Annotated in this window: 115 protein-coding genes, 2 tRNA genes and 8 pseudogenes (1 of these 125 cut by a window edge); 59 read left to right on the top strand and 66 right to left on the bottom strand. The window is 57.4% G+C overall.

The annotated features are described in order from the left end of the window. Positions 1-278: 278 nt before the first annotated feature. A complete protein-coding gene (locus NY023_RS17810) occupies positions 279-1,286 on the bottom strand; it encodes a GntR family transcriptional regulator (protein WP_044047120.1) in 1,008 nt (335 codons plus the stop codon). Positions 1,287-1,587: 301 nt separating this feature from the next. On the opposite strand from NY023_RS17810, the gene NY023_RS17805 reads away from it, so the two are divergent. The 8 genes from NY023_RS17805 (at position 1,588) to NY023_RS17770 (ending at position 9,355) form a co-directional block, all read left to right on the top strand. After that, positions 1,588-2,946 (top strand): amidase, encoded by a 1,359-nt coding sequence (locus tag NY023_RS17805; protein ID WP_013973265.1) that lies wholly within the window; start codon positions 1,588-1,590, stop codon positions 2,944-2,946. Between the two features lie 64 nt (positions 2,947-3,010). After that, the gene (locus NY023_RS17800; RefSeq protein ID WP_044047119.1) at positions 3,011-3,892 is read left to right on the top strand and encodes a polysaccharide deacetylase family protein; all 882 of its coding nucleotides are present in this window, start codon (positions 3,011-3,013) and stop codon (positions 3,890-3,892) included. 59 nt (positions 3,893-3,951) lie between these two features. Beyond that, on the top strand, positions 3,952-5,310 hold the full coding sequence (locus NY023_RS17795) for an MFS transporter (RefSeq protein WP_044047118.1): 1,359 nt from the start codon (positions 3,952-3,954) through the stop codon (positions 5,308-5,310). Positions 5,311-5,324: 14 nt separating this feature from the next. Beyond that, the gene (locus NY023_RS17790) at positions 5,325-6,086 is read left to right on the top strand and encodes an SDR family NAD(P)-dependent oxidoreductase (RefSeq protein WP_024652025.1); all 762 of its coding nucleotides are present in this window, start codon (positions 5,325-5,327) and stop codon (positions 6,084-6,086) included. Between the two features lie 47 nt (positions 6,087-6,133). Continuing rightward, positions 6,134-6,883 (top strand): SDR family NAD(P)-dependent oxidoreductase, encoded by a 750-nt coding sequence (locus NY023_RS17785; protein ID WP_013973261.1) that lies wholly within the window; start codon positions 6,134-6,136, stop codon positions 6,881-6,883. Between the two features lie 8 nt (positions 6,884-6,891). Next, positions 6,892-7,191 (top strand): hypothetical protein, encoded by a 300-nt coding sequence (locus NY023_RS17780; protein ID WP_044047117.1) that lies wholly within the window; start codon positions 6,892-6,894, stop codon positions 7,189-7,191. Then, positions 7,188-8,177 (top strand): CobW family GTP-binding protein, encoded by a 990-nt coding sequence (locus NY023_RS17775; protein WP_044047116.1) that lies wholly within the window; start codon positions 7,188-7,190, stop codon positions 8,175-8,177. The genes NY023_RS17780 and NY023_RS17775 overlap by 4 nt, the downstream gene beginning before the upstream one ends. Then, positions 8,174-9,355 carry a PotD/PotF family extracellular solute-binding protein gene (locus tag NY023_RS17770; RefSeq protein WP_013973259.1) on the top strand — a complete coding sequence of 394 codons (1,182 nt, stop codon included), beginning with the start codon at positions 8,174-8,176 and terminating at the stop codon, positions 9,353-9,355. The genes NY023_RS17775 and NY023_RS17770 overlap by 4 nt, the downstream gene beginning before the upstream one ends. A 25-nt stretch (positions 9,356-9,380) precedes the next feature. Here NY023_RS17770 and NY023_RS17765 read toward each other — a convergent pair whose 3' ends face one another. Further along, complete coding sequence (locus NY023_RS17765) at positions 9,381-10,262, bottom strand: LysR family transcriptional regulator (protein WP_044047115.1); 882 nt, start codon at positions 10,260-10,262, stop codon at positions 9,381-9,383. 116 nt (positions 10,263-10,378) lie between these two features. Between NY023_RS17765 and NY023_RS17760 the strand changes: the two genes are divergently transcribed. The 5 genes from NY023_RS17760 to NY023_RS17740 all read left to right on the top strand — a co-directional run bounded on the left by NY023_RS17760 (position 10,379) and on the right by NY023_RS17740 (position 14,199). After that, positions 10,379-11,476: an NADH:flavin oxidoreductase gene (locus tag NY023_RS17760; RefSeq protein ID WP_013973257.1), complete on the top strand. Its 1,098-nt coding sequence runs from the start codon at positions 10,379-10,381 to the stop codon at positions 11,474-11,476. Between the two features lie 123 nt (positions 11,477-11,599). Then, positions 11,600-12,223: a DsbA family protein gene (locus NY023_RS17755; protein WP_049798455.1), complete on the top strand. Its 624-nt coding sequence runs from the start codon at positions 11,600-11,602 to the stop codon at positions 12,221-12,223. A gap of 149 nt (positions 12,224-12,372) precedes the next feature. Then, a complete protein-coding gene (locus NY023_RS17750; protein WP_044047114.1) occupies positions 12,373-12,630 on the top strand; it encodes an MFS transporter in 258 nt (85 codons plus the stop codon). Positions 12,631-12,711: 81 nt separating this feature from the next. Continuing rightward, a protein-coding gene (locus NY023_RS17745; RefSeq protein ID WP_085982920.1) for an IS3 family transposase occupies positions 12,712-13,862 on the top strand; the annotation gives its coding sequence in 2 pieces (ribosomal slippage) (positions 12,712-12,946 and positions 12,946-13,862; 1,152 coding nt in all). 118 nt (positions 13,863-13,980) lie between these two features. Next, the gene (locus NY023_RS17740) at positions 13,981-14,199 is read left to right on the top strand and encodes a hypothetical protein (protein ID WP_148265661.1); all 219 of its coding nucleotides are present in this window, start codon (positions 13,981-13,983) and stop codon (positions 14,197-14,199) included. A gap of 48 nt (positions 14,200-14,247) precedes the next feature. On the opposite strand, the pseudogene NY023_RS17735 reads toward NY023_RS17740, so the two are convergent. Next, positions 14,248-14,448: pseudogene (locus NY023_RS17735) on the bottom strand (GntR family transcriptional regulator); the annotation flags it as partial. Positions 14,449-14,568: 120 nt separating this feature from the next. Between NY023_RS17735 and NY023_RS17730 the strand changes: the two are divergent. Next, on the top strand, positions 14,569-15,438 hold the full coding sequence (locus NY023_RS17730; RefSeq protein WP_044047113.1) for a DMT family transporter: 870 nt from the start codon (positions 14,569-14,571) through the stop codon (positions 15,436-15,438). 29 nt (positions 15,439-15,467) lie between these two features. On the opposite strand, the gene NY023_RS17725 is transcribed toward NY023_RS17730, so the two are convergent. The 6 genes from NY023_RS17725 to glcD all read right to left on the bottom strand — a co-directional run bounded on the left by NY023_RS17725 (position 15,468) and on the right by glcD (position 22,415). Then, positions 15,468-15,923 (bottom strand): DMT family transporter, encoded by a 456-nt coding sequence (locus NY023_RS17725; protein ID WP_044047112.1) that lies wholly within the window; start codon positions 15,921-15,923, stop codon positions 15,468-15,470. Between the two features lie 81 nt (positions 15,924-16,004). After that, on the bottom strand, positions 16,005-18,182 hold the full coding sequence (locus tag NY023_RS17720) for a malate synthase G (protein WP_013973252.1): 2,178 nt from the start codon (positions 18,180-18,182) through the stop codon (positions 16,005-16,007). Positions 18,183-18,233: 51 nt separating this feature from the next. After that, positions 18,234-18,632, bottom strand: coding sequence for a heme-binding protein (locus tag NY023_RS17715; protein WP_044047111.1), 399 nt, complete (start codon positions 18,630-18,632; stop codon positions 18,234-18,236). Positions 18,633-18,641: 9 nt separating this feature from the next. Further along, entirely contained in the window at positions 18,642-19,859 is a 1,218-nt protein-coding gene (glcF, locus tag NY023_RS17710) for a glycolate oxidase subunit GlcF (protein ID WP_013973250.1), read from the bottom strand. 4 nt (positions 19,860-19,863) lie between these two features. Beyond that, complete coding sequence (glcE, locus tag NY023_RS17705; protein ID WP_044047107.1) at positions 19,864-20,916, bottom strand: glycolate oxidase subunit GlcE; 1,053 nt, start codon at positions 20,914-20,916, stop codon at positions 19,864-19,866. Then, a complete protein-coding gene (gene glcD / locus NY023_RS17700; RefSeq protein WP_013973248.1) occupies positions 20,916-22,415 on the bottom strand; it encodes a glycolate oxidase subunit GlcD in 1,500 nt (499 codons plus the stop codon). Before glcD ends, glcE begins: the two co-directional genes overlap by 1 nt. Positions 22,416-22,679: 264 nt before the next feature. Between glcD and glcC the strand changes: the two genes are divergently transcribed. Further along, positions 22,680-23,459, top strand: a complete 780-nt coding sequence (glcC, locus tag NY023_RS17695; RefSeq protein ID WP_013973247.1) for a transcriptional regulator GlcC — start codon at positions 22,680-22,682, stop codon at positions 23,457-23,459. 77 nt (positions 23,460-23,536) lie between these two features. On the opposite strand, the gene NY023_RS17690 is transcribed toward glcC, so the two are convergent. The 3 genes from NY023_RS17690 to gcl all read right to left on the bottom strand — a co-directional run bounded on the left by NY023_RS17690 (position 23,537) and on the right by gcl (position 27,079). Next, positions 23,537-24,430, bottom strand: a complete 894-nt coding sequence (locus NY023_RS17690; RefSeq protein ID WP_013973246.1) for a 2-hydroxy-3-oxopropionate reductase — start codon at positions 24,428-24,430, stop codon at positions 23,537-23,539. A 62-nt stretch (positions 24,431-24,492) separates the two neighbouring features. Continuing rightward, complete coding sequence (gene hyi, locus NY023_RS17685) at positions 24,493-25,275, bottom strand: hydroxypyruvate isomerase (protein WP_044047106.1); 783 nt, start codon at positions 25,273-25,275, stop codon at positions 24,493-24,495. A gap of 28 nt (positions 25,276-25,303) precedes the next feature. Next, positions 25,304-27,079 (bottom strand): glyoxylate carboligase, encoded by a 1,776-nt coding sequence (gcl, locus tag NY023_RS17680; RefSeq protein WP_044047105.1) that lies wholly within the window; start codon positions 27,077-27,079, stop codon positions 25,304-25,306. A 111-nt stretch (positions 27,080-27,190) separates the two neighbouring features. On the opposite strand from gcl, the gene NY023_RS17675 reads away from it, so the two are divergent. From NY023_RS17675 to NY023_RS27770, 4 genes are all read left to right on the top strand, one after another. Next, positions 27,191-28,105 (top strand): LysR family transcriptional regulator, encoded by a 915-nt coding sequence (locus NY023_RS17675; protein ID WP_044047104.1) that lies wholly within the window; start codon positions 27,191-27,193, stop codon positions 28,103-28,105. Positions 28,106-28,152: 47 nt separating this feature from the next. Then, positions 28,153-28,545 (top strand): hypothetical protein, encoded by a 393-nt coding sequence (locus NY023_RS17670; RefSeq protein ID WP_044047103.1) that lies wholly within the window; start codon positions 28,153-28,155, stop codon positions 28,543-28,545. Between the two features lie 219 nt (positions 28,546-28,764). Continuing rightward, positions 28,765-29,004 (top strand): helix-turn-helix domain-containing protein, encoded by a 240-nt coding sequence (locus tag NY023_RS27775; protein ID WP_410479888.1) that lies wholly within the window; start codon positions 28,765-28,767, stop codon positions 29,002-29,004. 131 nt (positions 29,005-29,135) lie between these two features. After that, positions 29,136-29,465 carry a LysR family transcriptional regulator substrate-binding protein gene (locus tag NY023_RS27770; protein ID WP_049798454.1) on the top strand — a complete coding sequence of 110 codons (330 nt, stop codon included), beginning with the start codon at positions 29,136-29,138 and terminating at the stop codon, positions 29,463-29,465. A 58-nt stretch (positions 29,466-29,523) separates the two neighbouring features. On the opposite strand, the gene NY023_RS17665 is transcribed toward NY023_RS27770, so the two are convergent. The 3 genes from NY023_RS17665 to NY023_RS17655 all read right to left on the bottom strand — a co-directional run bounded on the left by NY023_RS17665 (position 29,524) and on the right by NY023_RS17655 (position 32,598). Then, positions 29,524-30,909, bottom strand: coding sequence for an MFS transporter (locus NY023_RS17665; RefSeq protein ID WP_013973242.1), 1,386 nt, complete (start codon positions 30,907-30,909; stop codon positions 29,524-29,526). Between the two features lie 136 nt (positions 30,910-31,045). Beyond that, on the bottom strand, positions 31,046-31,792 hold the full coding sequence (locus NY023_RS17660; protein WP_044047102.1) for an SDR family NAD(P)-dependent oxidoreductase: 747 nt from the start codon (positions 31,790-31,792) through the stop codon (positions 31,046-31,048). Between the two features lie 32 nt (positions 31,793-31,824). Then, a complete protein-coding gene (locus tag NY023_RS17655; RefSeq protein ID WP_044047101.1) occupies positions 31,825-32,598 on the bottom strand; it encodes an SDR family NAD(P)-dependent oxidoreductase in 774 nt (257 codons plus the stop codon). A gap of 550 nt (positions 32,599-33,148) precedes the next feature. Here NY023_RS17655 and NY023_RS17650 point away from each other — a divergent pair. The 3 genes from NY023_RS17650 to NY023_RS17640 are packed head-to-tail and all read left to right on the top strand — an operon-like array spanning position 33,149 to position 36,418. After that, positions 33,149-33,850, top strand: coding sequence for a cyclase family protein (locus tag NY023_RS17650; RefSeq protein ID WP_044047100.1), 702 nt, complete (start codon positions 33,149-33,151; stop codon positions 33,848-33,850). Between the two features lie 60 nt (positions 33,851-33,910). After that, positions 33,911-34,993 (top strand): CobW family GTP-binding protein, encoded by a 1,083-nt coding sequence (locus NY023_RS17645; protein WP_013973239.1) that lies wholly within the window; start codon positions 33,911-33,913, stop codon positions 34,991-34,993. A 21-nt stretch (positions 34,994-35,014) separates the two neighbouring features. Continuing rightward, positions 35,015-36,418: an amidase gene (locus NY023_RS17640; RefSeq protein WP_013973238.1), complete on the top strand. Its 1,404-nt coding sequence runs from the start codon at positions 35,015-35,017 to the stop codon at positions 36,416-36,418. Between the two features lie 50 nt (positions 36,419-36,468). On the opposite strand, the gene NY023_RS17635 is transcribed toward NY023_RS17640, so the two are convergent. Together NY023_RS17635 and NY023_RS27765 are read right to left on the bottom strand one after the other, a co-directional pair. Next, a complete protein-coding gene (locus NY023_RS17635) occupies positions 36,469-37,080 on the bottom strand; it encodes an IclR family transcriptional regulator (protein ID WP_238531252.1) in 612 nt (203 codons plus the stop codon). Positions 37,081-37,128: 48 nt separating this feature from the next. Further along, a pseudogene (locus NY023_RS27765) lies at positions 37,129-37,296 on the bottom strand (hypothetical protein); the annotation flags it as partial. A gap of 639 nt (positions 37,297-37,935) precedes the next feature. Here NY023_RS27765 and NY023_RS17630 point away from each other — a divergent pair. Next, positions 37,936-38,256 carry a hypothetical protein gene (locus NY023_RS17630; RefSeq protein ID WP_148265659.1) on the top strand — a complete coding sequence of 107 codons (321 nt, stop codon included), beginning with the start codon at positions 37,936-37,938 and terminating at the stop codon, positions 38,254-38,256. 32 nt (positions 38,257-38,288) lie between these two features. Here the strand turns inward: NY023_RS17630 and NY023_RS17625 are convergent, their stop codons facing one another. Beyond that, complete coding sequence (locus NY023_RS17625; RefSeq protein ID WP_044047099.1) at positions 38,289-39,194, bottom strand: LysR family transcriptional regulator; 906 nt, start codon at positions 39,192-39,194, stop codon at positions 38,289-38,291. Between the two features lie 453 nt (positions 39,195-39,647). Here NY023_RS17625 and NY023_RS17620 point away from each other — a divergent pair. The 3 pseudogenes from NY023_RS17620 to NY023_RS17610 form a co-directional block, all read left to right on the top strand. Beyond that, a pseudogene (locus NY023_RS17620) lies at positions 39,648-40,163 on the top strand (IS5-like element IS2000 family transposase); the annotation flags it as partial. 521 nt (positions 40,164-40,684) lie between these two features. Then, positions 40,685-41,952 (top strand): annotated as a pseudogene (gene ltrA, locus NY023_RS17615) (group II intron reverse transcriptase/maturase). A 59-nt stretch (positions 41,953-42,011) separates the two neighbouring features. Continuing rightward, positions 42,012-42,482, top strand: a pseudogene (locus tag NY023_RS17610) (IS5-like element IS2000 family transposase); the annotation flags it as partial. Between the two features lie 200 nt (positions 42,483-42,682). Here the strand turns inward: NY023_RS17610 and NY023_RS17605 are convergent. Further along, entirely contained in the window at positions 42,683-44,554 is a 1,872-nt protein-coding gene (locus NY023_RS17605) for a UvrD-helicase domain-containing protein (protein ID WP_013973235.1), read from the bottom strand. Then, positions 44,551-46,848 carry an AAA family ATPase gene (locus tag NY023_RS17600; protein WP_013973234.1) on the bottom strand — a complete coding sequence of 766 codons (2,298 nt, stop codon included), beginning with the start codon at positions 46,846-46,848 and terminating at the stop codon, positions 44,551-44,553. Before NY023_RS17600 ends, NY023_RS17605 begins: the two co-directional genes overlap by 4 nt. A gap of 321 nt (positions 46,849-47,169) precedes the next feature. Here NY023_RS17600 and NY023_RS17595 point away from each other — a divergent pair, with 321 nt between their 5' ends. From NY023_RS17595 to tnpC, 3 genes are all read left to right on the top strand, one after another. Then, positions 47,170-47,538 carry a histone-like nucleoid-structuring protein, MvaT/MvaU family gene (locus NY023_RS17595; RefSeq protein ID WP_013973233.1) on the top strand — a complete coding sequence of 123 codons (369 nt, stop codon included), beginning with the start codon at positions 47,170-47,172 and terminating at the stop codon, positions 47,536-47,538. A 71-nt stretch (positions 47,539-47,609) separates the two neighbouring features. Continuing rightward, positions 47,610-47,819 carry an IS66 family insertion sequence element accessory protein TnpB gene (gene tnpB, locus NY023_RS17590; RefSeq protein WP_158308194.1) on the top strand — a complete coding sequence of 70 codons (210 nt, stop codon included), beginning with the start codon at positions 47,610-47,612 and terminating at the stop codon, positions 47,817-47,819. A gap of 61 nt (positions 47,820-47,880) precedes the next feature. After that, complete coding sequence (tnpC, locus tag NY023_RS17585) at positions 47,881-49,416, top strand: IS66 family transposase (RefSeq protein ID WP_044047098.1); 1,536 nt, start codon at positions 47,881-47,883, stop codon at positions 49,414-49,416. On the opposite strand, the gene NY023_RS17580 is transcribed toward tnpC, so the two are convergent. Then, positions 49,413-49,940 (bottom strand): LysR substrate-binding domain-containing protein, encoded by a 528-nt coding sequence (locus NY023_RS17580; protein WP_202916097.1) that lies wholly within the window; start codon positions 49,938-49,940, stop codon positions 49,413-49,415. The genes tnpC and NY023_RS17580 overlap by 4 nt on opposite strands. A gap of 388 nt (positions 49,941-50,328) precedes the next feature. Between NY023_RS17580 and yhhA the strand changes: the two genes are divergently transcribed. Genes yhhA through NY023_RS17560 form a run of 4 tightly spaced genes read left to right on the top strand, consistent with a single transcriptional unit; the run spans position 50,329 to position 54,834 of the window. Next, the gene (gene yhhA / locus NY023_RS17575; protein ID WP_044047097.1) at positions 50,329-50,511 is read left to right on the top strand and encodes a YhhA family cyclophane-containing RiPP; all 183 of its coding nucleotides are present in this window, start codon (positions 50,329-50,331) and stop codon (positions 50,509-50,511) included. Positions 50,512-50,520: 9 nt separating this feature from the next. After that, entirely contained in the window at positions 50,521-52,692 is a 2,172-nt protein-coding gene (gene yhhB / locus NY023_RS17570; protein ID WP_013973229.1) for a cyclophane-forming radical SAM/SPASM peptide maturase YhhB, read from the top strand. Then, positions 52,649-53,662, top strand: coding sequence for a hypothetical protein (locus NY023_RS17565; RefSeq protein ID WP_013973228.1), 1,014 nt, complete (start codon positions 52,649-52,651; stop codon positions 53,660-53,662). Before yhhB ends, NY023_RS17565 begins: the two co-directional genes overlap by 44 nt. Continuing rightward, positions 53,647-54,834, top strand: coding sequence for a hypothetical protein (locus tag NY023_RS17560; protein ID WP_013973227.1), 1,188 nt, complete (start codon positions 53,647-53,649; stop codon positions 54,832-54,834). Before NY023_RS17565 ends, NY023_RS17560 begins: the two co-directional genes overlap by 16 nt. A 96-nt stretch (positions 54,835-54,930) precedes the next feature. Here the strand turns inward: NY023_RS17560 and NY023_RS17555 are convergent. Continuing rightward, positions 54,931-55,132: pseudogene (locus NY023_RS17555) on the bottom strand (phosphoglycerate mutase family protein); the annotation flags it as partial. Between the two features lie 120 nt (positions 55,133-55,252). Here NY023_RS17555 and NY023_RS17550 point away from each other — a divergent pair. Together NY023_RS17550 and NY023_RS17545 are read left to right on the top strand one after the other, a co-directional pair. After that, a complete protein-coding gene (locus NY023_RS17550; protein WP_049798450.1) occupies positions 55,253-55,441 on the top strand; it encodes a hypothetical protein in 189 nt (62 codons plus the stop codon). Between the two features lie 854 nt (positions 55,442-56,295). Then, complete coding sequence (locus tag NY023_RS17545; protein ID WP_044047095.1) at positions 56,296-56,514, top strand: hypothetical protein; 219 nt, start codon at positions 56,296-56,298, stop codon at positions 56,512-56,514. 425 nt (positions 56,515-56,939) lie between these two features. Here NY023_RS17545 and NY023_RS17540 read toward each other — a convergent pair whose 3' ends face one another. From NY023_RS17540 to NY023_RS17530, 3 genes are all read right to left on the bottom strand, one after another. Further along, positions 56,940-57,128, bottom strand: coding sequence for a hypothetical protein (locus tag NY023_RS17540; RefSeq protein WP_085982919.1), 189 nt, complete (start codon positions 57,126-57,128; stop codon positions 56,940-56,942). A gap of 55 nt (positions 57,129-57,183) precedes the next feature. Continuing rightward, positions 57,184-57,348, bottom strand: coding sequence for a type II toxin-antitoxin system prevent-host-death family antitoxin (locus tag NY023_RS17535; protein ID WP_148265658.1), 165 nt, complete (start codon positions 57,346-57,348; stop codon positions 57,184-57,186). 202 nt (positions 57,349-57,550) lie between these two features. After that, positions 57,551-58,357, bottom strand: a complete 807-nt coding sequence (locus tag NY023_RS17530; protein ID WP_410479886.1) for an inositol monophosphatase family protein — start codon at positions 58,355-58,357, stop codon at positions 57,551-57,553. A 182-nt stretch (positions 58,358-58,539) separates the two neighbouring features. Here NY023_RS17530 and NY023_RS17525 point away from each other — a divergent pair, with 182 nt between their 5' ends. After that, positions 58,540-59,748: an SIR2 family protein gene (locus tag NY023_RS17525; protein ID WP_044047093.1), complete on the top strand. Its 1,209-nt coding sequence runs from the start codon at positions 58,540-58,542 to the stop codon at positions 59,746-59,748. 118 nt (positions 59,749-59,866) lie between these two features. Here the strand turns inward: NY023_RS17525 and NY023_RS17520 are convergent, their stop codons facing one another. The 6 genes from NY023_RS17520 to NY023_RS17495 form a co-directional block, all read right to left on the bottom strand. After that, positions 59,867-60,619: an RNaseH domain-containing protein gene (locus NY023_RS17520; protein ID WP_158308193.1), complete on the bottom strand. Its 753-nt coding sequence runs from the start codon at positions 60,617-60,619 to the stop codon at positions 59,867-59,869. Between the two features lie 225 nt (positions 60,620-60,844). After that, complete coding sequence (locus NY023_RS17515) at positions 60,845-61,399, bottom strand: hypothetical protein (protein WP_193384120.1); 555 nt, start codon at positions 61,397-61,399, stop codon at positions 60,845-60,847. A 1,384-nt stretch (positions 61,400-62,783) separates the two neighbouring features. After that, positions 62,784-62,969 carry a hypothetical protein gene (locus NY023_RS17510; protein ID WP_013973222.1) on the bottom strand — a complete coding sequence of 62 codons (186 nt, stop codon included), beginning with the start codon at positions 62,967-62,969 and terminating at the stop codon, positions 62,784-62,786. 320 nt (positions 62,970-63,289) lie between these two features. Next, a complete protein-coding gene (locus NY023_RS17505; RefSeq protein ID WP_013973221.1) occupies positions 63,290-63,490 on the bottom strand; it encodes a hypothetical protein in 201 nt (66 codons plus the stop codon). 120 nt (positions 63,491-63,610) lie between these two features. After that, positions 63,611-64,189, bottom strand: coding sequence for a cysteine hydrolase family protein (locus NY023_RS17500; protein ID WP_013973220.1), 579 nt, complete (start codon positions 64,187-64,189; stop codon positions 63,611-63,613). Positions 64,190-65,027: 838 nt separating this feature from the next. Beyond that, the gene (locus tag NY023_RS17495; RefSeq protein ID WP_013973219.1) at positions 65,028-65,933 is read right to left on the bottom strand and encodes a LysR family transcriptional regulator; all 906 of its coding nucleotides are present in this window, start codon (positions 65,931-65,933) and stop codon (positions 65,028-65,030) included. 98 nt (positions 65,934-66,031) lie between these two features. Here NY023_RS17495 and NY023_RS17490 point away from each other — a divergent pair, with 98 nt between their 5' ends. Further along, positions 66,032-66,793: a sulfite exporter TauE/SafE family protein gene (locus NY023_RS17490; protein WP_024087382.1), complete on the top strand. Its 762-nt coding sequence runs from the start codon at positions 66,032-66,034 to the stop codon at positions 66,791-66,793. A 1-nt stretch (position 66,794) separates the two neighbouring features. Here the strand turns inward: NY023_RS17490 and NY023_RS17485 are convergent, their stop codons facing one another. The 5 genes from NY023_RS17485 to NY023_RS17465 all read right to left on the bottom strand — a co-directional run bounded on the left by NY023_RS17485 (position 66,795) and on the right by NY023_RS17465 (position 71,394). Then, positions 66,795-68,219 (bottom strand): GGDEF domain-containing protein, encoded by a 1,425-nt coding sequence (locus NY023_RS17485; protein WP_044039792.1) that lies wholly within the window; start codon positions 68,217-68,219, stop codon positions 66,795-66,797. Positions 68,220-68,356: 137 nt separating this feature from the next. Further along, on the bottom strand, positions 68,357-70,186 hold the full coding sequence (locus tag NY023_RS17480; protein WP_013973216.1) for an SLC13 family permease: 1,830 nt from the start codon (positions 70,184-70,186) through the stop codon (positions 68,357-68,359). A 138-nt stretch (positions 70,187-70,324) separates the two neighbouring features. Then, positions 70,325-70,708 carry a glycine zipper domain-containing protein gene (locus NY023_RS17475; protein WP_013973215.1) on the bottom strand — a complete coding sequence of 128 codons (384 nt, stop codon included), beginning with the start codon at positions 70,706-70,708 and terminating at the stop codon, positions 70,325-70,327. A gap of 74 nt (positions 70,709-70,782) precedes the next feature. After that, positions 70,783-70,974, bottom strand: coding sequence for a hypothetical protein (locus tag NY023_RS17470; protein WP_003257401.1), 192 nt, complete (start codon positions 70,972-70,974; stop codon positions 70,783-70,785). Positions 70,975-71,103: 129 nt separating this feature from the next. After that, positions 71,104-71,394: an RcnB family protein gene (locus NY023_RS17465; RefSeq protein WP_013973214.1), complete on the bottom strand. Its 291-nt coding sequence runs from the start codon at positions 71,392-71,394 to the stop codon at positions 71,104-71,106. Positions 71,395-71,508: 114 nt separating this feature from the next. Here NY023_RS17465 and NY023_RS17460 point away from each other — a divergent pair, with 114 nt between their 5' ends. Continuing rightward, entirely contained in the window at positions 71,509-71,859 is a 351-nt protein-coding gene (locus NY023_RS17460; RefSeq protein WP_016498900.1) for a hypothetical protein, read from the top strand. A gap of 232 nt (positions 71,860-72,091) precedes the next feature. After that, the gene (locus NY023_RS17455) at positions 72,092-72,913 is read left to right on the top strand and encodes a class I SAM-dependent methyltransferase (RefSeq protein ID WP_013973212.1); all 822 of its coding nucleotides are present in this window, start codon (positions 72,092-72,094) and stop codon (positions 72,911-72,913) included. Here the strand turns inward: NY023_RS17455 and NY023_RS17450 are convergent, their stop codons facing one another. From NY023_RS17450 to NY023_RS17435, 4 genes are all read right to left on the bottom strand, one after another. Then, positions 72,914-73,681 (bottom strand): SDR family oxidoreductase, encoded by a 768-nt coding sequence (locus tag NY023_RS17450; RefSeq protein ID WP_316927857.1) that lies wholly within the window; start codon positions 73,679-73,681, stop codon positions 72,914-72,916. It lies immediately after the preceding gene. A 36-nt stretch (positions 73,682-73,717) separates the two neighbouring features. After that, positions 73,718-74,785, bottom strand: coding sequence for a phosphotransferase family protein (locus NY023_RS17445; protein WP_013973210.1), 1,068 nt, complete (start codon positions 74,783-74,785; stop codon positions 73,718-73,720). Positions 74,786-74,990: 205 nt separating this feature from the next. Continuing rightward, entirely contained in the window at positions 74,991-75,308 is a 318-nt protein-coding gene (locus NY023_RS17440; protein ID WP_003257405.1) for an SCP2 sterol-binding domain-containing protein, read from the bottom strand. 56 nt (positions 75,309-75,364) lie between these two features. Then, a complete protein-coding gene (locus NY023_RS17435) occupies positions 75,365-76,075 on the bottom strand; it encodes a histidine phosphatase family protein (RefSeq protein ID WP_013973208.1) in 711 nt (236 codons plus the stop codon). Between the two features lie 197 nt (positions 76,076-76,272). Here NY023_RS17435 and sohB point away from each other — a divergent pair, with 197 nt between their 5' ends. Together sohB and NY023_RS17425 are read left to right on the top strand one after the other, a co-directional pair. Continuing rightward, positions 76,273-77,292, top strand: a complete 1,020-nt coding sequence (sohB, locus tag NY023_RS17430; RefSeq protein ID WP_013973207.1) for a protease SohB — start codon at positions 76,273-76,275, stop codon at positions 77,290-77,292. Positions 77,293-77,446: 154 nt separating this feature from the next. Beyond that, a tRNA-Cys gene (locus NY023_RS17425) sits at positions 77,447-77,520 on the top strand. 98 nt (positions 77,521-77,618) lie between these two features. On the opposite strand, the gene NY023_RS17420 is transcribed toward NY023_RS17425, so the two are convergent. The 4 genes from NY023_RS17420 to NY023_RS17405 all read right to left on the bottom strand — a co-directional run bounded on the left by NY023_RS17420 (position 77,619) and on the right by NY023_RS17405 (position 80,213). Further along, entirely contained in the window at positions 77,619-78,671 is a 1,053-nt protein-coding gene (locus NY023_RS17420) for a tyrosine-type recombinase/integrase (RefSeq protein WP_013973206.1), read from the bottom strand. A gap of 1 nt (position 78,672) precedes the next feature. Beyond that, positions 78,673-78,918, bottom strand: coding sequence for a DUF4224 domain-containing protein (locus tag NY023_RS17415; RefSeq protein WP_003251051.1), 246 nt, complete (start codon positions 78,916-78,918; stop codon positions 78,673-78,675). A gap of 39 nt (positions 78,919-78,957) precedes the next feature. Beyond that, positions 78,958-79,338, bottom strand: a complete 381-nt coding sequence (locus tag NY023_RS17410) for a hypothetical protein (protein ID WP_023662813.1) — start codon at positions 79,336-79,338, stop codon at positions 78,958-78,960. Positions 79,339-79,883: 545 nt separating this feature from the next. Beyond that, positions 79,884-80,213, bottom strand: a complete 330-nt coding sequence (locus NY023_RS17405) for a hypothetical protein (RefSeq protein WP_023662811.1) — start codon at positions 80,211-80,213, stop codon at positions 79,884-79,886. A gap of 123 nt (positions 80,214-80,336) precedes the next feature. Here NY023_RS17405 and NY023_RS17400 point away from each other — a divergent pair, with 123 nt between their 5' ends. Further along, the gene (locus NY023_RS17400) at positions 80,337-80,564 is read left to right on the top strand and encodes a hypothetical protein (RefSeq protein WP_023662810.1); all 228 of its coding nucleotides are present in this window, start codon (positions 80,337-80,339) and stop codon (positions 80,562-80,564) included. 98 nt (positions 80,565-80,662) lie between these two features. On the opposite strand, the pseudogene NY023_RS17395 reads toward NY023_RS17400, so the two are convergent. Continuing rightward, a pseudogene (locus NY023_RS17395) lies at positions 80,663-81,070 on the bottom strand (RNA-directed DNA polymerase); the annotation flags it as partial. Here NY023_RS17395 and NY023_RS17390 point away from each other — a divergent pair. Both NY023_RS17390 and NY023_RS17385 read left to right on the top strand, forming a co-directional pair. Continuing rightward, positions 81,068-81,361: pseudogene (locus tag NY023_RS17390) on the top strand (DUF2514 family protein); the annotation flags it as partial. The pseudogenes NY023_RS17395 and NY023_RS17390 overlap by 3 nt on opposite strands. Before the next feature lie 134 nt (positions 81,362-81,495). Next, positions 81,496-81,945: a carboxymuconolactone decarboxylase family protein gene (locus tag NY023_RS17385; RefSeq protein WP_013973203.1), complete on the top strand. Its 450-nt coding sequence runs from the start codon at positions 81,496-81,498 to the stop codon at positions 81,943-81,945. A gap of 153 nt (positions 81,946-82,098) precedes the next feature. On the opposite strand, the gene NY023_RS17380 is transcribed toward NY023_RS17385, so the two are convergent. Both NY023_RS17380 and NY023_RS17375 read right to left on the bottom strand, forming a co-directional pair. After that, on the bottom strand, positions 82,099-82,803 hold the full coding sequence (locus NY023_RS17380; RefSeq protein ID WP_013973202.1) for an SDR family oxidoreductase: 705 nt from the start codon (positions 82,801-82,803) through the stop codon (positions 82,099-82,101). 98 nt (positions 82,804-82,901) lie between these two features. Beyond that, positions 82,902-83,795 carry a LysR substrate-binding domain-containing protein gene (locus NY023_RS17375; protein WP_013973201.1) on the bottom strand — a complete coding sequence of 298 codons (894 nt, stop codon included), beginning with the start codon at positions 83,793-83,795 and terminating at the stop codon, positions 82,902-82,904. 217 nt (positions 83,796-84,012) lie between these two features. On the opposite strand from NY023_RS17375, the gene NY023_RS17370 reads away from it, so the two are divergent. Then, positions 84,013-85,227 carry an aldose 1-epimerase family protein gene (locus NY023_RS17370; protein ID WP_013973200.1) on the top strand — a complete coding sequence of 405 codons (1,215 nt, stop codon included), beginning with the start codon at positions 84,013-84,015 and terminating at the stop codon, positions 85,225-85,227. A gap of 317 nt (positions 85,228-85,544) precedes the next feature. Here the strand turns inward: NY023_RS17370 and NY023_RS17365 are convergent, their stop codons facing one another. Both NY023_RS17365 and adhP read right to left on the bottom strand, forming a co-directional pair. Continuing rightward, a complete protein-coding gene (locus NY023_RS17365; protein WP_013973199.1) occupies positions 85,545-85,781 on the bottom strand; it encodes a hypothetical protein in 237 nt (78 codons plus the stop codon). A 165-nt stretch (positions 85,782-85,946) separates the two neighbouring features. Further along, positions 85,947-86,957 (bottom strand): alcohol dehydrogenase AdhP, encoded by a 1,011-nt coding sequence (gene adhP, locus NY023_RS17360; protein WP_013973198.1) that lies wholly within the window; start codon positions 86,955-86,957, stop codon positions 85,947-85,949. Between the two features lie 459 nt (positions 86,958-87,416). Between adhP and NY023_RS17355 the strand changes: the two genes are divergently transcribed. After that, complete coding sequence (locus NY023_RS17355; protein WP_013973197.1) at positions 87,417-87,614, top strand: hypothetical protein; 198 nt, start codon at positions 87,417-87,419, stop codon at positions 87,612-87,614. Between the two features lies 1 nt (position 87,615). Here the strand turns inward: NY023_RS17355 and NY023_RS17350 are convergent, their stop codons facing one another. After that, a complete protein-coding gene (locus NY023_RS17350; RefSeq protein WP_015270882.1) occupies positions 87,616-88,029 on the bottom strand; it encodes a DoxX family protein in 414 nt (137 codons plus the stop codon). 105 nt (positions 88,030-88,134) lie between these two features. Next, a tRNA-Leu gene (locus NY023_RS17345) sits at positions 88,135-88,219 on the bottom strand. 202 nt (positions 88,220-88,421) lie between these two features. Here NY023_RS17345 and NY023_RS17340 point away from each other — a divergent pair. Genes NY023_RS17340 through NY023_RS17325 form a run of 4 tightly spaced genes read left to right on the top strand, consistent with a single transcriptional unit; the run spans position 88,422 to position 91,717 of the window. Then, positions 88,422-88,697 (top strand): hypothetical protein, encoded by a 276-nt coding sequence (locus NY023_RS17340; RefSeq protein ID WP_044047089.1) that lies wholly within the window; start codon positions 88,422-88,424, stop codon positions 88,695-88,697. Positions 88,698-88,739: 42 nt separating this feature from the next. Beyond that, positions 88,740-89,900, top strand: coding sequence for a two-component system sensor histidine kinase NtrB (locus tag NY023_RS17335; RefSeq protein WP_031325628.1), 1,161 nt, complete (start codon positions 88,740-88,742; stop codon positions 89,898-89,900). Between the two features lie 6 nt (positions 89,901-89,906). Further along, positions 89,907-91,352, top strand: coding sequence for an ATPase domain-containing protein (locus tag NY023_RS17330; protein WP_013973193.1), 1,446 nt, complete (start codon positions 89,907-89,909; stop codon positions 91,350-91,352). 11 nt (positions 91,353-91,363) lie between these two features. Continuing rightward, on the top strand, positions 91,364-91,717 hold the full coding sequence (locus tag NY023_RS17325; protein WP_013973192.1) for a response regulator: 354 nt from the start codon (positions 91,364-91,366) through the stop codon (positions 91,715-91,717). Between the two features lie 45 nt (positions 91,718-91,762). On the opposite strand, the gene csrA is transcribed toward NY023_RS17325, so the two are convergent. The 8 genes from csrA to NY023_RS17285 form a co-directional block, all read right to left on the bottom strand. Continuing rightward, positions 91,763-91,960 carry a carbon storage regulator CsrA gene (csrA, locus tag NY023_RS17320; protein WP_004375914.1) on the bottom strand — a complete coding sequence of 66 codons (198 nt, stop codon included), beginning with the start codon at positions 91,958-91,960 and terminating at the stop codon, positions 91,763-91,765. A gap of 253 nt (positions 91,961-92,213) precedes the next feature. Continuing rightward, a complete protein-coding gene (locus NY023_RS17315; RefSeq protein ID WP_013973191.1) occupies positions 92,214-93,236 on the bottom strand; it encodes a DNA topoisomerase IB in 1,023 nt (340 codons plus the stop codon). Between the two features lie 57 nt (positions 93,237-93,293). Next, positions 93,294-94,385: a molybdenum ABC transporter ATP-binding protein gene (gene modC, locus NY023_RS17310; RefSeq protein WP_038409937.1), complete on the bottom strand. Its 1,092-nt coding sequence runs from the start codon at positions 94,383-94,385 to the stop codon at positions 93,294-93,296. 1 nt (position 94,386) lies between these two features. Then, positions 94,387-95,067 (bottom strand): molybdate ABC transporter permease subunit, encoded by a 681-nt coding sequence (gene modB, locus NY023_RS17305; protein ID WP_013973189.1) that lies wholly within the window; start codon positions 95,065-95,067, stop codon positions 94,387-94,389. Then, positions 95,067-95,825, bottom strand: coding sequence for a molybdate ABC transporter substrate-binding protein (modA, locus tag NY023_RS17300; protein ID WP_013973188.1), 759 nt, complete (start codon positions 95,823-95,825; stop codon positions 95,067-95,069). Before modA ends, modB begins: the two co-directional genes overlap by 1 nt. 193 nt (positions 95,826-96,018) lie before the next feature. Continuing rightward, on the bottom strand, positions 96,019-97,107 hold the full coding sequence (locus NY023_RS17295) for an NAD(P)H-dependent flavin oxidoreductase (RefSeq protein ID WP_013973187.1): 1,089 nt from the start codon (positions 97,105-97,107) through the stop codon (positions 96,019-96,021). A gap of 43 nt (positions 97,108-97,150) precedes the next feature. After that, the gene (locus NY023_RS17290) at positions 97,151-97,321 is read right to left on the bottom strand and encodes a hypothetical protein (RefSeq protein WP_013973186.1); all 171 of its coding nucleotides are present in this window, start codon (positions 97,319-97,321) and stop codon (positions 97,151-97,153) included. A gap of 7 nt (positions 97,322-97,328) precedes the next feature. Further along, positions 97,329-97,631 carry a DUF1883 domain-containing protein gene (locus NY023_RS17285; protein WP_013973185.1) on the bottom strand — a complete coding sequence of 101 codons (303 nt, stop codon included), beginning with the start codon at positions 97,629-97,631 and terminating at the stop codon, positions 97,329-97,331. A 160-nt stretch (positions 97,632-97,791) separates the two neighbouring features. Between NY023_RS17285 and NY023_RS17280 the strand changes: the two genes are divergently transcribed. From NY023_RS17280 to NY023_RS17245, 8 genes are all read left to right on the top strand, one after another. Continuing rightward, positions 97,792-98,151, top strand: a complete 360-nt coding sequence (locus NY023_RS17280) for a hypothetical protein (protein WP_024087369.1) — start codon at positions 97,792-97,794, stop codon at positions 98,149-98,151. Between the two features lie 77 nt (positions 98,152-98,228). Further along, positions 98,229-98,879 (top strand): c-type cytochrome, encoded by a 651-nt coding sequence (locus NY023_RS17275; protein ID WP_013973183.1) that lies wholly within the window; start codon positions 98,229-98,231, stop codon positions 98,877-98,879. Further along, entirely contained in the window at positions 98,876-99,790 is a 915-nt protein-coding gene (locus NY023_RS17270) for a c-type cytochrome (protein WP_013973182.1), read from the top strand. Before NY023_RS17275 ends, NY023_RS17270 begins: the two co-directional genes overlap by 4 nt. Positions 99,791-100,092: 302 nt before the next feature. After that, positions 100,093-100,932, top strand: a complete 840-nt coding sequence (galU, locus tag NY023_RS17265) for a UTP--glucose-1-phosphate uridylyltransferase GalU (protein WP_013973181.1) — start codon at positions 100,093-100,095, stop codon at positions 100,930-100,932. A 188-nt stretch (positions 100,933-101,120) separates the two neighbouring features. Further along, the gene (gene gorA / locus NY023_RS17260) at positions 101,121-102,476 is read left to right on the top strand and encodes a glutathione-disulfide reductase (RefSeq protein WP_013973180.1); all 1,356 of its coding nucleotides are present in this window, start codon (positions 101,121-101,123) and stop codon (positions 102,474-102,476) included. A gap of 268 nt (positions 102,477-102,744) precedes the next feature. Next, positions 102,745-103,308, top strand: a complete 564-nt coding sequence (ahpC, locus tag NY023_RS17255) for an alkyl hydroperoxide reductase subunit C (RefSeq protein WP_004375926.1) — start codon at positions 102,745-102,747, stop codon at positions 103,306-103,308. Between the two features lie 124 nt (positions 103,309-103,432). Continuing rightward, positions 103,433-104,995, top strand: a complete 1,563-nt coding sequence (gene ahpF, locus NY023_RS17250; RefSeq protein WP_013973179.1) for an alkyl hydroperoxide reductase subunit F — start codon at positions 103,433-103,435, stop codon at positions 104,993-104,995. A 169-nt stretch (positions 104,996-105,164) separates the two neighbouring features. Next, a complete protein-coding gene (locus NY023_RS17245; protein ID WP_013973178.1) occupies positions 105,165-105,353 on the top strand; it encodes a hypothetical protein in 189 nt (62 codons plus the stop codon). A 4-nt stretch (positions 105,354-105,357) separates the two neighbouring features. Here the strand turns inward: NY023_RS17245 and NY023_RS17240 are convergent, their stop codons facing one another. The 6 genes from NY023_RS17240 to NY023_RS17215 all read right to left on the bottom strand — a co-directional run bounded on the left by NY023_RS17240 (position 105,358) and on the right by NY023_RS17215 (position 110,425). Next, a complete protein-coding gene (locus NY023_RS17240; RefSeq protein WP_013973177.1) occupies positions 105,358-106,005 on the bottom strand; it encodes a YceH family protein in 648 nt (215 codons plus the stop codon). Between the two features lie 167 nt (positions 106,006-106,172). Then, positions 106,173-107,384 carry a serine/threonine transporter SstT gene (gene sstT, locus NY023_RS17235; protein ID WP_013973176.1) on the bottom strand — a complete coding sequence of 404 codons (1,212 nt, stop codon included), beginning with the start codon at positions 107,382-107,384 and terminating at the stop codon, positions 106,173-106,175. A 78-nt stretch (positions 107,385-107,462) separates the two neighbouring features. Then, positions 107,463-108,032, bottom strand: coding sequence for a GNAT family N-acetyltransferase (locus NY023_RS17230; RefSeq protein ID WP_013973175.1), 570 nt, complete (start codon positions 108,030-108,032; stop codon positions 107,463-107,465). Between the two features lie 78 nt (positions 108,033-108,110). Further along, on the bottom strand, positions 108,111-108,455 hold the full coding sequence (locus NY023_RS17225; RefSeq protein ID WP_013973174.1) for a carboxymuconolactone decarboxylase family protein: 345 nt from the start codon (positions 108,453-108,455) through the stop codon (positions 108,111-108,113). Between the two features lie 119 nt (positions 108,456-108,574). Further along, positions 108,575-109,474 carry a lipid A hydroxylase LpxO gene (lpxO, locus tag NY023_RS17220; RefSeq protein WP_013973173.1) on the bottom strand — a complete coding sequence of 300 codons (900 nt, stop codon included), beginning with the start codon at positions 109,472-109,474 and terminating at the stop codon, positions 108,575-108,577. A 147-nt stretch (positions 109,475-109,621) separates the two neighbouring features. Continuing rightward, positions 109,622-110,425: a hypothetical protein gene (locus NY023_RS17215; protein WP_044047088.1), complete on the bottom strand. Its 804-nt coding sequence runs from the start codon at positions 110,423-110,425 to the stop codon at positions 109,622-109,624. 125 nt (positions 110,426-110,550) lie between these two features. On the opposite strand from NY023_RS17215, the gene thpR reads away from it, so the two are divergent. Further along, on the top strand, positions 110,551-111,096 hold the full coding sequence (thpR, locus tag NY023_RS17210; RefSeq protein WP_013973172.1) for an RNA 2',3'-cyclic phosphodiesterase: 546 nt from the start codon (positions 110,551-110,553) through the stop codon (positions 111,094-111,096). A 105-nt stretch (positions 111,097-111,201) separates the two neighbouring features. On the opposite strand, the gene NY023_RS17205 is transcribed toward thpR, so the two are convergent. Next, on the bottom strand, positions 111,202-111,541 hold the 3' end of the coding sequence (locus NY023_RS17205) for an AraC family transcriptional regulator (protein ID WP_013973171.1). 566 nt of this gene lie beyond the right edge of the window; 340 of the gene's 906 nt are visible here — the last part of the coding sequence; the start codon falls outside the window, past its right edge — the gene reads right to left on this strand; it ends in the stop codon at positions 111,202-111,204.

The raw sequence follows: 111,541 nt of genomic DNA, 5'->3' as shown, positions 1-111,541 counted from the left end.
ATAGACCTTTCCCAATATTACCTTGATATAGAGGTGACTTCTTGCAGCATATTCAAGAGCGAGGAAGGAACTGGTGATGTCTTGGGATATCGGCCTCGACTGGGTGAAGCTGTCATAAGTCTCTTGAGTCTGAAAGACACAACGCTTGGCCCGTAGCATTCGCCAATTTTCAGAGGACAGCTGAGCAAGGCAAGCGGCTTTCTGGTTTGAGAGGAGGTAGGGATTGACTCATTTGAAGGGGCATGCTGGATTGCGCAGTGCCCGCATGCCCTTTTCAGTCAGGCCAGTCTTTCCAGGTAGCTGGGTACATCCGGTTCTGGGATGACTGAGAGCACTTTGAGTCTTTGAAGTGTGCGCTCACGGGCTTTAGATATGTGATCCCGCAGGCACGAACAGGCAGTTTCAATCGTTCCATATAAGAGAGCTTCGAAAATCAATCGATGTTCCACCAGCATAGCTTCGTCGGTGCTTGACTGCAGGGCTTCATGGAGGACGCGTCCGACGTTCATGGGGATCTGGCATTGACGAATGACTGCTGCCATACGGGTATTGCTTACCCCCGCTATGCAGGTCACATGCAAATCGTGCTCAAGCTTCTCTATGTCTGCTCGCTGAACACGGCGACCTGCTTCTTGGGCCTTAACTACCCGACTCAACATCCCTTCAAGATCACTGCGAGACACGTGCTCGACGCCTTGGCGGAGGGCGTCAGGTTCGAGGAGCATCCGTAATTCGTAGTCTTGCTTCACGGCCTGGGCAGTCAACGGCCCGGCTAGCCACTGTGAGTAAGGTTCTTTTTCTACCAGGCCTTTGTCCCTCAGTCGCATCAGGGCCTCTCTGACTACGTTTCGGCTGACGTTCAATTCTTCGGCTGCGCTCTGCTCATCGATTCGGTAATGGCCAAAGACCATGAATCGGATGACCGTTTGGGCGAGATGATCGTAAATGCGTTCACCAAGCGGTCGATAATCGATGAGGTCTTCTTGAGGCTCTAATCCCAAGAGCTTGCGAGTGAGAGGTACCCGTAAAGGCGTATCGGTAGTTCGGTCGGGGTCAATGAGGAAGCCACGCCCAGAGAACCGGCGTATGAGGCCTTCCTCATGGAGCAGATTCAGGGCATGGCGAACCGGCACGCGACTGGTGCCAAAAAGTTCCGCTAGCGGCCCCTCCACCAACACGAGTCCGGGAACCGTCTGCCCGCTGAGGATCGCATCACGCAGCGTAATGCGGATTGTCTCGTAGCGGGATGCAGCAGGACGATCTTCCAAAGGCTGTGTGGCAGACATCAGGCGGTTCTCATGAAGCGTGGTGGGTAAGTTTCTCACAAGCAAGCCGGAATGTGATCGAACACCGGTAACACTGCTATGAACGATTTTGGAGCAGGCTGTTACCAAAAAACCCAAAATGGATCATTATCTAAAACATACATTTTTTGGGCCAGCTGTAGCTTTGCGCTCACAGAAACCAGATCGCCTCAGCGCTAGAGCCATTCATACGCTCCTCCGCGTTTTCGGGAGAAAACTTGGCACGGTCGATGCTTAGGGAAAATGTAGGTATTTTGAAAATGTACATTTTAGAGGTGCTCCCATGCTTGCCGATGCTTATTCCTTGGCTCAGCGATTCGCCGATGGAACAACCGATCCGGTGGAAGTCCTTGAAGAAGCGATTCGGGAGGCGGAGCGGATTCCCGCAGCATTCATCATCCTGTGTAAGGATCGAGCGCTACGCGAAGCAGTCGCTGCCAAGGCACGTTGGCAAGCAGGCCAACCGCTGTCTCCTTTCGATGGGGTGCCAGTAGCCTGGAAGGATCTCTACGACCTAGCTGGCTGCGTGACGACTGCTGGTGCAAAAGTGCGCATGCATGACCGACCTGCGCCGCGTGATTGCTCTCTGGCCACATTAATTAGCCGGGCGGGGATGGTGAATATTGGAAAGACCAATCTCAGCGAATTGGCGTACTCAGGTTTGGGCCTTAACCCTCATTTCGGAACGCCGACCAATATCAGCTTTGCCGGCGAATTACGTGCACCCGGAGGATCGTCCTCCGGTTCGGCTATAGCTGTTGCGCAGGGCGTCGCTCCGATCGGCATGTCAACTGACACTGCAGGCTCCATTCGAGTGCCAGCTGCTTTCAATGGTCTTGTGGGTTATCGAAGCAGTGCAAAGCGTTACTCGTTTGACGGCGTCACTCCCCTTGCGAGCTCTCTCGATTCGCTGGGGCCTATCACCAACAGCGTTCGTGATGCCATCGTTCTCGATAACCTTCTGCTAGGTAATCAGGAGGGCATGTCGCTGGACACCACGGGTCTTGCCATCGCTGGGCTCAAGCTGTGTGTAGATGCCGATCTGCTCAGTGATTCGCGCATTCAACCTGAGGTCAGAGCAAATCTTCTTGCGGCACTTGAGCGGTTGGCCTCTGCAGGAGCAGTAGTGGAGCAAAAAAAGGTCAAGGCATTTCAAGAAGCACTGGACGTCATTGAGCAGATTGGATGGCTTGGGAGTGCGGAGGCTTTTGCCCTTTACCAAGAGCTTCTCGACAGCCCGGATGCAGAACAACTAGACCCGCGAGTTCGTCGGCGGCTTGAGGCAGCACGAGCCTATCCAGCGAGTAAGCAGGTGCGTTTGTACCAAGCTGCTGCGGCACTGAAAGCACAGATCGCGCGTGAGTTGGATGGCGCATTCCTGGTGACCCCGACGGTAGGTCATGTGGCTCCGCTTCTGGCACCGCTCGAAGAAGACGTCAACCTGTTTGTTGCTACCAACTTGGCAACGCTGAGGCTAACGATGCCAGGCAGCATGTTGGACATGCCTAGCGTTGCGTTGCCAAGTGGAACAGGGGAAGCAGGGCTTCCTACGAGCCTCCTTCTTTCAAGTTTTAGTGGGAATGATGAGGAACTGCTCCGAGCTGCCCTGGCAATCGAGCTTTATGTTCGAGGCGAGAAGTAACAGGTCAACCGGAGTGCGGGCAATTCTTGCCTGCGAATATTTGAATAACAAAGAGGTAGAGATCATGGCGAAAGAAATTTTTGTATCAATTGGCGTTGATGTCGATGCAGTAGCAGGTTGGCTTGGCTCCTATGGTGGGGAGGATTCGCCTGACGATATCTCCCGTGGCCTTTTTGCTGGTGAAGTTGGATCCCCGCGCCTCTTAAAGCTTTTTGAAAAATATGACCTGCGTACAACGTGGTTTATCCCAGGTCACTCGGTTGAAACATTCCCCGAGCAAATGAAAGCAGTGGTTCAGGCGGGTCATGAAATTGGTATCCATGGCTATAGCCATGAGAACCCGATCGCGATGACGCCAGAGCAAGAAGAGATCGTCCTGGACAAGTCGATAGAAGTCATCACCCAGCTTTCAGGCAAACGGCCTACTGGCTATGTAGCGCCATGGTGGGAATTCAGCAATGTCACCAATGAGTTGCTTCTGAAAAAGGGTATCAAGTATGACCACAGCTTGATGCACAACGACTTCCATCCTTACTACGTTCGGGTGAAAGATAGCTGGAGCAAGATTGATTACAGCCAACACCCTGATATCTGGATGAAACCGCTGGTACGGGGTGAAGAGACCGACTTGGTTGAAATTCCAGCTAACTGGTACCTTGATGACCTTCCTCCGATGATGTTCATCAAGAAGTCTCCTAACAGCCACGGCTTTGTAAATCCACGCCATTTGGAAGAGATGTGGCGTGATCAATTTGACTGGGTTTATCGTGAAAATGACTACGCGGTATTCCCCATCACAATTCACCCTGATGTTTCTGGTCGACCTCAAGTACTGCTCATGCTTGAGCGCTTTATTGAGCACATGAAAAGTCATGAAGGCGTGAAGTTCGTCACTATGGACGAAATCGCTGACGACTTTATCCGGCGCCAACCGCGTAAGCGTTGAATAAGACGCCTCGGTTAGCAAGTTTATAAGCGCATCAAAAAAACAAGAGAAATGCCGATATGACCACTACGCAAGCCACCACGACGACTCCAGTCACTGAGTCTGGTGCATGGAAGCCCGTACAACTGGAATCCAAAGATGTCAAATACGCGACTTGGATTGCCTTCTTTGCTTGGGTTTTTGCTGTTTACGATTTCATCTTGTTTGGCACCCTGCTGCCGGTCATGGGCGGGCATTTCACTTGGAGCGAAACTGAACAGGCGGAAATCGCCACGTGGGTAGCGGTTGGCGGCGCAGTCGTCGCGTTCGTCGTAGGCCCTCTTGTAGATAAGATCGGTCGACGCGGAGGGATTATCTTCACCATCGGTGGTACCGCGCTGTGCTCAGCACTCACTGCAGCATGTGCCGGGATGGGTAAAGGGCCTTTGATTGCAGTTCGCTCAGTCGCTGGCTTGGGTTATGCCGAGGAAGGTGTCAACGCGACATACCTTACCGAGGTATATGCGGCCTCGACCGATCCAAAGCTGATCAAGCGCCGGGGGTTTGTCTACAGCCTGGTGCAAAGTGGTTGGCCGGTAGGTGCTTTGATTGCCGCAGGCCTTACTGCGCTGCTGCTGCCCCACATTGGCTGGCAGGGTTGCTTCATCTTTGCTGCGGTACCGGCGCTGATTGTGGCGATCCTGGCTCGCAAACTCAAAGAAAGTCCTCAGTTCCAGGTGCATCAGCGGATCAACCAATTGCGCAAGGCGGGAGACGAGTCCGCAGCGCGCAGCCTGGCTCGTGAGTACCACGTCGACTATGACGAGCATGCCAAAGCAGGCGTTGCCGCTGCATTTCGTGGCGCAGCACTGCGACCCACATTGGTTCTGAGCTTGGCGATTCTCCTCAACTGGTCGGCCATTCAAGTCTTCAGCGTTCTGGGCACCTCAGTCATCGTGAGCGTTCATAAGCTGTCGTTCGAGAACTCGCTGTGGATCCTTGTCCTGTCCAACCTGGTTGGCTTCATTGGCTATCTCGCTCACGGTTGGCTGGGCGATCGGATTGGTCGCCGCAATACTGTTGCTCTCGGTTGGATGTGTGGTGGATTGGCATTCTTCGCCATGATCCAAGCGCCAAGTGATCTGATCACTGTCATCGCCTTGTACAGCTTGGGCCTGTTCTTCCTTACCGGCCCGTACTCCGCAATGTTGTTCTTCATGGGTGAAAGCTTCCCTACCAGTATCCGTGCAACGGGGGGCGCAATCGTCCATGCCATGGGCCCTATCGGCGCAATTGTCGCTGGGCTGGGGATCACCAGCGTGCTGTCAACCGGTGGTGAATGGCATAGCGCGGCACTCTGGTTCGGAGCGTTGCCTTGCTTCCTTTCGGGCTTGATCATGTTTGCAGCCCGGCACGTTGAACCCCATTCAGTCAAATAAGAAGGAATGTACCTATGTCTCAACCCGTAGCGTTGGTCACTGGGGCTGCCAGTGGCATTGGCCAAGCGGTTGCAGTTGCGTACGCGAAGAAAGGTGTACGCGTGGTGGGCGGCTACCTGGCAGCTGACTCACATGATCCATCTCAAACTCAGCGACTCGTGGAAGAGGCAGGCGGCGAGTGCCTTATGGTGGCGATGGACGTAACGAACAGCGCCTCCATGGACGCGCTTGCCGCAGCCGCTGTCGAACGGTTTGGTCGACTCGACTATGCCGTCGCGAACGCTGGGCTTTTGCGTAAAGCCCCGCTGCTGCAGATGTCGGATGAGCAGTGGAATGAAATGCTGAATGTCGACCTTACTGGCGTAATGCGCACTTTCCGAAGCGCGAGCCGTTACATCGGTGAAGGTGGAGCCATGGTCGCGATTTCGTCGATCGCTGGTGGTGTCTACGGATGGCAAGATCATTCTCACTACGCAGCTGCCAAGGCCGGACTTCCGGGGCTTTGCCGTTCTCTTGCGGTGGAGTTTGCGTCCAAAGGCATCCGTTGCAACACCATCATCCCTGGCTTGATCGAAACCCCTCAATCGCTGGACAGCAAGAATTCGCTAGGGGCGGATGGTCTGGCTAAAGCAGGCAAAGCGATTCCTCTGGGTCGGGTCGGTCGAGCAAGCGAGGTTGCTGACCTGGTTTGCTACTTGACCGGTCGAGAGTCGAGTTACATCACTGGACAGAGCATCATCATCGACGGCGGTCTGACCGTGCGCTGGCCTGAGTAAAAATTACAACGCCGCAAGGTCTCCTTGCGGCTGCGAGGAGAACAAGAATGAAGCCATTGCAAAACCGACGTGCGGTCATTACCGGAGCGGGCAGCGGTATCGGTGCGGCGATCGCCTATGCGTATGCTGAGGCAGGTGCCAAGCTCGTGTTGTGCGACCGAGACTCCGACCGCCTGGCTATCGTTGCGAACTACTGTCGTGACCGTGGCATCTTGGTGATCGAATGTGTTGCTGATGTAGGCAGCAGGGAGGGCGCTCAAGCTGGTGTAGATGCCTGCGTTGATGCCCTCGGTGGCATCGATATTCTGGTGAACAATGCCGGGATGCTGACTCAGGCTTCGTGCGTGGATCTCACTCAGGAAATGTGGGACGAAATGCTGCGGGTGGATCTAACCAGCGTGTTCGTGGCAAGCCAGCGTGCTCTACCTCATATGCTGGAACAGCAATGGGGTCGCATCATCAACATCGCCTCTCAGCTCGGAATCAAAGGTGGTGCTCAACTGACTCACTATGCTGCAGCCAAAGCAGGGGTGATCGGCTTCACCAAGTCTCTGGCGTTGGAGGTGAGCAAGGACAACGTCCTGGTGAATTGTGTAGCTCCAGGGCCGGTTGAAACCCCGCTTGTTGAAGGGATCAGCCAGGAGTGGAAGGCTGCCAAGGCCAAGGAGTTGCCATTGGGCCGATTCGGTAAGGTTGAAGAGGTGGCCCCGATCGCGGTGTTGCTTGCCTCTGAGCCTGGCGGAAACTTGTTCGTCGGCCAAACCCTTAACCCGAATTCGGGCGATGTAATGCCTTGAGGTGAGCTATGTGTGGACTTTGTGGCCTGATCGGTGAGGACGTTCACTGGAGCGATCCTATAGACACAAGCCTTCCCGCTCGCCGAGAGCGCTTGCGTCGAATCGCCTCGATTAATCAGGTGGTAGCACCCTTCAGGCTCCAAGTCAGTGACGTCCAGGGCGCTTCTTATCTGGTTCAGGGCCCTACGGGGAAACAGGGTGTTGCCTCAGGTTTGGAACAGCTTTGGCAGACAGCCGAGGAGATTCTAGGGCGCAAGCTTGATCCCCTTGATCCGAGAATTCTCGATCACTTGGAGACGCCAGCATGAGCCTTCAGATCAATGTCCTGACTGGTTTTCTAGGAAGCGGGAAAACCACTTTGTTGCAGCGAGTTCTTGCCAACGAAGACATGGGCGAGACGGCTCTGCTCATCAATGAATTTGGCGAGGTCGGGATCGACAATCTTCTCGTGCAGGAAATCGCTCCCAACACGGTTCTGCTGCCCAGTGGGTGCGTCTGCTGTTCGGTGCGTGGGGATCTCAAGCAAGCGCTCATCGATCTGCATGACAAGCGAAGTCGCGGGGAGATCCCTACTTTCCGTCGAGTGCTGTTGGAAACGACTGGCCTGGCGGATCCTGCGCCGATTCTTGCAACTTTGCAGCGGGATCCCCAGCTGCGAGGTCGGTATCACGTAGGTCTGATGGTGACGGTTGTCGACGCGCTGCATGCCTCTCTTCAGGAGCGGATTCATCCCGAGTGGTTGGGCCAGGTGACAGCTGCTGATCGGCTTCTAGTGAGTAAGGCGGATCTGGTTAGCGCAGCCATGCTTGATCAGTTATTGGAACACCTGCAGACCCTCAACCCATCTGCTTCGATAGGGCTGGCAAGTACAGTGGTGGAAGGTGATGAGCAGCTTCTTGGCGAGGGGCTCAAAAGCCTGGAGCCCGACGAGGAGGTCGCGAAGTGGCAACTTTTTGCACCCGCCAAGCAACCTCAGCACGGCGGCGCACAAGTCTGTGCACTTGAGTACGATGGGCCTCTGGATTGGCTTGCCTTCGGGGTCTGGCTTTCGATGCTGTTAAGATGCCACGGAGAACGAATTCTTCGGGTCAAGGGGATCTTGAACGTGATCGACTCTGAGCAACCTATCGTGATTCACGGTGTGCAGCACTGCCTTCATTCGCCAGTTCACCTCAGCAGCTGGCCTGATGGACTGCGTCGATCCCGTTTGGTAATCATCGTGCGTGATCTGGACACCAAGCTGCTGCGTAGATCGTTTGAAGCCTTCTTGAATCGTCTTGGGCGTGCTGCATGAGCGGCCCTGTCACGTTGAGAGTACTGGGTACCTCTGTCACCTTGCTGGAATCCATTCGCTTACGAGCGGAGCAAGAGCTCGGCATCCGGGTTGAATACCAAATCCACGACGTGCAAACAGTTCAGCGCGTTGCGTTGATGCACCCCGAAAGCTACGACCTTTACGATCAGTGGTTCCATAGCATGGATTTTGTGTGGCCTGCCGGCGCTATCCAGCCCATCGATATCAGACGAGTCGCGTTGTGGGATGAGATCAATGATCTGGCCAAGCGGGGCAGACTTCACGCTGACGATGAGCTAGCGGGCGGTAGTCTGCCTTGCGACCGTTTGTATGTTCAGCATGATGGTAGCTTGGCCAATCGCCCAACCGACTCCATCAGCATGCTACCGCTCACGCACAACGCGGACAGCTTTGCCTATAGACCCGATCTTCTTCCTACAGGGTTTGCCATCGATAACGAAAGTTGGTCGTGGCTTGTTGATCCAAGCTGGTGCGGCCATGTGGCTTTGCAGAGTGATGCCGCTATTGGAGCATTGGACGCGGCGTTGGCAGTCCAGGCAAAGGGCCTAGCCCAGTTCGACTGCATTGCCAACCTCCGACTGGATGAGATCGACCAGCTTGCTGATGTGCTGATCAAGCTTCAACGCCAAGGCCATTTTGTCGCCTTCTGGTCTGATGATCGTGATGCAGGCAAGCTCATGCTTGGCCCTAACGTTCACATCGAGAGTCTTTGGTCTCCAGCGTTGATGCAACTGCATCGCGAAGGGATTCAGTATCGCCAAGCAGTCCCTAAAGAAGGCTACCGGGGCTGGTTCGGCGGCTTGTCGTTGTCTCGCGCTGTTGATGGGGCAGTGAAAGATGCGGCATACGCCTATCTGAACTGGTGGCTGGCAGGTTGGCCAGGCGCGATGATGGCTCGACAAGGCTTCTACATTTCCAATCCACTGCGAGCTCGCGATCACCTGTCGGCTGCGGAGTGGGATTATTGGTATGAAGGCAAGCCTGCCCGCGAACAATTGTTTGGGAGTGATGGTGAACCCCTCATCGAGCTTGGAGAAACCCGAGAGGGTGGCTCTTATGCCGAGCGCGTGAGCCGTATCAGTGTCTGGAACTCAGTGATGGATGAACATAACTACCTGGTTCGCAAATGGGCCGATTTTCTTAGGGCGGGCAGATGATTGAGCCGACAGGGTCTTCCCACCATCACTCAGGGGTGGCAAGTACCAGGCTAAGTTTATCGAGGAAGGCTTTGACTCGGTAAGGTACCTGCTGCCGTGTGGGCAGGAGCGCTGTAATGGACAAATTTTCCGGGACAGCGTCCGCCAGCTTGATCTCCTGCAGGCTCCCGTCCGCCAGGTCGGTGCGGACATCCCAGTAGGAGAGCATCACAATCCCGAGCCCGACTTTTCCAGCCCTTCGCACAGCTTCCACACTGTTGGCGCTGAACGCGGCATCGGCCTTAACCGAAAACCCTTCGCCATCTTTCATGAGTGGCCAATAGGGCATTGAGTGCAGGCCTATGCAGTCGTGCAACCTCAATTCCTCCAGTGTGCCTGGAACGCCCTTACGCTGTAGGTAGGAAGGGCTTGCACAGATCACGCGAGGGTTTGGCGCCAGATTACGAGCGACTAAGGCTGAGTCGCGGAGTGTGGCGATCCGGATGGCTACGTCGATACCCAGGCCAACGATATCGACAATACTGTCTGACAGTGTCAGGTCTATCCGTAATGCAGGGTTCTCCTCAAGGAGCTCTGGAATCATTGGAAGGATGACAGCCTGCCCAAACACCGTGGGGGCGGTTACCTTTAGCAGCCCACTGGCGGCCCCAGCACAGCTAAGGATAGCTGCCCTCGCTGCTTCGTTGGCGTCAAGCATTGCTTGGGCATAAGGAAGGTAGAGTTCGCCTTCAGGTGTCAGTGATACAGACCGGGTGGTTCGATGAACCAGCCTCACCGCCAGTTCTTCTTCGAGAGAGGCCAGCCTCCTGGAGATGGTCATTGGCAAAACGCCTAGCCTTCTGGCGGCGCCTGACAAGCTGCTACTGGCCGCGATCGCAACAAAGGCTTCAACTTCAGCGACTTGCATACTTATATCCTATTTCGTTATACCGCCTTATCGCGTAGCGCGGCTTTCGCTAGCCCCGTAATGGCGATACCTTCGTCAGCAACCTAGCTTTACATCCTAACTGACGAGGTTTTGAGATGACGACCAACACGCCCCAGATTCTAACTCCTTTCGATATTGGTCAGGTAAATCTGAAGAATAAATTCGCAGTGGCGCCGATGACCCGCATCAGTGCAAGCGAAGAAGGTCTCGCCTCCCAGCGTCAGATTGAGTACTACGAGCGTTTTGCGAAGGGCGGCTTCGGGCTAACCATCACCGAAGGAATTTATACCGATCAGAAGTTCGCCCAGGGCTACCTGTTCCAGCCTGGTATTTCTGATGTTGAGCAAGCTCAGGCTTGGCGTGCAGTGACCGGCGCGGTTCATAAGCATGAGGGCAAAATCTTCGCCCAATTGATGCATGCCGGTGCGCTCAGTCAAGGCAACCGATTCTCGCGAACCACTGCTGGCCCATCGGCTGTCACTCCCAAGGGGGAGCAAATGGGCTTCTACTACGGCAGCGGTCAGTATCCAACTCCCAAGGCAATGACCGATGAAGACATCGCTGACGCTATCGATGGCTTCGCGAAATCGGCTCTGCGCGCTCTGGAAATCTCAGGCTTTGATGGCATCGAGATCCACGGGGCAAACGGGTACCTGCTAGATCAGTTCCTGACTGACTTCTCCAATCAGCGCACTGACAAATGGGGTGGCGACGTTCAGCACCGTGTTCGCCTGATTTTAGAAGTCTACAAGGCCGTACGTCAGGCGGTTGGCAGCGCGACAGTTGGCGTCCGGATCTCCCAAGGCAAGGTTAACGATTTCTTCCATAAGTGGGCTGAAGGAGAGGCTGGTGCGGAAGTGGTGTTTGGCTCTCTGGCAGATGCTGGCGTCGACTTCATTCACGTCACTGAATTCGAGGCTTGGAAACCTGCGTTTACCTCGGGGGGCGACAGCTTCGTCAAGCTCGCACGCCGCTATGCCCCTGACCAAGTGATCATCACCAACGGTAGTCTACACCAGGTAGATCACATCGAAGATGTCATCAGAGATGGCGCAGATATCATCGCGTTGGGTAAAGGTGCGTTAGCGAATCCGGACTTCCCTAACCGTTTCGCCCGTGGTGAATCGCTGGTTGATTTCGATCCCTCCATCCTCGGCCCGGTCGCTGACATCAAGGACAGTGAACTCGCCTAACGTTTTTATCGGCTAACTAGCCGAGCGGCACTCACCATGGGTGCCGTTTTTTCTACTGAAATTAGGCCTTGTCAGCGCCTGCTGAAATTGCTGTCGCAAGGTGCGTGATTACAGAGGTATGTTATGAATATGTTGGAAGGTGCTCAGCCCCCGGGCTCCAAACTAAAAATCCAGGTTTGGATCGACTTCGTGTGCCCTTACTGCCTGTTAGGTAAAAAAAGCTTGGAGGCCGCAGTTGAGGGGCTTGATGTGGAGATCGAAATGATGCCTTTCGAGCTCCGCGAATATCCCACACCAACCCTCCGCCCAGAGGACGAGTATCTACCCTCAGCTTGGAAATATGGCGTGTATCCGGCAGCGGAAAAAATGGGCATCTCCATTAAGCTACCCAGCGTTTCACCGCAACCCTACACCCGTGATTCTTTGTTGGTACTGCAGTATGCCAAAGAGCACGGTCTAGGAAACGAATACGCTGAAGCGATGCTCAAAGCTTTCTTCCAGGAGAATCTCGACATCGGAGAATTCACTGTTATCCGAGATGTGGCCGCTTCTGTAGGGTTGCCCACAGAATCGCTACAGGAGATCTTAGAGTCCGCAGCTCGTGGCCAGCGGCACGATAAAGAACTCGAATACGCTCAGCAGATTGGTATTCGTGCCGCGCCTAGTATGGCGATTGGCCAAAAAGTTTACTCTGGTATGCTTGATGCTCAGAAGCTCAGGGAAGTAATTATTTCGAGTATTTCGTGAGCGACTCTGAACGGGCTAGCTGATAGGGCTTGAAGGCCTTTGTCATTACCCATAATTTAAATTATGGGTATGCAACAAACAGTTGATTTTTGATCTGTTTATTTATGACTCAAACTCCGTGCCTTCGTGCTAGTTTCCGGAGTTTTACAATGCCTTTCGTGATGTATGTATTTGCAGTAAGCGCTTTTGCGCTTGGGCTTGCAGAGTTTGTGCCCATTGGCTTGACTAGCATCATGGCTGATGAATTAAGCGTCGGGGTTAAAACCGCAGTCGCTACAGTGACAGCTTATGCGCTAGGTGCAGTCTTCGCAGCACCAGTACTGACTGCGCTAACTGCCAACTGTCGCTGCGATCATAAGAAATCAAAAATAGTTTACGGGACGTACATCGAGCACACGGTCAAATGATCCTTCTGTTCATGTGATTGAATCGCCCCTGGTTTCATAGACACCTCCAAGCCTCATAATGAGGCCCAAATAGGAGGTGCCATGAGTCGTCAGCGTTACCCCGAAGAATTCAAGATCGAAGCGGTCAAGCAAGTGACCGAAAAAGGCAAACCTGTCGCCGATGTCGCCCAGCGCCTGGGCATGTCCGTGCACAGCCTTTACGCCTGGATAAAGGTCTACAGCAAGCCCCAAGAGCAGCGTCAGCAAGACGACGATCAGCAGGCCGAATTGCGCAAGCTACGCGCTGAACTCAAGCGCTTGACTGAAGAGCGAGACATCTTAAAAAAGGCCGCCGCGTACTTTGCCAAGGAGTGCGGCTGAAGTACGCCTTCATCAAGAAGCACTCGACTGATTACCCGGTGCGGCGCCTTTGCCAAACCCTCAAGGTGCACCCCAGCGGCTACTACGCCTGGCTGGCCGAGCCTCAATCTACCCGAGCAAAAGAAGATCAACGTCTGCTTGGCTTGATCAAGCACGCTTGGCTAGAAAGCGGAGGTGTATACGGCTACCGCAAAATTCACGATGACCTACGTGAGCTGGGAGAGGAATGTGGACGAAATCGAGTCGAGCGCTTGATGCGAGCGGAGGGGCTGCGTTCGCAAACGGGCTATCGGCGGCGTCCAGGGTTTTACGGTGGAAAACCAACAGTGGCCTCGCCCAACCACCTCGCGCGGCAGTTCAAGGTCAGTGAGCCGAACAAGGTCTGGGTGACAGATATCACATACATCCGCACCTATGAGGGATGGCTCTATCTGGCGGTAGTGCTGGATCTGTTTTCACGCCAAATAATTGGTTGGTCAATGAAGCCAAGGATGTGCAGCGATCTGGCTATCGACGCAATGTTGATGGCTGTGTGGCGACGCAAGCCACAGCAGCAAGTGATGATTCACTCAGATCAAGTTAGTCAGTTCAGTAGCTCAGATTGGCAAGGCTTCTTGAAGGCTAACAATGTAATCAGCAGCATGAGTCGGCGGGGAAACTGCCACGATAATGCCGTAGCCGAGAGCTTTTTCCAGCTTTTGAAGCGGGAGCGGATCCGAAGAAAGATCTACACAACCCGTGAAGAAGCCCGAAGTGATATTTTCGATTACATCGAAATGTTCTATAACCCTAAACGCCGACACAGCAGTGCTATGCAGCTGTCTCCAATAGAGTATGAGAAACGCTATTTCCTGAGCTTGGAGAGTGTCTAGGAAACCAGGGGCGATTCATGGTGTTTTTTCGCAGAGAAGAAAAGAGTATTCGGGGTTTTCCAGGTATTTGACATGTCCTGATGGTGATGTTTATCTGCGGGATATGACTTTTTTCGGAATGCGTAAAGTTGTCATTAAAGAGCAAAATAATGTTGTGGTCGCAGGCGTGTCGGGTCAAATGGCCGGGTATCGAGACAAGGCAGGCAATAGCTATACAACTTTAAAGTGGGTCTCAAATGATGTTGATCATGCCGTGCAAAAAACAGGAGTAGATGAATCTACCCGTAATTGGCTGGTTCAATATGCTGCAGAAGTGATCGCCAAGGAGGCAAAATGAAATTTATCAGGACGAGTACTGCCCTGGTTTAAATGACATTCAGCGGCATCCTGAGTGCGGCGTTGCCGACCGCCGACCCACAGCAGCTAACCGCTCGTATGCCTCCAGCACTGTCGAAATTGATACATTCATTGCCTTTGCCATGGCTCTAACTGAAGGGACTCTGAAGCCAGGCGCATACATTCGGGAGCTGATTCGTGACTGCATCTCGTCCATCACCGCCTGGATTCTCGTGGCACCTTTTCTCATATGACCCCAATTGTACTGGACGATTAAGCATAACAGTTCTGGCTAACTGTTCTGGATTGTACATGGTCATTTTGCACCCGTCAGTGATCTACTGACGGCTGACTTAGCGAGGAATTTGCGATGGAAAAATCTACAAGCGGATGGATCAACGGCTTCATTGGAGTCGCGATCTTCGCGGGCTCGTTGCCGGCTACCCGGGTTGCGGTGGCAGACTTCGAACCTACCTTTTTGACATGTGCCAGGGCCACAATTGCTGCCCTACTAGGAATCGTTTTCCTGATCGTTCTGCGGCAGCCGCGACCTAAGCGTGGCGATTTGCTGTCCCTGGTTATCACAGCTATTGGGGTGGTAATCGGCTTCCCACTGCTGACAGCTCTGGCTCTGCAGCATGTGACCTCAGCTCACTCCATCGTCTTCCTGGGGCTCTTGCCACTCTGTACTGCTGCTTTCGCCGTGTTGCGAGGCGGTGAACGGCCACAGCCACTGTTCTGGTTGTTTTCTTTGCTGGGGGCAATCCTCGTAGCTGGATATGCATTGATGAATGGAGGAGAGGGGTCAGCAGTAGGGGATCTGCTGATGACGGCTGCGGTAGTGGTTTGCGGACTGGGTTATGCGGAAGGCGCACGGTTATCCCGGTCGCTAGGCGGTTGGCAGGTGATCAGTTGGGCTTTGGTAGTGGCGCTGCCATTCATGTTGCTGCTGACCATTGTCAATCTCCCCGCAGCTGAGGCGTTTGCCAAGGTGAGCACTCCTGCATGGTTTAGCTTTGGCTATGTTTCGTTGTTCAGCATGCTGATTGGATTTGTATTTTGGTACCGCGGCCTCGCCCAGGGCGGTATTGCAGCAGTGAGGCAATTGCAACTGTTCCAACCGTTCATGGGCCTTGGGTTGGCAGCTTTGCTGCTACATGAGCACGTCAGTTGGACGATGCTTGTCGTAACGCTTGGCGCTGTCGTCTGTGTCGCCGGTGCCAAGAAATACGCAAAGTAGTTAACCTCGTCGGCGCCGGCGCTATGGGTCTACCTACGGATTAGGACGACGCCCAGTAGGAGAAACGCGACTCCTAGAACTCGGCTGAAGTTAATGGGCTGTTCGGGCAAGCCAAACAGTCCAAAGTGGTCGAAAGTCAGCGACCCAATCATCTGCCCCAGGACAATCAGGCTGATGACAGTAGCCACGCCCAGTCTTGGCACCATGAAAATTGCGGTCATCACGAAGACGACACCAAAAAGCCCGGAGAACCAAGGTAGCACTGGGCTTTTGAGAATCGTCTGTGATGTCACAGAGGGGAGGCCGGAAGCCAGGCCGGCGATCAACATGAAAACCGCACCCACGAGGTAGCTGACGAACCCGGCCCAGACTGGCGAAGACATGGTGGTTCGAAGGCTTGAGTTGAGCACCTGCTGCAACGACACGCTCATGCCTGCTAGAACGACGATGCCGTAGAGGATGTAATTCACGATTTGTGGGTTCATTGTTGTTATGACCTCGGTGGCTGCAATGATCGCGACAAGACACCCGAGAGTGCACTCTGGCACTCTCAGGTAAGCGCAGGGTTAGCGTTGCTGTTTGAAGCGCAGGCGCCAGGCGTGAAGCAGCGGCTCGGTGTAGCCACTGGGTTGTTCACGTCCTTTGAAGATCAGATCAGAGGCCGCACGGAATGCATGCGAATCACTGAATGATGTTGTCATTGCCCGGTAAGCCGGGTCATGTGCGTTCTGTTGATCAACCACGCGGGCCATGCGTTGAAGGGTCTCGCTCACTTGCGCGCTTGTCACCACGCCGTGATAGAGCCAGTTGGCAATGTGCTGGGCGGAGATTCGAAGTGTGGCGCGATCCTCCATCAAGCCCACGTTGTGAATGTCAGGAACCTTGGAGCAGCCAACTCCCTGTTCAACCCACCGAACTACGTAGCCCAAAATGCTCTGGCAATTGTTGTCCAACTCGGACTGGATGTCCCAGGCAGCCCAATTCCTCTCCACGCTCACAGGTACAGACAGCAAGTCATGTAGGAGCCCAGCTCGTTCGTGATTCAGGTCTACCTTCTCAAGCTCGCTTTGTACTGCCTGCACATCAACCTGGTGGTAGTGAATCGCGTGCAAGGTCGCGGCTGTTGGGGAGGGTACCCAGGCCGTATTGGCACCTGCTTTTGGATGACCAATCTTTTGTTCCAGCATTGCTGACATCAGGTCAGGCATTGCCCACATGCCCTTACCGATTTGAGCTCGACCGCGCAGGCCACTGGAAAGCCCGACTAAGACGTTGTTCCGTTCGTAGGCTCGGATCCACGGAGTGCTCTTCATGTCGCCTTTGCGAAGCATGGCGCCGGCCTCCATCGTGGAGTGCATCTCATCACCTGTACGATCTAGGAAGCCAGTGTTAATGAACACGACGCGATGTGAGGCCTCAGCTATACACGCCTTGAGGTTGGCAGTGGTGCGCCGCTCTTCATCCATGATGCCCATTTTGATCGTATGCCGTGGGACGCCGATGAGATCCTCAACACGCCCGAAAAGCGTGTTTGCGAAAGCGACCTCTTTCGGGCCATGCATCTTGGGCTTCACGATGTAGATGCTTCCAGTACGAGAATTGCCTTTCCGGTTTAGATCGTGAACTGCCGCCAGGCTGGTGATCACGGCATCAAGGATGCCTTCTGGGATCTCATTGCCCTCGCCATCGAGGATGGCGGGATTGGTCATGAGGTGGCCGACGTTGCGGACGAACAGAAGCGACCGCCCAGGCAGAGTGATTCGGCTGCCATTTCGTCCCTGGTAGGTGCGGTCAAGGCTCAAAGTCCTGGTGAAGGAATTCCCACCTTTGGTTACGGTTTCAGTGAGATCTCCTTTCATCAGACCTAGCCAGTTGCGATAGACCAAGACTTTGTCGTCTGCGTCTACCGCGGCCACCGAATCTTCGCAGTCCATGATCGTTGTCACTGCGGACTCCAACAGCAAATCCTGAACGCCGGCTTTATCCGACATCCCGATGGAGCTGCTCGGGTCAATCTGAATTTCAACGTGAAGGCCGTTGTTTTTTAGGAGCACAACCGTGGGGAAATCTGCCCGTCCATTGTGGCCTATGAATTGGTCTTCATTAGCCAAGGTAGTGGATGTTCCATCGGCCAACCCGACCGTCAGTTTGTCATCCACCACCTGGTATGCGACGGCATCCACATGGGATGCAGATACCAGAGGAAAAGCTTGATCGAGGAACGAGCGAGCGTAGGCAACAACCTTGCTACCACGCTTAGGGTTGTAGCTTGAAGACTTCTTGGCACCATCGTCGTCACTGATCACATCCGTGCCATAAAGGGCGTCGTACAATGATCCCCAGCGAGCGTTCGCAGCGTTGAGCGCATAGCGAGCGTTCATCACTGGCACCACAAGCTGTGGAGCGGCCTGAGATGTGATTTCGTTATCGACGTTCTCAGTTGTAACACCCACGTGCTCTGGTTGAGGCACGAGGTAACCAATGGAGGTCAGAAAGCCAATATAGGCTTCCATATTCTGGATCGGGCCTGGATTTCCGCGGTGCCACTCATCAAGCTGAGCTTGGATTCGATCCCTTTCGAGCAAAAGGGCGCGGTTCTGAGGTGCTAGGTCATGCACAAGGGTGTCAAGGCCTTTCCAGAAGTCATCGGAGGACACATTGGTTCCCGGCAGAACCTCTTGCTCAATGAAGTTTTTGAGGGTTTCTGCTACTTGCAGACGCTGGCAGGGCACACGCTTAGTCACTTTTACTTCTCCTGATTAATTCGGCCTCAGGTACGAGGCATCACCCACTGATCAAAGGGCCGCGGTTCCGGCAGCTGCCACTTGAGCATCTTGGTCAGCTCGCACACCCGACACACCGATTGCACCGATTACATGGCCATCGATGACGATTGGCACACCGCCCTCCAATGCTGTCACCAGCGGGGCGCTGACGAATGCGGTGCGACCGGAATTCACCATGTCCTCATAGCCCTTGGTGTCTCGTCTGCCCAGAGCGGCGGAACGGGCCTTTTCTACTGCGATGTAGGAGGCGATTGGGGCGCACCCATCAAGACGCTCGAGGGCCAGCAGATGGCCGCCGTCATCCGAAATCGCGATTGTTACGGCCCATTGATTCCGCTTGGCTTCACTGCGGGCGGCGTCTAGCAAGCGGGCGACATCGACAGCTTCAAGTACAGCTTTCTGTTGCATGGTTTTCTCCTAATCGAGTGCTTCTTCCACCAGCTCAACCCAATGACGAACTGGAGTCCTACCAGCGCCGTCCAGATGGGTTTGGCAGCCAATGTTTGCGGTCACGATGACCTCGGGGTTGCCGCTTTCCAGCGCATTGAGCTTGTTGTCCCGCAGCCGAAGCGAAAGCTCAGGCTGAGTGATTGAATAGGTGCCAGCTGAGCCACAGCAAAGGTGACTATCCGGTACCGCGGTGAGGCTAAAGCCAAAGCGCACAAGGACGTTTTCTACAGCGCCTCCTAGCTTGAGGGCATGTTGAAGAGTGCAAGGGCAGTGAAATGCCAGGCGTCGATCCGACTGGATCCCAAGGTCTTCGAGCGGCTCAGCTCCAAGAACTTCTGCGAGATCCTTCGACAGCTCAGTTACTCGCTCTGCCTTTTTAGCGTAAGCAGGGTCATCCTTGAGGAGATGCCCGTAGTCACGGACAAAGGCGCCACAGCCGCTAGCTGTTTGCACGATTGCCTCTGCTCCTGCTTCGATTGCTGGCCACCAGGCATCGATGTTGCGCCGCGCCCGTTGCAAACCTTTTTCTTGGGCGTTCAGGTGATAGTCGACCGCCCCGCAGCAACCCGCTTCTCGAGCGGACACCACTGAGATGCCCAGCTTGTCCAAAACACGTGCAGCTGCAGCATTGGTGTTTGGGGATAGCGAAGGTTGAACACACCCTTCCAGCATCAGAACCTTGCGGGCGTGTTGCAGCACTGGTCGAGGTTTCGCCGGATGCGGATGTCGAGGAAGCTTGGCCTTGAGCGCTGCTGGTAAAAGTGGGCGGAATGCTTGGCCTGCTATCGTCAGGGCTTTGAACACACTTGGTCGTGGAACAACAGCACGAAGCCCTTCCCGCAGCAGTCGCTCTCCAATTGGCCTTGGTACTTGCTCTTCAACAACGGCCCGACCGATATCCAGCAGATTGTGATACTGAACGCCAGATGGGCATGTAGTCTCGCAATTCCTGCAGGTCAGGCAGCGATCAAGGTGCTCTTGGGTTTTAGCCGTAACCTCGTTTCCTTCAAGTACCTGTTTGATGAGGTAGATCCGTCCCCGTGGCCCATCTAGCTCGTCGCCCAGGAGCTGGTAGGTGGGGCAGGTTGCGGTGCAAAAGCCGCAGTGAACACAGGAGCGTAAGATCCGTTCAGCTTCCTCAGCCCGTGGCAAAAGTTTGGCTTGGTCACTCAGATTGGTTTGCATATTTTTAGACCTCTGCGTACATGCGGCCAGGGTTGAAGATGCCTTGTGGATCTAGCTGTTTCTTCAAGCTCTGGTGGTAACGCAGCAATGCATTTGGAAGCGGCTGGAAAGGTGCGTCATGAGCGCCGTAGTGAGTGGCATGCCCTCCGATTGCTGCCGCCGCTTCACGGATGTCATCGTCGGGGGCATCGGACAGCAACCAACGTTGAGCTCCGCCCCAATCCAGCAATTGATAACCACTGAGTTTCAGTTCTGGCGAGTTGTGCGGTACTGACAAGCGCCAGATGCGCTGGGCACCCTGGAAGAAAGGGAGTTCAAGCTCGCGGAGCTGGGCCCAGTAGCGGCTTTCGAGAGGCTCACCCCCCAAACGTTCGCATGCGGACTTCACAGACCCTTCGCCCCCCTCAAGTCGGAGGTGAAGGAATTCTCCGTCATGGCACGCGCCGCTAATCGGTATTGGCTGTTGCCCCCATTCAGCGAGTTCAGATAGGGCTTGGTGGGCATCCATCTTCAATTTCAAACTGATGCATTGACGGGGCTTGGGAAGCACCTTCAAAGACACTTCAGTGAGAAGCCCAAGGCATCCGAAACTACCTGCCATTAGTCTCGAGACATCGTAGCCAGCGACGTTTTTCATGACTTCGCCGCCAAAACGCAGCAGTTTTCCATGACCCGTGATCACTCGTGTTCCAAGCACATAGTCTCGGGCAGAGCCGGCCCAAGGGCGGCGGGGGCCAGAAAGGCCACTAGCGACCACGCCACCGATAGTTGCTCCTGCACCAAGATGTGGTGGTTCGAATGGCAGCATCTGTCCTTCTGACTCAAGGGCAGCCTCAATTTCGATAAGAGGTGTGCCGGCACGGGCGGTCAGAACAAGCTCTGTCGGATCGTAGCTAATGATTCCGCGGTGGCTGCGAGTGTCCAGCACCTCACCGTTCGCTCGACGGCCTAGCCTGGCCTTTGTATTGCCTCCTTGGATCCGGATGGCGACGCTTTCGTTGAGCGCATAATTCACCTGCTCCAACAGAGAAGCAGTATCGTCGTGGTCATGTCTCATCAGAAACGCTCCAGTTCAGGGAAAGGTAGTTTTCCGTGGTGAATGTGCATCGAGCCGAACTCGGCACACCGATGGAGCGTCGGGATGTTTTTGCCAGGGTTGAGCAGCCCCTGAGGATCGAATGCCTTTTTCACAGCGTGGAATAGGGTGATTTCATCGCTGCTGAATTGGGCGCACATCTGATTGATCTTTTCTCGACCTACGCCGTGCTCACCCGTGATGCTGCCGCCAACTGCCACGCACAGCTCAAGGATTCGTGCGCCAAGCGCTTCGGCTCGCTCCAGTTCGCCCGGCTGGTTTGCATCGAAAAGGATGAGTGGGTGCATATTGCCGTCCCCTGCATGGAAGACGTTCGCAACTCGCAGACCGAATTCGTTCGAAAGATCGTTGATGCCATGGAGTACACCTGGCAGCTCTCGACGTGGAATTGTTCCGTCCATGCAGTAGTAGTCGGGGGAGATCCGGCCTACCGCTGGGAAAGCATTTTTTCGGCCTGCCCAGAAACGGATACGTTCAGCCTCATCTTTTGCAAGGCGTACACTGGTTGCTCCTGCCAACTTCAGCACTTGCTCAACGCGTTCACAGTCTTCATGAACATCGGCCTCTACTCCATCGAGCTCGCATAGCAGCATCGCTGCGGCATCGACCGGATAGCCTGCGTGTATGAAGTCTTCGGTTGCTCGAATCGAGAGGTTATCCATCATTTCCAGGCCACCCGGAATGATGCCTGCTGCAATGATGTCGCCTACTGCACGGCCCGCCATTTCGACCGAGTCGAAACTCGCCAGAAGCACTCGAGCCACCTGGGGTTTAGGCAGTAGTTTGACGGTCACCTCGGTGACAACACCCAGCATGCCCTCTGAACCAGTGAACAATGCCAGCAGATCGAATCCCGGGGAGTCGAGGGCGTCGCTACCCAAGGTCATGTGTTCCCCGTCCGCAGTCAGGATGTCGACCTTGAGTAAGTTGTGTACGGTCAAACCGTACTTAAGGCAATGCACCCCGCCTGCGTTCTCAGCGACGTTACCGCCGATTGAGCAAGCGATCTGTGAGGATGGATCTGGTGCGTAGTAGAGGCCGTATGGTGAAGCTGCTTGTGAGATCGCCAGATTTCGCACGCCAGGCTGAACACGGGCAAAGCGGCCGTCCGGATTGACCTCGATCACACGATTAAACCGAGCCATTACCAGGAGCACGCCTTGCTCGAGTGGCAGAGCGCCGCCGGACAGGCCAGTGCCTGCCCCACGCGCAACGACAGGTACCTGCTCGTCGTGACAGATCTTCAAGATCTGCTGCACTTGATCAATTTCTACCGGCAAAACCACGAGCATTGGCACCACGCGATAGGCCGACAGGCCGTCGCATTCGTAGGGGCGAAGATCCTCAGCGGTGTGCAATATTTCGAGGCCGGGCATAGCCTCCTGCAACCCCCTAAGGAGTTTCCCTTTATCTGCCCTGGGCAGTGCGCCATCAACGCGCTCGTCATAGAGAATGTTCATAGAGCTCACGTGTCTGTTTTTATTTTAAGAACCCAAGACTTGAGCACTTCCCATACTGGGCAATGCGCACATGGGCTCACCAAGCCGAACGGTTCTTAGCTTGCAAGCGAGGGCATTCTGGAGTCGACGTGCCTGGAGACTGGTAGTACCAGTTTTTTAAGGAAAACCTGTATGGATGCTGGATAATCGAGGGGGCGGGACGATAGGATGAACCGAAAACGTTGAGCCAAAACCAACTGGTCGTACCAGTTCGAGGGCTATGAGATGGCCGGTTCCATCACAGAAAAACAAAGCAGAACCCAGGTGGCCGATCAGGTCGCAGAGCGCATCGAAAAATTGATCGTCGATGGCATATTAAAGGTGGGGCAAGCGCTGCCTTCCGAGCGTCGATTGGTAGAGAAATTAGGCTGTTCCAGAACTGCCCTACGTGAGGGACTAAGGGTTCTCCGGGGGCGTGGAATCGTAGAGACGGAACATGGCCGCGGCTCATACGTCGCTGATCTGAGCAGGGCTGACAGCGCCACTCCACTGATGCACCTATTCAGCTCCCAGCCGCGAACCTTGTTCGATCTACTCGAGGTGCGGGCCTTGTTAGAGGGGGAGTCAGCACGACTCGCGGCTATTCGTGCAACAGAGGTAGACCGCTTACTCATCAAGCGCCGTTTTGACGAAATGGTGGCATCTCACGAGGACACCCAAATTCGAGACCCGCGTGAGCAAGCCAAGTTGGATCATGCTTTTCATCGTGCGATCAGTGAGGCCTCGCACAACCCTGTACTGGTGCACACATTACAAACCCTCAGCGATTTGACCCTGAGCACGGTTTTCGCCTCAGTGAACAACCTTTACTGTCGCCCATCTCAAAAGCGCCAGATTGATCGTCAACACTCCAGGCTTTACCACGCCTTAATGGAGCAGCTACCTGAGCAAGCCCAACGAGCAGCGAAGGAGCACATTACGAGCATTCGAGACAACCTCCGGGAGATCGAGCAGGAGGAGCAGCGGCTCGTCCGTGCGACCATGAGATTGGAGGGCTGGAGCTAATTTTCCATAGGACAACGCCCCTGTTTCGTTGCGCTAGGCGAAACAAGGGCGCTGTTTTCAACTGCAGGGCAACTCGATTACTTGTCGCCTCGGATGGAGAAATTGGCCATATGCTCCAAGCCCTTGATCAGCGCGGAGTGATCCCAATTGCCACCACCTAAAGCAACGCAGGTGCTGAACACTTGCTGAGCGTTCGCGGTGTTCGGCAGGTTGATGCCCAGTTCCTTTGCCCCCTGTAGTGCCAAGTTCAGATCCTTCTGGTGCAAGTTAATGCGGAATCCAGGATCAAAGGTTCCTTTGATCATGCGCTCGGCATGCACCTCGAGAATCTTGGAGGATGCGAAGCCGCCCATCAGTGCCTCGCGTACCTTGGCTGGGTCGGCCCCATTTTTAGCGGCAAACAGCAGAGCCTCGCTTACAGCCTGGATGTTGAGGGCAACGATGATCTGATTGGCTACCTTGGCAGTTTGGCCGTCGCCGTTACCACCAACGCGGGTGATGTTTTTACCCATGGTTTGGAACAGGGGCAATGCACGGTCAAAGGATTCGGTGCTTCCGCCAACCATGATGCTCAGAGTGGCGGCTTTGGCACCTACCTCACCACCGGACACAGGAGCGTCTAGGTAATCGGCGCCAGTGGTTTTTATTTTTTCAGCAAAGGCCTTGGTAGCTGTCGGGGAGATCGAGCTCATGTCGATCACCACCTTGTTCGGGCCGACACCTCCTACGACGCCGATGTCACCGAACAGAACACTTTCGACATGAGGCGTGTCTGGAACCATGACAATGATGAACTCAGCCTCTTGCGCCACTTCTTTGGGGCTGCTCAGGGCGATGGCTCCGCCGTCAATGAGCTCCGAAGGAGCAGGGTCGAAGTGCGTGGATAGGAACAGTTCATGACCTGCTTTTTGCAGGTTAAGCGCCATAGGTTTGCCCATGATGCCAGTGCCGATGAAACCGATTTTAGCCATGAGATTTTTCCTTTCTAATGCCGGGTTTTGTTCGCTGATTCGATTAGCCGTAAGGGCTCGAATCAAACTACGTTGTAGGTTTTAAGCCAGCCGAGGCCGGCCTCAGTCGAGGTCAAAGGTTTGTACTCGGCGCCGACCCAGCCTTGGTAACCAATTCGATCCAGATGCTCAAAGAGGAAGTGGTAGTTGATCTCGCCGGTACCAGGCTCGTTGCGACCGGGATTGTCGGCCAGCTGTACGTGGTTGATCGATTTCAGGTTGGCTTCCAGGGTGCGAGCCAGGTCTCCTTCCATGATCTGCATGTGGTAGATGTCGTACTGCAGGAACAGGTTGTCGCTGCCGACTTCGGCCTGGATTTCCAGGGCCTGTTTCGTGGTGTTCAGGTAGAAGCCCGGGATGTCGCGGGTGTTGATCATTTCCATGACCAAGCGAATACCGGCAGCCTTGAGCTTGTCGGCGGCATAGCGCAGGTTTTCCACGAAAGTCTTTCGCACGTCGGCGCACTGCAGGCCTTGCGGGCGGATGCCGGCCAGGGCGTTGACCTGGGTGTTGCCCAGCACCTTGGCGTACTCGATGGCTTTATCGACACCTGCGCGGAACTCATCCACGCGGTCGGGGTGGCAGGTGATGCCGCGCTCACCTTTGGCCCAATCGCCTGCGGGCAGGTTGAACAGCACTTGGGTCAGGCCGTTGGCGTCCAACTGCTGCTTGATTTCAGTAGCGCTGAAATCGTAGGGGAACAGATATTCGACGCCGGTGAAGCCGGCATCTGCGGCAGCCTTGAAGCGGGCGAGGAAGTCCTGTTCGATGAACAGCATGGACAGGTTAGCTGCTAGGCGTGGCATGGCTTTCTCCTTTTCAGAGGCATTCGATTCAGCGCAGAGGCAGGATTGATGTAGGGGCGTCAGCCAGTGAAGTTGCCAGTTCCTCAAACTCATTCACGGCGTTGATCTCTGTTCCCATGGAGATGTTCGTGACTCGCTCCAGGATGACTTCCACAACGACTGGAACTCGGAGCGATTGAGCCATCTTCTGGGCTTCGCGCAGTGCCGGCGCAATCTCATAGGGTTCGAATACCCGGATTGCTTTACAGCCCAGGCCTTCGACTACTGCGATGTGATCCACGCCGTAACCATTGATCTCTGGTGCGTTGATGTTTTCGAAAGCCAACTGCACGCAGTAGTCCATTTCAAAGCCGCGTTGTGCTTGACGAATCAGGCCCAGGTAAGAGTTGTTCACCAGCACATGGACATAGGGCAGGTTAAATTGCGCACCCACAGCCAGCTCTTCGATCATGAACTGGAAGTCGTAGTCGCCCGAGAGTGCAACGACCTGACGATTTGGATCTGCTTTAACGACGCCCAGAGCGGCAGGGATAGTCCAGCCCAGTGGGCCGGCCTGACCGCAGTTGATCCAGTGGCGTGGCTTGTACACGTGCAGGAACTGCGCGCCGGCGATCTGTGACAGGCCGATGGTGCTGACGTAGGTGGTATCCTTGCCGAACACCTCGTTCATTTCCTGGTACACGCGCTGCGGCTTGACCGGCACGTTGTCGAAGTTGGTCTTGCGCTGCATGGTCGCTTTGCGTTGCTGGCAGTCTTCCAGCCACGTTCTGCGGCACTTCAGCTTGCCAGCAGCTTTCCATTCGCGGGCCACTTCGAGGAAAGCGTCCAGCGCCTTGCCGGCATCGGACACGATACCCAGGTCAGGCGTAAACACACGGCCAATCTGGGTGGGTTCGATATCCACATGCACGAACTTGCGGCCCTTGGTGTAGACGTCGACGGAGCCGGTGTGGCGGTTGGCCCAGCGGTTTCCGATGCCAAATACCAGGTCTGATTCCAGCAAGGTGGCATTGCCATAGCGATGTGAGGTCTGCAGGCCGACCATACCGACCATTTGCGCGTGGTCGTCAGGAATAATGCCCCAGCCCATCAGGGTGGGGATCACCGGTACACCGGTCAGTTCGGCGAATTCGACCAGCTTGTCGCTAGCGTCGGCGTTGATGATGCCGCCACCGGCGACCAGCAGTGGGCGCTCGGCGTCATTGAGCAGGGCCAAAGCTTTTTCGGCCTGTACGCGGGTAGCTGACGGCTTGTGGACGGGCAGAGGTTCGTAAGCATCGATGTCGAATTCGATTTCGGCCATTTGGACGTCAAACGGCAGGTCGATCAGTACAGGGCCAGGGCGGCCGCTTCGCATTTCGTAGAAGGCTTTTTGGAACGCGTAAGGCACTTGGCCTGGCTCCAGAACCGTAGTTGCCCACTTGGTTACCGGCTTGACGATGCTGGTGATGTCTACCGCTTGGAAATCCTCTTTGTGCATGCGGGCCCGTGGCGCCTGTCCGGTGATGCACAGGATCGGGATGGAGTCGGCCGAAGCGCTGTACAGGCCGGTTACCATGTCGGTACCGGCAGGGCCTGAGGTGCCGATGCACACGCCGATGTTGCCTGGGTTGGCACGGGTGTAACCCTCGGCCATGTGGGAAGCGCCTTCAACGTGACGAGCGAGGATGTGCTCAATCCCTCCAACCTTCTTCAAGGCTGAGTAAAGCGGGTTAATAGCGGCCCCTGGGATGCCGAACGCGGTATCTACGCCTTCACGGCGCATAACCTGAACTGCAGCGTCTATTGCTCTCATCTTGGACATACTGACTCCCTCGACGTGGTCGATAGTTTTTGTCGTTGTAGGGAGTCTCCATCACTGAAGCGTGGTATAGAATGGTCAGAAAATAGTTTCTGTCGATATAAAAGGTATCGAATGGGTAGGTATACCGAACTGCATAGCTTTGTGATGGTTGCCCAGAAAGGTAGCTTTGCCGCCGCCGCCTTGAGCGAAAGGGTTACCCCTGCCATGTTGGGAAGGCGTCTGGACGCACTAGAAAAGCGTTTAGGGGTGAAGCTCATGCATCGCTCAACCCGAGGACTCCATCTAACTGAGCTTGGTGAGCAGCTTCTTGAGCGAGCGAAGGGATTGCTTAAGGAGTTCGATGAGCTTGAGGCTGACATCAGTGCTAGCGGAGCAATGGTCAAAGGGAGCCTTCAAGTTTCAGCGCCCGCCTCATTTGGGCGACTGCATGTTGCGCCTCATGCTCTAGATTTCCATAAAAAATTCCCCCATCTTAAGTTGGCATTCAATCTGACGGATAGTGTCGTAGACCTAGTGAGCGAGGGTTACGATATGAGTATTCGAATTGGTGGTATTACCGATCCAAACTATGTTGCGGTTAAGCTTTTCTCCAATCGGCGAGTAGTGTGTGGAACTCCTGAATACTTTGAGCGATATGGTGTTCCGAAAACGCTAGAAGATTTATCGAGTCATAATTGCTTGGCTTTTACTCTTCAAGGTGGCCAGCAAAGAGGATGGACTTTTCAAAGGGACGGGAAGGCGGTTGCACTAAAGGTCAACGGTACGATGGCGTGTAATGATGGGGAACTGCTTTTTTCATGGATGAGGCAGGGTTTAGGGCTTGGATGGCGTTCGATATGGGAAATTCGAAAGGAGTTGAGCAGCGGTGAATTGGTTACGGTGTTAGACGAATATGCGACTGCTGACTATGATATTATGGCCGTCTATCCGCAGCAACGTTTCTTGCCGGCTAAAGTAAGGTATTTTATAGATTACCTTAAAACCATCTATCAAGCGCCAGGATATTGGGATGCAGATAACAAGTAGGGTAAATAAATTCGAGGTGAGTTGTGAGTAGCTCAATGGAGTGCTTGGTGAAGTTGCTGAAGCGCGATGTCGTGCTAGAGGATGAGGCTTCCATTGGTTTGGGTTTTGCTACTATACATACCGCTAAAGCTGAGCGAACGCTAGAAAACCTCAATCTAAAGAATTTTTTGTATTTAGTTGTTCAGGGTGAAGTAACTGTAGTTAGTAGGGCTGGGGCGAAAAAAATCATTCCTGGGGAATACTTTCTTTCATCATCTGTAATCAGTCTCGCAGAGCATGCTACGGTAATGGCACAGGAGGTTGAACATATTGGGATACGTTTTGATCTCCCTTTGGAAGTTATCTCCGGTGTATTGAGTGAGCTTGATGCTAATGTCACGGCGGTAAGCGAGGGGGGAACTCGTGCGGAGAATGTATTTGTATGCATGAGTTTGTTCTAAGAAACTTGAAGTTATGATGCGGTCTCAGCATCAACTATTCTTGCGTGATCAGTTTAGGAGGGAGTTGATTTATCACATCGCCTGATTAAAAGACGGTCGAGATTTTTTTGAGAGTATTACTAGAGTTGGAGGGTGGGGGAGGTCTATCAGATAAATGATTGGGTCAAACTAAACTATAAGTCCTCATTTGCTGTTGAAGATCTTGCAGTTCAGGCAAATATGAGCAGTTCAAGCCTGCACAGGAAATTCAAAGCAGCTATCGGGATGGGGCCTGTTCAGTGTCAAAAGCAATTGAGGTTGGTAGAGGCTAGGCGGCAGATGCTCAGTCTTGGAGCTACAGTAATCCAAGCGGCTATTGAAGTTGGCTACGAAAGTGTCTCTCAGTTTAGTAGGGGATATAAGTCTATGTTTGGAGTTTCGCCTAGCCAAGATGTGAAGTCGCATAAGGGTTCTGAGTAATCCTGGGCGTTGAATAATAGGATTGTGCAAGTAATTGAGCGGATAAGGTAGGCATCCTCAAGCCTCTCAGGGCATGGTTACTGCCGAACACTCACGACCTGGCGCGACGTTCATCTGCCAAGGGGATCGCGATGGAAGAGCTGGCCGAGCGCTCATTTGTGCTGGCAACGGGCGGATGCACCGTTAATGGGAGAAGCCTGGCGCAGCAGGTAGGAGTCGAGCTGGTCGATGTGACCATGACCGTGCGGGATTGGGCGAGTGCACTGGGGCTGGTGCGTGAAGGATTAGGGGTAACAGTGGTGCCACAGTCTTCCCTACCGCAAGATTTGAAGGGATTGCGTGCTATGCCCCTTAACCCCCCGATGTATAGGGAGTTTGGGTTGGTGGGTAGCTCGATATCGAAGGGCTCCCCGCTCGTCAGCGCGCTTTGGGCTTACTTTCAAGGAGAGACTGTTAAGTGACCTCCTGGCCGAAGTCAGAAGGCGAGACAATGTCTCGCCTTCTCGTCCTTGACTGATCTTAGCTTGCTTCCATTTGAGCGTTACTTGGCACCGGTTCGCTGTAGGTGTCTTCCTCAGGATCTACGTGACGTGCGGCAAAGATGAGTGCGCCAGAGATGAAGCATGGAAGGGCGCCGAACAACAGTGCTGCGCTTTTCCAGTCACCACCGTCGCTGAGTACGGCAGTCAGTCCGAGGCCTGCGATAATGGCACCAATTGGGCCCATTGCGTGGACGATGGCACTGCCAGTGCCTCGGATAGCCGTAGGGTAGCTTTCACCAATGAAGAAGAGTGCTGCTGCATATGGGCCGTTGAGGAAGAAGAGACCCAGGCTATACAAGCCGATCACTGTGTAAAGATCGCTTGGGCCATACAGCATTGCTGCAAAGGATACGCCGCCAAGCATCCAGCCCAGAGCCAGGGTGTTCCTACGACCCAGCTTGTCACCAATAAAGCCATGGGTCAGATAACCGATGTAGCCAACCACGTTGGACAGAACGAGAATAATGAGGGAGTTCTGGAACGAGATGTGGTGTACCTCGGTGAGAACAGTCGTACCAAGAACCCCGAATACTTGAATCGCCGCCCAGTTCAGCAGGAAGCCGCCACCTAGAACCAGAGTGGGGCGCAGCGAGGCCCCGCGGAAGGCTTCGCGAACACCGGCCCGAGCGTGCTGCTCGTAATCCAGGCCATGTTGCTTGGCTACTTTCCGGGCCTCGTTTTCATTGCCCGACTCTCGTAGGTTCTTGACATGCTTGTGGAGCAAGAACTGCGGGCTCTCTTTGAGCCTGCGAGTCATGAAGTAAATCAAGATGGCCGGGAAAGCTGCAAATATGAAGCACCCTTGCCAGCCAATCAGAGGGAGCAGTACCGCCGTAAGGCCTGCAGCTAGGAGTGCACCAATCGGCCAGCCGCCCTGTACGAGACTGTAAATGAATCCTTTGCGCTTGTTCAGCTTGGGGTCGTTCGCGGCTGAGTACAATTCATTCAAGTAGGTTGCATTCACGGTTTCCTCGGCATAGCCAAGACCGGAAAGCGACCGGATGATGACTAGAGGCCATTTGCCCATAGCACCGCCGAACGCAGTTAGAGCTGAGCAAATGGCAGCTCCCGCTACTGTGAACAACAACCCGCTCTTGCGGCCACCTCTGTCCAGAATCGGGCCAATCGCGAAGGCGATGAGCGCTGTGCCAGCAGCTGTAAGCGTCGCAATTTCTGCTTGCTCGGTCAGATCCCAGCCGTAGTGCGCTCCAATCTCAGGCATCAACGTACCGAAGAGAATGAAGTCGTATACCGCGAAGACCCAGGCAAAAAATGCAACGGTTGTCGCACGCTTGACGTCACTGGGAAGAATGGGTTCAAGCTTGAACTCGCTCGATCCCGTTGGTTTGTTTTGAGTAGCCATATTATTGAACCTCTGCACTGATTGTTTTTGTGGCAGAAATAAATAGTCGTCAAGCAAGTTCGTAAACGAAAACTTACTTGGACGACTATGTTTTTTATTGTTTAGGCTTATTAGTATTCAGTAGAGCCAGCTTCGGTTAAATCATATAATCCCCGCCGTTGGGATTTATAGACGCTCCTAGAAAGTAGGAGCCCTCGTCGGACGCCAACAAAACCGCGCAGGGGGCAATCTCGCCTACTTCAGCAATGCGCCCGATGGGAAGCTCAGCAATCTTCGCTTCTCTGAAGCTCGCTGGCAGGCTTCGGAAAAGCTCCGTATTGGTGGGGCCAGGGCAAATGGCGTTGACTGTGATTCCTTTGTCGCCTACTTCATAGGCTAGAGATCGAGTGAAACCGATCACGCCAGCCTTAGCTGCGACATAATGGGAAAGCTCCTTCGCGCCTTTGTGCGCAAGCTGCGAGGCGATGTTGATGATACGACCGCTTTTTCGCTCCAGCATGGCCGGCAAAACGGCACGTGAGCATAAGAAGACGCTTCGCAGGTTGATGAGCATCATCTTGTCCCACATGGCCGTAGGCATGTCGACGGTCAAGGACGCGGATTCGATACCTGCGTTGTTGACCAGGATGTCGATCTGGCCAAATTCGCTGATCACGTTTTCAACTGCCTCTTGTACTTGGTGTTCCTCACCCACGTCAGCAGATATCACAAAGCTTTTCACACCCAAGGCTGCTATCTGATCTGCAGTTGCCTGGGCATCAGCTGCCCGCAGGTCGAGAATGGCAACATCTGCACCGGCTTTTGCAAATTCAATTGCGATGGCTTGGCCGATCCCTCGTGCTCCACCCGTCACCAGCGCTTTTTTGCCGCTTAGTTTTCCCATGATCGCTACTCCACTTTCTGCAACCAGTTGACTTAATGGCTTTGGATGACCAAGCCGCCGTCGACAGTGATGGTTTGCCCGGTGAGATACCGTGCGTCGTGCGATGCCATGAAGGTGATAACGTCTGCCATTTCCTCCGGCTCGCCAACTCGTCCCAGAGGGATTGAGCTCGCTACCTTGTCGAGGCCGGCAGCTCCGAGAGAGTGAACTTCTGAGAGGGCCTGGGCGGTACGGATGAAGCCTGGCGCAATACCGTTCACTCGGATGTTGTAACGTCCCAGTTCCACAGCAAGGCCTCGCACCAAGCCCACTACGCCTGATTTGGCCGCTGAGTAGTGAACATGCTCGTCCCATCCGTATGCGACACCCATGATGGACGAGACTGCAACAACATTGCCTCCACCATTCTTCTTCATACCAGGGATGGCAGCTCTAACGATTCTGAAGACGCCCTTGAGGTCGATGTCGAATGTCAGATCCCATTTTTCATCGGTGAGGTCGTCCAGTGGCACCTTGTGGGCAATGCCTGCGTTGGCGACGATGGTGTCAATGCCGCCGTACTTTCGTTCGATTTCCGATACCAGTTGATCACATGCCCCAGTGTCGCGAACGTTAAGAGGGTGGTATTCAGCGGTACCCCCGCTTTCGCGGATCTGCGAAACTACTTCGCATCCCTGCGTTTCAAGAATGTCGGTAACGATTACGCGATAGCCTTTGGCTCCAAACGCTACTGCGGTGGCTCGTCCGATGCCAATGCCTGCTCCGGTAATGAGTACAACTTTAGGTGAGTTGGTATTGTTGTTCATTATGGGTTCCATGCAATCTAGGTTCTTCTTTTTTATCCTCAAACACCTAAGGTGGTGTCTTCGGCTGCACCGTTTTTCATGAGGCGGTCTCAAGCTTTAACGAAGGAGAAAAGCAATGCAATAGCTCAAAAAACAAACGATTCCACATCATGGACGCTTGGCTTGTGAGACCTGTAACGCTAAACGAGATGGCTATATGAGGTGGTTTTCTTACTTCTGATGTTAGTAATGGCTTGAAGCAGAGTGAGTATTTTTCTATGTAAATCATTCGGTTAGGGCGGAATGGGCTGCGACGCAGATCAACGGGAAGGGTGATCTTCATTGCGTTCCACAATGTGGACTCATTTGTGGGTGGCGGCTGTTGTCGGTATTCGATACGAGGGTTAAGGTTTTCTCACTGGAAAGCTCTAGCCGAACACGTTGCCTAAACTGGCAATTTCACCCCATAAAACGGTTCAAATCGTTTGGACGGGCTAGGGTTCGAATCTCCAGGAAGAGAAATCCCATTTGAGCTGCCGAATCTATCAACTCCAATAAAAAAGTAGGCCTTATGACTCAGCGAATTGTCGATCTCACCTTGACGCTCTCTGACAACATGCCAGCGCATAAGCTATTCCAGCGCCCAATTGTTGCTCCCCACCTTACGCATGAAAAATCGTTGGAGCTGGGCCTGGGTGTGCCTGAAGATCCAATGACGTTTGCGACGACTTTCATCAGCACCCTCGACCACATTGCAACTCACGTTGACGCTTTTTATCACACCAGTCCCAATGGGGCTCCGGTAGATGAAATGCCGTTGTCCATGTTCATGGGTAAAGCTGTGTGTTTCGATATGACCCATATCCCAGATCTGGGCGATATCGATGTTGCCGACCTTGAAGCGGCAGAAGATAAAGCGGGTGTGCGTGTGGATGGGCATATCGTTTTGCTCAATACAGGTCTTCACAAGCGGCATTATCCAGATATTAAGGTTGTTTGGACTAACCCTGGCCTCACTGCTGAGGCAACTCACTGGCTAGCCGATCGTGGCTCCAAGCTTCATGGGGTTGAAGGGCCGTCTACTGATAAGCCATCCCATAACCTGTTCCCAAGTCATCGCGTGTGCCGCGACCGTGGGATCACTCACTACGAGTGGCTGGTCAACCTTGAAGAACTCGTTGGTAAGGGTGAGTTCATGTTCTACGGGCCGCCCTTGAAGATTCAGAACGGTAGCGGCTCCCCAGTTCGAGCATGGGCTGTACTCGAGGAATAGACAGATTTACCGGTGCTAGGCGATGAGGTTTCATCGCCTTTTGTCAGACTAGGTGATGGTATGAACGATAAGGATCAGCGCATTCCGATTACCCTATTAACAGGGTTTCTGGGTGCAGGTAAAACCACGCTGGTTAACCGTATTCTCTCAAACTCCAACCAAGAGCGTGTGGCGGTAATCGTTAATGAGTTTGGCGAAATCGGAATTGACGGCGACCTTATAAGTCGCGCCTCTGAAGATATGCTAGAGCTTAGTAATGGCTGCATCTGCTGCTCCAGTAAAGATGATCTTATTGAGTCGCTGTACAAGCTTTACATGCGAAAGTCAGGGTTGATTGAGCCTAAAATTGACTTCGATAGGATTGTTATTGAAACGACCGGTTTGGCAAATCCGGCCCCGTTAGCACAGGCTTTCTACACCGATATGTCTCTCAGCTTGACCTACAGACTTGATGCTATCGTCACGCTTGTGGATGCCAAGCATGTTGGTCTACAGCTTAAAGACTGCTCAGAAGCGGAGCGTCAGATCGCGCTTGCCGACAAGGTGGTGCTCAACAAACGCGACTTGGTCACTGAAGTGGAATTCGACCAGGCGCTTGCCGCTGTCTCTCGCTTAAACCCCTTCGCTCCGAAGGAGTTCACATCTTTCAGTGAGATTGATGTAGACGCGCTACTGCGAAGCTCGTTCTTCGATCCAGCAGCCCAAAATGCTGATCTGAGTGAATGGCTCGGTGAGGTAAAGCAGGCCCCCCACGAGCATGACGGGCCATGCGGGGCCGATTGCCATGCCCGTCATTCCCATCACCACACAGACGTTTCCGCAATCAGCCTCCGTGACTCCAGGGAGGTCGACTACCAAGAGTTGATGAATTGCCTGTTGAGTTTGACCACTGATTATGGCGCAAACCTCTATCGCATCAAAGGCTTGGTCAGCTTCAGTGGCGTAGGGCGTCCTGTCGTTCTGCAGGGAGTTCAGAACGTGTTCAGTCCGCTTAGCTATGCGGACTCGTGGCCAGGAGGTATTGCGGAGACGCGCTTGGTGATTATTGGCAAGCACCTTGATCATCAGAAAATCAGACAGAGCTTCGAGGCTTGCATCGCTAAAGCGAAGCCAGTGCTGGATCGCGCTCTGGGAATGATCTGAATTGAATAGGCTTATTTAAGTATGTCATACCCATTTAAGTCGGCGCTGGAGCTCCGGGATGCCATCGTCAGCAAAGAGGTCTCGCCCGTCGAAGTGGTGACGGCCTCTATTGATCGTATGCAATCTCTGGAGCCGCTCCTCAACGCTTTTGTCACCCAGACACCAGAGCTTGCATTGAGTGCTGCTCGTGCTGCTGAGAAGGCTGTAATGCGTGGAGAAAGGTTTGGGGCTCTTCATGGCCTGCCTATCTCTGTGAAGGACTTGATCTCGGTCAGCGGTGTGAGGCAGACCTTTGGCTCAAGAGTAATGTCTGAAAATGTCGCGACGTCTGACGCACCTTCAGTGGAGCGAATCAAAGCTGCAGGTGCTTGCATCATTGGCATTACCACGACTAGCGAATTTGGATGCAAGGCGGTGGGGGACTCGCCTATGACCGGGATCACGCGGAACCCTTGGAACTTGGAAAAAACGCCAGGTGGTTCAAGCTGTGGAGCCGCGGCCAGCGTTGCAGCCGGCGTTACTCCGTTCGCGCTCGGTACCGATGGTGGTGGGTCGATTCGCACTCCTGCGTCGTTCACCGGCCTCGTTGGGGTAAAAGCTCAATTCGCGCGAGTGCCTGTATTCCCAACCTCCGCCACGCCAACCCTTGCCCACGTCGGCCCTCTGGCAAGAACCGTTCGTGACAGCGCTTTGCTCCTGGGCGTCTTATCAGGGTTCGATAGGCGCGATCCATACTCTCTGGCTGGTAATATCCCTGATTATCTCGCGGCTTGCGATGTGCCTGTGAAGGGGATGAAGGTCGCGTGGAGCCCCACGTTGGGAATAGCACAGCCGGATTCCGAAGTGTTGGCCGTGACAGAGCGTGCAGTAAGAATTCTGGAACGTTTAGGTTGCGAGGTGATTGAGCTGGAGGAGGGGATTGGATCTGACCCTGCCGAAATTTGGCTTTCTGAGTTTTACGCTGGTATCAGCACGCGATTGGCTGGAGCTATGAGGGATTCGCGAGATCTGCTAGATCCAGCCCTTGCTAAAGTCCTTGAGAAAGCCATGGCTCAGTCACTTCCCTCGTACTACGAGAAAGTATTTGCTCGCTACGCATTTAGGGAAAAAGTGAGCAAGACATTTGAGTCATTTGATTTACTGCTTTCCCCAGTGGTGCCAATCGCAGCTTGTGATGTCGGTGTCAATGTGCCAGCCCAGTTCGGTGATCGAAGCATCTGCACCTGGCAATATTACACCTATCCCTTTAACGTCACCGGGCAACCTGCGGCTTCTGTTCCAGCCGGGTTTACCAAGAGCGGACTGCCAATAGGTCTGCAGATGGTCGCTAAAGTGAACAGAGAGGTTGATATATTCCGAGCGGCAGCGGCGCTTGAGAACGACCAGAAGCTGTGGGAAATAGTGCCAAGTCAGTTTTCAAAGTAGTAATTAAAGGCCAGCCTATCCGTCGCTGACCTTTTTGTTGGTCGTCCTGGCTAGTGAGCTAGTCCGCCGGATTCATAGATCAGGTTCTGAATTATTCGAGATTCATGCTTCAGTAGTGCAAATATTTCTTGATGCTTTTCGGTCGATATGCTTTCACTGACTAGGGTCACACTGAGAGCGCAGAGTGGGGCGCCCTTGTGATCGTTCACGACTGTACCCACACCACAGAAATTTGGAATCAAGCTACTATCGTGTACTGCATAGCCAATATCTTGGGAATGGCGAATAATTTTCATAAGTTTGGGTGTTGATAACCCGCCATAGCGAAGGAGGCGCTTCGCATTCAGATCGCAGAGGCGGGAAATCTCTACATCAGGAAGGAGCATCATCAAGGCCAGGCTACCTGCACCGACGCCCAGGGGGCGGTGAACTCCGATTTCTATCACAGGGGCATCGATAGGCCTGAGGCCTTCGATCCGCTCTATGGAGATAGCATCACGGCCGCTTCTTATAGTAAGAAAAGCCATTTCACCGGTTGCATGAGCAATGCGGGCCATTGATGGGCGGCACAGCGTTTTTAGCTTGAACTGTGTAGCTGCTGTTAGACCTAGCTCAAATAATCCATGTCCAAGCAAATAATGGCGGCTTACCGGGTCTTGCATTACTAATCCCTCACGCACAAGGCAAGAGAGTATTCTATGAATAGTCGGTCGCTCTAGCTTTAGGAGCAATGAAAGATCTGAAAGCCTCAAACCCTGATCATTGTAAGAGGCAATTTCTCTAAGAATGCTAGCTGCTCGCTCAATGCTCTGAGTACCTGAGGGTTTTCCGCATGCTGGCTCAGCTGGCGGGAGTGAACTATTGACGATTTCGACCATAAAAGTACCCATTCAGTAGAGGGTAGTCTGAAAGCGGAAACCAGCGGCTACCTTCCTGGTACTTTGCCTTGTTTCCTGCTACACGCCGTTGGGGCGTGAAGCATCCAATAAGCAGTAAAAAGCAACTCCAGTTGCTTGAATAAGCTTGATTGGCAAGCTTTTTGTTGTTTTTAATGGCCGGCTCGGGTTTGTGAAAACACGATTCCACCATCAACATCCTTTCTACCAGTTGAAGCTGTTGAGGGCAAATGCTCGCGCCGTTCGGAAGCACGTTTTGTCGTTGTCAGGTAATCGCATGTAAAGCGATGAGAGAAAGTAGAGATCAGGTCTATCCATTGAGGAATCAAAGTAAACGATGGTGATCTCGTAGGTAGAGATTTCCGATACCTATTATAGAGTTCAGAGAGGTTTGTTGGGGGTGCCCATTCGGGTAAGATTGGCAAGTGGTATTCTGCCATTGGCATCCGAATCAAGTTTTCCGAAGCATTACAGGATCTTCTCCTGCTCAAGTCGCCTTAATTGAGCAGGCTCTTATAATTACAATATATGAGGTGCTTTGATGTGTGTTCCTGCGGGGCGACCTTCATTGGTTGTGACTTTTGACGAATTTAAGTCTCTCCACGTTCGGAGGGAATGCCAATGTTTCTTGGTTTGAATAGGATAATTAATCGTTTTGTTGTGGATAAAACGATGGCTCGCTTTAGAGAGCGAAATGTTCTATTGCAGAAGAAACTGTCTGAGTATGATGCTGAAATGGAGCGCCTAGCCAGGCTCATTGCTGCAGAGGCATCTATTTCTCAGCAATTAGAGTCTGAGTTACGGGTAGTCAGTAGAAAGATTTTGACAATTCATGGTTTCGCTACTCCATACTGCCAGTCGCCTCTGCGTAGAGGTGAGCTAAATGGCGTGTCACAGTCAAATATCAAGAATGTAAACCATCGGCCATTAATTCATGAGTGACTTTTCGCATGCTTGATAGTAATGCTCTGTTCTCAGAGCGCTTTCTCTTTAAAAAGTATGATGAGTGAGTCAATGAAATGTCGGATCTTTGGTCGAAGATGATTGGTTTTCGACCAGAGAGCATTGACTTCAATCGGAGAGGGTTCAAACTCTTGGAGAACAGTGACTAACTCCCCAGAATTGATAGCCAATTGAAATAGGCATTTAGGCATTTGGCAAAGGCCTAGGCCTTGCTTGGTAGCCGAGATCATGGCATCCGCGTCATCGAACTGAAAGGTAGGTGGTGGTGCATATTTGACTGCGCTTCCATCTACACTAAACTTCCAGGCAAGTGTGCTTCCACCTCGGTATCCAACTATTGCACGATGATCTTTGAGATCTTCGATCACTTCTGGAGCACCATGCCGCGCTATATAGTCCGGTGTGGCGCAGATCACCCAGCGCTGTGTTGCAAGCGTCCTTGCTACAAGGCCAGGAACGTCATCAACACTCCCTAAACGGATGGCGACATCAATTCCTTCTTCCGTGATGTCGTTGATTCGATCTGAAAAGGATAAGGTAAGCTGCAGCGCTGAATATTTACTCGCCATTTCAAGCAAAACCGGCAAGATCATCTGCTTTCCGAACGCTACGGGCATGTCCACGCGAAGGCGTCCAGCAGGCTCTCCAAATCGATTGCCGAATCCAGTCTCTGTCGCCTTTATCTCCTCAAGCGCGGATGACCAGACCGCCAAATAGGCCTCCCCATCGGCAGAAAGGGACAAGCGCCTAGTGGAGCGATAGAACAGGCTAGTACCCAATCTACCCTCAAGCCTTGCTATGGCCTTCCCTACAGCAGACTTGGTAATTCCCAACCTCTCCGCGGCCTCGGTAAACGTTGCCGAACGGGCCGTTACTAGAAAAATGCCTATCCCGCTGAAGGAGTCTTCGGAGGTCATAATCTCATCCGTTGTAGAATTTATGGATATCTAGCGACAAAATTTAGAAGGTTTATCGATCATGAATGCTACCTTAGCATAGGGAGCTGATGACAGGGTGAATAGGCTGATCGGTAGAGAAAGCTTCCGCAGCTACCTTTTGCCCAACTGATTTCGAGTGGTGAGAATATGAGTCAAAAGAAGCAGCTGCACCTTGCGGCCTTCATGCGTCCCGTGGCCATACACACAGGATCATGGCGTTACCCTGATGCTGCGGCTGATGCGAATTTCAACTTCCCATTGCTTCGTTCCCTGGCTCAGGCACTCGGAGCGGACGGATTGGTGCAAGTCGATGAGAAATTACGGGCAAAAGAAAGCCCGCTGCTAGGGATTCTCCGATCAAGTCAGCACAGGCCATCTGACCTGTGCTGAAATAGCCCTCCGTCCAACTGCCTTCTACAAGTCCGCCATCCCATGAGTCAGATGAGCTTTTCCGATTTCGAGTACGCCGGCAAGCGCAAGCAAACCCGTCGCGAGCGTTTCCTGGCCGAGATGGAACAGGTGGTTCCGTGGAGTGGACTGGTGGCGTTGATCGAGCCTCACTACCCAAAGGCTGGCGGTGGCCGCAAGCCTTATCCTCTGGAAACCATGCTGCGCATTCACCTGCTGCAGAATTGGTTCTCTTTGAGCGATCCCGCCATGGAAGAGGCGCTGTACGAGATCACTTCGATGCGCCAGTTCGCTCGTCTGACGCTCAGCGCTCCGATCCCCGAAGACACGACGATCATGAACTTCCGGCACCTGCTGGAGAAGCATCAGTTGGCAGCCGGCATTCTGGAAACCATCAACAATTACCTGCAAGACAAGGGCCTGTCGTTGCGCCAGGGCACCATTGTCGACGCTACCATCATCCACGCGCCCAGTTCGACCAAGAACAAGGAAGGCAAGCGCGATCCTGAAATGCATCAAACGAAGAAGGGCAACCAGTACTGTGTGTCACGAACACAGGTCGTATGACCTGTGATGCTGTACCGAAGATGGAAGTAGGCCTTCCGAAGTCGGCTTGCAGGAGCAGGCTTCAAACCACCCGGTGCTGCTGCATCCAAAAGGTGCGGTGGTGAGCGACCGAGGAAAAGTCATCCCATGATGATGGCAGGTGAGTATGGAGAAGATGAGCGAGAGCAAACCGTCCGATGACGCATCGTTATTCCCTAAAGTGCTGTCGAAACTGAGGTTGAGTATTGGCTTCAGGACGAGTTGGGGCGTTACCTGCTTACGGCCCCAGTGGCAGCCGGTGTAAAGGCGGCATGATCTTCATACAGGCTTGGGTACGGAACGTGAGAACCTTGTTCCAGATGCAAAGGAAAATGACAAATGGCTAAAACCATGAGGAAGAATACCAATGCTGGAATAAGGGGCGGAGCCTCCTGTAGTAGTGATGAAGGCTTTGTAATGAAGCTGGAGCGAAGGGGAGGCGTTATCCTGTCAACGAACGCCGCCAACCTCAGGGGATGAGCGGTGTGAGTTCGAACAAACCTTACAACATAGCGAAGCGCGTGATATGGGAGGCCTATCAGCAGGTCAGAACCAACCGGGGAGCTGCTGGAATCGACGATGAGACCATTGCCGATTTTGAGCGGAACCTGCCGAAGAATCTTTACAAGCTATGGAATCGAATGTCGTCGGGGTCTTATTTCCCGCCGCCGGTCAAGGCTGTTGAGATACCGAAGGCATCGGGGGGTATACGCAGGTTGGGAGTGCCGACGGTCAGCGACCGTATCGCACAAACTGTAGTCAAACTCCTCATCGAGCCAAAGCTGGATGCGCTTTTCCATCCGGACTCATATGGATACCGACCAGGACGTTCAGCCAAACAGGCCATAGCGATCACACGCGAACGCTGCTGGCGATACGACTGGGTGGTGGAGTTTGATATCAAGGCGGCTTTCGATCACATTGATCATGAACTGCTGATGAAAGCGGTGCGAACCCATATCAAAGAGGATTGGATACTGCTGTACATCGAACGATGGCTGGTTGCTCCATTCGAGGCAGCAGATGGCGTTCGCATTCAACGCGAACGTGGCACCCCGCAAGGCGGCGTGATCAGTCCCATGTTGATGAATCTGTTCATGCATTACGCCTTTGACGCATGGATGCAACGAAATAGCCCAAACTGTCCTTTTGCCCGGTATGCCGATGATGCGGTAGTGCATTGTCGTAGCCAGAGGCAAGCAGAACACGTGATGCGTTCAATCGCTTCACGTCTAGCGGTTTGTGGCCTCACGATGCATCCCGAGAAATCGAAAATCGTGTACTGCAAGGACAGCAATCGACGCGCAGGGTATCCGCATGTGAGCTTTACCTTCCTTGGTTTCACTTTTAGACCTAGGAAGGCAATCGGCCAGCAGAACAAGCTTTTCACCAGCTTCCTTCCGGGAGTCAGTGCGCAAGCGTTGAAGCGGATGCGGCGAGCAGTGCGCGAGTGGCGGGTCAGCCGCCAAACTCATGTGACGCTGGCTGCTGTGGCTCGGCTTTACAACCCAGTGATACAAGGTTGGTGGCAGTACTATGGCGCGTTCTATCGGACGGCCATGCTTGGTATCTTTCGACATATCGATAGCGCGCTCAAGCGTTGGGCCGGTCGTAAGTACAAAATACTTCACGGGCGCAAGCGGCGTATATCTAAATGGTTGGACACGGTGCATAAGGCTGCCCCTCGACTGTTTTATCACTGGCAAGTAACCGAGCAACAGGTTGGATAACGGGAGCCGTATGACGCGAGAGTGTCACGTACGGTTCTGCGAGCGGCTACGGGGGCAGTTCCTGTGGCCGACTCACCATTTCGGCATGAAGGCCCACATCGGCGCGGATGCTGAATCGGGTCTGGTGCATCACGTTCATGGCACCGCCGCGAACGTAGCTGACGTGACGGAGGTCGCTCAGCTATTGCATGGCGAAGAGAATGTCGTGTGTGCGGATGCGGGTTACACAGGTGTGGAAAAGCGGCCAGAACACGAGGGACGGCAGGTGATATGGCAGGTCGCTGCCCGCCGCAGCACCTACAAACACTTGAGCAAACGCAGCGTGCTCTACCAAGCCAAGCGCAAGATCGAAAAGGCCAAGGCGCAAGTGCGTGCGAAGGTGGAGCACCCGTTCCGGGTGATCAAACGCCAGTTCGGCTATGTAAAGACTCGTTTTCGCGGCTTGGCCAAGAACACGGCGCAACTGACCACGCTGTTTGCCCTGTCGAATCTGTGGATGGTGCGCCGGCAATTATTGCCTGCTGCGGGAGAGGTGCGCCCGTGAGTCCAGATAACCAAGGCTTTGCCTTGGTTATCCAATAATCGGCGACTGAAAAGCGGGCTTTTCGGCATCCCTAAACCGCACATTTCCGACTGATGAGCAACTTGTTCGGAGTTTCCCTAGGCGGGCAAGGTCTATCACACGTAGGGATATCAACAGGCTGCCCCACCGGAGGTGAAAAATTGGTGAAACCGACAGGAGGGTTATAGAACTTTGACTTCCTCATCCTTAAACCATCCAGCATCGATCACTCGCTGTCGAGCCAGTTCTGGCTCAGCGGTATAAACCACAATGGCGAGGCTTTCCTCGGCACGACTACAGGTGACATAGAGTAAGCGGCGGGTTCGTGCCAAGGAGTCGTCTTTCCCCTCGCGTTGATTTTTGATATCGCTGTCAGACGCAGGTTTAACACCAAGAAGTTTTTCGTAGCTGAACAAGAAGCCACCTGCCTCTTCGTCATTGAGGATCACCATGACCCTAGGGAACTCGAGCCCTTTCACGCCTTGATGGGTGTCGAATGGGGACAATCCATCGGTGTACCCAGCGAACGCCTGCATTTCTGAGAATGGGCGTCCGATCAGAGCTTGGTACGCATGGGTTTCCAGTGCATCTCGATCCGGTGTATCAGGCGGGTCATCTGTAGTGGAACCTAACAGAAGCGCTGCCACAAGGCGGTCAGGGAGGTCGAGTAGGCCTGTTTGAAACAAGACTTGGGCTACATCACTGATCAGCGGATCTTTTTCGACGAACAGTTCACACAGCGCTCGGGTAGCGCCCCCTACTGTCTCAAGCAGGGCAAGCTGGTCAGGTGCCACTTTCATGGATTTAGGATCGAGAAGTGGGGAATGAAGTCGCACAGCTTCCATGAGACTGAAATCGTTAGTCTTGGCAGCTTGTAGAATGGGCATAACCCGTTCGAAGAAGAGTTTCAGGATGGGCAGTGTTCCATCAAGCAATCCGGTTCGAAGGTGTTCTACCTGATAAAGCGGTGTGAACACGCCTTCGAATCCCATTCGGCGTCCTGCCATCTTGTGCTCTAAGATCAGGGTTTTTCTCCCCGTGCGACCCACAGCCCATTGGTCATCACCGGTAATTTCGGCCATGCGCTGGGCGACATCGTCTTCTAGGCCGAAGCCTTGCCCTGGCGTTTGTTGGGTGCAGAACATTCGTACCGTGCCAGACACCGCGCCGGGTTTAGGTGTCTGTTGATGAGTGTCAGCACTCTTGCGGATCACGTTGATTAGCTCAACAACCCGCGTTGGGCAGCGGCGATTTATCCGCTTTTCAGGAACTGCCCAATCCATCGGAATCGCCTCCTCAAGGCGCACCTTCCCGTCGTTATAGATGCGCTGCATCATGTCGCCGAGTAGTCCCAGACAGAATCGCTCAGGAACCAGTGCCTGTGCTTGGAGAAACGCATCCATGAGAGGGCCATAGGTATCCTGGCTCTCGTCAATGAGAAGCACTGGATGAAGGTCGGTCATGACATGTAACAGAGGAGGGCGTGGAATGAACGCCGCCGCCATCTGGATGACTTCGCTGTGGTTAAGTGCCTGCCGGCCTCGATTGTCGCCGGTAGGGCTGTAGGTGAACGTAGTGATCTCGTCCAGCGAGTTGAGCCTGCGGGATTTGCTGTCTCGGGATGCTTCGTTGGCTAGGTAGGTTTTGTTTTTCCCTTTGGCCCTTCCGAGCTTGTCATTTAGCTCGTCAATGTCTGCGGTGAGCTTGACTCTCAGCCAGTCACGAATGTCGTCGTTGAAGCCCTGGATCATCCTCCAGGAGAAAGCGTGGATAGTCGACACAACCACCAAGGGATCGTACTCAAGGCGGCGAGCGATCTCTTCGCACGCGGCATTCGTATAGGTAATGATCGCAATCTGACGCCCTTCAAACGTCAGTCGCTGCCATTCCCTGTCCTTCAGGTTTTTCACCGCCATGACTAGCGAATGGGTTTTCCCAGAGCCGGCACCGGCGTAAAGGAAAAAACTCTTCGGGCGGTCGAGATTGAGGCATTCCTGGATGACCTCATCTGCGTCTGGGATTTCATCCATATTGGCTTCCCGCTGGATGCTCATGGCGTAACCTCGACACTTGATGATGGAATGATTAAGAGTTCCTTGCTCTTTCTCTCAAGCTTGGACTGCAGCCACACCAGGCCTTCATGGATGTAAGCGGGGACGGTCAGTTTGGCGAATTCCGAATCACCCAGCACGTGCAGAGCAAACTCAGCTTTGTCGCCATCCTTGAGCTTGTTGAACAGCTGCGTACCTAGCTCGATAGAGGTGTCAGCCTCGCGCAACGCCTTAGCGAATGATCGCACCAGTCCTCGTCCCGATTTGTTAGCGAAATGCTCTGCATTGCTGAGGACGAGGCTGTCTTCAAAGGTGTTCGGTAGTGCTTCAACGTTCATACCAGTTTTAGGTAGGCGAACGTTGATGGGCGTTTGATAAGCGATCCTGATGGAGAAAAGGTCGTCGATCTGCTGAGCTTTGCTTTCGAAGTCAAGATCGAGCAGCGAGTCGACGTCATGTTTCAGGCCAGTCGCTTGCATCCAATGACGCACCGTTGGATTGTTGGTTGACTGTCCTTTATTTCGTTCTACAGGTTTGCCGACTTGTAGAACGCCGGCATCCAAGTCAGTTATTACAAGGGTGACGATGCCCAGTGCATCAACCAGAGGTCGGAGGCGATGCGCATGGCTACCTCCGATGTCGAGAATGGTGATGTAGCACTGGTTAAGGAAGCGGAAATGCTGCCTCAAAAAATGAGGAAGCATCATGCGCTCAGCCGCTCCTTCTACCAAAATTACGGCATCCGCAAAGAAGAGGTCTGCATGTTGAGCTCGAAGATAGCGTGTGACGAAGTCCCTGGTTTGATTAGGCTTGCCAAACACTGTGCTTAGGTTAGACACGGTCGAAACAGGAATGGGTACCCCAGCCATGCCAGACGGGAGCCTTCGGAAGTACCTTAAGTTCTCGTACTCAATTTCATGGGCTACATGACTTGAGTGCGAGCTCACCACAAGCTGAGTCTTGAGGCTTGGAAATTTACTCAGCAGGGGGTCACTGCACAGCACATGGTAGGCATGCTTCACGAATGCTTGTTGAACTTGAACGTGCAGGTGAGCCTCAGGCTCCTCAATCAACACTAGGTGGATAGGTTCGACACCTGCCGCACTTTGTTCTTCAGGGCTTCTGTACTTTTTCAGCCATTCGTCCCGAAATGCCATCAAACGGAAAATCATTGAGATGAGGTTCTGGTACCCCAGCCCGTTAGATGTTTCAGGAAGCCGCAAGGGCGGAGCGCCAGGCGCTCCTCCCACAGAGTCCAGCTCAAATAGCACTGCAGCTTCGTGGTTCATTCCGTCCGTAGGAGCTAGGCGGGTGGCGACACGGATGCTAGGGTCGGAGTTATTCGGATAACCAAGGCCAGCCACTTCCTGTAGCGCCGGCGCAAAGCTAGTGCTTAAGCGCGTATCAAAAGCAGTCTGCGCAGCTTCAATTGCTCGGAGCGCCTCAAGGTCTGAGACATCAGGGCTGTCACCAGGATCAAGGTGCCTGCTGTAGTAGGCTCGTAATTGCTCCGAGAGCTTCCTACCCGAGCCATGGCCACCTTCCAAGGCACCTTCGTCCGCGCTGTCGCCAAAGCCGCGTTGGGCATTGATCTCGTGGACTCGAATCAGGTCTATTAGGGGGTTGCGGTCGAGTGGCGTTGCCGTGGCCGTAAGCGGCTGTTGGTTAGCTTTCCGAGTCCCTGGATCAGGAGCTCGGAGTTGGCCGGGATCGAGTCGATACCATCGGATCTTGAAGGTTTTACCAATTCGTCTATTCAGGTAGTCATGTAAGCTCTGTGGCCAGAGCGGGAGCGACGGCGGTTCAGTACCTTCTGCTGCCTGTTTTTGGATCTCCTGTTGGAGCTCCCTTACCCGTTCCCGTTCCTTGCGATAATCGGCGAATAGAATTTGCATGTCATCCGGCTCCAGCCGGAATCGCATCCCAACGTGGCCGCCTTTCCAAGCGAAGTTTGGAATCAGATCCCGAATGTGATGAAGCTCGCCCTGAGCGGCTTCGAGCCAGATGTCTAACGTGGGTAGCCAGTCAGCCCAGTCATTAGCGACAGGGATTGGAAAGCTTCCATCAGCTGCCTCCCAGGCTTCACCAATTGCATCAATGGTGGTGAGGTGGCACAGGGTCAAATCCTGCAATCTGAAAATCGATGCCTTAGAGAGAAGGAACTTGCGTAAGGCCAGCATTGCGGACGACTTGCCGCTGTTGTTGGCGCCGACTAGAAGGGTGGTCTCGGCTGCAAGGTCGATTCGTACAGACAGGAGCTTGCGGAAGTTTGCGATTTCCAAATGCTGGATTTGCATGATCTCGTCCCTGATGACTGCTCAGCAACTGAGCGACAGGCTGATAGGTGCAGGAACTCTAGCTGAGCTGGGCCCATGCGCCAACAGTCATGGTGTAATTTTGCCATCATCCCCGCGCGCGATACGGTTTCAGGCAGGCGTGGTAGCGCTTCTACATATCTCACAACCGAAAAGCGTCCCCAAAAAAACTGGATCACCAAGAGCGCCTCAGTGATCGAGTGTAGGAAGGAACCACTTCGGAAATGCTAGGTGCGTATTTCCTGTGCAAATCATTTAGGATGGCAGCTGGGCTACTACCGTCTTAATAACAGGAAGATTTATATGTCCCGCTTAGCAGAATTTCGTCAACTGGAGCAGCAGCTCGCCGCACAGCTCGCTGAGCTTGAAGCACTCAAGGGCAGCTCTGAGTTGCAAAAAGAAATCGAGTTTGAGACCAAGCTACGAGATCTGTTGGCCAAGTACGGCTACAGTCTGCGCGACATTATCAACATCCTTGATCCCCAGGCCAGTCGTCGTGTCTCTACTCCAGCAGCAGTTGAAAAGACGCCTCGTCGCGCGCGTCAGATCAAGCAGTACAAGAACCCGCATAACGGCGAGATCATCGAGACCAAGGGCGGTAATCACAAGTTGCTAAAAGAGTGGAAAGCCCAGTACGGAGCTGACGTAGTGGAAGGCTGGCTCGCCCAGTAACACGTTCTACAGGTTGTTTGCTAAAGCCCCCAGATGGGGGCTTTTTCTTTGGGTGCGCCAGGCATGGCGCGTTGCGCGTCAGCGCAACCCGCTTGAAGGTGCTGGTGCATGACGGCATTGGCGTGTGGTTGGCAGCACGCCGACTGAACCAAGGTAAATTCCACTGGCCGGGCGTTCGTCACGGCGCTCAAGTGGAACTGGACAGCGAGCAAGTTCAGGCACTCATCGTCGGATTACCTTGGCAACGCATGGGTGCCAACAGCACCATCACACGGCTTTAGTACTGACTATTGGCATAACCGCCAATCGCCGCCAGTGTGTTGCTCTGGCATGATTGGCGACATGACTTCTTTACCCGACCTCGACCAACTGACCCCTGCAGAGCTGCGCGCGTTGCTCGAGCAGACGCTGACATTGCAGTCTCAAGTCGAGGCGATGAGTCGCAAGATCCAGAACGACAAGATCGTCATCGAGCAGCTCACTCATGAGATCGCTGTCCTCAAACGTCATAAGTACGCCAAGCGCAGCGAACAGATCAGTCCAGAGCAAGGCCGCTTGCTCGATGATTTGCTCAGCACTGACCTTGAGGCCATCGAAGCTGAGCTGAACGCACTTCATCCCGACCCGGCCCCAAAAGAGCCAGGCCAGAAGCCCAAGCGCGCACCACTGCCTGCACAGCTTCCGCGCACCGTGATTCATCATGAACCCGACAACACCCAATGTGCGTGTGGCTGCGAGCTTCAGCGTATCGGTGAAGATGTCAGCGAAAAGCTCGATTACACGCCGGGCGTGTTCACGGTTGAGCAGCATGTGCGTGGAAAGTGGGCCTGCCGAGCTTGCGAAACCCTGATCCAGGCACCGGTTCCGGCGCAAGTCATCGACAAAGGCATCCCCACCGCAGGCCTGCTGGCCCATGTCATGGTGGCCAAGTTCGCCGACCATCTGCCGTTATACCGGCAGGAAAAGATCTTTGGCCGCGCCGGCCTGGCGATTCCACGCTCGACACTGGCCCGGTGGGTCGGGCAAACCGGCGCGCAGCTTCAACCGCTTGTCGATGCCCTGCGTGAAGCGGTGCTGGCTCAACCAGTCATCCACGCCGATGAAACACCGGTTCAGATGTTGGCACCAGGTGAAAAGAAAACCCATCGAAGTTATGTGTGGGCCTATAGCAGCACTGCTTACGCAGAGCTTAAATCCGTGGTTTACGACTTCAGCCCGAGCCGTGCCGGCGAGCATGCGCGTAACTTCCTCGGCGACTGGCGCGGCAAGTTGGTGTGCGATGACTTTGCCGGCTACAAGGCCAGTTTCGAGCAGGGCATCGTCGAGATTGGCTGCATGGCCCATGCGCGCCGCAAGTTCTTTGACTTGCATGCGGCGAACAAGAGCCAGTTGGCCGAGCAGGCCCTTCTGACAATCGGCGCGCTCTACGAGGTCGAACGACAGGCCAAGGACATGAGCGAAGACGACCGTCGGCGAATACGTCAGCGAGATGCGGTTCCCATCGCTGAAAAACTGCATGACTGGATGCTGACCCAGCGCGAGCTGGTACCCGAAGGCTCGGCCATCGCCAAAGCTCTGGATTACAGCTTGAAACGCTGGGTAGCGCTGACGCGCTACCTGGACGACGGCGCCTTGCCCATCGATAACAACCACGTCGAGAACCAAATACGACCGTGGGCACTTGGGCGTGCCAATTGGTTGTTTGCAGGATCACTGCGCAGTGGCAAGCGGGCGGCGGCGATCATGAGCCTGATTCAGTCGGCGCGCATGAATGGACATGATCCGTATGCCTATCTCAAGGACGTATTGACGCGACTGCCAACACAGCGGGCTAGCGAGATTGAGGCTTTGCTGCCGCATCAGTGGACGCCGGCTTAACGAGCGCAAGGTGTGTTCGCGGGCCGCTTACTGCTGACCAGCGCAATGCCCATTCCTTGGACAGCAGCATCCAGTAGGAGGCTAGGCTCGTTGAAGTTATAGCCTTCGGTCTTTTGCCCCACGTCACTACCTTGCTGCATGTTCCAGTACGTCCAGTCCATCTCCCGTTCACCGTGAAGCGTCTGGCGTTCATCCGGTGAAAGGGCGGCGATTGATGGATGGCATGCCACAAGCAGTTTGTCTTGTGCCAGAGCCGCGTACTCAAAGTCCACCACGCTCACTAGGTCATCGCGAATGCAGACATCTACTGCCTGAGTGGCCATGTCGGGGGCTTCAGCAGTCGTATTGAGCCAGACATCAATTTTTGGATGCAAAGCACGAAATTTGGGAAGCTTTGGCAGTAACCAATACTTAGCGAATGCTGCCGTAGTGTTGATGATTAGCTGATTTGGCTTGCGATACTGATCCAGTCTATTTATTCCCAGGGCAATTTGTTGCAAGAGTCCTTGGGTGCTGTTGAGCAAATCAGTAGGCCATTGAGACTTATGGTCAGCGCAACCGCGATTTACGCTCGGTTGTTGATCGATATATGACGAAGTAGATGACGGCTGTACAAGACGCCCTGCACCAAAGCGTTTTCCACCCCGTTGTCCCTGCACGTCTTCTCGGCACCGGTGCCACCCCTCGGGCGAGTGGCGCCGTCTGCAACCTCATAGAGTCTGTTAAGGAAAGGCGGACAAAATCCTATTTTAGGAAGGAAATGTGCTTAAAGTACGTCAAATTCTGCTTTTTTGCGTCTAAAGCTCGCCTTTGGTGCCCCAAGATGCTGATCTGTTACAAATTGGATCCGGTGCTTGAAATTATCTCATTCGATCAGCGATGATGGCACTTCAATATGTAAGGAGTTACGTAATGTCGTCTGCAGCAGTCAAAATCGAAGAATCGACCCCTTCGGCAATTCGCCGCCGCCTGTCCAAAGGGCAAAGCACCAACCCGGCCATTCAGCGTCTGCGCTCGCGTGTGCTGACTGAGTCGGATGTTGGCCAGGTCATCACTAGCTATGACCGTATGCACCACCGCCACAACCGTTCGTGAGTCGCCTGCATGGACGCTGCTAAGTTCTCGTCGTTTCTGGTAAAAGTGGCATCGCGGTGCAACCTCGATTGCGATTACTGCTACGTCTACCATCACGCGGATCAGAGTTGGCGCTCCATGCCCAAATTCCTTTCCGCCGAACATCGCAGGGCATTTGCCCAACAGCTCGCGGAATACGTGATCCAAAGTGATCTGAAGCATTGTGCGGTAATTCTGCATGGTGGAGAGCCGCTGCTGGCAGGCGCTCAAACCCTGGCGGACTTCGCGACGCTTCTTCGTCAGAGTTGCTCGATCCCTGTTGACATCAGTTTGCAAACCAATGGGTTGCTTCTGACTGATGAGGCACTTCAGATTCTTGCAGCGGAGGATATCGGCGTTTCGCTGAGCCTGGACGGGCCAAAATTAGCCAATGACAGGCACCGCTTGACCCGCAAGGGTCGCTCAAGCTTCGAACAGACTGAACAGGCGCTCATTCGTCTACAAAATTACCCCTCTGTTTTCGCGGGTGTCATCGCTGTCGTCGATACCTCGACCAGCGCAGCTGAGCTCTTTCAATACTTCAACCAGTTCAAAATCCCACGACTGGATTTTCTCTTGCCTGACGCACACTGGCTTCGTCCACCTCCTGGGCGTAATCAGGATCCGGGTTTGTATGAGCAGTGGCTGGTGAATGCGTTTGATGTTTGGTTCGATGAGTACCCACACATCCCGCTTCGCACCTTTGAGGCATTGCTTGATGTGTGTGCGGGGCTCCCTTCGGGGACTGATGCATTTGGCTTTGGCGATGTGAGTTTGCTGTCTATCGAAACGGACGGCAGCTATCACGATCTTGATGTCTTGAAAGTTACCCAAGATGGCGCCACTCGATTGGTTGGCACTGTCCTGGATACCCCGATCGCAGAAGTGGCTAAATCGCCGGAGATTGCGCAGCACCGACGCTACTTGCGCAAAGAAGGATTGTCACAGGCGTGTAAGTCGTGTGCGATCGTTGACATCTGCGGTGGCGGCTCACTTCCTCACCGTTTCGGCCAGGACGGATTCGCCAATCCCACGGTGTACTGCAACGAGATGAAGCGGTTGGTAGCCCACATCACCGAGCGCTTAAGCGAGCACCTGAGTGAGGAGTGGCAGGTCGAAGAGCTGACACCACTTCCTGACACGTTCGACCTTGTCCAATTTGAGTTGGCTGAGACGTCCGAGACCCACCTGCGATGGTTGTGTGCTGGTGCCCATGCTGATGCAGTACAAGGTCTGCAGGGGGCGCTGGATCTTTACCCTGACGATCCTCGTACGATTCAACTGCGCTCGTTGGACGATGGGGTATTTGCCCGCAAGGCACAGCAACCGGGCGCTATCGCCTGGGCAGGCGCCGCCATGGCTCAAAGTAGGGGGCATGCTTTGCTGGCTGTAGATGGGCAGGCCATCACTGTAAATGCCGATTACCTGGCCGAGCTGCTTTTGGAAGCTGAGCGGCGCGATTGTGCTGGGTTCGCAGTCGCAGAGGATGATCTTTGGCTAAGGGCGCCATTTGGCACCGCCATCTATTTTGAAGGCGATGAGCTTGCAGCGGCAGGTCGAGCGCTGGTTCAGGAGGCAATGGAGATAGTGAAGGCATGGCGTCCGGCGCTAGCCTCTGAAATGGAGGCAGCCTGCAGTGCTATCCAGTTCATCCGTGATCCCAGTGCAGACCCGCGCAAGATTGTTTCCTTCAGCGACAACTCTGTTCCGGGAGCCTTGTACGTCTCGATTTCGCAAGGGGATCGACTGATCGACCCTTACGACTTGGCGGATTCCTTGATTCACGAGCACCGCCATCAGAAGCTCTATCTCTTGGAGCGATACGCGCCCACGGTTGAGCGCACTACTGCACAGGTCGTCTCTCCATGGCGTGAGGATCTGCGTCCACCATCAGGTCTGCTCCATGCGGTGTTCGTATTCGTGGAGCTCAGGCGCTTCTGGCTTCACGTCCGTGAGCACGGCCCAGTCGAGTTGCATTCGCGGGCTATTAACCAGATCGCTGATACCGACCTGCATCTTTGGCAGGCGTTCGAAACGCTCAAAGAATGCCCGCTGACGGATATAGGGCAACGCTTGGTCGATGTGTTGAGCAGTGCATCCAGAGAAGGGATACAGCCAGATGAGTTCACCGCTAACCGTTCCGTTGTCCAGCCTGTCGGCTGATGTACACGAGAGACATGCGCAGCTTCGAGATTACTTCTGTGACAAGGACGCGTTAGCTACCTGCGTTGATGAACAATGGGTCTTGGCTCTCAACTGGTCGGATGATCCATACCGTTATGTCGATCCTCGGCTTGATGAGGGGTTGGCTTGGTGGGGTGGTGATATCCAGTACCAGGACATGGCCTTGGCCCGTAAGCGCAGAGGGAGGCTGTTGTTAGCGCTCAATGACACGTGGACATTGGAAAGTTGGAGCGAGTGGCTGGCGAGAACGCCACTGCACCAAGGCATCACAGTTCTCCATGTCGATGACCACAAAGATCTGGGGGCGCCTCGTATTTTTAACCGACCGGGTGGTTGGCTTGATCCCATCGTCAAGCAGCCTGTTGACCTGCATGAGCCGCACTCAGTGACCAGTGCAATCATGAGTGGCGCTCTGGGCATGGGGAGCTTCCTCACACCATTTTTGCATCGGTACCCGAACACCGATGTACGCCATCTCTGTCAGGGCCCCAAATGCGTCCGCACCATCGATTCGCAGATCACACTGGAAGAGATGGTCGATACGTTGCTCGACCCATCCGCCTACCGTCCTGCTATCTCACTGACCTCAGATGAGAAGGGGGCTGGGCGAGGGCGGTATCGGTTTACTCCTGACCTTGATGCGTGGCTTGAAGGCCTGTCGGAGGAAAACGCAGCCATCCTCCTTCACGTGGACATGGATTATTTCTGCAACCGGTACGATGGCGACAGTGATCATATCGAGCACCCAGGCCCATTGAATGATTCATTGCCCCAAGTCCTGAAAAGGATCGACGCGCTCACCAGTGCGTTGCACCGGCACGGCTTGGTGGAGCGACTCGCAGACATCGTGATCGCATTTTCTCCTGGATTCTTTCCAGCTGAATTCTGGGCTGAAAGCTGCGATCGACTTCTCGTTGGCTTGGGGGAGCTGCCATGGCGAGAACGGTAAGCACTCCAAGAGCCAAGGCTAATGCGCGTAAAACTCCGAAGCCTCCTGCAGTGAAGGCCAAGTCGAAGCTCGGGCCCGTACCATTCGAGAAGCTGGAGTTCGTTCGTGCCCCGGGAAGCCGTGAGCGTGGAGGTGGCCCAGGAGGCGAGGCTTGGATCATCTCTGCCGAAGGAAAGCGTGCTGGACTTGCCTATATCAATTTGGTCGAAGACGCAGCCCGTGGCCGCCATGCCTCCTTCCATGTCTTCTTGAATCGACCGAGTCAAGGGCGGCAAATTGGCCGCGCTGCCTACCAGCACTGCTGCGTGAATAGCCAATACGATGTCATCTATGCGCATATGCGCAAGTCCAACGTTGCGTCCCGCAAGGCGGCTGAACATGCCGGTTTTGCGGAGGCTACGGTGGCTGGAGATACCCAGCTCGTCCTTGTCTGGCATCGAGATCTTGACCAAGCTGTCAGATCAGCGAGCCCTGAGGTTTCTGTTTCTGCCCCACGCACTGAGAGCCCGTCCGCGCGTGGCTCACAGGCTCAGACTTCAAGCGTAGTCACTGCTTCCAATGAGAAATCGATGAGCTCAATAGACCTGCAATTTGACGAGAAAAGTAACGATGTCCTCATTTGGAACGGCCAGGTTGTCATGTCGCGTACCGAAGAGGAATATTTCAAAGCGCTCTTCTCCAAGCTCGCGCATCTTCAGCCTCGCGCCGTTCTCGAAATCGGCTTCGGTCTGGGCATCTCCGCTGCGTTGATACAGCAGTATCTCAAGCCTGAGCGGCACGACATTTTTGAAATAGAGACCAGCATCTACCAAGATTTGTTGTTGTTCTCACAGCATCATCCGTCGGTGCGACCGTTCTGCGGTGACTGGAATCTATGCCGTATTGAAGGGCGCTATGACTTCATTTTCTTCGACCCGTTTGACTACCACTCGAGCGAGGAGGGCGGTGCTGATGGAGAGCAGGCCCAGCGGGTGTCCAGAGCTCAGAAAATGCGAGCTTTACTGAATCCTGGTGGTGTCCTGTGCCACCCGCATTTCGGAGACGGAGACGTGCCGGAGCTTCCTGGCTTCTCTACCGTTATCGTGGAGCGCATGAAAGTCTCGCCCATTCGAATGGCGGATGAGACGCTGTGCGAGGATGTAGCGATCATCTACCACAGCCCTCAAGTGTGACGCCTCACTGCTCTGCAGTGAGGATGCTGCCACTGCACCCAGCGAACGCGCCAATTCCAACTTGTCATCCGAGATATTGATAGCGATCACCCTGCCGATTGGCCAGGTCTGAACCGCCACTGTAAGGAAGACTTTTGATGTCTCTCTTGCTGTCGCTTGGGCTCGTGCAAAGGGGGAGGCCACGATGAGCTCAGGTGCTTGGGTGAACGACCTCGCTATCGTGATTGCCTGCTCCTGACCTCGCTTGGCCTACGTTGGCAGCGCTCTGGCCGTGCCGAATCAGCCGTACTCGTCTCATCAGCTATCTTCCTTGGTCATGGGGTGCTACCAATACCTTGCTTGCTTACACCTAACGAAACCATGGCGTCGTGTACATCAAGCAGCTGGAGGTGTGGCAGTGGCTAGAGATCTGAGCAAAATGCTTCCTCCTGATCATCCCATGTACACGGATGCGGTTGAAGCTCTGAAGCGGTACCACCAGGCCCAAGCAGATGGTGTCTCCGGCTCAGAGCTTGAGCGTCTGCGCCTGATTGCCGAACATCAGTTCCAGGCGGTAACGGACTATCAGCTGGGTGCGCTCGGTGGGCCCACTCCTAGGAGTCATTAGCGGGAGCGGCCATCGAGGAGGAGAGCGGCAGTTTTATCTCGGTAGGCACGCTAGATTGGGTCAGTAAAGCCAGCTCAACGCTTTTCCTGGCTCGAACCAAGCTCTCTGAGCTCCTTTGCGTGATCATTGGCAATGCGGTCAAGCGTCTCCTGCTTAAGGAATGCGGGCCGCTTGCGACTTCGCTTACAGTCGTAAGCATCAGAGGCCTGCTTATCGTTCCCCTTGCTCGCGTCTATGGTCATTGGTCAGCCCTTGGTTGAACGATTATTGTGCCGACATTTCCCGGCTCCAAGCTGGGTGAGCACAGACCTGAAATTTCGATGGAGTACAAATGTGCTCTTGTCGTCCAATCATACCTCATTGCTTATCCACCCGACCGAAACTCTCGTCTGCAAGCAGCGCGTCAGCGTCCTGGGTAAACATGGACTGTGCCCATCGCTCTCGTTTGATCGCAGAAACCAGAGCAAAGAAGCAAGGCTCGCAGAGGTGAAGCTCATAGGACTCGCCTGCATGTTTTGAGCCTGCTCCCCAGGCGGCGCACAGTAGGCCGTACTCGCCCTCTGGACGACATACTCGACCACAGCGTTTGCAGACGATGCTCTCAACCGAATCCGGGCTGATTTGTTCTGTGGGTATCATAGTGTCCTGGCCTGGCTGTTCCGAGTGCTTACATAAGCGATCACCTGGAGCATGTTGAGGATTCTGGCTGAAGGCAAGCGGAGCGCGCAGACCAGGACGGTCGGAGGCGCGAGGATGGACGCCCGCAGGGCCGAGACGCCGCTATAGCGAGCGGCTCGGTTCACGACAGCCGACCCGCAAGGGCGCGCCCGACACGACGATTTTTGGAGAAACCTATGAGCAGAGACGCGAAGGACACGGTGTACTGCAGCATCCAGATGCCCATCGCCCAAGGCCGTGAGCTCCTAGAGCTGTTTGCAAAGCTGCGAGCCTCAGGTGCTCATCCATCGCTCGAATCGGTCTTCAACGAAGCCCAGGGCGAGCTGGAGATGTCCATTGAGTTCGTTGAACAGATGCTTGCCGGCGAGGGCGGGCTCGGTCGCAAGCCACACTAGGAATTGACGCCATGGCCAGTGATGATGATTCGCTGCATCTCCGTGAAAGCCGCCGGCGGAGGGCATTATGGACACTAGCTCATCTTGCCCCTGGTGATCCAAGAGCACTGTGCGTTCTGAGGGTCTTGGACGAGATAGATCATCAAGAGCAAGCTTGGCTTGGCTCGTGTCGGATCGCCACCGTTGACGAGGTCACCAATCAGGTAGCTTCTGAGCCCCATTCGATTGGAATATCCATCGTACGGGACGACGCTATACCGGAGCCGTGGCGTGAGCGCTTCTTATGCGCAAGCTACGGTTCAACCCGTGTAGATGAAGGCGTCTACCTGCATGACTGGCTGAAGTTCATTGCGAAGTGGAAACAGGAAATGACCCACCTTGAGCGCCACAGAGCGGCCCGTGATCGAAAGGGCAACCACACCAAATCAGTCCTTTGAGTCTGTTGATGGCAGGGGATGGATTGCTGATTTTGCACCTAGCTCAATGAGGTCTTTCGCATGGTCATGGGCCACGCGATCAAGAGTGTCCTGGTTCAGGAATTCAGGTCGAACCCGACCCTGCTTGCGTTCATATGCCTCTGTGGCTGCATGCTGATCGTCATTGTGGGTCATCATCTAACCTCCTTTCCATCCGGGTGACATGCTTTGCTGCAGCGGTTGCAGGAAACGCTCACAACCCTGGCTTCTTCTCCTGTTTATCGGATGGTTCGGGCACGTCCAGCAACACTAACGGCTTGCCGTTTTTGGTGATGATAAAAGTGTGTCCCTTGGCAACTAGCGTTACCAGGCGCCTGAGGCGTCTACGAGCCTGGCTCATGGGAATAATGGTCAGCATTCATCACACTCCTGCATGACGGCCCCGGCACCTTCCCAGCAAGCGGAGCGCGCAGGCGTGCAGGATGGAAGCCCGGCAGGGCCGAGACCCGCGCGGCGGGGCTCGGTTCACGACAGCCATCCGCCAGAGGCGGCACGCCACAAAGCCGAGAGGCTAGGTTTAAAGGGTATTCAGATCCTGCTAACAGGGGTGTTGCTCATCATTAGGCATCTTTCGCAAAGACCTTGCTCCAATCTCGAGCTACCAGATCAGCACATACCCTTGGCGCTCCGCCGAAGCATCGGTTAGACACCCGATACATATCTGCCTCAGTCTGATACCTAATTGCATCTCCTAGTTCGTCAATAAGCACCCCATTTGCGCCAAGCAGAAGCGCATGGCCAGCTACGACATCGTGAGCGGAAACGGGGTACAGCGATACACCGCACACCCCATCCCCTGCTGCGACCCTGGCCAACCGGTAGGCGATCGATGGCATCGGGTAAAAATCACCGGGAGCACAGAGCTCTTGGTTGATCTGCGGTTTGTTGCCGGCAGCTGAGCTCACCATCACAAGGCTCGATTCAGACAGTTGCTGTTTGGAAAGGTCGACGTGAACAGGTGATCCATTCCTCAGCAAATGATCCATACCAGCGGCCCAAGCGATGCAATCCGAGGCATCCCCAGGAGTGACTGGAGCATGCACCACGCCCAGCGCCGGCAAATTATCATGGAGCAGTCCAACGGACACTGCCGAGCCCTTGAGCCCCTTCAGAAAGTCACTGGTGCCGTCATTAGGATCTACGACCCAGCAGAATGGATTGCCTGTGAGTACGTGCCCGGTTTCCTCGCCCCAGAAATCGCACGGAAGGATGTGCAAGAGCTCAGCCCGCAGAGCCTCCTCAATTTCGATGTCTACATCCGCTTTGTCCCCGAAACCTCTACGGCCATCTGGTCGGACATACTCCTCAGCAAGTAGCACACCTGCTCGCTCGACCGCAGCGATGACTAAAGGAAGGATTTGCTTCATGTCCAGATTTGCCACGTAGACTCCGATGAGAGGATGGGGAGCGTCAGGTAGGTAGCGCTATCGTAGCATCCACCAAAAGCCCGGGCCAAAGCGGTCACAGGCAGCCGTCCGCCTCGATGGCATCTGGCTTGAAGGGCTACATCTCCATAGAATCGGTACAGCCTTCACAACAGAGATCAGTCATGACTTCGCTCTCCGCAAAAAGGATTCTTGTGCTTGTGGGCGCCGGCGCCTCCGTTGATTTTGGAATCCCACAGACAACGGGCTTCACAAAACAACTAGAGGCTCACCTGCAGGCGGATGCGTATTGCGTGAGATCCGGCGGCTGGGACGCCTACCAGTTTGTAAAGGCGGAGCTAGTGAAGTATTACCGCTCAAAGGATGAGGCCCACTTCGAGCGTATCTATCATGCGCTCCACGAACTAGCCGCAATGAAGGTATTAGCCGGAGCGGTGCCGAAATACAAGCCAGTCATGCTGCCATTCATGCAGCCAAACCACGGACTGGAAATTGATGCTCTCAAAGCTGCGGCCAGCTCAATGCTTGAGGCGATCTACAGCATCGCATCGGCTTCCTCGGCAGCACCTAAGCAAAGCCTCGCTCCGCTTAGCGAATTCGTGAGGAGGCTCGAGTCTATCGCGACCACGCGGATCTATACGACCAATTATGATGACTTTTTCTCTCAGGCGTCCCCTCACCTGTTCACCGGATTCACTAAGAAAAGAGGAGAGTTCAGCCTGTTTAGCCCCGAGGACTATTGGTCTTGCTGGGAGCAATCAGGGCTTTTCCATCTCCATGGATCGGTTCACCTCGGATTCCCGTCGTGGCTGAGCGGTGACCCAAGTATCGACATCGGGGAGCTAGGCTGGTTTGAGTCCGGAGACGAGGCTTTCAAGCACTCGACCTTCAGCGGTTCTGGTAGGCCGCGTCCTGACGGCACCGAATTGGAGAGGAGCGCGATAGTCACCGGCTTGGACAAGCTCGGGCGTCTACAGCAAACGCCTTATCTGTACTACTACAGTGGCCTGGCTCGCGATATTGTCGAAGCCGACCTCATATTTGTGCTGGGAAGTGGGCTGGGTGACTATCACCTCAACACGTATATGCGCCAAGCACGTAAGTCTGAAGAGCCTACTCCGCTCATTTACGTGAGCTATTGGGATAAGGGTTGGAAGGGGCTTTTTAAAGCACTAGAGTGTATCGAAACTGATCAGTCGGAAGCCATGACCCAAGAACTGAGGCTTGGGCGGATTTCGAACTTGAAATTCAATGCTTATCCAGGTTGGACGACGAATAGCGATGCGAAGGCTGCCATCTATACAAACGGCTTTTACAGCTTTTTGAAAGACCCTGACTCGCTTGACCGTGTGCTTCAAGACATCGGAGCCTGAGGCGAGATCGTCGATGTTTCGACCAAGGTGAAGGTTGCGGGCATCGTATCCCTCATTGACTGGACAGCCTGTCCAACCTGGACGGTTATCAGTCATTAGCTGGGGGCTCATCGCGTGACTACCGGTGCCCTCTCTCAATCATTGGATGGTCTAGTGCGATCTGCTTTGCAGCATGCATGGGAGAGGGCAGGCGAAGATAGCCATCCCAAAGCGGAGCTTGTTTACACCAGATACCGGTTTGGAGGGAGATATCATTAGGTGAGGAAAAATTACCTGGTTTGATGATGACCAGTTCGGTAACGCCCAGTTGCTGCCACGGGTCTCTTAGCCTGGCGGGTGGAAGGTCGTAGCGAGTTTGCTTCCTCTGCGAGCCGACGCTGTTGTAGGTCTTCGAGTAGGACGTGAAGTAGTACAAGCCAGGTTGCTGCTCTGCTTGATAGACCCCCATCTTGCTGCCGATGTATTTGGGCAGGCTCGGTGATTCAGAATGATTGCCGGTCATCAAGGCTGTTTCATCGTCTGCTCGAACCCGGATTAACCATGCCCCTTTGGGTACAGGTGGTAGTGCCCCGATGCCGACCTGATCCAGTCCAGCGTAGAGGTGCTTGGCGCTGTCACTGATGAAGACGATCAATGGCGTATCAGCGACTGCTGTCGGTGCTAGAAGAGCCCGGGAGATGATCTTCTTAGCCTCATCCGCAGGCAGAAGATCTGATTGAGCATGAATTGCACAAAGGCCTTCTTTGTACTCATACCAACACGTGCGAAAGATCGTCGCATCGTGGCTTGCTCCCCTCACCAACCTGTCGTCCAGAGCGGCAGGCCAGAAAACCTCATGACGCTGCGTTCCTACCCCGGTACGGGTGATCACTGGTAAGAAAAGATCACCACCTCTGTGCGTGTGCGCAAGATAAATCGAGACGACGGCAGTATGCTCTGGGGTTTGCCGCGTTCTCTGCAGAGGCTTCGGCACATAGACGCCAGCTGCCATATTTCTTGAATATGAGATGACGGCCAGTCGCAGGACTCGCCAGATCGTATTATTACCTCGCTGATAGCCTTTGTGGTAACGAACGGCTTGCGCTTTGATCCCATTTCAATTGCCTCCTTCGCCATCAGTGTAGTAGGCATTCATTGCCTCTTTGAGAGACTTATGCCAAAGCAGTGCTTCCGCATTAACTGCTGCTTTGAACAGATCAGCAACACGGCAATAGTCCTGTGCAGGGCTCACCGTCTCATCATTCACGAAGTGATCGACTGCTGCCACCGTCCATCTATGGCTTTTCAGGTCTTGGAGGCAAATGTAACGAATGGCAGATCCATCGCCGGCGCGGCGCCATGTGACTACTTGGAAGAAATCAAACTGGCTGCATAACTCTTCATGTATCGCGACGCCCCTGCGCTCCTGTGAATTTTCTCTTCGGTGAGATGGATCCACTAGGTGTCGTAGAGATTCGCGGCTTTCTAAAATTTGCCCCCGCAACTCCTCGGGGTCAATGGACATTCCTCCGCGATCAGTCGCGGATAGAGTTTTGAGTTGATTCACTGCGCGAATGAAGTCTTGTTCGCTCTTGCGCACATGCTCTGGCCTGCGATCTCTATACAGCCAGTCGAATAATGCTAAAAGCCATTTAGGAATTGGGGTTTTCAAGGGGCCAGGCCTCGGATTGGCTGGCGAATAGTCTGCACGTGACGTTGGGATGCCGCGCGGCTCATATATTTAAGTTAATTTTGGGTGCGCGAAGATTTCAGGTACTTCTCAGGAATTTCAAGGCTATGGCTCATGAGTTTTCGGATCACACTCTCGGTGAGGAAGCCAGCAGACGAGGCGGCTTTTACGATCTCTACTCTCGAGGCGTGTCGAGTCGCTGCGCTTGAATTGCCACTAACCTTCGGCGAAGTGGATTCTGGAGTTGCCTTCTTTGCAGTTGTCATTAGCCGTACCCTCGCTCAGAGGGTTGCCATTAAAGTGGCAGGGCGCTCGTTCGTCAAGTGCGTTCTTCAATTTTTTTACGAGCGGACTGGCTGTTAAAAGTATGTTTAAAACATACTTTGATTGCCATTATTCAAAGGAGTGAGAATGGATGTGTGTTGTCAATTTTATAATAATTAGGATGCCGATCAAAACGGCACTCACAATGCCGGAGAATGGATCTGAATAGGATCTACGTTGAGGGCTGGCATGGATATGCTGCAGGTCTGGCTTCGCAGCATCAGCATTCGGCGACAGACGTGAATTGACGACTGAGCCTACAGAGGTGCCAAGGATTGCCTCTCGAAGGGGCAGGGTGGCCCATCGTGTGCCACGACATGACTGAGGCACCAAAGCGCTACATGGATACTCAAGTCCAGTTCCAGGCCAGACGTTATTGGCTATCGAAACGGCTCAGGCTGTCGGATTACAACCGGGGTGGTGATGAGCCTGTTCTCGTTGAAATTCAGGCTTTTTGGGGTTTGGAAAAGGTGCATCTGACAAGGTGCAACGAGTTGCATCTTATCGAAGAGCATCTGTATCTGAGGCTCATGTCGTCACAGGGCACGAATCTCGGGGGTTGACACTTTTTGGCGATTCCTTCATCATGATCACCAAGGAAAGGGTAGTAGGGTTAACCTGATATAACCGTTCGAATCTCTACGCTTCCGCCATATTCAAAGCCCTGATTATTCAGGGCTTTTTGCGTTTTTGGGGCATAGGAAACCATCCGTGGGACCATCCGTGGGTATCGTTTGTTTCGGCGCTTCCGATACTTCTTGCTTGGTCGGTTTCGCCAAGGCTCCAACTTACCTGGCTTCATCCCATTCTTACAGGCACGAAAAAGCCCGCCGAGGCGGGCTCCTCGCTTGCTACTGAGCGCTAGCCGCAGCCTCTCAAGCCAAATTGCATTACTGACAACTGCGCGGAAATCGGATCCGTAGGCTGGAAAGCTTGAGGTCTGCACTGTATCTGTGGAAGCGGCATCAGCCGCGAACACCGGCGCAGCCGGAGCCATACACGGCTTTGCATTCTTCGCGGGCATGCCCGCTCCCGCAGGTTTTTATTGCAGGGTCACTGGCTTCATGGCATCCGGTAATTGACGAATAGCTGCCTCTATCCGCTCGATCGGTGCCGCGAGTTCGTCCGCCTCCTTGTCCTTGCCCTCCCTTCTCAGGCGGTCACGCTCAAGGCGCAGGTTAAGCAAATTCTTCTGTAGTTTCAGGGCCGAGGTATTGAACGGATCCATGCTTTTCTCATGCTGTAGGCTTCCGTGCCGCTGTAGGAAAACTGGACCGTAGCAGTTCGAATTTGCTGGAGAAACTGATGTTTCATACAGGCAAATCCCACTACATAGATTCTTCCTACATTGCGCGGCAAAAGATCCTACAGTCAGCGTTTCAAATCATGTCTTTCAAACCCTCCTGAGCCCGCATGGTAGGTGGCGATGATAGGTGTTTGGCAATGCAGGCCCTCAAGGCGGATTGATCCAGAGGCTGCAGTGCTTTTCGAAACCTTATGTAGCAATTGCCGCCCCGCGCGCTACAGGTGGTCCGCATCCATCACCGCCTAGGTGAATGTCTGAGGCGCTTCCTGCGGCAAGTTGTTAAGCGGGTCGAAGTCATCCGCCGCTGTAGCGGCTGGCTGGGGCTGCTGTGCTGCAGCCGTGGTGATGTCCGCCGTCAGCAGGCCAGGTGGCAGCAGGGTACAGGCGAGCAGTGTACGGCTGAAACGGTGTGGCAGGGTGGTGGTCGAGTGGCGGGTAGACATCGGGCATCTGCGCCCATCCGCTTCGCCAAGAGCAGGTGCAGATGGTGCGCCCGCTCAATGGCTGGGTCTGGTGTCGCCGCCATGGCAATGACGAGTTGGCTGGCTGCCTGCGCAGAAGCTTCAGCGGTTGACCTGAAGCGAGTCACCGATCAGAACCTGCTCCGTGCGCAGGATGCGCGCGTAATCCAGAGCCAGGTTGCTCAACGACAGCGCATGTACATCCTCCGCCGGCCAAAGCCGGCCTTGCAGGTCGTGCTGGTCAAAGGTGAAGCAGGCATCTTCCACCACCACCACATCGAAACCGAGATTGCCCGCCGAGCGTGCGGTGGATTCCACGGAGTTGTTGGTTATTACCCCGGCGATGACCAGTGCGTTGATGCTGCGCGCATGCAGCCAGCGCTCCAGGCCGGAGTTGGCGAAGGCATCGGGCACATGTTTGTCGAACACGGTTTCGCTGGCCAGTGGGGTAAATGCGGGCTGGAATTCGCAACCGGACTGGCCCGGCCAGAACACCGAGTCTACCGAGCGGGACAGGTGGCGCACATGGATCACCGGGCGTCCTGACCGACGCCACGCAGCCAGCAGATCGCCTATACGCAGTTCGGCCTCAGGGTTGTTGCGCCGGCCCAGGCGCGGGTGGTGGATACCAATCTGAAGGTCGATCAACAACAGGGCAGCGTTGGTGGCGAAAGCGGTCATGAAGGGATGGCACTCCTGGCAGGTTCGAGCGCTTGACCCTAGCACAGCGTGGATGACTGCAAAAATTGCTGTCACGCGTAAGGGCCAGATGCGCCGCTCTTGTGGGAGAGGGCCCAGCCCTTTGGGCTGCGCTGTCGCGTAGATAACTGAAATTGCAAGCAATCCGCGTACCGGTGGGAGCGGCTTTAGCCGCGAAGAATCCAACGCGGTGCATGGCACCGGCTGCGCCGGTGTTCGCGGCTGAAGCCGCTGCCACAGGGCCCCTGCTAATTCAATGAGTTATGTGCAGTTCTACGGGAGCGGCGCCTTGTGTCGCGAAAGGGGCGCGCAGCGGCCCCAGGTTTTCGATGCATCCCTCAAGATTGCCGGGGCCGCCCTGCGGCCCTTTCGCGAAGCAAGGCCGCTCACACAAAAGAACCGGGTGCCTCACATCTGATCCGCTTTTTTTCCATAAAGCTGAATCTGTAACGGTATCAGCCCAAGCCCGACAATATGCCCATTCCCGCATCACACTTGTAGAGGTTCCAATGGGCAAGCTCGCGCTATTCCTGGGTGGTTTTCTGCTGCTGACCATTCTGATCGGTATCCTTGGCACCATTCCGCCAAGCTGACGTTCACCACACCTATCCCTCGCGGCCTGCCTGTCCTTCGGGCGGGCCCATTCCTCTTCATTGTTGGCCGATTCACCCTACCGATTTGTACGATAAGTCATTCTTTGCACTGGGAAAACTGTCCACAAAAAACGTGGGTAGGTCTGTGGATAAAGTTCTGCAAGCCAAGCCCGCGGCGGGCTCTGTTAAATTGAGCAGAAATTGAACAGCCGTTTCAGGGCGTTGTTTCAGTAGGCTAGGCCGGTGCGGCGCAGGGCTGCCAGCAGGTCGCGTACCCGCGCCGGCAGCTCGCCGGCGGGGTACACGGCATGCATCTGCGGGTCCTGGCCGTTGCTGGAGGTCAGGCGGTACTGCGGGCATACCCGCACCAACCGCCCGGCCTTGACCTGTGCTTCGCCGACCCAGGCGGCCAGGCGGGCGATACCGGCGCCGGCCAAGGTGCTGTGGTACACCGCGTCACCTGAGTCCAGGCGCAGCCTGGGCCTGGGGCGCAGGCTGGTGATCTGGCCGTCGCGGCAGAAGTGCCAGGCCTTTAGGATGCGCGGGGCGGTGTGCAGGATCAGCGCGTGGCCTTCGAGGTCCTCGGGTTGTTGTGGCGTGCCGGCCAGGGCCAGGTATTCAGGGCTTGCATACAGGTGGCGCTGGTAATCCCAAAGTGGGTAGCCGATCAGCTCGCTCGACTGTGGGAAGGCACCGCGCACCACGAAATCGAACTTGCCTTGCAGCGGGTCCAGGGCCCCGTCGCTGTACTGCACGTCCAGGGTTACCTGGGGGTGGCAGCGGGAAAACTCGGCAAGCACTTGGGGCAGTACATGTTCACCCAGTACCTGCGGCACGGCGAAGCGGATCCAGCCTTGTGCACTGCCGCTGAGCGCGGCCAGTTCGTCGGCGGCATCACGTTGCACATCCCGCAAGCGTTCGGCGTGTGGCAGCAGGCGCTCGCCGGCTTCGGTCAGGGTCACGGCATTGGCGTTGCGGTTGAGCAGTTTGCTCCCGGCGTTGTCTTCCAGGGTTTGCACTGCGCGGGTAACCGCGCTGGGTGAGCGCCCCAGGGAGCGGGCCGCGGCGACGAAGCTGCGCTTATGCGCCACGCTGACGAACGCCTGAATTTCCCGCAGCATGTCCAACGCCATTGCCTGCTCCTCGTTGCAGTTTTCGCAATATGGCATTTCAACACAAGCGCGGCACTTTGATTAGCCTTGAAAGCGTCTTCACTGCCTGGAACCGCGTCATGATGGATATCGCTGTGCTTTCCGTGTTTGCCTTCGCCGCTGGCCTGATCGACGCCGCCGTGGGTGGCGGTGGGCTGATCCAGATCCCGGCCTTGTTCAATGTGCTGCCCACCGCGCAACCGGCGGCACTGCTCGGTAGCAACAAGCTGGCGTCGGTGTGTGGCACGGCCTTCGCTGCGCGTTCGTTCATCCGCAGGGTGACGCTGGACTGGGGGTTGATCGTGCCGGCAGCGCTCAGTGCCTTCGTCATGTCGTTCGCCGGTGCCGCCACGGTGTCGCTGGTGCCGCCCAGCGTGATGCGCCCGGCGGTGCTGGTGCTGATCGTGCTGATGGCCATCTACACCTTCTGCAAGAAGGACTTCGGCACGCTGCACAAACCCACAAGGATCGGCCGCAAGGAGCAGTACCTGGCGGTACTGATCGGTGGTGCGATCGGCTTTTACGATGGCCTGTTCGGGCCGGGTACCGGCAGCTTCCTGATCTTCCTGTTCATCCGCTTCTTCGCTTTGGACTTTCTGCACGCCTCGGCATCGGCCAAGGTGGTGAACATCGCCACCAACCTGGCGGCTCTGGTGTTCTTCGTGCCATCAGGCAATGTGCTGTACGCCATCGCCTTGCCCATGGCGGTGTGCAACATCCTCGGCGCGCTGACCGGTACCTGGCTGGCGGTGCGCAAGGGCGCGGGCTTTGTGCGTGGGTTGTTCCTGGTGCTCTTGTGCGTGCTGATCGCCAAGTTGACGTGGGACCTGCTGGGTGGCTAGCTCACATCGCCTGGCGTTGTGGCTCGGCCTGTTCGACGCGATTGCGGCCATGGGCCTTGGCCCGGTACAGCGCCTGGTCGGCGCGTGCCAGCAGTTCATCGAGGGTGGGGACCGGCATGTCGGCGGCACAACCGGCCAGGCCGATACTGACGGTAACCTGCAGGGACTGGCCGGCCTGCATCACATGCAGCTCCTGCACCGCACGGCGCAGGCGCTCGGCAGTGAACTTGGCCCGATCTGGCGCCAGGCCCGGTAGGACCACGACAAATTCCTCGCCGCCCAGGCGAGCGAACAGTTCACCATCGTGCAACTGGTCCTGCAGGGTGCTGGCGAACTGGCGCAGCACCTGGTCACCGACCGCATGGCCATGGACATCATTGATCGACTTGAAGTGGTCGATGTCCAGCATCATCAGGGTCAGCGGCAGCGCTTGGGCGTGTTGCTGGCGGCTTTCCAGCAGCGCGTTGGCGCGGCGGGTGAAGGCGCTGCGGGTGAGCACACCGGTGAGGTGGTCGATGCTGGCCTGATGCGCCAGGCGGGCCATCAGGCTGCGGTTGGCCTGGCTGACGCAGGCCACCACCAGCGGCCCGAGCACCAGCATGGCGATGCCCAGGCGCGCCGACATCAGTGTGGTCACTCCGGGCTCGCTTTGCGGCACGCTGAAATGCATGAGGTTTTGCGCCACCGCCACGATCAGCGTGCTGCCAGCGGTGAGTGTCAGCAGAGAAACCAGGAACGGTGAGTAAGTCCAGGCACACCACAGCAGCGCGGCAATCGGGAAGGCAATGGCCCCGGGACCGCCGAAGGCAATGCTGAACGCCAGCGAGGCCAGCAGCACCAGCAACGGCGCCAGGCGGATGGCCTGGGCGCCACCGCGCACCAGCGCTCTTGCCGAAGGGGTCGTCAGCAGCACTGGCAGCACCAGCACGCTGGTCGAGAACTGTTCACTGAACCAGGCCAGCCAGGTGGCGCGCAACGACTGTTCGAACCACGGCGCGGCCACTGCCGCCGCCATGCTGGCAGCCACTATTGCCCCGGCGGCACTGGCGCCGAACACGCTGAGGACGCCGTGGGGAGAACGCATCCGTCGGTGCAGGCGCGGCAAGCGCGAGAGCATCAGCCAGAGGGTGACCACCACGCCCAGGTTGCACAGGTTGAACCACAGGGCAGGCACCCAGGCGCTGCCGCACAGCAGGTCGGCGCCGACCATGGCCAGCCAGACCAGGGTAAAGCCCGTCAGCGTGGCTTGGCGGGGGTAGCGCAGTAGCACCCCAGCCAGGACCGCATTGACCGGCCAGAACAGCGACAGGGATTCGATCGGGCGGGCCAGGATGCCGCCCAGGGTCAGGGCGAAGGTCAGGCCGAGTAGAACGACGTAGTGCAACAAGCGCGATTGGGCTGGAAAAACCATGGGCTCGACCGGCAAGGCGGAAACGAAATCCAGGACAACGGCTTGAAGCACCTGGGGCAATTGCGCATAAGTGTGTTTCGTCAGGGGACTTGATGTCAATCTGCCGCGATCGGTCGAGATAATGCCAAATCGCCTTCATTCGTAGCCAAACCCTACAGCCCGAAGAACCACGGCACCATCAACACGGTCACCAGCATCACCAATACTGTGAACGGCACGCCAACTTTGACGAAGTCGGCGAAGCGGTATTGCCCCGGGCCAAGTACCAGGGTGTTCACCGGCGATGACACCGGCGTCATGAAGGCCGCCGAGGCAGCCAGCGCCACGGTCATGGCAAACGGGTAGGGCGACATGCCCAGCTGCGTGGCGGTGCTGACAGCCACGGGTGCCATCAGTACCGCAGTGGCCGTGTTGGAGATGAACAGGCCGATCACCGCCGTGACCGCGAACAGGCAGGCAAGGATGGCACTGGGGCCGGCACCGCCCAGCACGCTGACCAGGCCGCCCACTGCCAGGTCGATGCCGCCGGTTTTCTGCAGTGCCTGGGCAAAGGGCAGCATACCGACGATCAGCACCAGGCTTTGCCAGTGGATGGCCCGGTAGGCGCTGTTCATGTCGATGCAGCGGCCTGCGCCCATCAGCAGGCAGCCGATCAGCGCGGCAATGACATTGGGGACCGCGCCGCTGACCATCAGCCCGACCATCACCGCCAGGCTCAGCAACGCCTGTGGTGCGCGGGTGCGGGCGGGCGCGACCAGGTCGATTTCTGCGGGCAGGCTCAGTACCAGGAAGTCCTTGGGCTTGCTTTGCAACTGGCGCACGGCTTTCCACGGGCCGACTACCAGCAGGGTGTCGCCCAGGCGCAGCTTTTCTTCCACCAGCTGTTCTTCGATCGCCACCTGCTCGCGGCGCAAGCCGAAAACGTTGAGGTCGAAGCGCGTGCGGAAGGCCAGTTCGAGGACGCTCTTGCCGAGCAGTTTCGAACCCGGTGGCAGCAATACCTCGGCCATGCCCAGCTCCTGGGACTGGTCGATGAAGTAGGCCGCCTTGAAGTGCAGCGGCTCCAGCTGCATGGTCTGGCACAGGCTGCGCAGGTCGTCGCGGTTGGCGAACAGGTCGAGCAGCAGCACATCGCCCTGGTGCAGCACGGTGCTGGAGTCGGCGGCGATCACCCGCGTGGTGAACTTGTGCTGGCGCTCGATACCGATCACGTTGGCGCCATGCCGGGTGCGCAGCTCCAGCTCGCCCAGGGTATGACCGATCAGCGGCGAGTGGGGGCGGATGCGCAGGCGCCGTTCACGGCCATTGAGCTTGTAGTCCAGCACCAGGTCCAGCAGGGTGCGGCGGCTTTCCACGCGGCCGTCCTTGCGCACTTCGCCATTCAGCCAGTGCCGGGTCAGCAGCATGTAGCCGATGCCCAGCACCAGCACCACCAGGCCGAACGGGGTGAAGCTGAAGAAGCTGAAGCCCGCTTCGCCATGGCGTACCAGCTCGCTGTGTACCACCACGTTGGGCGGTGTGGCCACCAGGCTGAGCATGCCGCTGATCAGGCCGGCGAAAGCCAGCGGCATCATCAGGCGGGCGGGCGAAAGCTGCAGGCGTGCAGCGATGCTCAGCACCACCGGAATGAAAATGGCCACCACGCCGGTGGAGCTCATCATCGAACCCAGCCCCGCCACGGCTACCATCAGCAACACCAGCAGGCGCGCCTCGCTGTTGCCGGCCCGCTCGCTCATCCATTCGCCGATACGGTAGGCAATGCCGGTGCGCACCAGGCCTTCACCGATCACGAACAAGGCGGCGATCAACACCACGTTGGGGTCACTGAAACCGGCCAGCGCCTGCTCCACGGTGAGGATGCCCGACAGCGGCAGGGCGAGGATCACCAGTAGCGCGACCACGTCCATGCGTGGGCGGTTGATGACGAACAGGGTGATGACGATGGCCAGCAGGCCAAGCACCCATAGCAGCTCTTGGTTCATGGGGAGGCGGTGTTCCTTCACACGGGGGCACGATAGACAGTAGCAGCCAGTGTGCCGGATTGTGCTGAAGGGGGTATTGATGTACTGCAGGGTTTGCAAAACAAAAGGGGCCGCATTGCGGCCCCTTTGTCACTGGAATCAGTGACGGTGACGGTGGTGCTTGCCGTTGTTGTCGCCCAGGTGGTTGCCGATGGCACCACCGGCCGCACCACCCAGGCCGGCACCCACGGTGGAGCCGGTCTTGCCGCCCACCGCGCCGCCCAGCAGCGAACCGCCCGCCGAGCCCAGGCCACCGCCAATGGCGGCTTCGGTACGGTTGCCCTTGCGTGCACCTACCGCACTGCCGGCTGCGCCGCCGAGGCCGGCGCCGATGGCCGCCCCCGTTTTGCCGCCGATCTGTTGACCGACAACGTTACCCAGAACACCACCCAGGCCACCGCCAATGGCGGCGGTACCGTCACCGGCGAAAGCGCCCTGGCACAGCAGCAGGCCGAGGGCAAGGGAAGGCAGAGTCAGACGCATGATACGAACCTCAAAGGAATCATCAGGTTAAGGTGCCGCGCAATGGGCGGCGGGCCAGGGTTGAAAAAGACGTTTCAGCGGTAGTAGCGGTCACCACGATATCGACGATAGTCGTCATCATCGTCGTCGCGGTCATGCCGATGGTGGTGGCGATGGTCACGGTCACGGTCACGCCAGCCATCGTCGTCGTCATGGTAGCGATGGCTATGGCACCCGGCAGTCAGCAGGACAACAGCAATCAGCGAAAGGCTTGCAAGACGGGTCATCACGATATAGGTCCTTGATCCGCAAAGGTTTACGGCACACCTCCTGAGACTGGAAAGGATCCATTTGGTTTCGCTGGCAGGCAAAAAATTGTCGTGCCAGCGAGAGCGGCGGGAGTGAAGAGTGTTGAATCAGCGGGCTGACTGGATCGCCAGCACCACACCGTTGGTGATCTGCACCAGCACGTAGCGCCCACCCATGTTTACCCAGTGGCTTTCCTTTTCCGGTGCTGGCAGGCCCTTGGCTTTCCAGTCCTTGATAGCCTGGTCATCGCGTTTGTACTGGTCGGGTGCCTTGTCGCCGACCTTGAGCTCGCGGTTGTGGGTTTCTGGTGCGGTGACGCTTTCTTCGCTGGAGGGGGCTGCGGTGGCAGCCAGGGGCAGGCTGGCAAGGACGGCGAACAGCAGGTGGTGCAGTTTCATGGTTATCTCCTTGTGAAGGAATGCCTTATCTGCGACAGCCACCTGAGCGCGACAATTCACTCGCGATGCTTGCCAGTGCTAGAGTCGCCTTCTTTTTTATCCTGAGGATGGAACATGCGTGCGATTCTGCCGATGGCCGCGGCGTTGATGCTGGTCGGTTGTGCTTCTGCGACCATGGAAACGGCCCGCGGCGGCAAGCCGACCGCGCAACTCGACTCGCACAAGGCGCCGGAACTGGTGGCCCAGTGCATCCAGTTCAGCTGGCAGGAAGAGAAGGTATTCGGCGACGACGCCAGTGGTTATCTGGAACCACGCAAGCAAGGTGGCTTCACCGTGTATACCCGTGAGGCCGAGGCGTTCGTGGACGTGTACCCGCAGGCGGGCGGGGCGCGGGTGGATTACTACGCGCAGAAGAACGACGGTGTGGCCCTGCAGCGCCGGGCGGCGGCGGCGACCTGCCTGTAACGGCTGGCGACTGCACATGGCTGGCTGACTTGGCAGGGGCTCTGTGTGGTCTGGTGGGAGCGGGCGCGCCCGCGAACACCGGCGTAGCCGGTGCCAGCCACCGCGTTGTTTCTTCGCGGGCACGCCCGCTCCCACAGTGACCGCACCAGCTTTACAATTTTTAGCAAGGCTGTCCTGTCGCAGGGAGCTTGGTGGGGGCTAGCATGAGCCCCCACGAATCAAGGAAGACACCATGGACCGCTCACTGCAACTCAACCGCGCCAGCTGGGATGAACGTGCCCCGCTGCACGCTGCTTCCAACGACTACGAAGTCGAACGGCTCGTCCAGCATCCCGAACACCTTTCCGAAACCGTACGCTTCGACCTGCCATTGCTTGGCAATATCGACGGGCTCAACGCCGTGCACCTGCAGTGCCACATCGGTACCGATACCCTCTCGCTGGCGCGCCTTGGTGCCAAGGTCTGTGGCCTGGACTATTCCGTGGCTTCGCTGGCCGAAGCGCGTGCGTTGGCCCAGCGCTGTGCGGCACCCATCGCGTATGTCGAGTCTGACGTCTACGCCGCCGACAAGGTGTTGCCGGCCGGCACGTTCGACCTGGTCTACACCGGCATCGGCGCGCTCTGCTGGCTGCCTCGCATCGAGCCGTGGGCGCGTACTGTCGCGGCCCTGCTGAAGCCGGGTGGGCGGTTGTTCCTGCGCGACGGGCACCCGATGCTGATGGCAGTCAACGAAGACCACCAGGACCGCCTGCAACTCGAATACCCGTACTTCGAACACGAAGAGCCGACGGTGTGGCACAACGACCAAACCTACGTCGAAACCGAGCAGCGCCTTTCCCACACCGAAACCCACGAGTGGAACCACGGCTTGGGCGAGGTGATCAGCGCCTTGCTGGCCCACGGCCTGCAACTGACCGCCCTGGTCGAGCACCAGAGCATCCCCTGGGAGGCGCTGCCGGGGCAGATGGTCAAGGGCGACGACGGTGAATATCGCCTGCGCGAGCAGCCCGCACGCCTGCCCCTGAGCTACACCCTGGTTGCAGTAAAAGCCTGATCAGGACAGGTAGCCACCGTCGACATTGAGTGCGGTACCGGTGGTGTAGCTGGAGGCATCGCTGGCCAGGTACAACACTGCGCCGGCCATTTCCTTGGGGTCGGCCACGCGCTTGAGCGGGATCTGCTGCAGCGCGGCATTGAGGATGGCGTCGTTCCTCACCAGTGCCGAGGCGAACTTGGTGTCGGTCAGGCCCGGTAGCAGGGCGTTGCAGCGGATCCCGAACTGCGCGCACTCCTTGGCGAAGACCTTGGTCATGTTGATGACTGCCGCCTTGGTCACCGAATAGATGCCCTGGAACAGGCCGGGTGAAACCCCGTTGATAGACGCCACGTTGATGATGCTGCCGCCACCATGCTCGCGCATCAGCTTGCCGGCCTCGACCGACATGAAGAAGTAGCCACGGATGTTCACGTCCACGGTCTTCTGGAAAGCCCCTGGGTCGGTATCCAGTACGTTGCAGAACTGCGGGTTGGTAGCGGCGTTGTTGACCAGGATGTCCAGCCGCCCGAATTGTTCGCGGATGCCGGCAAACACCTGCTGGATCTGCTCCAGTTCACCGATGTGGCAGGCCACCGCCGTGGCCTTGCCACCGGCGGCGATGATGGCGTCAGCCACCTGCTGGCAACCGTCGAGCTTGCGGCTGGACACGATCACATGGGCACCTTGCTGGGCCAACAGGTGGGCGATGGCCTCGCCGATGCCACGGCTGGCGCCGGAAACGAAGGCAATCTTGCCGTCGAGGTCGAACAGGTGGGTCTTGGACATGCTGTTTTCCTTGTTATCCGTCGTCGAGGTCGGGGCTCAGAGGCTGGACTTGGCGATGACCTGCAAGGTCATCTGCTCCAGCAAGCGGTTCATGTGGATGAACTGGGCAAAGCGCTTGTCCTGGGTCTGGCCGTGGTAATAGCGGTAGTAAATCTGCTGGACAATGCCGGCCAGGCGGAACAGGCCATAGCAATAGTAGTAATCGAAGTTGTCCAGGCGGATGCCGGCGCGCTCGGCGTAGTAATCGACGAACTGGCGGCGGGTGAGCATGCCCGGCGCGTTGCTCGGCTGGCGACGCATCAGCTGCACTGGGGCCGGGTCGTCGGCCTCGATCCAGTAGGCCAGGCTGTTGCCCAGGTCCATCAGCGGGTCGCCCAGGGTGGCCATTTCCCAGTCCAGCACACCGATGATGCGCATGGGGTTGTCGGCATCGAGGATCACGTTGTCGAAACGGTAGTCGTTGTGCACGATGCCGGGTCGCGGGTGGTCGGCGGGCATTTTCTCGTGCAGCCAGGCAGTCACCTGTTCCCAGCGAGGGGCGTCGGGCGTCAGGGCCTTTTCATAGCGGCTGGTCCAGCCCTCGATCTGGCGCTGTACATAGCCCTCCGGTTTGCCCAGGTCGGCCAGGCCGCAGGCGTTGTAGTCCACCTGGTGCAGTTCCACCAGGCGGTCGATGAAGCTCTTGCACAGGGCCTCGGTGCGGTTGGCGTCGAGGCCCAGCTCGGCCGGGATGTCCGAGCGCAGGATAACGCCCTTGACCCGCTCCATCACATAGAACTCTCCGCCGATCAGGCTGCTGTCGGTGCAGTGCACATAGGCCTTGGGGCAGTAGGGGAAGCCGCTGTTCAGCTGGTTGAGAATGCGAAACTCGCGGCCCATGTCGTGGGCCGACTTGGCCTTCTGCCCGAACGGTGGACGGCGCAGCACGAAGTCGCGGCCCGGGTAGCTGACCAGGTAGGTAAGGTTGGAGGCGCCGCCAGGGAACTGGCTGATGCTCGGCAGGCCATCCAGGCCGGGGATGTTTGCCTTGAGGTAAGGGTCGATGACAGCCGCGTCGAGTTCTTCGCCGGGGCGTACCTGGGTGGACTGGTCGGTGAGCGTCATGCGTTTTCCTTATTCTCGATCGCAAGGACTATTGGTTAATCTAATGGTCTGCCTAGGATGGAACAAGCGTGCCAGATGCCATATAGGTGAGGGTGTTGCTGTCTGATCAACTGCCTTGATGAAGCGACAGGGCCCGAACAGGCGGGCAAAAAAAAACCGAAGCCGGTCAGGCTTCGGTTTTTCGATCATCCGCTATTTCCAGCCCTCAGGACGGGAACAGCTCGCTGAGCTTCATCGACAGCATCATGTCGCCTTCAACGCGCAGCTTGCCGCCCATGAATGCCTGCATGCCGTCGGTTTCGCCGCTGACGATACCCTTCAGGGTTTCGCTATCCATCACCAGGGTGCAGTTGGCATCCGGGTTTTCGCCTTCCTGCAGGTCGCAGGTGCCGTCCTTGACGATCAGCGCGTAGTGCTTGTCTTCGTCGGTGATGTTGAAGCCGAACACCAGGTCCAGGCCGGCGGCAGCGGATGGGTTGAACTTCTCTTGCATCTTTTTAACGGCATCAGCTACGGAGGTCATGGCGCATTCCTTATAGAGTGATTTACACGTCCCCGCAGGGACACAACAAGCCGGGCTCATCGATAGGTGACAAGCTCCGGCGCCCTCAACAGCTGCACATGGGCCTGGCTGTTGAAGGAAGCCAGTGCCACGTCGCGGCCGCGGAACTTCAGCTGGCTGAGCGACGTGTTGATGATCTGCCAGTTCAGCGCGAACGCCTGTCCGGGGGTAATACGGGTAACCAGGTGGAGCAGGGCGGCAATGGTACCGCCCGAGGTGAAGATGGCGATATTGTCGCCGCTACCGGCGGCATCCAGTACGCGCTGCAGGCCGCCTTGCACGCGGGCGGTGAACGCCTGCCAGGTCTCCAGGCCATCGTCGGCATGTTCGCCATCGTGCCAGCGCTGCACCATCAGTGCGAACAGGCGCTGAAACTCGCTGCGGTGCTGCGCGCCATTGCGCAGGATGTGCAGGGCGTCGGGCTCCTGAGGCAGCAGCCCGGGCAACAAGGCGCGGATCACACCATCGGCATCGAACTCATTGAATGCTGTATCGGTCTCAACAGCCGGCACCGGGCAGCCATTGGCGTGCAATGCATCCAGGGCTAGGCGCGCGGTATCCTGCTGGCGGCGCAGGTCGCCTGCCACGCAGCGGTCCAGCCTTACACCGAGCTGGGCCAGGTGCTCACCCAGGGCCTGGCTCTGGCGCACGCCCACGGGCGAGAGGACATCGTAGTCATCGGCGCCGAAGGAGGCTTGGCCATGTCGGATCAGGTAGAGGTTGCCCACGAAAGGTTCCGGCCTGTTGGAGGTTGCTGCGAGGTTAGGATGCGGCACACGGGCTGTCAACGAAAAAACATACAAGCGTTTGAAAAGGTTGTTTGAAAGGTGTTGCCAGCGTTTGCCACGGCTGGCAGCACCTCAGGCGCAACGGTATGCTTGCTACAGTTACGCGCCGTAGTGGCGCAAGTCTTTAAGGAGTCAACGTGGAGTTTCTTGCTGAATACGCAAGCTTTCTCGCCAAAACCGCCACCCTGGTCATCGCCATCCTGATAGTGCTGTCGGCCATCGCCGGGCTGCGCGGCAAGGGGCGGCGCAAATCGGGTGGGCAATTGCAGGTCACCCGCCTGAACGAGTTCTACAAGGACCTGCGCGAGCGCCTGGAATCCGGCCTGCTCGACAAGGCCCAGCTCAAGGCCTTGCGCAAGCAGCAGGCCAAGGCGGAAAAGCGGCAGAAAAAAAGCAAGGCCGAGGAAAAGGGCCGGGTCTTCGTGCTGGATTTCGATGGCGACATCAAAGCTTCTGCCACCGAAAGCCTGCGCAACGAAATCACCGCGCTGCTCACCCTCGCCACCCCGCGCGACGAGGTGGTGCTACGCCTTGAAAGCGGTGGTGGCCTGGTGCACAGCTATGGCCTGGCCGCATCGCAGCTAGCGCGCATTCGCCAGGCCGGCATCCCGTTGACCGTGTGCATCGACAAGGTAGCCGCCAGTGGCGGGTACATGATGGCCTGCATTGGCGAGAAGATCGTCAGCGCACCGTTCGCCGTATTGGGTTCCATTGGCGTGGTGGCGCAGCTGCCCAACGTCAACCGCCTGCTGAAGAAGCACGATATCGATTTCGAAGTGCTGACCGCCGGTGAATACAAGCGCACCCTGACCGTGTTCGGCGAGAATACCGAGAAAGGCCGGGAGAAGTTCCAGGAAGACCTGGACATCACCCACCAGTTGTTCAAGGACTTCGTTGCCCGCTATCGCCCGCAGCTGCACATCGACGAAGTGGCCACCGGCGAAGTCTGGTTGGGCGTCGCGGCACTCAACCGCAAGCTGGTGGACGAGCTGCAGACCAGCGACGAGTACCTCAGCGAACGCGCGCGCAACGCCAACCTGTTCCACCTGCATTACGCCGAACGCAAGAGCCTGCAGGAGCGAATCGGCATGGCTGCCAGTGGCACCGTGGAGAACACAGTGGTGGGCTTGTGGAGTAAACTCGGCCGTCTGCGCTAACACCTTGAACCCGTTGAAATTTTTTTTCGTTCAGGGGGTTGCAAGGTTAAAGGAATGAAGACATAATGGCGCCCATCGAAACGCAGCAAACTTTGAAAAAGGTTCAGCGTTTCAAGGAGATAGCGAAGCGCAAGCTGCTAAATCCGACCTTTGAGGCCGAGTAGCAAAGTGGTTATGCTCCGGATTGCAAATCCGTCTACGCCGGTTCGATTCCGACCTCGGCCTCCACCATTCGAAAGCCCCGCAGATTAACGTCTGCGGGGTTTTTCTTTATGGGTTTGAAAAGGCCAAGAGTTCCGAAACTTTTAGGGTGGAGTTCCGAAACTTCAACCTTTCGAAGGCTTCGCGATGGCGCCGACGCGACGATAGACCCGCTCGGTAATTCCCTCTTTCGAGTGGCCCAGCAGCAAGCTTGCATCAGTCAGATCGTTGATTTCGGATGCGGCTTTGGGTCGGATGTCCCTGAACTGGAACTGAGCAATTCGGTTTGCAAGTTCGGGCTGCTTATTGCTTATTGCCTTCACCCGCGCTGTCTCCCTGGCGTCCTGCCAGCGGTTACGTAACATCTCCCACGACAATCGCTTGCCGTTGCTGTTCAGGATGAAGAACGGCGAAAGGTGCTCACTATTTCGGCGCATGATGCGCTCCAGCAGAGTACCCAGGCTGTTGTTCACGCCATTCGTCTGCAGCATGATCCGAAGACGCTTCCCTGTCTTGCCCTGGCTCACCAGCAGATAAATCCCCTCAATATCGTCCCTTCGCATTGAAAGCACATCTGCTGGCCGCTGGCCTGTGAGATATGCCAAGTCCATAGCGTCTTTCAATTCTTCCGACGCTTCCTCATACACGGCCTTCCACACAGCTTCGTTGGCGTAATAGTCGCGAGGTTTCTCTTTGTTCTTGCGTACACCCAGGCAAGGGTTATCCCTGGTGGTGAGCCCCCATTCCCTTGCCGTGTTGAAAACATGGGAGAGCAGGGCGATTTCCCTGTTTGCCCTGGTCTTTGCCGACCGCGAATCGCGGTACTGGGCAATCATGGCCGGCGTGATCGCATCGATGGGCGCTGAGTCGAATACGGCGCGCAACTGCTTGAGCTCGTAGATGTTGTCCTTCTGGGTCCTGGCGGCCTTGCCCGGGATGATCTTGCGCTCGTACTCGTCGAAGATTCCCTTCATCGTCTTCAGCTCGGCGGGAGTGGCCTTGGCTTCAAAGTCGGCCCACTTCAGCTTGGCCTGCACCAGGTCGGTACCGAGTGGGATTTCCTTGCCGGTTTGGTCGCGATAGTAGTAGCCGACCCATGTGTTGCCATTTTTCCTGGTGCGCTTTCGCCGGTACATGCCCGGCGGCAGGTCGCGGTTCTCGGTACTTCTGGGTCGCATGTCACTTTACTCGGGAGAAATCAGGGGTCCAGGCCGGTGCTGGGGGCGGGGCTGCAGCGACAGGCACGGTGTCGATCACCACGCCGCTCAGCTTCTGTCGGGCGTACTGGCGGCCAACCAGTGGCCGGCCGCCGCGGCTCTCGACAAAGTGCCAGCCTTTTTCTGTGAGCCAACGGCGCTGCCACGCCCGGGGTTTGTAGCCGGTGATCGCCACCAGCTCTTCGTCCGAAAGGATCTCGGTTTCCATGGGATGGTCTCCACGCCGCCGGTGGCGGCAGGTTGGTGGTCAGGCCTTGGCCGGGAACCACTCGTTGTCATATTCGAACTGGCTGACCAGCTCGACAGAGATGTGGGGGATCTCGCGTTCAAAGCGCAGCGTGCCGTAGTGACGCTCGGCGAAAGCCTTTGCCTCCTCGACAAAGCTCTCCTTGAATATCCGCACCAGATGGTCGGCCGCCTTCTCAAAGTCCTCCTCGCGGTAGTTCTCCTCGACCAGGGCGCCGCGGCAGATGCGCCACACGCAGCGTTTCGGCTGGGCTTCAGCTGCCTGGATCTTCAGGGCCATCTGGTCGCGGGCGTACCGCAACTGGTCAAGGGTAAGGGTTTCCACCCACTGGTCAGTTCCGATCCGCATGGTGTGGCCGTGCTCGCACTTTATTTCGGGCATGGGGTGATCCTCGCCCGCGCATGTCGGCGGGCTTGAGTAGTGGGTGGGTGATTAGGGTTCGGTGATTGGCGCGGGGATGGCTTGGGCCTTCCACTCTGGATCGATCTTCCAGGCGATGCAGGGCGGCTCGGTTTTGCTCTTGTAGCCGGCTAGCCAGTAGAAGCCGCTGTGTTTGGATGTCCCGCAAATGCTGCAGGTGTGCCAGCTACCCATGCCGCGCGCCGAGAATGGCTGGTACCGGTGGTTGTTCACCGTGGGCCTCGGTAGATCAGGTAGGCCATGTACATCAGGGGCAGGATCATGGCTGCACCTCCTTCGGCGCGTCCCAGGCAGCCATCTTGCTGTCCACATCCTTCTCGCAGAGCCAGTGATGTTCGCGTAACCACAGGTACCGGTCGGCGTTCTTGCGCAGCGCCTCGTTCTCAGCCAGCAGCGATTCGACGCCTGTAGCCAGGGCTCGTGCTGTACGTCGATGACGTTCTCTTGGGGCTGTGGTGCTGCGCTGGCGCCGGTGGCCAGCAGCAGGAGGCAGAGGGCGAGGCGGGTCATGCCGCCACCTTGTGGCGGATCCACACGCAAACAGGGCCGTCTTCGGTGTCGTGGATCGAGAAGGTGAACCAGCCATCACCGACCGGCTTGCTTGGCTGCCAGGGCGTGCAGTCATAGTCGCCGCCGGCGTCGAGCCATTCCGCATTCAGTTCTTCCGGGCCGTCGTTTTCCATCTCGATCACGCAGTACTCCAGGCCTTGGTCACCGAACCAGCTGAACGGAAGTGCGCATTCGTCGCCGTCGTCTGGCCAAGCCGGGTGGGTCCAGAAGCCGTATTCATCGCGCTCCACCTGTAGCGGCTGGATCAGTTGCTTTTCTTCAGGCATGACATACTCCTGCCGATTTATCGGAATTATTTGAAAGTGATGGGATTTAACTGGGGAACCGGCAGTCCACCGTATGAGCCGTTGAAGCTGATAGCTCTGTCATCCATCCGTGAGGTGAGCTATATGCCCAACGCAAAGGAAAGCCATTACCAGGCTTATCTGCTTCTCAGAGAGCTCGATGCTCAAATTGCTGCCACGATGAACCAGATCGCCTATGGGCGAATGAATGGGATCGAATGGGAAAAGACCTGCAAAGCCCACCGAATCGCCTTCGATGAGTGGATCAAATTCGCCGATATACGGGCCGCTGAAGGAAAAGATTCAGTTTCAGAAAGCCATAACGACGACTGACTGGCCGATGGCTATCGACAATTCTCCTCGCCGCGATATCGCGGCAGTGAATAGAGGGGAGAGGGGTTGCAGCGGAGTGGAGTACAAATGTGCTCCTGTCATCGCTTACGGTACGTCTGGGTCAATGCGCTGTTGACCACATGCCCGCGCCGCAGCACAAGATTGGCCAGTGCTGCACGATCCTTCAGGCTATGGCTGGCCTGACCAAGCAGGCCGAAGTAGCTGTTGGCCGTCTCGAGCAGGTTCTCTGCTGGCACTGCAGCCGTTCGCTTCATGGCCTGCGCCACTGACTTCTTGCGAGTGGTGCGCCGCCATGGATTGATCACATGGCCGACGAAGTCCACGCCACGGTCAATTGGCTGCAGGATGGTCTTCGAGGGGTTTAACCTGACGCCCAGGCTGGGCAGGAAGTCCTCGATCTGTCGGAGCCAGTCATTCAGCTGCTGCGGCGACTCATGCAGCAGCACGAAGTCGTCGACATAGCGAATGTAGTGCTTGGCCTTGAGCATGCACGCAAGAAACTGGAAGAGGTCACCAGCCGCGCTACTGCTGCTGAGTCTGCTGCTGGCGGGCTGTACGATGAGATCGCCCGACTGCGCGCCGGCCGCCGAGCCACCTGCGATACCATCGCTGCCCAGCAGCGCCAGGCAGGAACCTCTGCCGTCGTGGTGCTCGGGGGATTGCTTGAAGAGTCTGACCGAATGGCGGGCAGCTGCGCAGCAGCGCTTGAGAGAAGCCGAATAGCCGGCCTGGCTTGTGAGGCGGTGATCGACGGTTTTGGAAAGTTCTCTCCATAGCAAGGAAGCAGGGAGGCAGAAAAGCGCCCTAGCCACCTATTGGAACCCAGAAATTACAGCGGATTGGACCCATGAGCCGAGCCGCGTACGCAATAAAATGCGTCTGTGTTTACGAAAGCGCTTATGGAGTATGTATGACTCGTATGAATTGGTTTGAAAAGTCTCCCGGTGCAGCAAAAGCGCTGACCGGTTTACACCACTATGTAACCACCGGAACGAATCTACCTCCGGAGTTGATACATCTGGTCTTCCTTCGGGTATCACAGATCAATGGTTGCGCGTTCTGCATCGATCTTCACTCTCGTGACTTGATCAAAGGCCGCATGCCAGTTGACAAGGTGCTGCTAGTCGCGGTTTGGCATGAGGCGGAACACTTATTCTCTGATCTAGAGCGCGCTGCATTGAAGTGGGCAGAAGAGGTGACCAATGTGGGAGAAACCCATGTTTCGGACGAGGCCTACGCTGCCGCCTCCGCGGTCTTCAACGAGCGAGACTTGGTGGATTTGACTGCCACGATTGCTGCAATGAACGCTTTCAACAGGATGGGGGTTACGTTCAGACTCAAGCCTGCCGCGAAGGGGTAGCTGTCAACCGCCTAACCCTGCGAAGGAAGTCGCCAAGGTGGAGCTCGGTTTTCCGCCTTATCGGGGTGTGAAGTCAGGGTCAATTGTAGCCGCATCGCCTCGATCCACTGAATAGCGGGCACTGGGGCGAAGCAGTGCTGCGGCCACGGACGATCAAATGCTGCGTGTTACGCCGCCATCGACCCTGATGTTCTGCCCAGTGATGTAGGCCGCGCCTTCGCTAGCAAGGAACGCAATGGTCGCAGCGATTTCTTCGCTGGTGCCGTAGCGCTTGAGCGGCACGCTGTCGCGGCGTTGCTCGGTGCTCGGCAAGCTGTCGATCCAGCCAGGGAGGACGTTGTTGATGCGCACGTTATCGCCGGCGAAATTGTCGGCGAAGATCTTGGTGAACGCGGCAAGGCCCGAGCGGAATACCGCAGAAGTCGGAAACAGTTCGCTGGGTTCGAACGCCCAGGCAGTGGAGATGTTGATGATCACTCCGCTCTTCTGACGCTGCATGTAAGGCGTCACCAGCCGAGTCGGGCGAATGACATTGAGCAGGTAAGTATCCATGCCCTTGTGCCAATCCTCGTCGCTGATTTCCAGGATTGGCGCGCGTGGACCATGGCCGGCGCTATTGACCAGCACATCGATACGGCCCCACTTCTCCACGACAGCGTCGACCAGGCGTTGCAGGTCTTCAACCGACTGGTTGCTACCGGTTACACCAATACCGCCGAGTTCGGCAGCCAACGCCTCGCCCTTGCCCGAAGAGGAGAGAATCCCAACCTTGAAGCCTTCGGCGGCCAGGCGTCGTGCTGCCGCAGCGCCCATGCCGCTGCCACCTGCCGTGATAATCGCAACTTTTTCTACTGGCATGCTGCCTCCAATCTCTCAATGCTGATTTTTCAGGTGCATTCACCTTAGCAGCAGCCCCATTGGTGAGGGAGACAGCTAAACTTCACTATTACGATAGATTAACTATCGGCAGCTTGTTGCTTGAGCCAGCGTTGGACCACGCTCAACGAGTCCGGCTGTTTCATCTTGCGTGGCCAGACCAGATAAAACGACTTGTCGATCCTGAGTTGCTGGGGAAAAACCTGCATCAGCCGGCCTGCGGCAATGTCATCACCGACGAACGCAGGGCTGGCCAGGGCAATGCCCTGGCCGCTGATTGCCGCTTCAATGGCTAATGAGGTCTGATTGAAACGCAGGTTTCTGGCCGTGGGCTGCATGTGTTGTGGGAACAGCTCTGCAAGGAACTGAGGCCAGAAATTATGGGCGTCGTGCAACATGACGAAATCCTGCAATTGCGCAAAGCTTGCAGGTATTTCGCTGCCTTCGAACAGCTTTGGGCTGGCCACCGCAACGATTAGCTGCTCCATCAGCAGTTCGCTATTCAAGCCCGCTCCGAACTCGGGCTTGCCATAACGGACAGCGATATCAACACCATCGGTGCTGAAGTGCGACAGCCGATCGGTTGCCAGCACACGCAAATCGATGTCTGGATGACTCTGCGCAAAATTGCCGAGCCTGGGAATCAGCCATTTTGAGGCGAAGGTAGGTGTAACGCTGACTGTCAGGTGAGAAGTCTGTGGCCGAAGCAGGCGTGTTGCCTCGTCGATCATGGCCAGCGCACTTCGAATGCTCCCGCTATAGCCCAGGCCTGCATCAGTCAACGCCAAACCGCGGGGTAGGCGTTCAAACAAACGCAGATCCAGGCTCGCTTCCAGCCCGCGTATCTGCTGGGCAACTGCCGCCTGGGTCACACCCAGTTCCTCGGCAGCCACACGGAAGTTCAAGCGGCGAGCCACCACTTCAAAAACACGCAACGCGTTCAGCGAGGGCAAATCAGGGAAACCGTCTGGCATGGCAATGAAAATTCTATCGAGTTGTGCAGTTTTTCTGTTTCTCTGATGCCTTCACAAGGTTGATAACCTGATCGGGCTCGAAAGATTCACTGTGCCGAGGCTACTCCCCGAAAATAGCTAAAGAAACCCATGCCAATCGAAAGCATCGCTTGGCTAGCTTGCTGAAACGTTTCTTCGTGTCTATAAAGGGGAACAACTCCAAGAAAGGCAACCTGTTATGCCCCTCCTCAAATTCTTCGTTGCACTTGGCGCCCTGACTGCGGCTTCCAACACCATGGCCTGGGATTACGTTCTGCTCGACACCGACAAAGCCGCCCAGAACTGGCAGATCACCAGCCAGCAACTTGGTGTAAAAACCGAAAAGCCCTTCAGCGTTACCTTGCGCACCTTGCACGGCGGTCGGCAAGAGGGTGTCAGCATCGTCGACATCGATAACGGTACGATGAAACTTTCGGTCGTGCCGACCCGTGGAATGAACGTCTTGCAGGCGTCGGTCGGCAATGTGCGCATGGGCTGGGATTCGCCGGTCAAGGAAGTGGTCAACCCGTCCTTCATCGACCTCAACGGGCGCAATGGCCTGGGCTGGCTGGAAGGTTTCAATGAACTGGTCACCCGCTGCGGTTACGAATGGGTCGGCCACCCTGGCGTCGACAACGGCGAACTGCTGACCCTGCACGGTCGGGCTGCCAACACTCCTGCGAACCAAGTCACCCTGCACATTGATGAGAAGCCCCCTTACGCCATTACCTTGCGTGGTGTACTGAAAGAGCAGGCATTCAAGAAAGTCGACTTCTCCGTCGTGACCGAACTGGTCACCGAACCCGGCAGCGTGAAGTTCGCCCTCAACGACACCTTGACCAACAACGGTGACTATCCGAAGGAATACCAGGCGCTTTATCACAGTAACTTCAGCACCCCGTTTCTGGAGCAGGGCGCTCGTTTTGCCGCGCCAGTGAAGCAAGTGTCGCCATTCAACGACAAGGCAAGGGCAGATCTGCCCGACTGGCAAACCTACCGAGCGCCGACCAAGGACTATGACGAAACGGTTTACAACGTGGTGCCGTATGCCGATGACCAGGGCAATACATTGACCGTGTTGCATGACAAGGCTGGCAATCTGGGCGTTTCGGTCGGCTTCAATACTCGGACATTGCCTGTATTTTCCCTGTGGAAAAATACCGATACACAAGGCCAGGGTTATGTGACCGGGCTCGAGCCGGGGACGAGTTTTTCCTACAACCGCCGTTACCAGCGGCCACTGAACCTAGTGCCGACAATCGGGCCGAAGGAACACAGGCAGTTCCACATCAGCTACAGCTTGTTGGCGGACAAGGTGGCAGTGGACAAGGCCTTGAAACAGGTTGGCGAGATACAAGGTGGGCGCGAAACCGAGGTGCGGCAGACGCCATTGGTTGATCTGACCAAGGGGTAACGCCGACCAGGGCATGTCGGCCCTGTCGACTAGTCAGATCTATCAAGTTGTTGGGTTCATACCTATGCTGAAAGGCTGCTTTCGACCCACGGCGGACACTGATCCAAAGCTCTGTAGTCAGTACCGGCCTCATCGCCGGCAAGCCGGCTCCCACAGGAATATCACCAGCCTTCAGGCATGCGCTGTACCTGTGGGAGCCGCGCTTGCCGGCGATGGGCCGCGAAGCGGCCCTGGTTACAGATTTCCGCTATGGGTCGATAGCTGTCTGTCGCCTACGGCCCTAGGATCCATCGCCCGCCGCTCCGCCCATTCAAACGCTAGCCTTCAGGCGGGGATATCCCACAAACGAATTCATCCGATCCCAGGCGGTGCGAGCCGAACTCCACAACATAGCCTGCCCCGCGGCGCACCGCCTCGGCCCTGGCGGTCCTCTGGTCGGCAAACACATCGACGAAATGCCAGGGATGCCGGTCTCTCAGTACGCCCCATCCAAGTACCCAGCCGTCGTTGTCCGGGTCGGGTGGCAGGTTTTTCGCCAAGCTGCGGATGCCCATACGTTCACTCCGATGTGCTAGCCAGTCTTCTGCTTGCGAACCGACTACAAACCACGACTTGGATAAAATCGTGTATCAAGCATAGCGCTTACCTGAAACCAGGACCTAAGGCGCGCCCATTTCAGGGTAGTGTGCGCTGCACCAATAGCCAGCGCACATGGGTCATCACCCCTCGAACTGAATCACCATCCGCCCTTTGATCTTGCCCTCCAGCATCTCATCGAAGATCTGGTTGATATCCTCGATCGGTCGCAGAGTCACCTTCGGCACCACTTTCCCTTCCGCCGCAAACTGGAAAGCTTCCTGCAGGTCCTGGCGGGTACCGACCAGCGAGCCGATCACTTCGATACCGTCCAGCACCAGGCGAGGGATGTTCAGGTTCATGGCTTCCGACGGCAGGCCGACCGCAACCAGGCGGCCACCCGCACGCAGGGCGTCAACGGCCGAGTTGAAGGCAGCCTTGGCAACGGCGGTAACCACGGCGGCATGGGCGCCACCGGTCTTGGCCTGGATGACCTTGGCGGCATCCTCGGTGCGTGAGTTTATGACCAGGTCAGCGCCCATCTCGCTGGCGAAGCGCAGTTGCTCTTCGTTGACGTCGATGGCGATCACTTTGGCGTTGAAGACGTTCTTGGCATATTGCAGGGCAAGGTTGCCCAGGCCGCCGAGGCCGTAGATGGCGATCCATTGGCCGGGGCGGATGTTGGAGATCTTCACCGCCTTGTAGGTGGTGACGCCGGCGCAGGTAATACTGCTGGCGGCAGCGGAGTCGAGCCCGTCGGGCACTTTGACCGAGTAGTCGGCCTTGACGATGCAGGCTTCGGCCATGCCGCCGTCCACGGTGTAGCCGGAGTTCTTCACTTCGCGGCACAGGGTTTCGTTGCCGCTGTTGCAATACTCGCAATGCCCGCAGCCCTGGTAGAACCAGGCCACGCTGGCGCGGTCGCCCGGTTTGAGCGAGGTGACGCCTGGCCCTACTGCCTGGACCACGCCGATGCCTTCGTGACCTAGCACCACACCGGTCTTGTCACCGAAGTCGCCATTTTTCACATGCAGGTCGGTGTGGCACACACCGCAGCATTGCATCTTCAGCAGCGCTTCACCGTGCTCGAGGGGGCGCAGGGTTTTCTCCACCACTTCCACGCGACGGCCTGGTGCAACAACAGCAGCTTTCATACGAGCCTCCGTATCCTGTTCCGAATGGGCTTGCTTATCGCCGGCTAAGCATAGCCCTGGGCCGATACGGTAAAACTGCCTCAGGTCATGGTCAGAGGCACTGTGCATGCCACAAAAAGAAAAGCCCGCGGCAACGATGCGGCGGGCTGTAGGAACATAGGGAGCAGGTTCAGTGTGCCCAGCGGGATGTCAGCATTTTGTGAAGCTCAGGTGATGGACTTGTCATGCATGGCTCAGCTCGAGGGTGGCCAGCATGGGCCGGGTTCCATGTGATTTCACTGCACTGGACGGAGGGGGAGTGGCAGCAATAAAAAAGCCCGCCGGGTATGGCGGGCAAGCAACGTTTGAAGGGAGAGCCTGCAGCTTGGGTCTGGCCGGTTAACCCAGCATTAAGCGGTAATGCATTGACCTGTGCAGCCGATCCGCCTATACAGGCCTGCCACCAGCCCAGGAGTCAGCATGCGCGACGAAGATGACCTGCACGAACCCGAACATGATCACCTGCTTGATCACGAATTCCTCTACGACGACACTGAAGCAGAAGCCGATGCCCGAGGCGTCGAGGATGACATCGAGGAGGACGAAGAAACGCTGGATGACCTTGATGAAGAAGAGCGTGATCACCCAGCCTGGTTCGACGACCGCGAAGACGACTGACTCAGCGCCCGTCCACCGAAAAACGCCCGGGGCCGCTTACCGCCAGTAACAACATGCCGCCCATGATGCTGAGGTTTTTCAGGAACTGGGTCATGTTGGCGCTGCGCTCAGGGTCGACCATGTTCCAGAACGGGTGGCCCAGCAGCGCCGTGCCCAGCACGAACAACGCAAACAGGAAGGCCAGAGGCCGGGTGTAGAAACCGAGGATCAGCAGTATGCCGACGGCGAATTCCATGAGCACGGCTACTGCCGCTGCCAACATGGGGGCAGGAGCGCCCAGTGAAGTCATGTAGCCGACCGTGCCTTCGAACCCGGTCAGCTTGCCCCAGCCAGACAAGACGAACAGGATCATCAGCAGCACACGGGCAATCAGGATAATGATGTCGCGTTGACCATCGAACAGGGAGTAGCGCATGGCGGCGTTCCAGTGGACGGGTTCAAGCTCCACTCTAGCAGCTGCGCAACACCTTGCAGGCGGGCAGCAAAAAGGCGCCGCGAGGGCGCCTTTTGCGAAGAAATTTGGTGCGAGTGGCGGGACTCGAACCCGCAAGGCTCACGCCGACAGATTTTAAGTCTGCTGTGTATACCAATTCCACCACACTCGCACGCTTGAAGGGGCCGTAACGACCAGCTCGCTTCTAAGCAGAAGGGCTTCGCAATCAAGCGCGCTTTATAACCCATTGTTATAGTTGAGTCAACCACAGCGCCTATGATCAACAGAATGAAGGGTCGATCGAATGGGCAATTGACACCTTGCTGTCATTACGCCACTGTTGCCCTTTTATTGGATCCAAAGAGTGTGCGGTGATGACTCTGTCCGATACTTCCGAGCGTATCGTGCACCCACGGCTGTTGTGGCGACTTTTGTTCGTGCTGGTCGTCGTGCTGGCGGCATTTCTCTACCTGAGCCTGATCAGCCTGGGTGGTTATCTGTTGATGCTGGGGTTCGATGCCGAACACTCTCAACCGCAGCGGCTAATGGCCCTGACCGGTGGCGGGCTTATCCTGTTGGTCGGCTTGTGGCTGCTGAAAGTGGCGATGCCTCGGCGCATCAGCCCTGTGCTGGTTGAGCCTGGGCGTTGAACCTCGCAATGTTTTCCCTCCTGCTGTGCCGGTGGAGTTCGCATGGTCTCAGCTGACTGTCTCGATCACCCTGTCATGCCTGCCCACCGCTATGAACAGCTGGTTCAGTCGGTGGTGGATTACGCCATTTACATGCTTGATCCTTCCGGCCATGTGGTGTCGTGGAACGCAGGCGCGCAACGTATCAAGGGGTACCGTGCCGATGAAGTGATCGGCCAGCATTTCTCGTTGTTCTTCACTCCGCAGGATTGCACCGAGGGCCGCCCGGAGCGCTTGCTGCGCCAGGCGCTGGAGCAGGGCGTGGCGCAGGATGAGGGCTGGCGCGTACGCAAGGATGGCACGCAGTTCTGGGCGCTGGCCGCCCTGGATGTGATTCGCGATGACCAGGGCCAGATTGTCGGCCTGGCCAAGGTGACCCGGGACATCACCGACCGCCGCGAGTCGGCGCTGCAACTGGACGCGGTGCGCGCCCAGCTGTTCCAGGCACAGAAGCTGGAGGCCCTGGGCCAGTTGACCGGTGGCCTGGCGCACGACTTCAACAACATGTTGACCATCATCATCAGTTCGGCGCGCCTGGCGCTGGCCACCCAGGACCCGGCACGCGCCCAGCGCATGCTGCAGCATATTCTCGATGCCGGGCAGCGGGGCACCGAACTGACCCAGCAGCTGCTCAGCTTTGCCCGCCATCGCAAGCTTGATGTGACTTGCGTCGCCCCGGCGAACCTTGTTGCTGCGACCCGTGGTCTTCTGGAGCATGCGCTGCCTGGTTCGATCGACCTGAAGGTGCTGTTGCAACCGGATCTGCCCCTGATCGAGGTGGATGCCGGGCAATTGCAGATGGTGCTGCTCAACCTGTTGTTCAATGCCCGCGATGCCATCACGGGGCAGGGCCGGATCGGCTTGACCGTCGATGTGGTCGAACTGACCGGCGAGGTGGAGGGCCTGCACGGCGGGTTTGTGCGTTTCGAGGTCGAAGACAGCGGCGAGGGCATCGCGCCAGCGGTACTGCCGCGGATCTTCGAACCATTTTTCACTACCAAGCCCTTTGGCAAGGGGACTGGCCTGGGCCTCAGCCAGGTGTATGGTTTTGCCAGGCAGAGCGGTGGTGCCATTTGCGTCGACAGTGAGCCCGGCCGGGGAACTTGCATGCAGCTTTACTTGCCAATCTATCAGGGCCAGACGGACAGCCAACTCGACAGGTAGAACACCATGGCACAGGCACTCAGGCGGCTGGTGACGGGGATCGATGGGCTCGATGCGTTGCTCCAGGGTGGCCTGGTGGCTGGCGCGTCCTACATCATTCAGGGCCCGCCGGGGGCTGGCAAGACCATCCTCGCCAATCAGCTGGCCTGCGGGCATGTGCGCGGTGGTGGCCGGGTGCTGGTGGCCACGTTGCTCAGCGAGTCGCACGAGCGGCTGTTCCAGTACCTGGCGACCCTGGAGTTCTTCGACCCGGCGCTGGTCGGTGATCCGATCCAGTTCGTCAGTGCCTTCGATACCCTGGAGCAGGAAGGCCTGGACGCCGTGGTACGGCTGCTGCGTCAGGAAATCGCCCGCCAGCAGGCCAGCCTGCTGATCGTCGATGGCGTGCTAAATGCCCGGGTGCGTGCGGAAACCGCGCTGGATACCAAGAAATTCGTCTCTGAACTACAGGGCCATGCGGCCTTTGCGGGCTGCACCGTGCTGCTGCTGACCAGCGCCCGGCTGGAAGAGGGTAGCCCGGAGCACACGATGGTCGACGGGGTGATCGAACTGGGCGAGCAACTGTTTGGCAGCCGCGCCGTGCGTCATATCCAGCTGCGCAAGACGCGGGGCAGTGCGGCGTTGTCGGGGCGCCATGAATGCCTCATCGATGAAACCGGCATGCATGTGTACCCGCGCCTGGAGTCACTGTTCAGCCACCCCAGCCAGGCGGGCAGCGCCACCTTGGAGCGCATCGGCAGCGGGGTGGCGACCCTGGATGAAATGCTCGGTGGCGGCCTGGCCACGGGCTCGGTCAGCCTGCTGATCGGGCCCTCGGGTATTGGCAAGACGTCATTGGGCCTGGCATTTCTCGGTGCCAGCAGCCTGCAGGCGCCGGGGCTGCATTTCGGCTTTTACGAAACGCCGGAGCGCCTGCGTATCAAGGCCGCTTCGCTGGGTTACGATTTTGCAGCCATGGAGCAGGCTGGCATCCTGCAGCTTTGCTGGCAACCGACTACCGAGGGCCTGCTGGACCAGGTCGGTGCGCGCCTGCTCGAGCGGGTCGAAGCGCAAGGCAGCAAGCGCGTGCTGATCGACAGCCTGGGGGCGTTCAGCCGCCTGGCCATCGACCCGGCGCGGCTCAATGCGTTTTTCCGCGCCTTGGTCGGCGAACTGCGCGCGCGCGATGTCAGCGTGATGCTGACCTGGGAAATGCGCGACATTTTCGGCGCGGAAATCAGCGCCCCAGCCCCGGACCTGTCGAGCATCGTCGACAACTTGATGCTGATGCGCTTCGTCGAGCTGGATTCGCAGCTGCGGCGCATGCTGTCGATCCTCAAGGTGCGTGACAGCCACCATGACCCTGCCTTGCACGAGCTGCTGATCGGGCCGCAGGGCATTACCCTGCGCAAGGCGTTCGAAGGTGCTTGCGGTGTGCTTTCGGGAACGCCGGTGCCGCAGGGAAGCGGGTGACGGGGCGGGCGATGAACACCATCCTGATCGTCGATGACGAGTACCTGATTGCCGACATTCTCGGTTTTGCCCTGGAGGACGAGGGTTTTCTGGTGGAAAAGGCGAGCAACGGCTGCAAGGCGCTGGAGGCCCTGAAGGAAAAGCGCGTTCAGCTGGTCATCACCGACTACATGATGCCACTGCTCAACGGCGAGGAGCTTGTGCGCTCGATGCGTGAAGACCCGGCTTTGAGCGAGTTGCCGGTCATCCTCATGAGTGGCGCGCAGGCCAATCAGGGATGCCCGGAACTGTTCGCCGCGGTGTTCGACAAACCGTTCGACATGGACTGTATGATCGCCAAGGTGCACGAACTGCTAGGCACCTGAAGCGCGGGGCGATCAGGCGCGTCCGTGCGGCTTGAGGCAGGTCGCTCAGTGCGAGTCGTCGTGCTTTTCCGGGGCCGGGCTGCCGGCCTGGATACGCTTGAAAATCTCTTCTCGATGGACCTGGACGTCTTTCGGTGCATCGATACCGATCCTCACCTGCATCCCTTTGACGCCCAGAATGGTGACTTTGATGTCATCGTTGATGACGATGCTTTCGCCAACCTTGCGGGTGAGTATCAGCATGTAGTTCTCCTTGGTGATGTAAAAGTCCGTCGGGCTAGTTGCCACGGCGGCGGGAGCTTGTCCCTCTTCCTTCTCATTAAAGACGCTTTCGGCGGATAGTAATTCCCCGACAGACAAATTCTGTTGCGTGTCTTCAGTCGCAGGTGCCGAAGCAAACCGCCAGCGGTTTGTCGGCCAAGGTGCTCGGTGGCAAGAATAGGGGGCTTGGCGGCCAATGGGAAATTTCTTCGCATCATGGTCTGAATAGACCGGGTTAATGGTCATCCTGTTCCTCGAGTGCCTGAAGAAATAACAGCAAGGCTACTTCTTCACGGTCCAGGCCTTTGCGCACACGGTTCTTCGGCAAGTTGGCCAGGCGCCCCAGGGCATAGTGTTCAAGTACAGCCGGGTGAATGTAGCAGCGCCTGCACACTGCCGGTGTATTGCCCAGGCGTGATGCTACCTGGCGGACGATGGCGGCGACCTGGCGCTTGGCTTCGCTCTCGGGCTCCCAGGCCAAGGGCCTCAGCAGGTCCAGGGCGAGGCTGCTACCGGCCCAGGTGCGGTAGTCCTTGGCGGTGAAGTCGGCACCGGTCAGCTGCTGCAGAAACTGGTTGACCTCGCTGGAGCCGACGCTATGGCGCTGGCCGTCGTCGTCCAGGTACTGGAACAACGCTTGGCCGGGCAGCTCCATGCAGCGCTTGAGCAAGTTGGCCAGGCGCCGATCGTTGAGGCTGACGTTGTGCTCGACGCCGCGCTTGCCGCGGAACTGGAAGCGGATGCTGCTGCCCTTCACCTCGACATGGCGGTTGCGCAGGGTGGTCAGTCCATAGGACTGGTTGTCACGCAGGTAGCGCTGGTTGCCGATGCGGATCAGGGTGTGGTCCAGCAGGCTGATCACCAGCGCCATCACCTTTTCCCGGTCCAGGCCTGGCCGGGCAAGGTGGTCGTGCAGCTGTGCGCGCAATTTCGGCAGGGCCTGGGCAAACGCCAGCATGCGCCCGTACTTGTGCTGGTCGCGTATTTCGCGCCACTGCGCGTGGTAGCGGTATTGCTTGCGGCCACGGGCATCGCGACCTGTGGCTTGCAGGTGGCCTTGCGGGTCGGCGCAGATCCACACCTCGGTATAGGCCGGGGGGATTGCCAGTGCAGCGATGCGGGCAAGGGTATCGCTGTCGCGCACTCGTTGGCCGTCGGCATCCAGGTAGATGAAGCGCCCTCTCCAGCGCCTCCGGGTAAGGCCCGGCTGGCTGTCGTCGACGTAGTGCAGGGTGCGCGGCAGGGGGCAGTCAAGCATGGTTGGCAGGCCTCGATCAGGTCACTGATCAATGGACACCAGCGACGTGGCCGATGCTCAGCCCAGCAGTGCCACCGACTTGATCTGGGCAAACAGCACCTGGCCCGGGTGCAGGCCGAGCTGGTCTGCCGAGAAGCGGGTGATGCGCGCGAGCAAGGCGTTGCCGCCAGCATCCAGGCTGACCAGTACATGGGCCGGGTTGGCGGCCGGGCGGCTTTCGCGCACGCGCACCGGCAAGCGGTTGAGAATGCTCGAAGTGCTGTCGGCTACCAGGGCCAGGCTGACGTCACGCGCCTGCACCTTGACCCGCAAGGTGCTGCCCATCACCTGGGCAGGGTGGGTGATACGCAACAGCGGCCCGTCGTTTCCGGGCAGGCGCAGGTCGAGCAGGTCGTAGTGCGCGTCGTGTGCCACCACCAGGCCTTCGAACACCACCCCGGCATCCTCGCCCTCGGCCAGCGACAGGTCGAGACGGGCCAGGGTGTCGCCGATCGGGCCGCTGGCCACTGCCTGGCCTTGCTCCAGCAACACCAGGTGGTCGGCCAGCCGAGCCACTTCCTCCTGGGCATGGCTGACATATACCAGCGGGATGTCCAGTTCGCCATGCAGACGCTCCAGGTAGGGCAGGATCTCGCGCTTGCGCGGCCCGTCCAGTGCAGCCAGCGGCTCGTCCATCAACAGCAGGCGCGGGCTGCTGAGCAGGGCGCGGGCAATGCCTACCCGCTGCGCCTCGCCACCAGACAGGGTCGTCGACCGGCGTGCCAGCAAGTGGCCGATGCCCAGCAGTTGGCAGGCCTGGTCTAGGCTGACCTTGCGCTGGGCAGCGGCCACCCGGCGCCAACCGAACTCCAGGTTGCCGCGTACCGACAGGTGCGGGAACAGGCTGGCCTCCTGGAACACGTAGCCTACCGGGCGCAGGTGTGGTGCCAGGAAGAAGCCGCGGGCGCTGTCTTCCCAGATTTCGCCGTTGACTTCGATGTAGGCGCTGCCGGCCCGCTCCAGCCCGGCCAGGCAACGCAGGCAGCTGGTCTTGCCAGAGCCGGAGTGGCCGAACAACGCACTGATGCCGCGGCCGGGCAGGTGCAGGTCTACGTCCAGGGTGAAGTCGTCGCGCGCCAGTTTCAGGCGCGCCACAATCGATGTGCTCATTTCAGCTCCAGCCAGCCTTGCCGCGGCGTCCTGCGTACAGCAGGAGCAGTACCAGGAACGAGAACACCAGCATGGCACCTGCCAGCCAGTGTGCTTGCGAATAGGCCATGGCCTCGACATGATCGAAGATCTGCACCGAGACCACGCGTGTCTTGTCGGGGATGTTGCCGCCAATCATCAACACCACGCCGAACTCGCCCACCGTGTGGGCGAAACCGAGGATGCTGGCGGTGATGAAGCCTGGGCGGGCCAGCGGCAGCACTACGTGGATGAAGGTGTCCCAGGGGCTGGCGCGCAGCGTTGCGGCCACTTCCAGCGGGCGCTGGCCAATGGCGCCGAAGGCATTCTGCAGCGGCTGGACCACGAACGGCATGGAGTAGATCACCGAGCCGATCACCAGGCCGGTAAAACTGAACACCACGCTGCCCAAACCCAGCGCCTGGGTCGCCTGGCCCAGCCAGCCATGCGGGCCGAGGGCGATCAGCAGGTAGAAACCGATCACTGTGGGTGGCAGTACCAGCGGCAAGGCCACCACCGCGCCCACCGGCCCGCGCAGCCACGAGCGCGTGCGCGCCAGCCACCAGGCGATGGGCGTGCCGACGATCAGCAGGATGAGGGTGGTCATGCTGGCCAGTTTCACGGTCAGCCAGATGGCACCCAGGTCACTGGCATCCAGTGGCATCAGATTTCATAACCGTAGGATTTGATCACTGCCGCGGCTTTCGGGCCTTTCAGGTAGTCGACCAGGGCCTTGGCGGCGGGGTTGTCCTTGCCTTTTTCAAGGATTACCGCGTCCTGGCGGATGGGTTCGTGCAGGGACGAGGGAACGATCCAGGCCGAACCGCTTTCGACCTTGCCGTCCTTGTAGATTTGCGAAAGGGCGACAAAGCCCAGTTCGGCGTTGCCGGTGGATACGAACTGGAACGCCTGGGTAATGTTCTGCCCTTCGACCAGCTTGGGCCAGGTGGCTTCGGTCAGCTTCAGCTTGTCCAGCACCTGGGTGGCGGCCAGGCCGTAGGGCGCGGTTTTCGGGTTGGCAATGGACAGGTGCTTGAACTGGTTGTTCTTCAGCACTTCGCCGTTGGCGTCGACATAGCCGGGCTTGGCCGACCACAGCGCCAGGGTGCCGATGGCGTAGGTGAAGCGTGAGCCTGGGGCAATTGCGTTTTCCTGCTCGAGCTTGGCTGGGGTGCTGTCGTCGGCAGCGAGAAATACCTCGAACGGCGCGCCATTCTTGATTTGTGCATAGAACTGGCCGGTGGCGCCATAGGCAGCGACCAGCTTGTGGCCAGTGTCTTTCTCGAAGTCCTTGGCAATGGCCTGGATAGGGGCTGTGAAGTTCGCTGCGACCGCGACCTGGACTTCATCGGCCCAGGCAGTGTTGAAGGCAAGCAGGCTGGCCAGGGCGGTGGCAGCCAAGTGGGGCGGGCGGATACGCATGAAGACAGCTCCTTGGGGCTTATCGTTATATCCTTAACTATATAGCGATAGGCCGTGGGCCGGGAAGGGGGCAGGATGATGCATGGCCAGGTCCGGCCCCTTCGCGGGCTTGCCCGCACACAGTACTGCGCAGCATTCAAAATCAGTGGTGAACCTGTGGGAGCGGGCAAGCCCGCGAAGAGGCCGAACCTGCTTATGCAGACGCCTGGCGGCCGATCACTGCCAGCGCCTTTTCGGCAATCTCCCGGGTCAACTCACCCGCCGCCATATGCCTGCCCAGCCGCAACGCCTGCCCCGACCACAGGTTGCTGAAATCGCTATTGCCCTGCGGATCTGTAATCGCCCGCAAAGGCATCAAGGCCCCGCCGGCCAGCGGGAAGTGCGGGGCCAAATCGCTCATCGGCCCCAGCTCGCGCATGATGCGGTTGTTGATGCCACGCGCCGGTCGGCCGGTGAACAGGTTGGTCAGCGCCGTGTCGCTGGCAGGTGCGCTGTCCAGGGCCTGGCGATGCGCCGGCGACACCTTGGCCTCGGGGCAGAACAGGTACGCCGTTCCGATCTGCACTGCCGAAGCACCCAAGGCCAATGCCGCCAACAGGCCGCGGTGGTCAGCAATGCCGCCAGCGGCAATCACCGGCACGCTGACCGCATCGGCCACCTGTGGCACCAGCGCGAAGGTGCCGATCTGGCTGGTGATATCGTCGCTGAGGAACATGCCGCGATGGCCGCCCGCCTCATAGCCCATGGCAATGATCGCATCACAGCCGTGATGCTCCAGCCACACGGCTTCCTCTACGGTTGTGGCGCTGGACAGCACCTTGGCACCACTGGCCTTTACCCGTTGCAGCAGGTTGGCATGGGGCAGGCCGAAGTGGAAGCTCACCACCTCCGGGCGCAGTTGCTCGACCAGCTGGCAGTTCTGTTCGTCGAAAGGCGCCCGGTTGGACACCGGCGTGGGCGCCGTGAAGTCGGCACCCACTTCGCTGTAATAGGGCTGTAGCGCCTGCTTCCAGCGTGCATCGCGCTCGGCATCGGGCGCTGGTGGCTGGTGGCAGAAGAAGTTCAGGTTCAACGGGCGGCCCGGGCAGCCGGCGCGGAAGGCGGCGATCTCGGCGCGCACCTGGTCGGCCGTGAGCATTGCGCACGGCAGGGCGCCCAGACCGCCCGCCAGGCCCACGACAGTGGCCATGCCCGAGCCCGTCGCACCGGCCATGGGGGCCTGCAGAATGGGCAACTCGATACCCAGCAGGTCGAGGATGCGGCGGTCGGGCCAGTGGCTCATGCGATTCTCCTTGCGCGGGCGGGCAGTACGGTGGGGCGGGTGTTTACAAGGCTTTGCTGACCTGGATGTCGCTGATCTTCTCGGCGTCTTCGCCGTGAATCTTGCGCAGGGCTTCCAGGGCTTGTTCAAGGGAGGCGTCGGGCATCAACGCGAAGTCCCAGCGGCGCTGGCCGTCGAGCTTGTACTTGATGACGTACTTGGTGGTCTGGGTCATGGTGGCCTTATCTGAGTTTCGACGATGAACGACGGATGATCTTGATCTTGTGGGTCAAGGTTGGCTTGCGGGTAACCGAGATCGGGCGGGTGGTCACGGTATCGATGGTGATGTTCCAGAAGCCGGTGCTGGGCACGGTGATCTTCGCCGGGAACTTGTCGAAATGGCCACCGTGGTAGGTATGACGACCGCCGTTCTTGAAGCTGCGGAAGTTGGCGTCGTTCATCAGGCGGATATTGCAGCGCTGGGAGCACTCGATGACGACGATATCGTCCTCGTTCAGGTGCTCGCGCTGGTGTACGAATTTCATGTGATGCTCCGCAAGGATTGGTTCTGCAAAGGCGAAAGATACCACGATGTCGGGTTACACTGCCGCGCTGTTCCGCCAGGCGTAGATAAATCTGCCAAAGCAGGGAGCAAATCGGCCTGGCTGTGGTCGAAGCGGATTCTTGAAGGCAGAGGTGCTGCAAATGAAGTGGATGGTGGCGGCGTTGGCGATGACGCTGGGTGGCTGTGTGAGTGTTACGGAACTGGAACAGTCGCGCGAAACGCTGGATGTAATCTCGGGCAAGTCCCCACGCGCGTATGCCGATTGCGTCAAGCAGAAGCTGGCCGATACCCGCGAGCCGCTGGTGGAAGAGCAGCGTGGCGATGGCCTGCGGCTGATCGTGCCGCAGAAGATCAGCTCGGGTGTGGGCCCGGCGGCGCTGGTGGATATCGACAAGCGTGGCAGCGGCAGCAGCATCAAGCTGCACGAGCGGCTGAACAATTTCCCGCTGCGCCTGGGCGACGTGCGCACCGCAGCCACCCAATGCATTTCCGGTAGTTGATCCAGGGCAACTGATCACGCTCCTTTTGCTTATATGTTTTAAGCCTAAGCTTATAACAATAGAAAAGGAGATTCGTGATGACACCGTTGAATCGCGCCTTGGTCGGCAGCCTGCTGATCCTGGCCTGGCCCACGGCGCATGCCGCCGATGGCCAGAAAGTCTTCACCCAGGGTGGGGCCAACCCTGCCGCCATGGCTTGCCTGGGTTGCCATGGCCCGGACGGCAAGGGCATTGCCGCTGCCGGCTTCCCGCGCCTTGCCGGGTTGCCTGCCGCCTACCTTAGCAAGCAACTGCATGACTGGCGCGACGGCAGCCGCAAGCAGCCAGTGATGGAACCGCTTGCCAAGGCCCTGACCGAGGATGAGATCAAGGCGGTCAGCACCTATCTGGCCAGCCTGCCGGCAGACCCTGCAGGCGACCTGCGCCGCCAGCAGATCGCGGATGATCCCACCACCCGCATGGCCCTGTACGGCGACTGGAGCCGGCAGATTCCTGGCTGCGTGCAATGCCATGGCCCGGGCGGTGGCGGGGTTGGCGAGCATTTCCCGCCCTTGGCCGGTCAGCCCGCGAGTTACCTGGTGGCGCAGCTCAACGCCTGGCGTGACGGCACCCGCAGCAATGACCCCAACCAGCTGATGGTCGGTGTGGCCAAGGCCATGACCGATGACGAGATCAAGGCCGTTGCCGAGTTCTTCGCCCGCCCCGCCAGCCAGGAGGTCACGCCATGAAACCGATGATTCCAGCCCTGCTGCTGCTGGCCATGGGCACCGCACACGCCGCCCAGATAGCCATGGAAGACCAGTCGCAGTTGAAAGTGCCTGGCGTGCAGGCCGCGCCGCAGTTCGTGCCACCAGCGGAAAGCGAGTTGCCTGACAATGCCTTTGGCAAGATGGTACGCGAGGGGCATGCCTTGTTCGTCGACACCCGCAGGTTGATGCCCGAGGCTGTGGGCAACGGCATGAACTGCAGCAACTGCCACCTTGACCAGGGGCGGCTGGCGCATTCCGCGCCGATGTGGGGGGCGTACCCGATGTACCCCGCCTACCGCAAGAAAAATGACAAGGTCAACACCTATGCCGAGCGCATCCAGGGCTGCTTCCAGTTCAGCATGAACGGCAAGCCGCCTGCGGCCGATAGCCCACAGATGACGGCGCTGGCGGTGTATTCGTACTGGCTGTCGACCAAGGCGCCGACCGGCGTCGAGATTGCCGGGCGCGGGTACCCGGAGGTGCCGCAACCAAAGGGCGGATACGACTTCAAGCGCGGTCAGCAGGTTTATCGCGAGCAGTGTGCGATTTGTCACGGCGACAATGGCGAAGGGCAGAAGGTGGCGGGCGAGTACGTGATGCCGCCGTTGTGGGGCAAGGACTCCTACAACTGGGGCGCCGGCATGCACCGGATCAATACCGCGGCGTCGTTCATCAAGTACAACATGCCGCTGGGCAAGCCGGGCAGCCTTAGCGATCAGCAGGCCTGGGATGTGGCGGCCTGGGTCAATCGCCATGAACGGCCGCAGGACCCGCGGCTGGTGGAAGGCTCCATCGAGAAGACACGGGTGAAGTTCCATGCCAATGACGGGGTGAACCTGTATGGGCAGAAGGTCGATGGTGTGTTGATCGGGCAGGGCACCGGTAGCTGATGTATTGCCTGTACTGGCCTCTTCGCGGGCAAGCCCGCTCCCACAAGGATCACCACAGACTCTGAATGCTGTGCAGTACCTGTGGGAGCGGGCTTGCCCGCGAAGAGGCCAGTACAGGAAACCCCGATTTCCTGTCATCCAACGGTCAAGGATGACAGCAATATTTACGATCCCCCGGAACTATCTACACTAGGTTATCTCTATCTTCCCATCGATCGGCCACAGGTAGGGCATTGTAAGGTGACTGCCGCCTGATTAGACTGCGCCGAATTCCACTGGCCTAGCCTTTTGTAAGGACGTATATGATCAAAAAATGCTTGTTCCCGGCAGCCGGTTACGGCACCCGCTTCCTGCCCGCTACCAAAGCCATGCCCAAGGAAATGCTGCCGGTGGTCAACAAGCCACTGATCCAGTATGGCGTTGAAGAGGCACTGGATGCCGGTCTGAACGAGATCTCCATCGTCACCGGGCGCGGCAAGCGTGCTTTGGAAGACCACTTCGACATCAGCTACGAGCTGGAAAACCAGATCAAGGGCACCGACAAGGAAAAATACCTGGTTGGTATCCGTCGCCTGCTCGACGAGTGCTCGTTCTCCTACACCCGCCAGACCGAAATGAAAGGCCTGGGCCACGCCATCCTGACCGGCCGCCCGCTGATTGGCGACGAGCCGTTCGCCGTGGTGCTGGCGGACGACCTGTGCGTGAACCCGGAGGGTGACGGCGTACTGACCCAGATGGTCAAGCTGTACAACCAGTTCCGTTGCTCGATCGTTGCCATCCAGGAAGTCGATCCGCAGGAAACCAACAAGTACGGCGTGATCGCCGGCGACATGATCCGTGACGACATTTTCCGCGTCACCAACATGGTCGAGAAGCCAAAGCCGGAAGATGCCCCGTCGAACCTGGCGATCATCGGTCGCTACATCCTGACCCCGGACATCTTCGACATCATCGCCAACACCGAGCCGGGCAAAGGTGGCGAGATCCAGATCACCGACGCCCTGATGCAACAGGCGCAGAACGGCTGTGTGATCGCCTACAAGTTCAAAGGCAAGCGTTTCGACTGCGGTGGCGCCGAGGGCTACATCGACGCGACCAACTTCTGCTTCGAGAACTACTACAAGACTGGCAAGGCTTACTGATAAGCCGCTACTTGTATCAAAGCTGATAACTGGGGCTGCTTTGCAGCCCTTCGCGGGCACGCCCGCTCCTACAGGTATTGTGCAGGCCTTCAAGGCTGCGCCGGTACTGTGGGAGCGGGCGGGCCCGCGAAGGGTCGCAAAGCGGCCCCAGTGCGTTATGCTGGGCGCCTGCCTAGGAGAGTGAATACATGGCCTACGATTTTGATCTGTTCGTGATTGGTGCCGGGTCCGGCGGTGTGCGCGCGGCGCGGTTTGCCGCCGGCTTCGGGGCAAAGGTGGCAGTGGCCGAGAGCCGCTACCTGGGCGGCACCTGCGTCAACGTCGGCTGCGTGCCGAAAAAGCTGCTGGTGTACGGCGCACACGTCGCCGACGAACTGGAACAGGCCGCAGGCTTCGGCTGGACCCTGGAAGAAGGGCACTTCGACTGGGGCACCCTGATTGCCAACAAGAACCGGGAAATCGAGCGCCTCAACGGCATCTACCGCAACCTGCTGGTCAACAGCGGGGTTACCTTGCTGCAGGGGCATGCGCGTCTGACCGGTGCCAATGAAGTGGAAGTGGAAGGCCAGCGCTACACCGCCGAGCACATCCTCATCGCCACCGGTGGCTGGCCACAGGTGCCAGACATTCCGGGCAAGGAACTGGCCATCACCTCCAACGAAGCATTCTACCTCAAGGACCTGCCACGCCGGGTGCTGGTGGTGGGCGGTGGCTACATTGCCGTCGAGTTTGCCGGCATCTTCCAGGGCCTGGGGTCGGCTACCACACTGCTGTACCGTGGCGACCTGTTCCTGCGTGGCTTCGACGGTTCGGTGCGCACGCACCTGAAGGAAGAACTGGAAAAGCGCGGCCTTGACCTGCAGTTCAATGCCGACATCCAGCGCATCGACAAGCTCGAGGACGGCAGCCTCAAGGCCACCCTGAAGGATGGCCGCGAGCTGGTCACCGATAGCGTGTTCTATGCCACCGGCCGGCGCCCGATGCTGGACAACCTTGGCCTGGAGAACACCGGCGTCGAGCTGGATGAACGCGGTTATATCCGGGTAGACCCGCAATACCAGACCACCGCGCCGTCGATTCTGGCGATTGGCGATGTGATTGGCCGCGTGCAACTGACCCCGGTGGCACTCGCCGAGGGCATGGCCGTGGCCCGGCGCCTGTTCAAGCCTGAGCAATACCGCCCTGTGGACTACCAGAACATACCCACCGCGGTATTCAGCCAGCCGCCCATCGGCACCGTGGGCCTGACCGAGGAGCAGGCGCTGGAGGCCGGGCACAAGGTGCAGGTATTCGAGAGTCGCTTCCGTGCGATGAAACTGACCCTGACCGACATCCAGGAAAAGACCCTGATGAAGCTGGTGGTCGATGCCGAGACCGACAAGGTGCTGGGCTGCCACATGGTTGGCCCCGACGCCGGCGAGATCATCCAGGGCCTGGGCATTGCCCTGAAGGCCGGTGCGACCAAGCAACAGTTCGACGAAACCATCGGCGTGCACCCGACGGCGGCCGAAGAGTTCGTGACCATGCGCACGGTCACTCGCTGATGCCACTGGCCCCATCGCCGGCAAGCCAGCTCCCACAGGGATTGCACAAGTGCAGAGACCTGCGCGGTACCTGTGGGAGCTGGCTTGCCGGCGATGGAGCCCTTGAATGCCCCGCAATCCTTTGCTCAGCCCATTCCCTTCTATCAATTATCCTCGGTTATAGCCAAAACCAATCAAAAGCATGAGCTTTGCCAATGAGCCTTTATCGGGACCAGCGGTTAGGATTCTCTCCATCAACTGATTCCAACCCCATGAAGGAGCGTCTCTCATGCCAATCATCAACAGCCAGGTCAAACCGTTCAACGCCACCGCCTACCACAAAGGCGAGTTCGTCCAGGTCAGCGAAGCCGACCTGAAAGGCAAGTGGTCTGTCGTGTTCTTCTACCCGGCCGACTTCACCTTCGTCTGCCCTACCGAGCTGGGTGACCTTGCTGACAACTACGCCGAGTTCCAGAAGCTGGGCGTGGAAATCTACGGCGTGTCCACCGACACCCACTTCACCCACAAAGCCTGGCACGACACTTCGGACACCATCGGCAAGATCCAGTACCCGCTGATCGGTGACCCGACCCACGTTATCTCGCGCAACTTCGACGTGCTGATCGAAGAAGCCGGCCTGGCCGATCGCGGTACCTTCGTGATCAACCCGGAAGGTCAGATCAAGATCGTCGAACTGAACGACGGTGGTGTAGGTCGCGATGCTGCCGAACTGCTGCGCAAGGTGAAGGCTGCCCAGTACGTCGCCGCTCACCCAGGCGAAGTTTGCCCGGCCAAGTGGAAAGAAGGCGAAGCCACCCTGGCTCCATCGCTGGACCTGGTCGGCAAGATCTAAGCCGATGCGCATGTCGCGGGCGGTAGCCAGCCGCCAAAGCTGAAGTACCTACCGCCCCGTAAAGCGCCCGGGCGAGTTCGCCTGGGCGTTTTTGTATCCGAGTTTTGAAAAAGGAATCGCCCGTATGTTGGACGCCACGCTTAAATCGCAACTGAAAACCTACCTGGAGCGGGTCACCCAGCCGATCGAGATCGTTGCCTCCCTCGACGACGGCGCGAAATCCCGCGAATTGCACGACCTGCTGGTGGAAATTGCCAGCCTGTCGAACCTTATTACCTTCAGCGCGGACGGCAACGATGCCCGTCGTCCATCGTTCTCGCTGAACCGCCCGGGAGCCGACATAAACCTGCGCTTCGCCGGCATCCCCATGGGCCACGAATTTACCTCGCTGGTGCTGGCACTCCTGCAGGTCGGGGGCCACCCGTCCAAGGCCAGTGCTGAAGTGATCGAACAGATCCAGGCGCTGGAAGGCGAGTTCACCTTCGAGACCTACTTCTCGCTGTCGTGCCAGAACTGCCCGGACGTGGTCCAGGCGCTGAACCTGATGGCGGTCCTCAACCCCAACGTGCGCCACGTGGCCATCGATGGCGCGCTGTTCCAGGCGGAAGTGGAATCGCGCAAGATCATGGCGGTGCCGAGCATTTACCTGAACGGCGAAGTGTTTGGCCAGGGCCGCATGGGCCTGGAAGAAATCCTCGGCAAGATCGACACCAACGCTGGCAGCCGCCAGGCCGAAAAGATCAACGCCAAGGACGCCTTCGACGTGCTGGTGGTCGGTGGTGGCCCCGCCGGCGCCTCGGCAGCTATCTATGCCGCGCGTAAAGGCATCCGCACCGGTATTGCGGCCGAGCGTTTCGGCGGCCAGGTGCTCGACACCCTGGCCATCGAGAACTTCATCTCGGTACAGGAAACCGAAGGGCCGAAGCTGGCCACGGCGCTGGAAGAGCACGTCAAGCAGTACGACGTGGACATCATGAACCTGCAGCGCGGTGAAGCGCTGATCCCGGCCACCGATGGCGGCCTGCACGAAGTACGCCTGGCCGGCGGTGCCTCGCTCAAGGCCAAGACCGTTATCCTGGCTACCGGTGCCCGCTGGCGTGAGATGAACGTGCCGGGCGAACAGGAATACCGCGCCCGTGGCGTGGCCTACTGCCCGCACTGTGACGGCCCGCTGTTCAAGGGCAAGCGCGTGGCGGTGATCGGTGGAGGCAACTCGGGTGTGGAAGCGGCCATCGACCTGGCGGGTATCGTCGCCCAGGTAACGCTGATCGAGTTCGACAGCCAGCTGCGTGCCGATGCGGTACTGCAGCGCAAGTTGCACAGCCTGCCGAACGTGAAGGTGATCACCAGTGCGCTGACCACCGAGGTGCTGGGCAATGGCGAAAAGGTGACCGGCCTGCGTTACAAGGACCGCACCACCGACCAACAGCATGAAGTGTCGCTGGAAGGCATCTTCGTGCAGATCGGCCTACTGCCGAACACCGACTGGCTGAAAGGCACCGTCGAGCTGTCGCCGCGTGGCGAGATCATCGTCGATGCCAAGGGCCAGACCAGCATCCCGGGTGTGTTTGCGGCGGGTGACGTGACGACTGTGCCGTACAAGCAGATCGTGATTGCGGTGGGTGAGGGGGCCAAGGCATCGCTGGCGGCCTTTGACCACCTGATCCGCACTTCGGCACCGGCGTAAGCCTGTACCGGCCTCTTCGCGGCTAAAGCCGCTCCCACAGGTACTGCGCAGATTTTGCAAACTGTGCAGATCCCTGTAGGAGCGGCTTTAGCCGCGAAAGGGCCGGTACAAGCAAAGCAATAACCGAGGATGTCTATGATTACTGCAGACACCCTCAGGAATCACACCCATGACCCTGATCAGCCGCGAACCCTGGTGGCTAGTCCCCCCAAAGCCCGGGCAGCAAGAGCAGGACCTGCACTGGGGCTACCTGGAAATCTACGCCGACGGCCGCACCGTGTTCGTCGACCAGCGCCCCAGTGACCGGGAGCTGGCCGAGCGCAAGAGCTGCCGCAACTTCCCCGACCCGGAGCCGTGACGGCTCAGCCTTCCAGTTCGGCCAGGCGTGCTTCCAGCGCCGCGATGCGTGCTTCGAGGGCTTCGATGCGTTCTTCCGACACATTGCCGCCGCTGCTGCGTGCCCCACCTTCTTGTTGCCGGGCAGCCAGGATTGCCTCGATTTCGGCCGGGTCGCCCAAAGCATGGGTGTAACGGTCTTCGCGCTGGCCGGCCTGACGCGGCAGGTGCAAGGCCAGGCCGCGCGAGATCAGGCGCTCCAGCTGGTGCTGGATCTGCTCGGTGTCGTCGAAGTCGTGCAGGCGGTTGCTGCGGGTCAGCAGTTCGTTGAGGGTTTGCGGCCCGCGCAGGAACATCAGGCCCATCAGCACCAGTTGCGCCGGCACCAGCTCAAGCGCCTTGTCCACCCGTTGTTCCCAACGGTCGGCGCGGCTGCCCATCTGCAGGCGGATCATGTCCTGCCCTTCGAGGGCGCGCAGGGCTTGGCCGACCTGGCCTTGGGTGAGGTTCATGACCGGCTCGCGACTGGTCTTCTGGTTGCAGGCCAGGACCAGGGCGTTGAGGGTCAGCGGGTAGCTTTCCGGGCTGGTGGCCTGCTTCTCGATCAGCGAGCCGAGAATACGGATCTCGATGCTGCTGAAGCGGCCTTCACCGGCGGTTTCGTGTTCTGACATGGCCCTGTCTCATTGCTGGGGAAAGGCCACTAGGGTAGGTAATGCCATCGTGTTAGGCAATTGGCACCTGTGGGAGCGGGTTCACCCGCGAACACCGGCGCAGCCGGTGCCATGCACCGCGTCGCCTGATTCGCGGGTGAACCCGCTCCCACAGGGGCCCGGCAAACTCAAGCGTTGCGCCGCTCTTCAGCCTGGCACGCCGCCGCGGTAAACAGCACATCGGTCGAAGAATTCAGCGCCGTCTCGGCCGAATCCTGCAGCACGCCGATGATGAAGCCCACCGCCACCACCTGCATGGCAATTTCGCTCGGGATGCCGAACAGGCTGCACGCCAGTGGAATCAGCAGCAGCGAGCCACCGGCCACGCCCGAGGCGCCGCAGGCACAGACCGCCGCCACCACGCTGAGCAGCACGGCGGTCGGCAGGTCCACCGGAATACCCAGGGTATGTACAGCCGCCAGGGTCAGGACGGTAATGGTGATGGCGGCTCCGGCCATGTTGATGGTTGCACCCAGCGGGATCGACACCGAATAGGTGTCCTCATGCAGGCCAAGGCGCTCCGAGAGGGCCAGGTTGACCGGGATGTTGGCTGCCGAGCTGCGAGTGAAGAACGCAGTGATACCGCTTTCGCGTAGGCAGAGCAGGGTCAGCGGGTAGGGGTTGCGGCGGATTTTCCAATATACGATCAGCGGGTTCATCACCAGCGCCACGAACAGCATGCAGCCGATCAGCACCGCCAGCAGGTGCAGGTAGCCGAGCAGGGCGTCCAGGCCCGATTGGGCCAGCGTGGCGCTGACCAGGCCAAAGATGCCCACCGGGGCGAAGCGGATGACCACGCGTACGATCAGGGTCACGCCATTGGACAGGTCCTCTACCACGGTGCGGGTGGTTTCGCCGGCATGGCGCAGGGCTACGCCCAGGCCGATGGCCCAGGTCAGTACGCCGATGAAGTTGGCGTTGAGCAGGGCGTTGATCGGGTTGTCGACCGCACTCAGAAGCAGGTTCTGCAGCACCTCGGTAATGCCCCCCGGCGCACTCAGCGCAGCGTCGCTGGTAGTCAGCACCAGGTTGGACGGGAACAGCATGCTGGCGACCACGGCGACTACCGCTGCGCTGAAGGTGCCCAGCAGGTACAGCCAGAGGATCGGGCGGATATGGGTTTCCTGGCCGTGGCGGTGGTTGGCGATCGAGGCCATGACCAGGATGAACACCAGCACGGGCGCCACCGCCTTGAGGGCGCTGACGAAGACTTTCCCGAGGAAGGCCATGTCGCGGGCGATGGCGGGCGCAAGCAGGGCCAGGGCGATGCCGGCGATCAGGCCGATGACGATCTGCGTCACCAGGCTGGTGCGGTTGAGGAAGCGGAGGACGGGGGTCATGTGCAACGATATCCCAGCATGTTCAAAAAGGGCGCGACTTTACCATAGACCTTCGTCGAGCAGGGCGGCCTGAAGAAGTCAGCGCCCGCGCCGCCGCGACACCCGCGCCTCGATGTTCTTGCGCCCGATCAGCAGTGGCGGCTTCTCCACTACCGGCTCGTCCGCCAGCCACTTGTACATCACCAGGCAGTCCACCAGCCCCAGGCGGGCATGGCGATAGGCCTTGGGCAAGCGGCCAACGGTTTCGAAGCCCAGCTTGTGCCACAGCGCCACCGCTACCTCGTTGGTGGCCACCACCGAGTTGAGCTGCAGGGCCAGAAAGCCCTCCTGGCGTGCCTGTTTCTGGGAGTGCTCGCACATCAACCGCGCGACGCCGCGGCCGCGTGCCGTTTCACAGACCATGTAGCCGCAATTGCCCACGTGCCCACCGGGCCCGGCGGCATTGGCCTTGAGGTAATACGACCCCAGCATCGCGCCGTCATCCTCGGCCACGAATGTGCGCATGGGCAGTTCCAGCCACAGCTGGCGGGCCTGTTCGAAGCTGAGGGCCGGGTCGAATGCGTAGGTTTCACGGGCCTGTACGACGGCCTGGAAGGTGGGCCAGAAGTGTTCGAAGTCTTCCGGTGTCATGGGGCGGATGTGGATCATGCGGGTTCCTGCAAGGGCTGGGCCGCCCAGTCTGGGTGGCGCGGCGCCGTCGCGCAAGGGCGGCGACGCCATTTGCGTTCAGCCGTTGGCCTTGCCCACCGCATCCATGGCACGTGCCGAGTACACCAGCGCGGCACCAGCGTTCATCGCCACGGCCACGCCGAGGGCCTCGGCGATTTCCTCGCGGCTGGCACCGTGCTTGACGGCCTGCTGCGAATGCACCGCGATGCAGCCATCGCAGCGTGTGGTCACGGCCACGGCGAGGGAGATCAGCTCGCGGGTCTTGGCGTCCAGGTGGTTGGTCTTGGCCCCTGCGCCGCTGGCGGTCATGTAGCCGGCCACGGTGTCAGGGGAAAGCTGCTTGAGATCGCCGATGCCGGCCATCAACTGCTTACGGTAGGCGTCCCAGTCCATCATGCTCATCGTCTTCACCTTGGGGAGGTTGCGAGTGGAGCTTTCAGGCTAGTCGAAGAGTGGAAAGTGTGAGGCTTGTACTTTGGTTGGTTGCGCGCAGGCCTTTGGACTGCGCGCTCCCACATCGATCAGATATAGATGAACACCAGCACCAACGCCGCGACGAACGCCCACTTCTCCAGGTAGTAGCGCGTGCGGTTGCGCTTCTTCATCGCCTTGCCACGTTCGCGGATCTTGTAGATGCGGGTGAACAGACGGTTGATGCCACCGGTCTTGTCGCCGGCATCGTTGGGGGCGGCGGCAGCGGCCATGACGTTGCGGCTGAACCAGCGGTTGAACGCGGTCGCCCAGCGGTACTTGAGCGGGCGTTCCACGTCGCAGAACAGGATGATGCGGTTGTGCTCAGTGGTATTGGCCGCGTAGTGGATGTAGGTCTCGTCGAAGACCACGCCCTCGCCATCGCGCCAGGAATACTTCTCACCGTCCACATCGATGTAGCAACCATCGTCGTTAGGCGTGTCCAGGCCCAGGTGGTAGCGGTACGAGCCGGCATACGGGTCGCGGTGGCGCACCAGCTTGGCGCCCGGTGGCAGGGTGGCGAACATGGCGGCCTTGACCGTGCCGATGCCTTTGAGCAACTCGGTGGTGCGTGGGCACAGGGTCATCGCCGACGGGTGGCTTTCGCCGTACCACTTCAGGTAGAAGCGCTTCCAGCCGGTCTTGAAGAATGAGTTGAAACCGACATCATCGTAATTGTCGGACTTCTTGATTTCGCCCACATGCAGCAGCTGTTGGGCTTCCTCGCGGATTTCCTGCCAATGGTCCTGCAGCGTCTGCAGTTCGGGGAAGGCCTCCACCGGCAGGTAAGGCTTGGCCGGGTGCCGGGAAAACAGGTACAGGAAGCTGTTGACCGGGGCCAGGAAACTGGAGTGGTCGCCCAGCTGACGGGTCAGCTTGTGGCGAACGCGACCGCGCAGGTGAACATAGGCGATCGAGAGGACGAAGATGAGGACTAAGGCGATTTTCATGGGCGGATACGTCAAGTAATGGCCATGCGTGATGGCTAAGCCCGCCAGCATAAACAATCGAGTCGATGCTTTATAGAAGAATGTGACGCAACAGTGGCAGACCTTGGTACAAGCGTCACCGCTGTGCCAAGGTCTGCAGGCGATGCATCAGGCCAGAGTAGCCTCGATGCGGCCATCCGTGATGCGATGGTCCTTGCCTTGGTAGCTGACCACATAATCAGTGAATTCGGCGGTCAGGGTCCTGTTCTCCACGTTCCACTCATGCTGCAGACGGCCCCCGGTCAGGGGATAGTACAAACTGCCAATCAAGAAGAACAGGCGTGCGTGGTGTTCACTGAACAGCATCATGATGCCTTGGGTAGCGTTGTCCACTTGCTGTTTTGCGGTGAGTTGGATGCGCCCGTCTTCCAGCTCCCTGGATTTGATGGTTTGAGCGTCGAGGTTGCCCAGCGAGGGGAAAATGGCAGGGTCGATGTTGGCCTTGACCTGGCCGGTGCTGGAGATGCGTTGCGTCGCATGGTCGGCCAGCGACAAGGACAGCTTGCCATCCACGATGTCAACCTGGCCCATGGTGTCTACAATGGTGAACTTGAACTCTGCCTCCAATGCCTTGGAAGCCTGATCCATCTGGACAATTCGTATTTCCCCTTCGGTCGCCCAACCTGAGCGGCCAATCGAACTCGAGCCGAAATAGGCGTTGATCTCGGCTTTCTGACCTGGGCCGATCTTGTGGGATTCGCCTGTGACCAAGCAGCTTTCAGGGATATCCATGTGGATGAAGCTATGAACGTCATCCGATCCCTCCTTGTAATGAGCGGCAAAAAATGTGCGGTTGCCCTCACTGACATCTGTTTCTACTTCAGAAGCCTTGAACGCGTACTCACGCTGGCCCCACTTCAGTACTGCTTGCATGGGAGGTTGGGTATTACGGGTGTGCTGACGCTGTTTCATAACCGTATCTATATGATTGAATGGAGACCTCAGCGTATGGTTTGGGTCCCTGCCCGCGAAACTGGCAGCCCTGCGAGTTTCCCAGCGCATCAGTACGTGCTTTGCGCATCTTCAGGAGCGGCACGATGACACCGGTCAGCGGACGTATCGAAAAACCATTCAAGCGCCTGTTCTTCGCCTTGCCGGTGAGCGATGCCCAGCGCCGCGCCCTGGCCCAGTGGCGACGTGGCCTGAGCCTGCGCAGCGGAAGACCGGTGCCGGCCGCCAACTTCCATGTGACACTGCTGTTTCTCGGCGATGTGGATACCGCCCATATGCCTGCTATTTGCGCGGCGGTCGACCAGCTGGAGCTTCCAGCCACGGCACCACGGCTGTTGCTGGACCGCCTGCAGGTGTGGCAGCGGGCCAGCGCCTTGGTGCTGGAGGCGCAGAAGACCCCACCGGCCCTGTTGCAACTGGTGTACAGCTTGCAGCAGGCGCTGCTGCCGTTGGGGGTGGACGCGGCCGACCGTGAGTATCGCCCGCACCTGACGCTGGCCAGGGATTACCGCGGCCAGCCGCCAGAGGCCAGCAGCGCGCCGGATTTCTACCTCGCCGCCCGCCATTTCACACTGTACGAGTCGCGCAAGGGCGCCTACTGGCCATTGGCGCAATGGCCGCTTTCAAGCTGATTCAGGCCATGCAATACAGTTGCAGCTATCTCGACCGCATTGACCTCAAGGGCTTTGCTATCCCGGTGGGAGCCAGCTTGCCGGAGATGGGGCCAGGGCAGGCGATTACACTGGCAGGCTCTGGTACGGCAATTCATCCCCCGGGCTGCGGTCGAACTGGCGCTTGTACTCGCGGCTGAACTGCGAGGTGCTCTGGTACCCCACCCGGTGCGCGGTCTGCGCCACCCCCAGGCCTTCGCCGATCAGCATCTGCTGCGCCTTCAGCAGCCGCAGGCGCTTGAGGTACTGCATCGGCGCCATGTCGGTGCAGCGCTTGAAGTGCTCGTGGAAGGTCGAAACGCTCATGTTGGCGCGTGCGGCCAGCGCTTCAACGCTCAGCGGCTCGGTGTAGTGTTCGCGCAGGTGGGCAAGGGCGGCGCCGATGCGGGCGAAGTGCCCTTGTTGC

The sequence above is a fragment of the Pseudomonas sp. NBB genome, from assembly GCF_032701105.1.
Lineage (GTDB): Bacteria > Pseudomonadota > Gammaproteobacteria > Pseudomonadales > Pseudomonadaceae > Aquipseudomonas > Aquipseudomonas asiatica.
Note: the sequence above shows the minus strand (reverse complement) of the source record. Positions and strands in the feature narration are given on the sequence as shown.

Coding starts and splice junctions, on each gene's coding strand:
- NY023_RS17810 (WP_044047120.1), bottom strand. CDS start 1,286: ATGTCTGCCACACAGCCTTTGGAAGATCGTCCTGCTGCATCCCGCTAC.
- NY023_RS17805 (WP_013973265.1), top strand. CDS start 1,588: ATGCTTGCCGATGCTTATTCCTTGGCTCAGCGATTCGCCGATGGAACA.
- NY023_RS17800 (WP_044047119.1), top strand. CDS start 3,011: ATGGCGAAAGAAATTTTTGTATCAATTGGCGTTGATGTCGATGCAGTA.
- NY023_RS17795 (WP_044047118.1), top strand. CDS start 3,952: ATGACCACTACGCAAGCCACCACGACGACTCCAGTCACTGAGTCTGGT.
- NY023_RS17790 (WP_024652025.1), top strand. CDS start 5,325: ATGTCTCAACCCGTAGCGTTGGTCACTGGGGCTGCCAGTGGCATTGGC.
- NY023_RS17785 (WP_013973261.1), top strand. CDS start 6,134: ATGAAGCCATTGCAAAACCGACGTGCGGTCATTACCGGAGCGGGCAGC.
- NY023_RS17780 (WP_044047117.1), top strand. CDS start 6,892: ATGTGTGGACTTTGTGGCCTGATCGGTGAGGACGTTCACTGGAGCGAT.
- NY023_RS17775 (WP_044047116.1), top strand. CDS start 7,188: ATGAGCCTTCAGATCAATGTCCTGACTGGTTTTCTAGGAAGCGGGAAA.
- NY023_RS17770 (WP_013973259.1), top strand. CDS start 8,174: ATGAGCGGCCCTGTCACGTTGAGAGTACTGGGTACCTCTGTCACCTTG.
- NY023_RS17765 (WP_044047115.1), bottom strand. CDS start 10,262: ATGCAAGTCGCTGAAGTTGAAGCCTTTGTTGCGATCGCGGCCAGTAGC.
- NY023_RS17760 (WP_013973257.1), top strand. CDS start 10,379: ATGACGACCAACACGCCCCAGATTCTAACTCCTTTCGATATTGGTCAG.
- NY023_RS17755 (WP_049798455.1), top strand. CDS start 11,600: ATGAATATGTTGGAAGGTGCTCAGCCCCCGGGCTCCAAACTAAAAATC.
- NY023_RS17750 (WP_044047114.1), top strand. CDS start 12,373: ATGCCTTTCGTGATGTATGTATTTGCAGTAAGCGCTTTTGCGCTTGGG.
- NY023_RS17740 (WP_148265661.1), top strand. CDS start 13,981: ATGCGTAAAGTTGTCATTAAAGAGCAAAATAATGTTGTGGTCGCAGGC.
- NY023_RS17730 (WP_044047113.1), top strand. CDS start 14,569: ATGGAAAAATCTACAAGCGGATGGATCAACGGCTTCATTGGAGTCGCG.
- NY023_RS17725 (WP_044047112.1), bottom strand. CDS start 15,923: ATGAACCCACAAATCGTGAATTACATCCTCTACGGCATCGTCGTTCTA.
- NY023_RS17715 (WP_044047111.1), bottom strand. CDS start 18,632: ATGCAACAGAAAGCTGTACTTGAAGCTGTCGATGTCGCCCGCTTGCTA.
- glcF (WP_013973250.1), bottom strand. CDS start 19,859: ATGCAAACCAATCTGAGTGACCAAGCCAAACTTTTGCCACGGGCTGAG.
- glcE (WP_044047107.1), bottom strand. CDS start 20,916: ATGAGACATGACCACGACGATACTGCTTCTCTGTTGGAGCAGGTGAAT.
- glcD (WP_013973248.1), bottom strand. CDS start 22,415: ATGAACATTCTCTATGACGAGCGCGTTGATGGCGCACTGCCCAGGGCA.
- glcC (WP_013973247.1), top strand. CDS start 22,680: ATGGCCGGTTCCATCACAGAAAAACAAAGCAGAACCCAGGTGGCCGAT.
- NY023_RS17690 (WP_013973246.1), bottom strand. CDS start 24,430: ATGGCTAAAATCGGTTTCATCGGCACTGGCATCATGGGCAAACCTATG.
- hyi (WP_044047106.1), bottom strand. CDS start 25,275: ATGCCACGCCTAGCAGCTAACCTGTCCATGCTGTTCATCGAACAGGAC.
- gcl (WP_044047105.1), bottom strand. CDS start 27,079: ATGTCCAAGATGAGAGCAATAGACGCTGCAGTTCAGGTTATGCGCCGT.
- NY023_RS17675 (WP_044047104.1), top strand. CDS start 27,191: ATGGGTAGGTATACCGAACTGCATAGCTTTGTGATGGTTGCCCAGAAA.
- NY023_RS27775 (WP_410479888.1), top strand. CDS start 28,765: ATGAGCAGTTCAAGCCTGCACAGGAAATTCAAAGCAGCTATCGGGATG.
- NY023_RS27770 (WP_049798454.1), top strand. CDS start 29,136: ATGGAAGAGCTGGCCGAGCGCTCATTTGTGCTGGCAACGGGCGGATGC.
- NY023_RS17665 (WP_013973242.1), bottom strand. CDS start 30,909: ATGGCTACTCAAAACAAACCAACGGGATCGAGCGAGTTCAAGCTTGAA.
- NY023_RS17660 (WP_044047102.1), bottom strand. CDS start 31,792: ATGGGAAAACTAAGCGGCAAAAAAGCGCTGGTGACGGGTGGAGCACGA.
- NY023_RS17655 (WP_044047101.1), bottom strand. CDS start 32,598: ATGAACAACAATACCAACTCACCTAAAGTTGTACTCATTACCGGAGCA.
- NY023_RS17650 (WP_044047100.1), top strand. CDS start 33,149: ATGACTCAGCGAATTGTCGATCTCACCTTGACGCTCTCTGACAACATG.
- NY023_RS17645 (WP_013973239.1), top strand. CDS start 33,911: ATGAACGATAAGGATCAGCGCATTCCGATTACCCTATTAACAGGGTTT.
- NY023_RS17640 (WP_013973238.1), top strand. CDS start 35,015: ATGTCATACCCATTTAAGTCGGCGCTGGAGCTCCGGGATGCCATCGTC.
- NY023_RS17635 (WP_238531252.1), bottom strand. CDS start 37,080: ATGCAAGACCCGGTAAGCCGCCATTATTTGCTTGGACATGGATTATTT.
- NY023_RS17630 (WP_148265659.1), top strand. CDS start 37,936: ATGTTTCTTGGTTTGAATAGGATAATTAATCGTTTTGTTGTGGATAAA.
- NY023_RS17625 (WP_044047099.1), bottom strand. CDS start 39,194: ATGACCTCCGAAGACTCCTTCAGCGGGATAGGCATTTTTCTAGTAACG.
- NY023_RS17605 (WP_013973235.1), bottom strand. CDS start 44,554: ATGAGCATCCAGCGGGAAGCCAATATGGATGAAATCCCAGACGCAGAT.
- NY023_RS17600 (WP_013973234.1), bottom strand. CDS start 46,848: ATGCAAATCCAGCATTTGGAAATCGCAAACTTCCGCAAGCTCCTGTCT.
- NY023_RS17595 (WP_013973233.1), top strand. CDS start 47,170: ATGTCCCGCTTAGCAGAATTTCGTCAACTGGAGCAGCAGCTCGCCGCA.
- tnpC (WP_044047098.1), top strand. CDS start 47,881: ATGACTTCTTTACCCGACCTCGACCAACTGACCCCTGCAGAGCTGCGC.
- yhhA (WP_044047097.1), top strand. CDS start 50,329: ATGTCGTCTGCAGCAGTCAAAATCGAAGAATCGACCCCTTCGGCAATT.
- yhhB (WP_013973229.1), top strand. CDS start 50,521: ATGGACGCTGCTAAGTTCTCGTCGTTTCTGGTAAAAGTGGCATCGCGG.
- NY023_RS17565 (WP_013973228.1), top strand. CDS start 52,649: ATGAGTTCACCGCTAACCGTTCCGTTGTCCAGCCTGTCGGCTGATGTA.
- NY023_RS17560 (WP_013973227.1), top strand. CDS start 53,647: ATGGCGAGAACGGTAAGCACTCCAAGAGCCAAGGCTAATGCGCGTAAA.
- NY023_RS17550 (WP_049798450.1), top strand. CDS start 55,253: ATGCTTCCTCCTGATCATCCCATGTACACGGATGCGGTTGAAGCTCTG.
- NY023_RS17545 (WP_044047095.1), top strand. CDS start 56,296: ATGAGCAGAGACGCGAAGGACACGGTGTACTGCAGCATCCAGATGCCC.
- NY023_RS17540 (WP_085982919.1), bottom strand. CDS start 57,128: ATGATGACCCACAATGACGATCAGCATGCAGCCACAGAGGCATATGAA.
- NY023_RS17535 (WP_148265658.1), bottom strand. CDS start 57,348: ATGCTGACCATTATTCCCATGAGCCAGGCTCGTAGACGCCTCAGGCGC.
- NY023_RS17530 (WP_410479886.1), bottom strand. CDS start 58,357: ATGAAGCAAATCCTTCCTTTAGTCATCGCTGCGGTCGAGCGAGCAGGT.
- NY023_RS17525 (WP_044047093.1), top strand. CDS start 58,540: ATGACTTCGCTCTCCGCAAAAAGGATTCTTGTGCTTGTGGGCGCCGGC.
- NY023_RS17510 (WP_013973222.1), bottom strand. CDS start 62,969: ATGGATCCGTTCAATACCTCGGCCCTGAAACTACAGAAGAATTTGCTT.
- NY023_RS17505 (WP_013973221.1), bottom strand. CDS start 63,490: ATGTCTACCCGCCACTCGACCACCACCCTGCCACACCGTTTCAGCCGT.
- NY023_RS17500 (WP_013973220.1), bottom strand. CDS start 64,189: ATGACCGCTTTCGCCACCAACGCTGCCCTGTTGTTGATCGACCTTCAG.
- NY023_RS17495 (WP_013973219.1), bottom strand. CDS start 65,933: ATGGCGTTGGACATGCTGCGGGAAATTCAGGCGTTCGTCAGCGTGGCG.
- NY023_RS17490 (WP_024087382.1), top strand. CDS start 66,032: ATGATGGATATCGCTGTGCTTTCCGTGTTTGCCTTCGCCGCTGGCCTG.
- NY023_RS17480 (WP_013973216.1), bottom strand. CDS start 70,186: ATGAACCAAGAGCTGCTATGGGTGCTTGGCCTGCTGGCCATCGTCATC.
- NY023_RS17475 (WP_013973215.1), bottom strand. CDS start 70,708: ATGCGTCTGACTCTGCCTTCCCTTGCCCTCGGCCTGCTGCTGTGCCAG.
- NY023_RS17470 (WP_003257401.1), bottom strand. CDS start 70,974: ATGACCCGTCTTGCAAGCCTTTCGCTGATTGCTGTTGTCCTGCTGACT.
- NY023_RS17465 (WP_013973214.1), bottom strand. CDS start 71,394: ATGAAACTGCACCACCTGCTGTTCGCCGTCCTTGCCAGCCTGCCCCTG.
- NY023_RS17460 (WP_016498900.1), top strand. CDS start 71,509: ATGCGTGCGATTCTGCCGATGGCCGCGGCGTTGATGCTGGTCGGTTGT.
- NY023_RS17455 (WP_013973212.1), top strand. CDS start 72,092: ATGGACCGCTCACTGCAACTCAACCGCGCCAGCTGGGATGAACGTGCC.
- NY023_RS17450 (WP_316927857.1), bottom strand. CDS start 73,681: ATGTCCAAGACCCACCTGTTCGACCTCGACGGCAAGATTGCCTTCGTT.
- NY023_RS17445 (WP_013973210.1), bottom strand. CDS start 74,785: ATGACGCTCACCGACCAGTCCACCCAGGTACGCCCCGGCGAAGAACTC.
- NY023_RS17440 (WP_003257405.1), bottom strand. CDS start 75,308: ATGACCTCCGTAGCTGATGCCGTTAAAAAGATGCAAGAGAAGTTCAAC.
- NY023_RS17420 (WP_013973206.1), bottom strand. CDS start 78,671: ATGCGACCCAGAAGTACCGAGAACCGCGACCTGCCGCCGGGCATGTAC.
- NY023_RS17415 (WP_003251051.1), bottom strand. CDS start 78,918: ATGGAAACCGAGATCCTTTCGGACGAAGAGCTGGTGGCGATCACCGGC.
- NY023_RS17410 (WP_023662813.1), bottom strand. CDS start 79,338: ATGCCCGAAATAAAGTGCGAGCACGGCCACACCATGCGGATCGGAACT.
- NY023_RS17405 (WP_023662811.1), bottom strand. CDS start 80,213: ATGCCTGAAGAAAAGCAACTGATCCAGCCGCTACAGGTGGAGCGCGAT.
- NY023_RS17400 (WP_023662810.1), top strand. CDS start 80,337: ATGCCCAACGCAAAGGAAAGCCATTACCAGGCTTATCTGCTTCTCAGA.
- NY023_RS17385 (WP_013973203.1), top strand. CDS start 81,496: ATGACTCGTATGAATTGGTTTGAAAAGTCTCCCGGTGCAGCAAAAGCG.
- NY023_RS17380 (WP_013973202.1), bottom strand. CDS start 82,803: ATGCCAGTAGAAAAAGTTGCGATTATCACGGCAGGTGGCAGCGGCATG.
- NY023_RS17375 (WP_013973201.1), bottom strand. CDS start 83,795: ATGCCAGACGGTTTCCCTGATTTGCCCTCGCTGAACGCGTTGCGTGTT.
- NY023_RS17370 (WP_013973200.1), top strand. CDS start 84,013: ATGCCCCTCCTCAAATTCTTCGTTGCACTTGGCGCCCTGACTGCGGCT.
- NY023_RS17365 (WP_013973199.1), bottom strand. CDS start 85,781: ATGGGCATCCGCAGCTTGGCGAAAAACCTGCCACCCGACCCGGACAAC.
- adhP (WP_013973198.1), bottom strand. CDS start 86,957: ATGAAAGCTGCTGTTGTTGCACCAGGCCGTCGCGTGGAAGTGGTGGAG.
- NY023_RS17355 (WP_013973197.1), top strand. CDS start 87,417: ATGCGCGACGAAGATGACCTGCACGAACCCGAACATGATCACCTGCTT.
- NY023_RS17350 (WP_015270882.1), bottom strand. CDS start 88,029: ATGCGCTACTCCCTGTTCGATGGTCAACGCGACATCATTATCCTGATT.
- NY023_RS17340 (WP_044047089.1), top strand. CDS start 88,422: ATGACTCTGTCCGATACTTCCGAGCGTATCGTGCACCCACGGCTGTTG.
- NY023_RS17335 (WP_031325628.1), top strand. CDS start 88,740: ATGGTCTCAGCTGACTGTCTCGATCACCCTGTCATGCCTGCCCACCGC.
- NY023_RS17330 (WP_013973193.1), top strand. CDS start 89,907: ATGGCACAGGCACTCAGGCGGCTGGTGACGGGGATCGATGGGCTCGAT.
- NY023_RS17325 (WP_013973192.1), top strand. CDS start 91,364: ATGAACACCATCCTGATCGTCGATGACGAGTACCTGATTGCCGACATT.
- csrA (WP_004375914.1), bottom strand. CDS start 91,960: ATGCTGATACTCACCCGCAAGGTTGGCGAAAGCATCGTCATCAACGAT.
- NY023_RS17315 (WP_013973191.1), bottom strand. CDS start 93,236: ATGCTTGACTGCCCCCTGCCGCGCACCCTGCACTACGTCGACGACAGC.
- modC (WP_038409937.1), bottom strand. CDS start 94,385: ATGAGCACATCGATTGTGGCGCGCCTGAAACTGGCGCGCGACGACTTC.
- modB (WP_013973189.1), bottom strand. CDS start 95,067: ATGCCACTGGATGCCAGTGACCTGGGTGCCATCTGGCTGACCGTGAAA.
- modA (WP_013973188.1), bottom strand. CDS start 95,825: ATGCGTATCCGCCCGCCCCACTTGGCTGCCACCGCCCTGGCCAGCCTG.
- NY023_RS17295 (WP_013973187.1), bottom strand. CDS start 97,107: ATGAGCCACTGGCCCGACCGCCGCATCCTCGACCTGCTGGGTATCGAG.
- NY023_RS17290 (WP_013973186.1), bottom strand. CDS start 97,321: ATGACCCAGACCACCAAGTACGTCATCAAGTACAAGCTCGACGGCCAG.
- NY023_RS17285 (WP_013973185.1), bottom strand. CDS start 97,631: ATGAAATTCGTACACCAGCGCGAGCACCTGAACGAGGACGATATCGTC.
- NY023_RS17280 (WP_024087369.1), top strand. CDS start 97,792: ATGAAGTGGATGGTGGCGGCGTTGGCGATGACGCTGGGTGGCTGTGTG.
- NY023_RS17275 (WP_013973183.1), top strand. CDS start 98,229: ATGACACCGTTGAATCGCGCCTTGGTCGGCAGCCTGCTGATCCTGGCC.
- NY023_RS17270 (WP_013973182.1), top strand. CDS start 98,876: ATGAAACCGATGATTCCAGCCCTGCTGCTGCTGGCCATGGGCACCGCA.
- galU (WP_013973181.1), top strand. CDS start 100,093: ATGATCAAAAAATGCTTGTTCCCGGCAGCCGGTTACGGCACCCGCTTC.
- gorA (WP_013973180.1), top strand. CDS start 101,121: ATGGCCTACGATTTTGATCTGTTCGTGATTGGTGCCGGGTCCGGCGGT.
- ahpC (WP_004375926.1), top strand. CDS start 102,745: ATGCCAATCATCAACAGCCAGGTCAAACCGTTCAACGCCACCGCCTAC.
- ahpF (WP_013973179.1), top strand. CDS start 103,433: ATGTTGGACGCCACGCTTAAATCGCAACTGAAAACCTACCTGGAGCGG.
- NY023_RS17245 (WP_013973178.1), top strand. CDS start 105,165: ATGACCCTGATCAGCCGCGAACCCTGGTGGCTAGTCCCCCCAAAGCCC.
- NY023_RS17240 (WP_013973177.1), bottom strand. CDS start 106,005: ATGTCAGAACACGAAACCGCCGGTGAAGGCCGCTTCAGCAGCATCGAG.
- sstT (WP_013973176.1), bottom strand. CDS start 107,384: ATGACCCCCGTCCTCCGCTTCCTCAACCGCACCAGCCTGGTGACGCAG.
- NY023_RS17230 (WP_013973175.1), bottom strand. CDS start 108,032: ATGATCCACATCCGCCCCATGACACCGGAAGACTTCGAACACTTCTGG.
- NY023_RS17225 (WP_013973174.1), bottom strand. CDS start 108,455: ATGAGCATGATGGACTGGGACGCCTACCGTAAGCAGTTGATGGCCGGC.
- lpxO (WP_013973173.1), bottom strand. CDS start 109,474: ATGAAAATCGCCTTAGTCCTCATCTTCGTCCTCTCGATCGCCTATGTT.
- NY023_RS17215 (WP_044047088.1), bottom strand. CDS start 110,425: ATGAAACAGCGTCAGCACACCCGTAATACCCAACCTCCCATGCAAGCA.
- thpR (WP_013973172.1), top strand. CDS start 110,551: ATGACACCGGTCAGCGGACGTATCGAAAAACCATTCAAGCGCCTGTTC.